Genomic DNA, 113,997 nt, shown 5'->3' on the forward strand with positions numbered 1-113,997 from the left:
GTGCGGCCGGCGGCGTGCTGCTGCGCCCCTTCGCCCGCCTGATCTCCAAGGCCGGTGACAGCGTCACCACCTACGGCGAACCCTGGAACATGAACTAACTCCTTGGCACGTCAACAAAATGGCCCCCGGCTCGCGCCGGGGGCCATTTTGTTCGCGTGTCGTCAGTCTTTGTCGGCGCTCGTCGTCTCGGCGGTGTCGGGGCTCGGGCCGGTGCCCGGGCCGGTGGTCTTCTTCGGTGCGCCCTCCGATTCGGCCAGCAGGTCGCGAATCTCGGTCAGCAGGCTCAACTCGGTGTCGCCGGCCTGCTCGACCTCGCCCTTCTTCCGAAGCCGGTTGTAGGGCACGACGACGAAGAAATACACGACGGCTGCCACGAGTACGAAGTTGATCAACGCGGACAGCAGGATGTTCAGGTCGATGGCCTGCCCACCGCCGATCCCGATGCGCAGTAGGCCGTAACTCGTGTCCTTGCCGGCACCGATCCGGCTGATCAGTGGCTGGATGATGCTTTCGGTGAACTTGGTGACCAGCGCGGTGAACGCGGTGCCGATCACCACCGCGACCGACAGGTCGACGATGTTTCCGCGGGAGAGAAACTCCTTGAATCCCTTCAGCACGGTATTGCCCCTTTCACTCTTGGCCCAGAGATCTCGAAGGGTAGTACTGCCAGGCAGCGGAAATGGCGTGCTGTTAGCTTGGCTGAAGACGTTTTCGGAGGGAAAACCATGTGGATGCGGGCACTGGCGGTCGCGACGTCCTTCGGTGCGCTGGCCGTGGCCGGCGGTGTCGCTGCCGGGGCGCCGAGTCCCGCCCCGGCGCCCGGCCCGGTGAGCAGCTCGTCGTCTGACGAGATCGCCGACATGGTGATGGACGTGATCCAGCAGGCGCCTCCGCCGTCCACCACCCCGCCGCCGGCACCGCCTGCCGGCTAGTTCAGTGGATCGTCAGCGTGACGGTCTGCACCAGCGTCGCCGCCGCCAAGGCGTGCGCGCCCGCCGCGGGCAACGCCACCAACACCACCCGGTCATCGCCCGCGCCTGCCGCCTTCTGCTTGGGTGACACCAGCACGACGACGGCGTTGGTGGCTGCGAGCGTCGGCTTCACGTCGCCGGCCCCGTCCGCGGCGCCCATGACGTCGACGACATCGCCGGGCCGGATCATGTCGAGCACCGCCGCGTCGGCGAGGTGCAGCGGCACCACCCGGGCGTCCGGTCCTGCGCTGAGCCCGGTAAGCCGTGAGCCGAGCACCCTGACGTCGGTGAGCACTTCTCCGCGTCGCGCCGGTCCGGCCAGGGTCGCCCCGATCACGTCGTCGGCGCTCACTTCTGCGCCGTCGGGAATCGTTGCGGCAGAACGCTTCTCCACCGTCACATCGTCGGCCGACAGGGCCAGCCCCGGGCTCAGGTCATGGGTTGCGACCACCACGTCGACTCGATGGCGGTCGGGGTCGGGCCGCAGCGCGGCAATGCCGGCGAGAACGACCAGTGCACCGGCGACGACCCGGCGCGCGACGACGGTGCGGGTGAAGTCGGGGCGTAGCAGGTGCCGGATCCGGCTCGGCAGCGTGGGGTTGAGCGACTCGCCCATGGCGCAACCGTAGAGCGCACGCGGCAATGGTGGTTGCGTGTCGCACCCTCGCCTGTTGACAACCGCCGCCGCGGGCTGAGCCATTGTTTGCAGGCGAGCGTCTTTTTGCTTTCTGGACGCCCTAAATGAGGTTTGCCTGTACCGTATCCAGCTGTAATTCGCGCCTGTGCTGGGGAGAGGAGGCGCAGAGGTGAACGCCGATCAGCTTCTCGCGCGCAGACTCTTGACGGCTCTCGCGACCGGCGGGGTGGAGCCGTTCTTTCAACCGATCGTGTCCCTGGATGACGGGCATGTACTGGGCTTCGAAGTTCTCGCCCGTTGGAACGATCCGGAACAGGGCTTCATCGCCCCCGACCGGTTCATTCCGATCGCGGACCGGTTCGGCTTGCTCGATCGCATGCTGGATCAGCTGATGCGCACGGCATTTTCGGCCGCCGAGGACTGGCCGCACCACCTGTTCCTCGGCTTCAACGTGTCGCCGACCCAGCTGCGCAACCCCGAGCTGGCGACCAGGATCGCCAAAGCTGCGCTGGATTCGTCATTTCCGTTGAGCCGCGTGCACATTGAAGTCACCGAGTCAGGCTTCATCGACGATCTGACTCAGCCGCGACGCACGCTCGACCGGCTGATCAACCTCGGCTGCATGATTGCCATGGACGATTTCGGCACCGGCTACTCAAGCCTGACGTGGCTCAGCACGCTGCCTTTCTCAAAGCTGAAGATCGATGCCAGCTTCGTGATGGCGATGGAGGAGCACCGGCAGAGCCGCAAGATCGTGCACGCGGTGGTGAGCCTGGGCCACAGCCTGGGCCTGGCTGTCGTGGCGGAAGGGGTCGAGACTCCGGGTCAGGCCGAGCTGTTGCGGACGATGGGGTGCAAGCTGGCGCAGGGATATCTGTTCGGGCGTCCGATGCCGGCCCAGCGGGTGCCGAATGCGTTGGTGGAGTTGGCTTCGGAGAGGTCCACCGAGAATCTGTTGGTGCCGATGTCCCTGGAATTGCGCGCCCACCGGCTCTCCGAGAGTTACGCCCCCGATGCCGCTGTCGCGTTCATGGACCCGGCAGGCACCGTCGTCGCGTCGAGCACCGCCTTCGACACGACGTTGGATTCCAACGGGGGAGAGGTGGCCGGACGTCACATCTGGGACCTGATCGGTGTCACTCCGGACACCATGGCCGAGCTGCGCGCCGCCGATCTGCTCGACGAGCCGTTCCCGGCGTTCGACGAGAAGGCGGCCGACGGGTCGGTCGAGCGGGTTCGCATCCGCCCGGTCAAGGACGAGAGCAGTGAATTGGTCGGTTATTCGGTCGAATTCGGGGACAACTCGAATTCGGCAGGAATGGCCTCCTGAGCGCGCGGAAAGCCTTGCGCTCCAATTGAACTCGGTGCGCTAGCTCGATGCTGCGGCGGCGGGCGCGGAGGATGTCGACGAACTGGACGAACTCGACGAATCGCTGGAGCTCGACGACTTCTCGGACGTCGACGACGAAGACGATGAGGACGACTCCGACTTGCTGCTGCTCTTGCCTGCTTCACGGCTGTCGGTGCGGTAGAAGCCGCTGCCCTTGAAGACCACGCCGACGGAGTTGAACAGCTTGCGCAGCCGACCGGAGCACTCGGGGCAACTGGTCAGCGCGTCATCAGTGAACGCCTGCACCGCGTCGAAGCGGTTGTCGCACTCGGTACACGCGTAGCTGTAGGTCGGCACATGAACCTCCGGAACGAGACTTGGTCTGTTAGCACTCTACCGTGCCAAGTGCTAGAACCGCCACGTGGCACATATCATTCCCCACGCCGCGCAGCGGGAACGGCGCGACGAAATGGGGAAAAACCCTTCGAGGGGGAGGCTGCGGGTGCAAGGTATGCCGAGTGGCCTCACTCGGTGTTGGCCAGCGCGCACAGGCCGTGTTTGGGGGTGAGGACATGGGTCATCCGGATGTCATGAGATTCGCTGGGCAGTTCGTCGACAAGCTCCGAGTCGCGGACCACCGCGACCAGTGTGGCGCCGGGTCGGCACAGCGGCAGCGAGCGATCGTAGAAGCCGCCGCCGCGACCCAGCCGCACGCCTCGGCGGTCCACCGCCAGCGCCGGCACGAGGACAACGTCGGCGTCTCCCAAGGCCGAGCTCGGCATCACCGGCTCGGCAGGCTCGAGCAGCCCGTATCGCGCGGCGACCAGCTCGCCGGGCACGTAGACACCCCAGAGCAGGGCCACCGGTACGCCGTCGGCTCCGGTGCGCGTCACCGGCAACAGCACCCGGGCGCACAGTTCGTGCAGCCGGTCCACCAGCTGCGGCGAACCCGGCTCGGTGCCCACCGGCAGGTAGGCGCACACCGTGTCGTCTCGGCCCACGAACTCGTCGAGATGCGCACAGAGCGCCCGCGCCTCGGCCGCCCGCACCTTGTCGGGCACTTCCCGGCGCGCCGCCAACAGGGCAGCCCGCTGCTGGGCTTTAGTACCGGCGAGCACGCTGTCCACCATGTCAGCGCGCAACCGCATTGCGCCAGAGCGAAGGACCACCATGTTGCCGTTAGGGTGTGAACGATGAGGCCGCCAGAGGTCCCGATTCCGCGCACAGCGATCGTCCCTGCGGCCGGATTGGGAACGCGATTCCTGCCCGCAACCAAGACCGTGCCCAAGGAATTGCTGCCTGTCGTCGACACGCCCGGTATTGAACTCGTCGCCGAGGAAGCCGCGGAAGCGGGCGCCGAGCGGCTGGTGATCGTCACCTCCGAGGGCAAAGACAGCGTGGTCGCCCACTTCGTCGAGGACCTGGTGCTGGAAGGCACGCTGGAGGCCCGCGGCAAGAAGGCCATGCTGGAGAAGGTGCGCCGAGCCCCGGCGCTGATCAAGGTCGAGTCGGTGGTGCAGCACGAGCCGCTGGGTCTAGGCCATGCGGTCGGCTGTGTGGAGGCGGTGCTGTCGCCGGACGAGGACGCGGTCTCGGTGCTGCTGCCAGATGACCTGGTGCTGCCGACCGGTGTGCTCGAGACCATGGCGAAGGTGCGGGCGAAGCGGGGCGGCACGGTGCTGTGCGCCATCGAGGTGTCCGAGGACGAGGTCAGCTCCTACGGTGTGTTCGACGTCGAGAAAGTGCCCGATGCGGCCAACCCGAACGTGATGCGGGTCAAGGGCATGGTGGAGAAGCCGAAGGCCGAGGACGCGCCCTCGCTGTACGCCGCCGCCGGCCGCTACATCCTGGATCGGGCGATCTTCGACGCGCTGCGCCGCGTCGACCGGGGTGTCGGCGGCGAGATCCAGCTGACCGACGCCATCGAGTTGTTGATCAAGGAGGGGCACCCGGTCCACGTGGTGGTGCACCGCGGCTCTCGACACGACTTGGGAAATCCCGGCGGCTACCTGAAGGCTGCGGTTGACTTTGCGTTGGATCGTGACGACTATGGCCCGGATTTGCGGCGATGGTTGACGGCACGCCTGGGCCTGGCCGACAAGACCGAACAGTAGGAGCTGCGGCGGGCCCGCGCGATGCGGAGCTCGAGGCAGAAAGGCGCGCGGTGCGTTCGGTAGAGGAACAGCAGGCCAGAGTGGCGGCCGCGGCGGTGGCACCACGCCCGGTACGCGTGCCGATCGCCGAGTCCCAGGGCCTGATGTGCGCCGAGGAAGTGATCACCGAACATCCCCTGCCCGGTTTCGACCAGGCCGCCATCGACGGCTATGCGGTCCGCAGCGTGGATGTCCAGGGTCTCGGCGGAGGTTCCGACGATGAGCAGGGTGGCGAGATCAGTCTGCCGGTGATGGGTGTCATCGAGGCGGGTGCGCGGACCCCCAGCCGGCTGCAGCCCAAGCAGGCCGCCCGGGTGCAGACCGGTGCGCCGATGCCGACATTGGCCGATGCCGTGCTGCCGTTGCGGTGGACCGACGGCGGTCAGGCGCGGGTGCGAGTGTTGCGCGGGGTTCGGTCGGGTGCCTACGTCCGGCGGGCCGGTGACGACGTGCAGCCCGGCGACGTCGCGGTGCGTGCCGGTGCGACGATCGGCGCCGCGCAGGTGGGATTGCTTGCCGCAGTCGGCCGCGAGCGCGTGTTGGTGCATCCGCGTCCCCGGGTGACCGTGATGAGTGTGGGCGGCGAGCTGGTCGACATTTCCCGGACGCCCGGCAATGGCCAGGTGTACGACGTCAACTCGTATGCGATCGCTGCCGCGGCGCGCGATGCCGGCGCCGAGGTGAATAGGGTGGGCATCGTCAGCACCGAGCCGAAGGCGCTGCGCGAGGCCGTCGAGGGTCAGCTCAACCGTGCCGAGCTGGTGGTGATCGCCGGAGCGGTCGGTGGGGCTGCGGCCGAAGGTGTGCGCGCGGTGCTGTCGAAGCTCGGCGAGATGGAAGTCACCAGGATCGCCATGCATCCCGGGTCCGTGCAGGGCTTCGGTCAGCTGGGCCGCGAACGGGTCCCGACGTTCCTGTTGCCGGCGAACCCGGTCAGCGCGCTGGTCGTTTTCGAGGTCATGGTTCGCCCGCTGATTCGGCTCTCGCTGGGCAAGCGCCAGTCGCTTCGGCGTGTCGTGCAGGCCCGGGCGTTGTCGCCGATTTCGTCGGTGCCCGGGCGTAAGGGTTTCCTGCGTGGGCAGCTGATGCGTGACCAGGACACCGGCGAGTATCTGGTGCAGGCACTCGGCGGCGCGCCGGGCGCGTCGTCGCATCTGTTGGCGACGCTGGCCGAGGCGAACTGCTTGGTCGTGGTGCCGACCGAACTGGATCAGGTCCGGACCGGCGAAGTCGTCGACGTCGCCTTCCTGGCTCAACGCGGCTGACCCGCGGAGCAGAAGTGAATTTGTGGCGTAACAGTTCCCTGCACCCGGGCTGGCCCGCTTCCGTGGGTCCGCTGCGGGTCGGCGCCGGGGTGATCCGCTTACGCCCGGTGCGAATGCGCGACGCGGCGATGTGGAGCCGCATCCGCTTGGCCGACCGCCGCTATCTTGAGCCGTGGGAACCGACTGCTGAGGTGGATTGGACTGTGCGGCATGCAGTTTCGTCCTGGCCGCCGGTGTGCTCTGGCCTTCGGGCAGAGGCGCGCAAGGGCCGGATGCTGCCGTATGTGATCGAACTCGACGGGCAGTTCAGCGGTCAGCTCACGATCGGCAACGTGACGCACGGAGCGTTGCGCTCAGCCTGGATCGGCTATTGGGTGTCGAGCGCCGTCACCGGCGCGGGGGTAGCCACGGGTGCGCTTGCGCTGGGGCTCGACCACTGCTTCGGGCCGGTCGGTCTGCATCGGGTGGAGGCGACGGTGCGCCCGGAGAATGCGGCGAGTCGCGCGGTGCTGGCCAAGGTCGGCTTTCGCGAGGAGGGCCTGTTGGAGCGGTACCTCGATGTCGACGGAGCGTGGCGCGACCACCTGTTGGTGGGGATGACCGTGGAAGAGGTCGAGGGCTCCGTGGTGGGTCGACTCGTGCACCGCGGGCTGGCGCACTGGGCGTGATTGCCGAGGCGACTTGTTACTAATGTGACATTTGTGGCTGTTGGTGCTTGTCAAGGGCAAATTACAAGTGTGTAATTGACTCCGGCGCGCCGTCCCGGGTTGCCAAGGTCACGGACCTAGCCTGGACGCGAAAGGAGCAGGCCACCATGCCAAGCATCCCCCAATCATTGCTCTGGATCTCGCTTGTGGTGCTGTGGTTGTTCGTGTTGGTCCCGATGCTCATCAGCAAGCGTGACAACGTCCGCCGGACCAGTGACGTCGCGCTTGCCACCCGGGTGCTCAACGGCGGCGAGAAGTCGCGCCGGTTCAAGCGCAGCGGCCCCTCGGCCGGTCATCGGCACGACCCGGACTGGCAGCCCGAAGCGGACCAGTTCGACGAGCTGGACTCCGACGACGAGACGCCGTCGCGGACCCGCACGGTCGTCGTGGTGGCTGCGGTCACCGAGGAGGCCGAGTCGGATTACCTGGACGTCGACGTGGTCGACGAGGACTCCGGTGCGCTACCGGTCGGCGGCACCGCACGCAGCGCCCAGGTCCAGCCGAGCCTGTTCGACGAAGCCCCGGCGCCCGTGGTTTCCGAGCCCGTGGCGGAGGTCGATGAGGCCGGTGACGAGACCCAGGACGATCAGGCCGACAGCGTGCCCGCGAGCGACGACACCGATCAGTTTCAGGCGGTCACCGAGGATCAGCCGCAGGACGGCACCGACGACGAATACGAATACGTCGAGGACACTTCGGGTCTGGAGGCGGAGGACGAGCCTGCGACGACCGTGACGCCGCGGGCGAGCCGGCCGCGTCGTTCGGAGTCGACGACGGCCGCGGCGGTCAGCGCACGCAAGTACCGCTTCCGCAAGCGGATGCTGATGGCAATGGCCGCGGTCATGGTCGTCACGGCAACGCTGTCGTTCACCGTCAGCTCGGGCCTGTGGTGGGTCACCGGTGCGGCCGGCGCCGTGACCGTGCTGTACCTGGGCTACCTGCGCCGTCAGACCAGGATCGAGGAGCAGGTGCGCCGGCGTCGCCAGCAGCGGATGGCTCGCTCGCGGCTCGGGGTGGAGAACACCGAGGACCGTGAATTCGACGTCGTGCCGTCCCGGCTGCGTCGTCCCGGTGCCGCGGTGCTGGACATCGACGACGAGGACCCGATCTTCGAGCACCTCGACGAGGTCGCGTTCGCCCGGCACTTCGACCTGCCGCGGGCGGCCGGCCAGTAGGTCGCCGGTTTCAACTAGGCGGGCTGCGACTGGTAGCCTGCTAGCGACCAAGGGGCTATAGCGCAGTTGGTAGCGCGTCTCGTTCGCATCGAGAAGGTCAGGGGTTCGATTCCCCTTAGCTCCACAGTTTTCAACGATCGACGGCACGCCTTCGCCGGCCCAGCCGCGGCCCAAGTCCGCCACATCTCGCGTCCCTGCCGACGTTGGCCGTAGCCTGTTGGGCTGGAGCGCATGCTGGCGACGAATTCTCTGGTGAGGTTCCGCGCTGATTGCCGGAGGGATATGTCATGTCGGACACCGGTGCGCTCGGTGACGAGCATCGGCTGCGGCAGCTCATCGACAAATTGCCGGCCATGGTGGCGTACTGGGACGTCGATCTCCGAAACGTGGTCGCCAATGAGGCCCACCGGCCGTTCTTCGGCAAGACTCCCGCCGAGATCCGCGGTATGCACATCACCGAGTTGCTGGTCGGGGACCTCGGTGAGGCGAGCCTGCCGTACGTGTACGCCGCCATGGCGGGCGAGGATCAGATATTCGAGAAGACGCTGACCGACCACAACGGCGCTGTCCGTCATGTCCAGGCCTCCTACCTGCCGGACGTGGTCGACGGGCAGGTGCGTGGGTTGTACGTGCAGGTGGCTGACGTGACAGCGCGGGTCGAGGCCGAGCGGGCCCGCGACGACGCTCAGCGGCTGTTCGAGATCAGCATGGACAACGCGCCGTTCGGGAAGGCCGTGTTCAGCACCGACGGACAGGCGCTCTACATCAACTCGGCCCTGCGCGAGCTGCTGGGGGATCCGGCCGCACGAAGAGGCGGTTCTCAACTACTACGACGGCATCCACCCTGACGATGTCGCTGTGGCGGAACAGGATTGGCGTGACCTGCTGTCCGGCTCGGCAGATCAGATCGCCACCGAGGTGCGTTACGTCAGGAGTGACGGCGCCATCATCTGGGTGCATCGCGCCGCGGTGCTGGCGCCCGGCGCTCACGGCGGTGCCGACGTGGTGATCGCCCAGCTTCAGGACGTCACCGTCCGGAAGGGTATCGAGGTCGAACTGGCCCACCGCGCCGTGACCGATCCGCTCACCGGCCTGCACAACCGGCACTCGCTCGTCGCTCGGATCGCCGAGCACCGCACCGCTCACCCCGGCGACTGCGTGGCCGCGTTGTTCATCGACCTCGATGGGTTCAAGAAGGTCAATGATTCGCACGGCCACGCCGCAGGAGATGCCGTTCTGGAAGCCGCCGCGGGGCGGCTTGCCGCAGCGGTGGTGTCGCCCAATGCGGTCTATCGTCTCGGCGGCGACGAGTTCGTCGTTCTGGTCGTCGACGACGTCGGTGAGTCCGCCGTCGAGCAATTGGCGCAGGACGTGTGGGCTGCGGTCAGCGGCGCGTATCCCGTGGATGGCAGCGAGGTGACACTCACGGCATCGGTGGGGCGTGCATCCAGCCGGACGGCGGACGCCGCCGAACTCATCCGCGAGGCCGATATCGACATGTACCGGCAGAAAGCACGGCGGCAACAGGGTGATCAACGCCTCAGCTCAACCGAAATTGTCGCGCGCGACGGCGAGTAGGCTGCGGGTTAGGAAACCGCTACCCGAGGAGGATGCCACGTCCGCCGATCGGCCCAATCTGGGCCAACTCATCATGTACTCGTACGGGTTCCGCCGGCTGCCTGCTTCGATGCGGGAATGGGTCGCGAACGATCTCGCGGGGCCCGGCGCCGTCAAGCGGTTCATGCTCAAAGCGGCGATCCCGCCGTTCTTCCTCCTGGCGCCGTTCTGGCTGCTGCCCGTGGAGAACAACTCGGTGTACGTTCACGCCGAGATGACGGTGCCGCTCTATCTGTGGACGCTGGCGATTTCACTTGCGCTGAACAAGGTTTGGCGGCGCCATCGGCTCGCTGTGCACGGTCTTGACCCGAACCTGGTGGACGTGGTCAAGCGTCAGAAGAACGCCCGTATCGAAGAGGATTACATCGCCCGGTTCGGCCCGCGCCCCCAGGACGCCGAGCATCAGAAGAACAGCAATCCGTTCTTCTGATCAGTCGGCGACGTTGAACGCCGTGATCACCTTCGTCGGGGTCACCCGTACGACCAGCTCACCGGGCACGCCGTTGCGCCTGCCGAATTCTTCGGCGCGCTCGGCTCCCATATAGCGGGCCGCGATGCGGGTCGCGAGGTCGAGCAGTTCATCGGGATCTTCGCCGAGGGACGCGGTGCCCTGAACCTGAACGAACGAGAACGGCGGATCCTGGTCGTCGACGCAGATCGCGACCCGTGGGTCGCGGCTCAGCGCACGGCCTTTGGCGGTCGCCTTTCCGGTGTTGAAGACCAGTTGGCCACCGTCGACGATGAACCACACCGGGGCGACGAGCGGTCTGCCGTCTGCGGCGACATAGGCCAGTTTGGCCGTTCGGGTGCCCTCGGAGAGGAACGCGGCCACGTCGTCGGAGAGTTCGTCCATACCGTCGAGGCTAGGCGCTTGACCCGCGAAGCGTTTCGACCCATGCCGGCGGTGGCAATACTCGAGTGGCGCGTCGTCGGGTTTGGCAGGCAAGGTTGAAGCAAGACAAAGTCAGGAGTCTCATGTCGCAGACGGTGGAGTCCATGCCCGACGATGGACCGCCCGACGAGGGTGAAACCGGCAATGCGCCTGCCGAGATCACCTACGACGAGCATCTGCACCCTGCCCGACCTCGTACGTTGCGGTTCCGTCCGCGCGTTCGAAACCCGTTCGTGCGCAGGTCGATTGCGCAGGACGGCTCGCCGACGGCGGACAACCAGGCCTACGTGTCGTGGCTGTTGTCACAGTCGATGCTGGCCGACGCCAACGAGATCAGCCAGCAATTCTCCGGACAGGGTTCGATGTGGCAGAACCCGTACGCCACGCCCAGCCCACGCAGTGCTGTTGACGCTGCGTCGGTGTGGTTCACCGCGTATCCGCTGTCGCTCATCACCCGGCCCGAGGAATCCTTCCTCAAGGCCATGGCCGATGAAGCGATGTGGAAGGCATTCGCAGAGATCGGTATCGAGGGGATCCACACCGGCCCCGTCAAACGCGCCGGTGGCATCGCGGGCTGGCAGCTGACCCCCAGCGTTGACGGCCACTTCGACCGGATCAGCACCCAGATCGACCCGGCGTTCGGCACCGAAGACGAGTTCCGCCAGATGTGCGGCACCGCGAACTGGTACGGCGGCACCATTCTCGACGACATCGTGCCCGGCCACACCGGCAAGGGCGCGGATTTCCGGCTGGCGGAGATGAAGTACGCCGACTATCCCGGCATCTACCACATGATCGACATCGATCCGCTGGACTGGGAGCACCTGCCCGACGTTCCGCACGGCCGGGACTCGGTCAACGTGGACGCCGCGACCGAGGAATGGCTGGACAAGGCCGGCTACATCATCGGGCGGCTGCAACGCGTGATCTTCTACGCCGAGGGCATCAAGGAGACCAACTGGAGTGTCACCCGCCCCGTCGTCGGCATCGACGGTGTCGAGCGGCGGTGGGTGTATCTGCACTACTTCAAGGAGGGGCAGCCCTCGATCAACTGGCTCGACCCGTCCTTCGCCGGGATGCGCCTCGTCATCGGCGACGCACTGCACTCACTGACCGATCTCGGGTCGGGCGGGTTGCGCCTCGACGCCAACGGCTTCCTCGGCGCCGAGAAGACGTCCGGGGACGACGGCGTGGGATGGTCGGAAGGTCACCCGCTGTCGCAGGCCGCCAACCAGTTCATCGGAAGCATGGTGCGCAAACTGGGCGGTTTCACCTTCCAGGAACTGAACCTGACGATCGACGACATCAAGGAGACCAGCGGCACCGGCGCCGACCTGTCCTACGACTTCGTCAACCGGCCCGCCTATCACCACGCGCTGGCGACCGCCGACACGGAGTTTCTGCGCCTGACGCTGCGCACGGCCATCGAACTGGGCGTGGACCCGGCATCACTGGTGCACGCACTGCAGAACCACGACGAGCTGACCTACGAGTTGGTGCACTGGTCGAACGGCCACAAGGACGACATCTACACCTACAAAGGCCATGAGATCACCGGCGAGGCCCTCGGCGAACGTGTTCGCGCCGACCTGACCGAAGCGCTCACCGGACCGGCCGCGCCGTACAACCGCGTCTTCACGACGAACGGAATCGCTTGCACCACAGCGACAGTGATCGCTGCGACGCTGGGATACCGCGACCTCGACGACATCGACGACGACATCGACCGCATCCGCCGGGCACACCTGCTGCTGGCGATGTTCAACGCACTTCAGCCAGGGGTGTTCGCGCTGTCCGGCTGGGACCTGTGCGGCATGCTCACATTACCGTCGGCTGAGGTCGCCGACCTGATGCACGGTGGTGACACCCGCTGGATCCACCGCGCCGCGCACGACCTGATGGGCGTCAACCCGGCAGCGACGAAGTCGAACGCCGGAATGCCTCGTGGCCGAAGCCTGTACGGGTCGATTCCCGAGCAGCTCGCCGACGACACCAGCTTCCTGCGCCAACTGCAGGCGATACTGCGGGTGCGGGCGCACTACGGCATTGCGACCAGCCGGCAGGTCGACATTCCCGAGGTGTCACATCGCGGCATGTTGGTGATGGTGCACCAGCTCGATGCGCCCGAGCAGCATCAGCTGACGGTGTTGAACTTCGCCAACGAAGACATCGCAGGCACTGTCCGATCCAAGACTCTGCCGCCGGGTGCGACCGTGCGCGACATGTTCACCGGGGCGCACATCGCGGTCGTCGACGACCTGCACAGCTTTGCGGTCGAGATGATTCCGCATCACGGGATGGCGCTCCTGGTCGAAGTCGAACCGGCCGACGAGGGCGCGCCGGCCTGAGCCGGCCTGCTCGGCGGGGCACGCGCACTAGACTCCAGCTGCCGGGTGTTGTCTGGGGGAGTCGTCGATGAGTGGATGGCTGGTGAGCACCGTCCCGCCGGGACTGCTCCTCGTCGGTCTGATCGTGGTCATCGCCGGGGGTGCGATGCTGATCGCCAGGGTGATTCGTCGACGGTTCCCCGCGCTCACCCGGGACGAGCACAACGACGTCACCAAATTCACCTACACCTTCATCGGCTTCATCTACGCCTTTCTGATCGGGTTCATGACGTCGTCGATGTGGGGTCAGATCAGCTCCGCCGACGCGAACGCGCGCGCCGAAGGTGCGGCTGCCATCGAAATGGCAAGGGATCTGGTCGCTTTCGACAAGCCCGACGCAGATCGCCTGCGGCGCAGCCTGCTCGACTACGAGAAGTCCGCGATCGCGGAGTGGGAAAGCGGCCCCGGGACCCGCTCACCCGGGACCGACGATGCGCTGGCGCAGTTGACGTCGGCCTACCGGCAGGTCACCGCGACGACCGACAGCCAGAAGACCGTTCTCTCAACGTCATACGCGAACCTCGACAAGATGAGCCAGGCCCGCACCGTCCGCCTGCTCACGGCCCGCGAAGACACCGGGCCGCCGTGGCCGCTGTGGGCGGTGATCTTTTTGACCAGTGCACTGGTCCTGGGCACCGTGGTGATCTACGGGGTCGACAAGCCCGGGCTGCACTACCCGATGGTGGCGATCGTCGGCCTGATCGTGGCGACCAATCTGTTCCTGCTTCTCGAGGCGTCGCACCCGTACATCGGTGGTATATCGACGACGCCCGACCCGCTCTATGAGGCGGTTTCGGTCATCAGCGGCCAACGGTGACGGGACGGTAGGCCGGCGCCACGAACCGCTCCAGGACCTGCCGTTCCTCGCGAATATCGGCGATGGGTGAGTAGGCGAACGAGACGACAACGCGCACAATCCATTGCGCGGCCTGCGGATCGTCGTCGGTGATGCCGGTGAGCTCGGCGGCCAAGTGGGCGAGCACCGGCGAGGAATGCAAATTCCTCAGATCCGGTGAACTGCCGGTGCTGAACATCAGGCGCCGCAGCGGATCAGATCGGATCTCGCGCAGCGCCACGGTGATTGCGGCGATCACCCGCTCCGCACCGGTGAGGCCGTCCACCGACTGCCGAACCGTGTCGATGATGCCCGCCGCCAGGCGCATGAGCACGGCGTCGCGGATCTGGCCCTTGCCGCCGGCATGGCGGTACACCGTGGCCCGCGAGCAGTGGACCCGCTCGGCCAGGGTGTCGATATCCAACGCATCCAATCCGTCGCGGATGACGAGCTCGGTCGCTGCCGCATGGATGCGCTCCGCCGCCGCCGCGGCGCGGTCACCGCCCAGCACCCAGTCGTTGCGAGTCATGACGGACATCTTCTCAAGAATGAGACGACGACCTCGCCAGAATGAACTGTTCACCCTGGTGAACGGGCTCGAGTGAGACACCGCGACCACCGTGATCGCAGGTTCGGTATCGAGATGTCCGATCACGATTGACGCAGCGCCCCGCCACCGCTCAGCGTGAACAGATGACATCGGCGGATACCGGCCTGGGGTTGGCACTCTTCGAGGACCGGTACATCCAGGATCCGCACCCGCTGTACGCGAGCATGCATCAGGCCGGCGACGTCCACCGCATCGCGGACTCGGGTTTCTACGCCGTGAGCAGCTGGGGTGCCGTCAACGAGGCGGTCGCCCGCGTCGATGACTTCTCGTCGAACCTGACGGCCACGATGATGTACGAGGCTCCCAACACCGTCACCGCCTTCCCGATCGGCGAACTCGGCGGCGAGATGCAGGCCTTGGCGACAGCGGACGAACCAGTGCATTCGATGCACCGGAAACTGCTGCTGCCCCAACTGGCCGCGAAACGCATCCGCGCGGCCGAATCGTTCATCGCCGACACCGCAGCGGCGATATGGGATGCCAGTGCCGATGATGACGGCATCGAGTGGATGAGCATGATGGCCAATCGGCTGCCGATGATGATCGTCGGCCGGATCATCGGGGTGCCCGACACCGACATCGACAGAATCATCCACTGGGGATACGCGGCCACCCAGGTGGTCGAAGGCTTGGTGACGCCGGCTCAAATGGAATCCGCCGGTGTCGCCGTGATGGAGCTCAGCACTTACATCGCTGACCAATTCGGACGGGCGGCGACCGAGCCACGCGACAACCTGTTGGGTGATCTGGCCTCGGCATGTGCCGCCGGCGACCTCAGCGACATTGCGGCGCTCGCGATGATGATCACCCTGTTCAGCGCCGGAGGCGAATCCACCGCATCGCTGATCGGCTCTGCCGCTTACCTTCTCGCCACTCGGCCCGATGTACAGCACCGACTGCGCGACCGGCCGGACCTGCTCGGGGCGTTCCTGGAGGAGGTACTTCGTTACGAGCCGCCGTTCCGCGGGCACTACCGCCATGTCGTCAACGACACCGAACTGTGCGGCGTCGAACTCGAGGCGGGTTCGCGGTTGCTGCTGTTATGGGGAGCCGCCAACCGGGACCCGGCGCACTTCGACGATCCCGCCGAGTTCCGACTGGATCGGCCGGCAGGTAAGGGGCACATCACCTTTGGCAAGGGTGCGCACTTCTGCGTCGGGGCGGCGCTGGCGCGACTGGAGGCGCAGATCGTCATCGGTCAGCTCGTGGAGCGCACCGCGACCCTCGGCGCCGCCGAAGTCGGACGGTGGCTGCCGAGCCTTCTGGTGCGCCGCCTCGAGCGGCTGCGGCTCAGCGTCAGCTGAACGAAATCAGCGGTGACCGCTGCCGCCGACCTCGGCGGGCAATGGCGGCGGCAACGGCGTCGTCGACGTGGACGTGGTGCTGGTGGGGACCGATGACGTCGTCGGTGACGACGACGTGGATGTCGCAGCCGATGTCGACGTGGATGTCGCAGTCGATGTCTGGGGACCGTGGAAGTCCACCCACGATTCCCTGCGGACCACCGTCGTGCCGGAGCTGACCACCAGCGCACTCGAAGTCACCGTGTAGGTGATGCCGTCGTTGACCGCACTGTAGGAGCCGTCGCCGGAACTGGACGCGGACAGCACCAGCTTGGCGCCGTCGCGGACTCGCACGCCGCGGTACTCGTATCCGCCGGTCGCCGTCTTGCAGATCGCCACCCGGGAGCTGTCCGTGCTGCCGAAGAGCACCGCGGAGCCTGAACAGCGGGCCGTCGAGTCGAGGTAGCCGTAGGTGTCGAAGTCGGGTGCGGCGGCGGCGTGCGGCAGGGCGGTCATCAGCAGAGCGGCGCATGCCGCGGCCGCCGCAGCGCCTGCGGCGCGGATCGCAGAAGAAGGCATCGACTTCCACGACACCATGCGCACGCCGGGCGGGCGACCGCCGATGCCGACTCTCCATGCGATCGTTAGTTCGCCGAGACCCCGCGCGGTCGCTTGTAGACAGATTTCCGATTGTGTACTGTGACCGGGCGCACAGTCGGTAACCTCTGAGCGCATATCACTGTCGGGGATCAGATGGAGTTCGGGATGCGAAATCACGCGGGCGTTCGGCATCGAGCATTGACAACACTGGCGACGATAATCTCGGCCGTCGCCTTCTTCGTGATGTCGGCACTGCCCGCCTGGGCTGCCGACTCGATCACCCTGACCTGGGTGCGGCACGGCGAGTCCTACGGCAACGTCGCAGGAGCCGGGATCGACACCAAGGTGCCCGGACCGCAGCTCACCGCACTCGGCGAACAGCAGGCCGAAGCCATCGCCCAGCAGCTCAAAGACGGCGGCTACGACAGCATCTACGTCTCCGACATGATCCGCACCCACGAGACGGCAGCCCCGCTCGCGACGGAAACCGGGCTCACGCCGATCCAGGAGGGTGGCTTCCGGGAGATCGGCGCCGGCATCTTCGAGGGATCACCGATCGACAGCGGGCTCGGCCGCATCGGTTACTTCCTGATCCCGGTGGCCTGGACCCTCGGGCTGCGCAGCCTGCCCATCCCACTCGGCGAGAACGGCAACGGCTTCGAGTCCCGGGTCAACGGTGCCATCGCCTCAGTGATCGCCAACGGTGACACCAAGCCGGTGATCTTCTCGCACGGCGCCACGATCATGGTCTGGACCATGATGAACGTCGACAATCCCGATGTCATGCTCATGCTGACCCATCCGCTGGGTAACACCTCCGTCGTCGTGGTGACCGGCAACCCGGATGACGGCTGGACGCTGCAGAGCTGGGATGGTGTTGCCGTCAGCCAGAATCCGTCGCTCGCAGGCAAGTTGTTCGTCAACACCCGCAGTCTGATCGTGGCGCCGCAGACCGCGGTCTACGACGTCGTGCAGGCGGTCAAGACCGGCGATATCAGCAAGGTGGTGGCCGCCGCGCGGGACGGCATCGCCCTCGTCGCCAAAGCCGGTGTCGACTTCGTCAAGAACTCGGTCACCGACATCGCTCAGGCGATCCGCGGGGCGCTGCCCGGCTCGGCAGCTGCCGTCGTCAGTCCCCTTGCCGCCAAGGTGAAGTCGCCCGCCGCGGCGGCGGTCAAGGCGGAGCCGGGCAAGGTCAACGCCGGATCGAGCCGCAAGGCCTCCGCGAAGGCCGATGCGTCCGGTCCGGGGGCGGGCAGTGGTAAGGCGAACGGCGGAGCCAAGAAGGGCACCGGCTCCAGCCGTCGGGCTGCCCACAAAGCGGCTGCCTGACAGGGGCTTCGCTCAGCGGCGATACTGCGACTCGAGCACCAGGTCGGGCACCAGTTTCTGGTACTCCATGTGAGTGCGGTGTTCCACCGTGGTCCAGCTGTTGCCCTCCTGCTCGTGCATGAAGGCGCGGTACTTCGGCGAGCCCGGAAAGCCGACATTGTCGGCGACGACGACGGCCCCGCTGCGTAGCCAGCCCCGCTCGACGATGCTGAGCAAGTCCGCCAGATAAGCGTTCTTGTCGTGGTCGATGAACAGGAAATCGACTGTGCCTGAGTCGAATCCGTGCTCATCATGCAGCGCGTCGAGCGTGCGCCCGCCATCGCCGACCGTCCCGACCACGCAGGTGACCCGGTCAGCAACCCCCGCATGTGCCCAGATCCGCCGGGCCACAGCGGCATTCGCAGATGCGAGTTCGACGGAATACACCCGCGCCGACGGCGCCGCCCCCGCGATCCGTAACGCGCCATACCCGCAGTAGGTGCCCAGTTCGAGCGCCAGTCGAGGATCGGCACGGCGCACCGCGGCATCGAGCAGCGCGCCCTTCTCGTCGCCGATGTTGACCAGAAACGACTTGGCGTAGGCGTACTCGTCGATGGTGGCCAGCACGCTGTCGATATCGCCGCGACGGGCGTTGGCCTCGACGTAGTCCGCCGCCGCGGCCTCCCGGCCGTCGCCGATCTGGCCCGTCCTGTTGAAGTTCCGGATCCCGATGCCGGTGCGCAGCACCGACCATCGCAGCAACGGCAAATGCTGGCGAAGATTCATGGACTCACGCTACGTTGTGCTCGCGGGTGCCAGTGACGGGCTTGCGAGAGGTGCGTGTGCGGGCAATAGCGTCATCGCCCGTCGCCAGAAAAGGCGGCGGCCGGACAGTCCTGGCCGTGAGCTACGGCGTCGTTTGTCATGCGTTGTTCGTGGTGGCCGTCGGTTCGATGGTCGTCGCGATGTACTTCGGGATGAGCCGCTCGCTCGGCAGGGTGCCTGCCCCGTGGAGCTGGGTCGCCAACGCCGCCCTTCTCCTTCAGTTCCCGGTCATCCACTCCATGCTGCTCACCGGCCGCGGCCGGACACTCCTCGCCGCGCTGGCGCCGCGCGGCACCGGCGCCACCCTTGCGCCGACGACCTATGTCATCGCCGGCTCGCTTCAGCTGATCGCGCTGTTCGCGTTGTGGACGCCCAGCGGAACGATCTGGTGGCAGGCGCGGGGATCGGCGTTGACCGCGGTCGTCGCGCTCTATGCGGTCGCCTGGGTCCTGCTGGGGAAGTCGATGGTCGACGCCGGCCTGTCGCTGCAAACCGGCAGCCTGGGCTGGGTCGCGCTGCTGCGCGACCGCAAGCTGGTCTTCCCGAAGATGCCGACGACCGGTCTTTTCCGGCTCACCCGGCAGCCGATCTACGTCGCGTTCGCGCTCACGGTCTGGACGGTGCCGACCTGGACGCCCGATCAGTTGGTTCTGGCCGTGGTATTCACCACGTACTGCCTGGTAGGGCCGCTGTTCAAAGAGGCCCGCTTCCGTCGCGTGTTCGGTGCCGAGTTCGACAACTATGCGCGGGGAGTGCCCTATTGGTTACCGTGGCCCGGTAGGTTTCGAGGCCGTTCGGGGAGGCGTTGTGAACCTCCTGCTGGTCGCGTACGTATCAGCAGAAGGCAGGGCTGAACCTAAGGACGGACCATTGCTGCGAGCGATTGCCCGGCTAGCTATTGCAGCACCACGTCAGGTGGTCGCCGTAGCGATCCTCGTCATGGTTGCGATCGGCGTTTTCGGCGTACCGGTCGCCAAGAGCCTCTCGCCCAGCGGCTTCGCCGACCCGAACTCGCAGTCGTCGCGCGCCACGCAGCTGCTCACCGACAAGTTCGACCAGGGTGACGTGCAGTTCCTGGTTGTCGTCACCGCGGGTGACCGCTTCGACAGTCCGGCGGCGCGAGCGGCCGCAACTGACGTCATCGACCAGCTGAAACGGTCCGGCCACGTCACCGGCATCTCCTCGGCGTGGACATCGCCACCGCAGGCCGCGGCCGCGCTCGTCAGCCGGGATCAGAAGTCGGGCCTGATCACCGCCGGCATCACCGGAAGTGAAGCCGACCAGCAGACTTACGCCAAAGAGTTGTCCGCGCAGGTCAGCCGGGACCGCGACGGCATCGTGGTACGCACCGGCGGGGCGGCGATGGTCAACCTGCAGGTGACCGAGCAGTCGCAGCACGATCTGCTGCTCATGGAGTCCATCGCCATTCCGCTGAGCTTCCTGGTGCTGGTCTGGGTGTTCGGCGGCGTGTTTGCCGCCGCGCTGCCGGTGGCGGTGGGGCTGGTGGCGATTCTCGGTGCGCTGGCCGTGCTCCGGGTGACGACGTTCTTCACCGACGTCTCGATCTTCGCGCTGAACCTCACCACTGCCATGGGTCTTGCCCTCGCGATCGACTACACGCTGCTGATGATCAGCCGCTATCGCGACGAATTGGCGCACGGGGCGGATCGCGAGGCCGCGCTGATGCGAACGATGGAGTCGGCGGGCCGCACCGTGCTGTTCTCCGGAACCACCGTCGCGTTGTCCATGGGCGCCATGGTGCTGTTCCCGATGCACTTCCTGAAGTCATTCGCCTATGCCGGCGTGGCCACCGTCGCGCTCGCCGCACTGGCCGCCATCGTGATCACACCCGCCGCGATCAGCCTGCTCGGTGATCGGCTCGACTCGCTCGACGTGCGCCGCCTGGTCCGGCGCAGCCTGAGCCGGGCCGAGCCCGTGCAGCGCCCGGTCGAAGAGCAATTCTGGTATCGCGCAACGAAATTCGTGATGAAGCGGGCGGTGCCGATCGGGTTGGCCGGCGTCGTGGTGCTGCTGATACTCGGTGCGCCCTTCCTGGGTGTGCGGCCGGGATTTCCCGACGATCGGGTGCTGCCCACCTCGGCGTCGGCCCATCAGGTGGGTGACCTGCTGCGCAGTGAGTTCACCAACAACTCCGAGACCGCGATCCCGGTGGTCATCCCGGATGCGTCGGGCCTGTCGGACCCGCAGATCGCCCGCTACGCGGCGGACCTGTCGCGGGTGGCGGACGTACCGTCGGTGTCGGCGCCGATGGGAGCGTTCGTCGGCGGGAATCTCGTCGGCCCGCCGACCGCGGCGACCGGATCGTCGTCTGGCAGCGCACTTCTCACGGTGGAGAGCACCGCCCCGTTGTTCTCGGACCGTTCCGAGGATCAACTCACCCGGCTGCACGAGGTTCCGACGCCGGGCGACACGACCGTCGAGTTCGCGGGTACCGCGCAGACCAATCGGGACAGCGTGGATGCCATCGCCTCGCGGCTACCCGCGGTACTCGGCCTGATCGCGGCGATCATGCTGGTGCTGCTGTTCCTGCTGACCGGCAGCGTGGTGCTACCGCTGAAGGCTCTGGTGCTCAATGTGCTGTCGCTGACGGCGGCGTTCGGGGCGATGGTGTGGATTTTCCAGGACGGCCATCTCGGCGCGCTGGGCACCACCTCGACCGGCACCTTGGTGGCAAACATCCCGGTGCTGCTGTTCTGCATCGCATTCGGCCTCTCGATGGACTACGAGGTGTTCCTCGTGTCGCGAATCCGGGAGTTCTGGCTGGCATCACCGCAGCGCGGCGCCGCGGACAACGACGAGAGCGTTGCTCTTGGTGTGGCCCACACCGGCCGTGTGATCACCGCCGCCGCGTTGATCATGGCAATCTCGTTCGCCGCGCTGACCGCGGCTCATGTGTCGTTCATGCGGATGTTCGGGCTTGGTCTTGCATTGGCTGTACTGGCCGACGCCACCCTGGTTCGGCTGGTCCTGGTTCCGGCGTTCATGCACGTCATGGGCCGGTGGAACTGGTGGGAGCCCAAGCCGCTGGCCTGGATGCACCAACGGGTCGGCATTCGCGAAGGAGGCCCGGCGAGGCATACTGGGTGACGTGTCGAACAAGGGGCCGCGGGCAAATATCGGTGAACCGGTGTCGGATGCTCTTCGTGTCAATGACATGCGTCCGATCAGTGTCATCGCCGGAGTGCGCGGGGAGTTGCCCCCGCACCGGTACACCCAAGCCGAGGTCACCGAAGCGTTTCTCACCATCGGCGGCTACGGCGAGTACGAAGAGATCCTTCGCAAGCTGCATCGCAGTGCCAAAGTCGACAACCGGCACTTCGTCCTACCGCTGGATCAATACCCCGCGCTGAAGGATTTCGGCGAAGCCAACGACCTGTTCATCGAGAACGCCGTCGAACTCGGCTCGGCCGCGGTCGCGGGTGCCCTCGAGGAGGCCGGTCTGCGGCCGGAGGACGTCGATCTCATCGTGTCGACCACCGTGACCGGCGTCGCGGCCCCATCCATCGAGGCCCGGATCGCCGGCCGGCTGGGGATGCGGCCCGACGTCCGCCGGGTGCCGATGTTCGGCCTCGGTTGCGTGGCCGGTGCGGCGGGTGTGGCCCGGCTGCACGACTATCTGCGCGGTGATCCCGACGGTGTCGCGGTGCTGGTGTCCGTCGAGTTGTGCTCGATGACCTACACGGCGAACAAGCCGACCTTGCCCGGGCTGGTCGGCAGCGCGTTGTTCGCCGATGGGGCCGCGGCCGTCGTGGCCGTCGGGCAACGCCGGGCGGAGAAGATCAACGCCGGCGGGCCCGATGTGATCGATTCACGCAGCCATTTGTATCCGGATTCGTTGCGCACCATGGGCTGGGACGTCGGAGCGGACGGTCTGGAGCTTGTGCTGTCCGCCGATCTGCCCGATGTCATCGAGCGCTACCTGCCTGACGATGTCACCGAATTCCTTGGCGCACACGACCTCGAGCTCGACGACATCGGCACCTGGGTCTGTCATCCCGGCGGTCCCAAGATCATCGAGGCGATCGTCAACAGCCTGAAGCTGCCCGACGAGGCGCTCGAGCTCACCTGGCGCTCGCTGGCCGACATCGGCAACATCTCGTCGTCGTCGGTGCTGCACGTGCTGCGCGACACCATCGCCAAGCGTCCGTCAGCAGGTCCGAGTGTGATGATGGCCATGGGTCCCGGGTTCTGCTCGGAACTGGTGCTGCTGCGCTGGCACTGATGACCTGGTATGTGCTGCTGGTCGCAGCTGTGGCGGCCGAACGCCTGGCCGAATTGGTCGTCGCGAAGCGCAATCTCGCCTGGAGCCGCGCGCAGGGCGGTGTCGAGTTCGGGGCCGGTCACTACCCGTTGATGGTGGTGCTGCACACCGGGTTCCTCGCCGGGGCGCTGGTGGAGGTGATCGGCCTGCACCGGCCGTTCCTGCCCGCGCTCGGTTGGCCGATGCTGGCGATAGTTGTTGGGGCACAAGGCTTGCGGTGGTGGTGCATCACCACGCTCGGTAGGCAGTGGAACACCAGGGTCGTCGTCATCCCCGGTGCTACGCGCGTCGAGGGCGGCCCATACCGGTTCTTCTCCCACCCCAACTATGTCGCCGTCGTCGCCGAGGGCATCGCGCTGCCGTTGGTGCACACCGGGTGGATCACCGCATTGGTCTTCACCGTGCTCAACGCGGCCCTGTTGCGCACGCGCATCCGCACCGAAAACGCCGCGCTGGCAAGCCTGTCGTGATCGATCTCCTGGTGGCAGGCGGCGGCCCGGCCGGTCTGGTCACCGCATTGCATGCCGCCCGCGCCGGGCTGAAAGTGACCGTCGTCGAACGCCGGCGCGCACCGATCGACAAGGCCTGCGGCGAGGGAATGATGCCCTATACCGTGGCGCAGCTCGATAAACTCGGAATAGTTCTGCCCGGCAAGCCGTTTCGGGGCATCACCTATTTCGATACCGCGCGACGGGTGGACGCGCCGTTTCGCTCCGGTCCGGGTATGGGCGTGCGCCGAACCGCGTTGCACACCGCGTTGGCGGATGCGGTCCAAGCCGCCGGTGTCGACGTGGTGGACGCTCACATCGGTCCGATCACCCAGGATGCGGACTCGGTGCAGTGCGGGCCTTTTCGTGCTCGCTACCTGGCCGCCGCCGACGGCTTGCATTCGCCGATCCGGCGGTCGCTGGGCCTGTCCCGCCCCAGCGGCGGGTCGCGGCGGTGGGGCCTGCGGCGGCACGTGCACATCGCACCGTGGAGCGACCGTGTCGAGGTGTACTGGGGTGACGGCGCCGAGGCCTATGTCACGCCGGTGGCCGACGACTGTGTGGGCATCGCGATCCTGACCGCGCGGCAGGGTTCGTTCGAGAGCAGGCTGGCCGAATTCGGCGCCCTGCGCGAGCGGGTGAACGGATGTCAGCACGGCCCCGAGCGGGCGGCGGGTCCGCTGCGGCAGCGGGTGGCCGGGCGCCGAGCAGGCCGCGTCCTGCTGGTAGGTGACGCCGCAGGCTACGTCGACGCCCTGACCGGTGAAGGGCTCGGCATCGCCTTCGGGGGCGCCGAGCTGTTGGTGAATTGTGTTCTGGCCGAACGGCCGGGTGACTACGACCGGCAGTGGCGGCGGATGTCGCGGCGCTACCGGCTGCTGACGGCGGGCCTGCTGCAGGCCGTCGAGTTCGGTCCCACCCGCTCGGCGGTGGTGCCTGCGGCGGCGGCGCTGCCGCGCGCGTTCGGCAAGATTGTGAACCTGCTGGCTTACTGACGGCGTAGGCTGCGCCGCTATGAGCAACGGCCCGCATGGTGTCGTACACATCCCGGAGATATCAGACTGGAATCGCCTGCTGGAGGGCCGCGTTGCGGTCGTGACCGGCGGCGGCGACGGTATCGGCGGTGCGATTTCGGCGCTGTTCGCCGCGCACGGCGCCGTCGTCGAGGTCGCCGAGATCGACCCGGTCCGCGCCGACCGCATCAGCCGCGAGGTGAGGGCAGCCGGCGGGGTGATCCGCAGCCACGTCGTGGACGTGACGGTCGACGACGATGTCGCCCGCCTTGCCGATGCGGTGCTGGGGACACATGGGCGGGTGGACGTCGTGGTCAACAACGTCGGTGACTACCGGCCGCTGGTGGGCTTCGATGAGTCGACACCGCAGACCTGGCAACGGATGTACGACGTCAACCTGCGCCATGTCTTCGCGGTGACCCGTGCCTTCGTCGGGGCGATGATCGAGGCGGGCAGCGGCACCATCGTCAACGTCCACTCGGTGGAAGGGATGCGCGGCTTTCCGCGTGATCCGGTCTACGGTGCGATGAAAGCCGCTGTCGCACATTTCACGACGTGCCTGGCGGTCGATCTGGGCCGCCACGGAATTCGCGTCAACGGCATCGGCACCGATCTCACCCAGACGCCGCAGGTGGACTATCTCACCGGGTATGAGGACGTCGAGCATCTGTGGCAGTCGTGGGCGCCGGTCGGTCGGGTCGGCTGGCCGGACGATCAGGCGCGGGTGGCGCTGTTCCTCGCCTCGGAGCTGTCAGGTTTCGTCACCGGCCACAACATCCCGGTCGACGGCGGGACGAAAGCCGGTGGTGGATGGTTGTTTTCGCCGCGCGCCGGCCGTTTCGTCAACCGATCCAAGCACCTGTAGGTCTCAGCGCGCGGAGTGCCCTGTGGAGCTGTGTCCGGTGGTTCCGCCCGATGCCGTCCGATCGGCGCGCTGCTGAGCGGGCTTGCTGCGGCGTTGTGTGCTCGGTGTGGACGCGGCCGCGGGGCTGGGAGTGTTGCCGGCCGTGGCGGGTTGCCGCTTGCTTGTCGCGACCGCTCTGCCCGGGGTCGGCGTCGCGGCGGTCTGCGCTGCCGGGGCGGATGGTCTGGCCGCGGCGGTGCGTCCGGCGGTCGGGATGCCCAGCGCCCCGGCGATGGTCTTCACCACCGCGTTGATGGCGCTATTCACCAGCTGCACAATGAATTTCGGCACCACGAGTGCCTGATTGATCAGCTGACGGATGAATACTTGGACGCCCTGCAGGAACGGATTGGCGGGCATGTACGGCGTCACGTCGAAGGGCTCGGCAGTGCCGTCCGCCAGATCGGCGATCAACGCGGCGACGGTCTCGGCTGCCAGTTTGGGGGTCCAGTTGGTCGTAAATATGCCGAAGTTGGCCTCGTCGTCGAAGGCACCGGTCGCGGTGTCGCGCGTGGTGTAGATGAACATCGGACCGGCGCCGTTCACCTGCTGCCATGCCACCACGAAGTCGTGGATGTAGGCGGCTTGCTGGGCCTGCGACACCACGCTGGTCGGCAGACCGTATTCGGTGGCCCACAGTTTGAGGTCGGCGTCGCCGTTGGCCGCCATCAATGCGCGGATGGCCGCGACCTGTTCGATGGGTTCACCCGACATGGTCCCCTTGGAGAACGGGGTGACGTAGTGGTACGGGTGAAAGGACATCGCGTCGAAAAAGCCATGTGCCCCATCGGTATACATCTGCGTGACGAACTTGACCGCGCTGGTCGACACACCCGGAATGTTGCCCACCGCACCCAGCACACCGCCGATGACGGTGGCGTCCGGGTCGGCGGCCTTGATCGCGGGGTAGGCGGCCTTGAGCAGGTCGGTGTAGGCCTTCGCGCTGACCGGCGACCAGAAGGTCACACCGTTCGGTTCGTTCCAGACTTCGTAGGCCGAGATCTTGCCCTGGTAGCGGGTAGCGACGGCTGAGGCGAACGCGGCGTAGGTGGCGGGGTTGGGATGCCCGTTGAGCGGGAAGCCCGCCCAGGCCGGGGTCCCGCTGATGACACCGAGCACACCCATGTCGCGCTCGGCGATGGCGTTGACCACCATGTCCAGCTTTGACCAGTCATAGCTCTGAGAACTGTTGGGCTGCACGAAGATCCATGGCACCGCAATCCGGACGTCTGTGACACCGAGCGATTGGAGTTCGTCGAGGGTCGTCTTCAGATCCGCCTCGGACAAGGTGTACAGATTGGAATCGGCGATGCCCAGGGTGGTCGGCGACTCGTCGATCGCGGCCATCAGCACCACCGGCAGGTGGATCGGTCCGTGCGACACCGACCGCCCCGCTGCGGTGGGAGCCGGGGTGAGCGTGGCCGCGATGAGCGCCGCCGCCGTCACCGTCGTCACGGCTCGCTTCGCCGCCGTGACGCGGCAGGATTGAGCAGGCATACGCAGCACCCCCGACATTTGCGCCCTGTGTCAGCAAACACTAGCGCGGGCCGGCGCGGTCGGGGGCGGTAGTTGAGCAACCCGACACGGCGGGTGTTTCGAATCGGTGCGCCGGGTTGCGGGCCATCGGTAGCCTCGGAGTCGATGGCTAGGGAGGTCGCATGACGACGGAGGGCGGCGAGAGCGGCCTGGCGTCGGCGTTGGGGGCGGCACCGGAGTTGATCACCGTGCGCGCCGAGGGATTGGCGCAGATGGAGGTGTTCGCAGGCTGCCGGCCCGAGTTGCTGCGCCCGCTGGCCGAACGGCTACGACCCTTGCAGGCGCCGCCGGGCCGGGTCCTGATGCGCCAGGGCGAGCAGGCGGTGTCGTTCCTACTCATCGATACCGGCCGGGCCGAGGTGCGCCACGTCGGCGACGAGGGTGAACTCGTCGTGGATTCGGTCTCCGCCGGTGTGATCGTCGGCGAGATCGCACTCCTGCGTGACAAGCCTCGCACCGCGACCGTCACCACCACCGAAGCGCTCACCGGCTACATCGGCGACCATGCGGCGTTCGAGACCATGGCCGAGCTGCCGGGGATCAGCGAGCGGCTGGTTCGCACCGCCCGGCAGCGGCTGGCCGCTTTCGTCACTCCGATCCCGGTGATCCTCAAGGATGGCACCGAGCTGTGGCTGCGTCCGGTGCTGCCCGGTGACAGCGCCCGGACATCGAATGGTCCTGTCGAGTTCTCCTCCGAGACGCTCTATCGCCGGTTCATGTCGATGCGGGCACCGAGTATGGCGCTGATGAACTACCTGTTCCAGGTCGACTACGTCGATCACTTCGTATGGGTACTCGTCGACGGTGCGGACGGCCCGGTGGTCGCTGACGTCCGGTTCGTCCGGGATGAGGCCGATCCGTCGGTCGCCGAGATCGCGTTCATCGTCGGCGACGCGTATCAGGGGCGTGGCATCGGCAACTTCCTGATGGACGCGTTGATCATCGCGGCGCGGGTCGGGGGAGTGAAGCGATTTTCGGCGCGGGTGCTCGGCGACAATCTGCCGATGCGGACCATCCTCGACCGTTTCGGCGCGCACTGGGAGCGTGAAGAGCCCGGAGTGGTGACCACCGAGTTCGATGTCCCGAAAGACAATGGGATACAGATTGATCCGGAGCTGGCCGGCGAGATCCGCAGCATGGCACGCCAGGTCCTGCGGGCGATCGGATGACATGGCCAAGCCTGCGCTGAACAAAGACACCCGGTTGTGCATCTCGCTGGCCGCGCGGCCAAGCAACATCGGCACCCGGTTCCACAACTATCGCTACGAGCAGCTCGGCCTGGACTTCATCTACAAGGCTTTCACCACAACCGATATCGCGGCCGCCATCGGTGGCGTGCGGGCGCTGGGGATTCGCGGCTGTTCGGTGTCGATGCCGTTCAAACAGGATGTACTGGAGCTGGTCGATCATGTGGAGGACTCCGCGCGGGCGATCAACGCGGTGAACACGATCGTCAACGACGACGCTGTGCTGACCGCGGCCAACACCGATTACACCGCTGTGCAGCGGTTGATCGCCGAGCACGGCCTCGACCCCGACTCGGAGGTGCTGATCCGGGGCAGTGGCGGGATGGCGAGCGCGGTGGCAACGGCGTTCCGGGACAGCGGATTCGGCGTCGGCACCATCGTGGCCAGGAACTCCGACAGCGGCCCGGAGTTGGCGCAACGGCTGGGCTACGACTGGCGCAGCGACGTCGGCGACCTGCGCGCGCCGATTATCGTCAACGTAACGCCGATCGGAATGGCCGACGGCCCTGAGGAACGCGAGCCCGCCTACGCCGACGCGGTGATCGCCGCTGCGCGTACAGTTTTCGACGTCGTCGCTGTGCCGTCGGAGACCCCATTGATCGCCGCGGCGCGGGCGGCGGGTAAGCAGGTCATCACCGGTGGCGAGGTGATCGCGCTGCAGGCGGCCGAACAGTTCGAGCGGTACACCGGAGTCCGGCCCACCCCGCAGCAGGTCGCCGAGGCGTCGGCGTTCTCCCGGGGCTAGCCGCCTTCGTCGCTTTTCGGCAGGAAACGCTCAGGGTGGTGGTAGTCGTTGGTGCCGCCGCGCATGGGCACATCGGGTGTTGGGGTCCAGTGAGTCTGGCCGTTGGAGAGTTGGTGGGTGGTCCAGCCGTCGTTTTCGACGAGCAGGTTGTCGCATTTGCAGGCCAGCGTGAGGTCATCGATGTCGGTGCTGCCGCCGTGTTTCCAATCCTTGGTGGCGTGGTGGACCTGGCTGTTGTAGCCGTTGACGGTGCAGCCGGGCGCGGTGCAGCCACGGTACTTGGACAACAACATGATCCGCTGATCGGACGACGCCAGTCGCTTGCTGCGTCCGAGCCACAGTGATTGGCCGGTGACGCCGTCGAACACCGCGAGGTAGTGGTGTGCGGGGGTGGCCATTCGGATCAGGTCGGTGATCGGCAGCAGGGTGCCACCGGCGGTGACGGCGTGCCCGGCCCCGGCCTGCAATTCCTGCAGGGTTGTCGACACGATCACGGTGACGGGAAGACCGTTGTGTTGGCCGAGTGTGGGGTCACCGAGGCGGCCGCGCACCAACTCGGCGAGCGCGTCGTGTTGGCGTTGGGCGTGGCTGCGCAGGTCGTCGGGTTTGGGTGCGGCGAATTTCGCCAACCACGCATCGAGCATCGACCGCAACTCGGGATCGGCGATCAGTTTCCCGACACTCATGCCGTCGGGGCGTTGACCACCGCACCACACGAAGCCACGCTTGCGGGCTCGGTCTTCTTCGGAATACTGGCCGTCGGGGTTGAGGTGGACGGCCAGGCGGTCGGCCACCTTCTCCAGCTGATCGGGCCGCATGGTCTGGGCGTGTTCGGCCAGGGTGAGTTCGGCCTTCGCGATCTCGACCGGCCCGACGTGATCGGGTAGATCGCGGAAGAACTTCTGGATCACCCGCACATGCTCACCGTCGAGAAAGCCCGCCTCCCAGGCCTTACCTGTGGCCGGCAATAGGGGCGCCAAGGGTTCCCCGGTCAACGTGATCCGCGGGGCCAGTTGCTCGGCATCACGGACCCGGCGCTTGGCCGCGGAGCGGCTGATCCGCAACACGTCGGCCACCACGATCGGGATGGGCGGGCAGCCTTCGTAGCGCTCGAGATGGGTGAGCTGATCATGGGAGACCGCGACTTGGCGGCGTAGCGCGGTCTCGAGCCGTTCCAGAGCGGTAAAGCGTTGCGGGGCGGGCAGTTCCTCGATATCGGCGGCACCTAGGAGTTCGACCGCCGCGTCCAGCGCATCCAACGCCTCGCTGATCGAACTCATGATTAGAACACTAGTTCGAACCACCGACAAAAACCGACGCCCAAAATGATCTGTGGACGAAAGCGGAACTGGGGACAACCCCGATTACTTCAGCTGGCTCGCCGCATATTCGTCGGGCCGATTCTTCTTCATCCACAATCGAATTGGCGCGAACAACACCCACAGCACCGCGTAGCCCGCGTAATAGAACGCCACTGCCGCAAGCATCCCGACAATCCACGCGGGATACACGAGGATCAGGCAGAACTGGACAAACTGCTTGATCACCACCGGCTGTCCGTCGGCCATCGACCACACGGCGCGCGGACTCATCGAGGCGACCATGCGCCGGCCCGTGGACACCGTGGGTTCGTCGGCTTCCTGCGGTTCCTCAGATGTCATGCGAATACCTCCCAATCACAAAAACGGCTGCCGGCGCGCGACGCACGCACCGACAGCCGCCTCGCGACACCGATCAGGGAGTGATCGTCGTCTTCTCGTCGATGATGTTGGTGGCGTCCATCAGGGGACCCTCCTGGCCGTCCAACGCGTCGGCGTTCATCTGCAGGACGTACAGGCCGTCCTTGCCGGGAATCACGACCGTCTTCTGGGCGATGATCCGCTTCTTGCCGTCTTTGGTGTAGTTGCCACCGAGCTGAACGGCGTCGAAGCCGCTCAGCGTGCTCTTGTTGGCGCCATCGCCGAGCGGCGTCCACCCCGGCAGGTTCTGCAGTTCACCCGGCGCGAATTCGAGAACCTTCGCGGGGTCGACGTTGCCGGTCAACTTGGAGACGATCGCGATGATGCTCGGCGGATCGTTCTTGTCCTGCGGGCTGTCGAAGACGATCGCCCCGTACGCCCAGTCCGGGGTCTGCTGGCCGGCGTCCGACCACCCTGGCGGCATCGCCAGATCGATGTTGGGGGAACCGGGATCGCCACGCTTGACCGGCGTCTCGGTGATCTGGTTCTCCTTCAGGTAGTCCTGAATGGTCTTGTTCGTGCCGGCCGCCGGCGCCGGACTTGCCGACGTCTCAGTGGATTTCGAGGTGGATGTCTCCGTGGAGGTCGACGTCGACGTCGACGTGGATGTGGACGTCGTGCTGTCGTTCTTGCTGTCAGAACCGCAGCCGACGAGCGCGAAACTCAAGGAAACGGCGGCCAGGCCCGCCGTGGCTACCGCCGTCATCTTGTTCATTGAACGAGTTCTCCTTTTGTTGTGGCGCGCCGTTGCCAGCGATCAACCGAATTCGATTGAGCAGCTTAGTGCCCTTCACAGCGAAACCACATGAATCTCTGTGAAACCGCTTTCGCCACGGCACTGGAGAAACAGGCGCACCATGGACTGAGGCCGCGAGATTGCAATGGCGCAGCGTGGTCGCGGTGGTGGGTCGGGTGAAGCCATCATGGGCGTTGCGCCTGGCGTGTGGGGGGCGCCGTGGGCACCGTTTTGCGCTTGCTGTGCCTGGCCGTGTCGGGCGTCGTCGCCGCGGCGATGCTGACCGTCACCGTTCAGCTGGCGGCGACCACGGCCCTGATAATGGGCGGCACGGGACACCCTCTGGTGGGCGACTCCCCGGGTTTCGTCGAGCAGTACACCCGGGGCGCGCTCGATCTTTTCATCGCCCCCACCGGCGCGGTGCGGGCCGATTCATCCGATCCCGGCACCTATCACCGGGTCGCCGTCGGCACCCCCGAACAGTTCTGGCCGCTGGTCGGCGCGAGCCGATTCGACGCGTCCGTGACGGCAGGTGCCGACAATCTGGGTAACTGCCTGCAGGGTCGGACATCCTGCGCGGCAGGGCATTTCGGCCCTGACAGCCCTGCATCGGAATACGTCGTCTTCGGGTACTCGCAGAGCGCGAGGATCGCGACGATCGTCAAGCGTGACCTCATCGCGCAGTACCGCGACTCCATCGGCACGACGCCGGCAGTCTCGTTCGTGGTCGTCAGCAATCCGAACCGGCCGAACGGAGGCTTTCTCGAACGCTTCGCGGGCCTGTACATCCCCATCCTGGGAGTGACGTTCGACGGTGCGACCCCCACAGACAGCTGCGATGCCGGCGGCACCGGCTGCCGATTCCTGACCGCCGACATCGCGCAGCAGTACGACGGCTGGGCCGACTTCCCGTTGCGTCCGCTGAACCTGCTGGCCGACCTCAATGCGTTGGCGGGAATCGTCTACCTGCACGAGAACTACACCGTGTCCGTCACCGGCGCGATCAATCAGGGCACCACCGGTGACACCACGTACTACCTGCTGCCCACCAAGCGCCTGCCGCTGCTCATGCCGCTCGCCCAGCTCGGAGTGCCGGGACCGATCCTCGACGTCCTCGATGCACCGCTGCGGGTGATCGTCGAATGGGCCTACGACCGGACCAGCAACCCGGGTGAGCCGACCCGGGCGACGCTGGCGAATCCGACAAACCCGGCGACCATGGTCCGAGACCTCCTCGCGGCGATCCCCGTCGGACTGGACGACGGACTGCAGGAGGCGGGGTTGGGGCGCCCACTCGGTACGACGCCTGCGGGACCGTTCGGAGTCGGCGGCGCAACGCTTCCCGCCGGATCGCCCCCGAGCAGTCCGGCACCCGCCGCGCGGCGCGCCACCGCGCGACCACCCCGCGCCGCGGGCCTCAGGCCCCGCACGCCGCCGGCCCGATCCGCGCGACCCCAACCCGGAAACGCCACACCGGCGCACCCCGGCGTCGGTCGCCACCGGGCCCGGTTCTGACCACTATGTGACGGCCGGTGAGCGCGTGCGTTTGCAGATCTTGCGCATGGGTAAGTTGGCGCCATGGGAAAGTCCATCGTCGCAACCTCATTGGCCACCGCCGCGGCCGCCGTGACCGGCAGCATCGCCAGCCGCAGCGGTGTCGAGACCTGGTATCCCCGGATTCGGAAACCCCGCTACGTTCCGCCGAACGCCGTGTTCCCGGTGGCGTGGACGACGCTGTATGCCGATATCGCCGTCACGTCGGCGGCGACGATCGACAAGCTCAGGGCCAACGGCGAGGACGCCAAGGCCCGCAGCTACATCGGCGCGCTCGGCGTGAACCTGGTGCTGAATGCGGGTTGGAGCTGGCTGTTCTTCACGTCCCACAAGCTCGGACCGTCGGCGGTGGCGGCCGGCGCGCTTGCCGTCAGCAGCGCCGATCTGGCCCGCCGGTCCGCCGCCGCGGACCCGAAGTTCGGCGCGGCGCTCGCGCCCTACCCGTTGTGGTGTTCGTTCGCGACGCTGATGTCGACCGACATCTGGCGCCTCAACCGTTAGAACGCCATCTCACGCGGCGCGAAGCGGTCGGTGATGTCGCCGATCAGCGATTCGTCGTAGGGGTCGACGGCGACCGGTGTCTCGTCGAGCGTCAACCGGTCCATGTCGATCCACACGACGTTGGGGCTGGTGGTCAACTCGAAGAAGTACATCCGGTTGGTCAGGTCGGTCACCGTTCGGTATTCGGTGTTGTAGACGCCGAAGTCGCCGTAGGGCGCCCCGAACGGAACCGACACGTTGCGCATGATCGCCATCACGCTCGCGATCGCCTCGCGCTGTGAACCCGGGGTGGGCAGCAGGGCGCTGTAGTAGGCGGCGCGCTGGAACCGATCGACCGGGTTGACGTTCCCGGGCAACGGCATCTCCCGGCTCGGATGGGAAAAGTCCTGCAGGGAAAGCAGATTCAGCTGCTCGTCGTAGGTGGGATCGTTGGTCATCAACGTGAACTGGCGGTCGTGGTGGACCACCGCGTGGCCCTGGGCGAATTCGATGATCGCCGAGTCGCCACCGGCGTCCTCAAGGGCGACATGCAGGTTGGCGTCGCGTCCGTGGGCCGACACCTTCACCAGCTGGATCTCGTCCATCAGCCGCAGCGCCTCGGCCACCGTGTCCGCCTGATCCAGCAGATACTGCAACCACAATCCGGCCTGCACCCCGGGTTTCGCCGGGTCGCGCGGGCCGAAGTCCGTCTCGTTCAGGTACAGCCCGTGGCCGGCCAGGCCCGCCTCGTTGAGGCCGTCCACGGTGCCCAGCCCGTAGACGGTCGTCACCAGGCTGGCGTAGCGGCTGGTCCAGCGCAGCGGATTCGGGTCGGCGACGATTCCGGTCGGCAGGCTGCCGTCGCGGTCCCGGCCTCGGGCAAACCCGACGATCAACGGTTGCGTCGACTCCGGCCAGTCCATCGAGCGACCGGTGAGGACCGCGAGGTCATTGGTGTTCCACAGCACCCGAGTACACATGGCTGACAGGTTAGCCCGCGAGGCACGCGCATCAGCCCAACGATCAGTGGTATCAAAGCCCCGTGCGGCGGCTGATCGTCTGCCTGACGACGACATTGTGCCTGGGGACGGGCCTCGGTCTGGCGGCGTGCGCGAAGCCCACTCCGGCGCCGCCGCCGTCGTCGTCCACATCGACGTCGGCGCCCGGCGCGGGTGTGATCAACCCGGCCAACATCAAACGCATCCGATCGTTGCTGCCGGCCGGCTACGAGATCGCCGACCTGGCGGGGCCGGTGAGCGCTGCGGGCATGTGGGGCTTCGGATCCGGGTGGACGGCAGCCCCGGCGCAGTGCGCGGCGCTGGCGGACCCGGCGCCCGCCGATCCCGGCGCCCGTGGCTACTCGGCGTCGGGGGCGGGCGGGACCGTCTACGTCGTCGTCGCGGTGCCCGCCCAGCCGGCGCCGGATGACGCGGTGATCGGTGACTGCGCCCGGTGGACGATGACGTTCGCGCACACGACCGGTGACGTGACCCTGGCGCGGGCGTCCGAAGCGCCCAGCATCGACGGTGTCCGGACCGTCGCGATGACCGTCATCACCCGCACCGTCGTCGAGTCCGGCACCGAGACCGACGGGCAGGCCGTCACCGCGCAGGCCTACGCCGACGGCCACGTCGTCTACGTCACCCTGGTCACCGATCCCGGATCACCGCATCCGGCACTGGATTCGGATTCCGTCGGCGATCTTCTGGTCGCGACGGTCACTGCTCTACGCGGCTGAGGCAGGTACATTGACCACGATGGTGAAACCCGGCGCGTTCGTCGCAGTGCTGTGCGCCGGCCTGGTGGTGGCGTGTTCATCGGGCGCACCGGCCGAACCGAAGGCCGATATCGCCAAGGTGACGACGCTGAAGTCGAGCTTCGGTCCGGACTTCACGGTTTCCGAGGTCGCCAAGACCGGAATCGAGCCGCAGGTGCTGGCCGGCCAGAAACTGCCCGACGGCCTGACCTTCGATCCGCCGTCCTGTGCGAAGTACGCCACCGGGCAACTCGTACCGCAGGGCACCCAGGGCAACATGGCCGCGGTGTCGGCCGAGGGTCAGGGCAACCGCTTCATCGTGATCGCCGTCGAAACCGACTCGGCGGTGCCGGTGACCGAACCCGGGCCGGACTGCCGCAAGGTCACCTTCACCGGTAGCGCGCTGCGCGGGTTGGTCGAGTCGGTCGAGGCGCCCACGATCGACGGCACCAAGACGCTGGGCGTCCATCGGGTGCTGCAGGCGGTGGTCAACAACCAGGCGCGCACCGGCGAGACGTACAACTTCTCCGCCCATTTCGGGGTCTATCAGGTGATCGTGAGCGCCAACCCGCTGGTCCTGCCCGACAAGCCGGTCGTGCCGGTGAACACCGGGCGGGCCCGCGATCTCCTGGTCGCCGCCGTCAACGCGGTCCGGGGCTGACCTCAGCGCACGTCGCGCGGCCGGAACTGGATGCTGATCCGCGGTCCTTTCGGCAGCGCGGTCTTGGGAACGGCGTGCTCCCAGGTGCGTTGGCATGAACCACCCATCACCAGAAGGTCGCCGTGGTGCTGGGGAAGCCGCAGCGACTGACCGCCGCCGCGGGGTCGCAGCGCGAACACCCGGGTGGCGCCGAGGCTGACGATCGCCACCATGGTGTCCTCGGTGCTGCTGCGGCCGATCGTGTCGCCGTGCCAGGCCACGCTGTCGGCGCCGTCGCGGTACAGGCACAGCCCGGCACTGGTGAACGGCTCACCCAATTCGCCGGCGTAGACGTCGTTGAGGCGACGGCGCAGCTTTGTGATGGCGGGGTTCGGCGGCGGTTCGGTCAGCAGGTCGTGGAAGCTCACCAGGCGCGGAACGTCGAGGACCCGGTCATACATCTGCCGTCGTTCGGCGCGCCAGGCGACGTCGTCGAGCAGGGCGTCGAACAACGCGTCGGCATCGTCGACCCAGGCCGAGCGCATGTCGATCCACGCGCCGGCACCGAGCTCGCGGCGCTCGCTGTGCTCGAACAGCGCGCCCTGAACCGGGACAGACACGAGCTCGAGGATATCGCACGTTTGTTCGATGCTGAAGCTTCGAAGCTAGAGTTTCGCCGCCCCGGGGCCGTGTCCGGCGAGGACGTCTTCGGGGTTGGACAGCGCACAGCTGCGCAGGCTCAGGCAACCGCAGCCGATGCAGTCGGCGAGGTTGTCGCGCAACCGCTGCAGATGGCCGATCCGCTCATCGAGGTCGTCGCGCCAGCCCGCCGACAGCCGCGCCCAGTCGCGGCTGGTGGGAACCCGGTCGGTCGGCAGGGTGGCCAGGGCTTCGCGGACCCGGGCCAGGGGGATGCCGAGGCGCTGGGACATCCGGATGAAGGCCACCCGGCGCAGCGTGTCGCGAGGGTAACGCCGCTGGTTGCCCGACGTTCGGCGGCTGCTGATCAGGCCCTCGCGCTCGTAGAAGTGCAGTGCCGAGATCGCCACTCCGGCTCGCGCCGCGAGCTCGCCGGGCCCCAGTTCGTGCTCGGTCACTCCTCGACGATAGATGAGCTGGCTGCGGTGTTGTTACGGTGCTATTCGTGACTGCCGCCGTACTTGGCTCCAACTCCGAGGTCGGGACGCTGCGAGTCGTCATCCTGCACCGCCCCGGTGCCGAACTGCAGCGGTTGACCCCACGCAACAACGACAAACTGCTGTTCGACGGTCTGCCGTGGGTGGCGCGGGCACAGCAGGAGCACGACGCGTTCGCCGACCTGCTGCGGTCGCGGGGCGTGGAAGTGCTGTTGCTGTCCGAACTGCTGACCGAGGCGCTCAACAGCGGGGCGGCCAGGATGCAGGGCATCGCCGCTGCCGTCGATGCGCGCCGCCTGGGATTGCCTCTGGCGCAGGAACTTTCAGCCTACCTGCGCAGCTTGGAGCCGGCGGCGCTGGCGCATGTGCTGATGGCGGGCATGACCTTCACCGAATTGCCCTCGGGCGCAACGTCGGACATGTCGCTGGTCCGGCTGATGCATCACGGCGGCGACTTCGTCATCGAGCCGCTGCCGAACCTGTTGTTCACCCGCGACTCGTCGTTCTGGATAGGTCCTCGGGTGGCGATCACCTCGCTAGCCCTGCCCGCGCGGATGCGCGAAACCTCACTCACCGACCTCATCTACGCCCATCACCCACGTTTCCTCGGTGTGCGCCGCGCCTACGAATCGCACACGGCGCCGGTGGAAGGCGGTGACGTGCTGCTGCTCTCGCCCGGCGTGGTGGCCGTCGGAGTCGGGGAGCGCACCACCCCGGCGGGCGCGGAAGCATTGGCGCGCAGCCTGTTCGACGACGGATTGGCCCACACGGTGCTGGCCGTCCCGATCGCCCAGGAGCGAGCGCAGATGCACCTGGACACCGTCTGCACGATGGTGGACGTCGACGCGGTGGTGATGTACCCGGCGATCAGTGACTCGCTGTCGGCGTTCACCATCAAACGCACACCCGACGGGGTGAAGATCCTGGACGAGGTGCCGTTCGTGAAGGCGGCCGCCGACGCGATGGGAACTGCGCTGCGGGTCATCGACACCGGGCTGGACCCGGTGACCGCCGAACGCGAGCAGTGGGACGACGGCAACAACACCCTCGCGGTGGCCCCCGGCGTCGTCGTCGCCTACGAACGCAACACCGAAACCAATGCCCGGCTGCAGGATTCGGGTATCGAAGTGCTGCCGATCGCCGCCTCCGAGCTCGGCACCGGCCGCGGTGGTCCGCGCTGCATGTCATGTCCGGTGGCCCGGGACCCGCTGTGACCGATCTGCTGATCGACGGGAAGCTGGTCCCCGGCGGGGCGGGCACGTTCAGCACCGTCAATCCGGCCACCGAGGAGCAGATCGGGCCGGCGGCCGACGCCGACAACGCGGACATGGACCGCGCGATCACCGCCGCGCGCGCCGCGTTCGACCACAGCGACTGGACCCGCGATGTGGCGCTGCGGGTGCATTGCCTGCGCCAGTTGCGTGCGGCACTGATCGCCGAGATCGAGGAACTGCGTTCGATCACCGTCGCCGAGGTGGGCGCCCCGGTGACCTTCACGTACGGCTCACACCTCGAAGGCCCGGTCAACGATCTGGCGTTCCCCGCCGACACCGCCGAAAGATTTTCGTGGAAAACCGATCTCGGGGTGGCATCCCCGATGGGTATCGCGACGCAGCGCTGGCTGGTCCGTGAGCCGTACGGGGTCGTCGGCGCGATCACGCCGTTCAACTTCCCGCATCAGATCAACCTCGCCAAGCTGGGGCCGGCCTTGGCGGCAGGCAATACCGTGGTCCTCAAGCCCGCTCCCGAGACCCCGTGGTGCGCCGCCCACATCGGCCGGATCATCGCCGAGCACACCGACTTCCCGCCGGGCGTGGTCAACGTCGTGACCGCCGCCGATCCCGGTCTGGGTGCGCAGCTGTGCCGGGACGCCCGGGTGGACGTGGTGTCGTTCACCGGGTCGACGGCCACCGGCGCCGCGGTGACGGCCGCCGCGGCCGACAACATCACCAAGGTCTTCCTCGAACTCGGCGGCAAGTCGGCGTTCATCGTGCTCGACGACGCCGACCTGGGCCGGGCGTGCGGCGCGGCGGCTGTCGCGGTGTCCCGGCACGCCGGCCAGGGCTGTGCGTTCACCACCCGTCTGCTGGTGCCGCGCAACCGATACGACGAGGCCGTGGACGCGGCCGCCGATGCGATGGGCGGTATCGCGGTCGGCGACCCGACCGATCCCGCGACGGTGTGCGGTCCGCTGATCTCGGCGCGTCAGCGTGACCGTGTGCAGGGCTATCTGGATCTGGCGTTGGACGAGGGCGGCTCGTTCGCCTGCGGCGGACGCCGTCCTGGCGCACTGGACCGCGGATACTTCATCGCTCCCACGGTGATTCGGGGCCTCGACAATTCGGCCCGGGTGGCGCGTGAGGAGATCTTCGGCCCGGTGTTGGTGGTGCTGGCCCATGACGGTGACGACGACGCGGTCGCCATCGCCAACGACTCGCCCTATGGGCTGTCCGCGGCGGTGTGGAGTTCGGACCCGCAGCGGGCGACCTCGGTGGCGGCGCGGCTGCGGACCGGAACGGTCAGTGTCAATGGGGGAGTGTGGTATTCGGCCGACACCCCGTTCGGCGGCTACAAGCAGTCGGGCAACGGCCGTGAGATGGGGGTGGCCGGCTTCGCCGAGTACCTCGAGACCAAAGTGATCGCCACCGCGGTGGGGACGGCGTGACCGGGCTGCCGTTCGATCCCGACGCGCTGCGCGCCCGTTATGCCCGGGAGCGCGAGATCCGGTTGCGCCCCGACGGTATCGGTCAGTACGTCGAGGTGGCCGGTGACTTCGCCGGCTTCGCCTCCGACCCGTGGTCCGGTGCGCCCGAACCCCGCGAGCCGGTCACCGACGAGGTCGATGTCGCGATCATCGGCGCCGGGTTCGGCGGTCTGCTGACCGGTGCCCGGTTGCGGGAACTCGGCGTCGCCGACATCCGGCTGATCGACAAGGCGGCCGACGTCGGTGGCACCTGGTACTGGAACCGATACCCCGGCATCGCCTGCGATGTCGAGTCCTACGTCTACATGCCGCTGTTGGAGGAGGTCGACTATCTGCCGACCGAGAAGTACGCCAAGGGCCCGGAGATCTTCGAGCACTGCCGGCGCATCGCCGAGCATTACGACCTCTATCGCGATGCCCTGTTGCACACCGAGGTCCGGCAGATCCGCTGGGACGAGCGCAGCGAGCGGTGGATCGTGGAGACCGATCGCGGTGATGCGATCCGCGCCCGGTTCGTCTCGATGGCGAACGGCTACCTGCAGAAGCCGAAACTACCCGGCATCCCGGGCATCGCGTCGTTCGCGGGTCACACCTTCCACACCAGCCGGTGGGACTACGAGTACACCGGGCGGGACCTGGAACTGCTGGCCGACAAGCGGATCGGGATCATCGGTACGGGTGCCACGGCCGTGCAGTGCGTTCCGCACCTGGCGCGTGCCGCCGGTCATCTCTCGGTGTTCCAGCGCACACCGTCGTCGGTCGACGTCCGCGCCAACCGGCCCACCGACGCACAATGGGCCGCCACACTGACACCCGGCTGGCAGCGGCGTCGCATCGAGAACTTCCAGCAGCTCACCGCCGGCGGCGACGCCGACGAGGACCTGGTGGCCGACGCGTGGACCAGCATCGTCAAGACGCTGCTGGTGATGCGGGACGGCGAGCTGGCCGACTTCGCGAAGATGGAGGAGGTCCGCGCGCGTGTCGACGCGACCGTCGCCGATCCGGCCACCGCCGAGGCGCTCAAACCGTGGTACGGCTACTTCTGCAAACGCCCGTGCTTCCACGACGACTACCTGGCAACGTTCAACCGCCCCAACGTGACTCTGGTCGACACCCACGGCCGCGGCGTAGAGCGCATCACCGAACGCGGTGTCGTGGTCGACGCTGTCGAGCACGAACTCGACTGCCTGATCTTCGCGACCGGATTCGAGGTGGGCACCGAGTACGCGCGGCGCACCGGGTTCGAGGTGCTCGGCCGGGACGGGATCACGCTGACCGACAAGTGGCGTGACGGCGTCCGGACGCTGCACGGTCTGATGGTGGCCGGCTTTCCCAACCTCTTCGTCGAAAGCATCGCGCAGTCCGGCTTCACGGTGAACTTCCCCTACCTGCTCGACGTCCAGGCCACCCATGTCGGATGGATCATCGCCGAGAGCCTGGCGCGCACCGTGACCCGCGTCGAATCGACGGCGGCCGCCGAGGACAACTGGGTGGACATCGTGGTGGGCAGATCCGCGGGGACCGCTGACCGCGCCAGGAACTGCACCCCGGGGTACTACAACCGGGAGGGCATGGCCAACGCCACCACTCGGCAGGGCAGCTTCTTCTACGGCACCCCAACCGAATACGCCGACATCCTGGCCGCGTGGCGGCAGGACGGCACGCTCGACGGGCTCGAGATCTCTCGAGGTGGTCTCTGATGACAGCTCGGTACCTGACGGGCCGACTGCGGGCAGCGGTGCGGCACCGGTCACCGCGGGTGGCGATCATCGGCGCCGGGTTCGGCGGGCTGGCCGCCGCAGTCGCGTTGCGGCGCATCGGCGTCGACGACATCGCGATCATCGAACGCTGCGACGGAGTCGGCGGCACCTGGCGGCTGAACACCTATCCCGGTGCGGCGTGCGACATCCAGAGCCACCTCTACTCGCTGTCGTTCGCACCCAACCGGAACTGGAGCCGCACCTACGCCCGGCAGCCCGAGATCCTGGCCTACCTGGAGTCGGTGGCCAGGGACTTCGATCTGGAACGGCACCTGCTGACCGGCACCGCGGTGCGGAGCATGCGCTGGAACGAACGAGCGCAACAGTGGCATCTCGACCTCGAATCGGTCGGTACCGGAAGCGGATTCGCGTTCTCGGCCGACGTGGTGATCCATGCTGTCGGCCTGTTCGGCGAGCCCAAGCTGCCCGACATCGACGGGCTGACCGACTTCGGCGGGTCGATCATGCACACCGCGCGATGGGATCCGCGCGCCGACGTCACCGGCTGCCGGGTGGCGGTCATCGGCACGGGAGCCAGTGCGGTGCAGGTCGTTCCGGAACTGGCCAGGGACGCCGCCGAGCTGACGGTCTTCCAGCGCACACCGCCGTGGATGGTGCCCAAGGACGATCGCGCGTTCACCGCCGGCGAGCTCGACCGCTTCCGGCGTATCCCCTGGGCCGGGCGCCGCGAACGGTGGCGGCTGTGGAAGGAGCAGCACGACAACACCGCGTTGCGACTCGACGACCCCCGGGTGACCGGGCGGCAGGGTATTGCCGAAGAGTTCCTGCGCCGCAACGTCACCGACGAACAGCTCCGCGAGGCGCTCACCCCGGACTACCCGTTCCGCTGCAAGCGGGTGCTGCTCGGTGGCGACTACTACGCCGCGCTGCAGCAGGACAACGTGTCTTTGGTGACCGAACCCGTCGAGAAGGTCACCGAGGACGCGGTGTGCACCGCCTCATCGACCACCGAGGCCGACGTCATCGTGCTGGCCACCGGGTTCCAGACCAGCCGCTACCTCGCCGGCATCGAGGTCGTCGGCGTCGGAGGGCAGTCGCTGCACGAGCGTTGGGGCGAGGACCCCAGCGCCTACCTCGGTGTCGCGGTCAGCGGTTTCCCGAATTTCCTGATGCTGTACGGGCCCAACACCAATCAGGGCGGCAACTCGATCGTGTACATCCTGGAGGCGGGGGCCCGGCTGGCCGCCGACGCGGTGGCGCGGCTACGCCGCACGGGCGGCACGCTGGAGGTGGACCCGGAAGCCGAGCGGCGATTCAACGACGAGATCTCCGCCGAACTCGAACAGACGGTGTGGACGCAGTGCGGCAGCTATTTTCGCTCAGCCGGTGGTCGCATCGTCACGCAATGGCCATACACCGAAATCGAATACGCCCGCCGCACGTGGCGGTTGAAGCCCGGCGACTGGATTCACCGGACGGACGGTCACAGTCCCCGCGGCCAGGACCCGATCACGTCGTCGGCCGCCAGGCGAGCCAGGTCCTGATCCGTCAATCCCAGTGCACCGCCGAGGATGTCCGCGTTGTGCTGTCCCAGCAGCGGAGCCGCCGCAGCGACGAAGTGCCCGGTGACCGGCGGCCGCGGGTAGGGCAGTGGTCCGCACAGCGGGTGTGACGCCGTCTGGAAGAACCCACGTGCCTGCAGCGAGGGGTTGTCGATCACATCGGGCGGCTGCAGAACGGGTGCCGCGGGTATCCCGGCGGCAAGCAATGTTGCGACGGCCTCGTCTCGGGGTCGGGTCGCAAGCCACTCGGCGAGATGGCCGTCGATGAGGTCGCCCGCCTCGGCCGTGTAACTCACGCCGTGAGCCCAGTTCGGTTGGCCGAGAAGCGCTGTGAGCGCGGCCCAGTCGGCATCGTGGCGGATGCTGACCGCCGCCCACTGGTCACGCCCGGCGCAGGCGTAGACGTTTTGCACGGCGAACTCGTGCCCGCGATTGCCCCGGCGGGTCAGCAGCACACCCGCGGCGTCGCGCTCGATCACCTGCAGCGCACTGGCATTGAGCACCACGTCGATCATCGGCACCTCGATCAGTTGCCCCTGACCGGTGCGCCGGCGGTGCTCCAGGGCGGCGAGGGTGAGGAACGCGGCGTGCACTCCGGCCAGCGGGTCGCACGCACCGCGCGGGGCGGTCGGCAGGCCGTCAGGATAGCCGGTGATCCAGGCCAGCCCCGCAAGCTGCTCCATCGTCATCGCGAAGCCCACCCGGTCGCGCCACGGGCCGTCGAGCCCGAACCCGGGCATGCGAACCTCGATGATCTGCTCGTTGAACCGGCGCAGCGCCTCGTACCCCAGCCCGAAGTTCTCCATCACCCGGGGCGTGAAATTCTCGATCACCACGTCGGCCTCGGCGACCATCCGACCGAAAAGTGCTCTGCCATACTCGGATTCCAGATCCAGGGTCACCGAGCGCTTGCCGGAGTTGACGCCGTGAAAGACCCAGCTGTACTCCCACCACCGCTCGACGTCCGCACGGAACCCGCCGGCGAAGCGCATCCCGTCCGGGCGTTGCACCGACTCGACCTTGACCACGTCGGCACCCAGCATCGCCAGCAGGTGAGTGGCGGCCGGGCCGGCCCAGAACGCGGTCAGGTCCACGATCCGGACACCGTCGAGCGGCAGGCCCGCGCGGTCCGGCTTGTCCCGTGGCGTCCAGTCGGCCACGGTGTCACCGACAGCGGGAGGCAACGCCGGCGGCAGTGGCGGCGTGCGACTCATCCGCCACGGCGGCCCCGGCGCGCGGAATCCGGCGGGATGATCGAGGAACGACTTCCGCGCGACGAAATGATCCATCCCGGAGAGTGTTTCACCGTTGCCGATGGCCGCCATCGGGATGCGGAACAACTCGGCCAGCTCGACTATCTCCGCGACGGTGTGCGTGGCGAACCAGTCGCCGATGCGGGCCCGGATGAGGTCGCGCTGTTCCCAGCGGCCCACCTGGAAACGCAACTCGGGAACGTCGGCCAGGTCGGGGCATTCGACCATCGCGCAGAAGTCCTGCCACTGCTGGCCGGTGGCCATCGAGATTCCGACGTAGCCGTCCTTGGCGCGTTCCACCGACGGCACCTCGGTGGAGCGGCCGACGACCTCGAGAAGCATCAGTTCTTTACGCAGCCAGGAGAACACCTGCATCGACGTGGTCATCGCTTCCAGCACCGACATGTCGAAGCTGCCGCCAGAGCGGTGCGCGGCGAGCGCGAAGAACGCGGCGTAGCTACCGGCGATGAACTCACCCAGGTCGCCGCCGACGGCGATCGGCGGCCGGTCCGGCTCTCCCCGTGACCCGGTCGAGCCACACCAGGCTTGCATGGTGAATTCGGTGGCCGGCAGTTCTGCCCACGGGCCTTCCCAGCCGAAGTTCGACACCGTGACCACCGGTGTTGTGCAGCAGGCGATCTCGTTCGCGCTCAGGCCCAGCGCGGCGGCCTGCTGCGGGGTGGCACCGAGGATGACGATGTCGGCGGAAGCCAGCAGCGCGGCGGTGACCGACGGTACGGCGATGCTGTGTTTGCCGCCGGCCAGGAACGAGAAGAACGGGCTGTCGCCCTCGGACGGTGCGACACCGACTGGTCGGTACCGGCGCAGTCGGTGACCGGTGGGGGGTTGACCATCACCACCTCGGCGCCGGCGTCGCGCAGCAGCTTGCCGCAGTAGGCGGTGGCGATCCGGTTGCCGATCTCGAGCACCCGGATACCCGACAGGGGAGATGTCACGGGCGCGCTCAAGCGATCCCGAAGTCGATGACGCCGCGAATCAACCGGCCCTGCATCAGGTCGTCGAAGGCGTCGTTGATGTCGTCGAGGCGGTAGCGGGTGGTGATCATCTCGTCGAGGCGCAGCTGTCCCGCGCTGTACATTCTTGCCAGCAGCGGGATTTCGGAACGCGGATTGCACGAGCCGAACACGGTTCCGCACAGGGTCTTGTTCATCAAGACCAGGTCTTGGATGTCCAGGTGGACCGGCAGCGGGCCGGACGGGGCCATACCGGTCAGGACACAGGTGCCGCCCTTGCGGGTGAGCGCCAGCGCGTCGCGCACATCGTCACCGGTGATGTCCGACGGCGCGACAACCACGCAGTCCGCCATCACCCCGCGCGTCAGGTCCCGAACCAGGTCTTTCGCATCGGCCGCCCAGACCGCGGTGTGGGTTGCCCCGAAGTCGACGGCCGACTTGCGTTTGTTCTCAAGGGGATCGACCGCCACGATCGTCGTCGCACCGTTGATCCGGGCGCCCTGGATGGCGGCGGTGCCGATGCCGCCGGCGCCGACCACCACGACGGTGTCTCCGCCGCGCACATTGCCGCGGCGGGCCGCCGAGCCGTACCCGGTCGGGACCGCACACGCCAGCAGAGCAGCGGGCACGAGCGGGATGTCCGGGTCGATCTTCACCAGCGAATCCGCGGCGACGACAGTGTGTTCGGCGAAGGCGCCGATCTTGGAGGTGTGGCCGACGTCGTGCCCGTCGAGGGTGTGGTGGCGAAAGGTGCCGTCGGTCGGCATGCCCGGCGTCAGCACCCCGGCGCCCTTGTCGCACAGGTACTCCATGCCCGACGCGCACCAGCGGCAATGCCCGCACACCGCGACGAAGGAGGTCACGACATGGTCGCCGGGAGCCAGCCCGGTGACGCCGGGACCGACCTCCACGACCACCCCCGAACCCTCGTGACCGCCGATGGTCGGGGGACGCGAGGTCGGGGCATCCCTTGGTCCGGAGGGCGGTGACATGAAGCCGTTGCGGATGTGGTCGTCGGAATGGCACAGCCCGGCGGCGGCCATCTGCACCAGCACCTCGCCGCAGCGCGGGGGGTCGAGTTCGAAATCCTCGACCGACCAGGTGCCGCCGACCTCGCGGACGATCGCGGCGCGGCTTTTCATGGCCCTGACCTTACGGCGCGGTCTATTCCCGGGTTCGCGGAGAGTGAAACGGGGCGCACGCTCCGGTTAGTCGGGGTTACGTTCACAGACGTGGCAATCAAACTTGGACTTCAGATCCCGAACTTCTCCTACGGCACCGGCGTCGCCGAGCTGTTTCCGACCGTGATCGCGCAGGCCGAAGAGGCCGAGGCCACCGGGTTCGACTCGGTCTTCCTTATGGACCACCTCTATCAGCTGCCCGGGCTCGGTGCGCCCGAGGAGCCGATGCTGGAGGCCTATACCGCGCTGGGTGCGCTGGCGACGGCGACGAGCCGGGTTCAGCTCGGCACACTGGTCACCGGCAACACCTACCGCAACCCGGCCCTGCTGGCCAAGGAGATCACCACCCTCGACGTGATCAGCCAGGGCAGGGCGGTCCTGGGCATCGGCACCGGCTGGTTCGAACTCGAGCACGACTCGCTGGGCTACGAGTTCGGCACCTTCACCGACCGGTTCAACAAGCTGCACGAGGCATTGGACATCATCCTGCCGATGCTCAAAGGCGAGCGGGTGACCGTGGACGGCAAGCACTACCAAACCAAAGAGGCGTTCGCCAATCCCCGCTTCCGCGACCACATTCCGCTGATGATCGGCGGGAGCGGCGAGAAGAAGACAATTCCGTTGGCCGCCAAGCACTTCGATCACCTGAACATCATCGCCGGCTTCGACGAGCTGCCGCGCAAGGTCCAGGTGGTCGCCGACGCGTGCGAGAAGATCGGCCGCGACCCCGCCACCTTGGAGACCAGTGTGCTCGCGATCGCGCTCATCGACGAGAACATCACCGCCGACATGATCCCGGACGACTTCAAGCAGCAGGCCGTCTTCGGCAACCCGGAGCAGATCGCCGACCAGATCAAGACCAAGGTGCTCGACGCGGGCGTCGACGGCGTCATCCTGTCCGCAGCGACGATCAACGGGTACAAGCCGGGTGGCGTCGCCGCGGTCGGTGAACTGCTGAAGCCGATGCTGGGGCTCTAACGCCTCGGCGAGATCGACACCATGGCTGTGGACCAGCCGGATTCGCGACCCTCATGCAGATCTCGCCAGTGAGAGTCGCCGGCGGGTGAAAGCGTCGTGCACTCGCCGAAGGATGTAGGCCCGGCTGTGTTCCTTCACCACACGGATGATCAGCCAGCCCATGGCTTCGAGCATGTCGTAGCGACCGATGTCCCGGACGTGTTGGCTGCGATCGGCCTGGTGATGCGCACCCTCGTACTCCAGCCCGATCTTCGGCTCGTCCCAGCCGAGGTCGACGAACGCCGTCGTGTAGCCGTCGGAGACGGGAATCTGAGTTGCGGGGCGAGGGGATCCGGCGTCGATCAACAGCAACCGCAGCCAGGATTCCCGCGGCGACTGGGCGCCCGCGTCGGTCAGCGGCAGGACGGATCGCGCTCGCTGGATTCCTCGCGCGCCGGGGTAGTGGTCGCCAAGCGCGAGTACGTCGCCGGATTCGACGCCGGTGGCCGCGGCGAGTGCGTCGAGGTGGGCGACGGCCTCGCCTCTCGCCAGATGGCGAGCCAGGTCGAGCGCGGTGCGTTCGGGCGTCGTGACGACCACGTCGTCCACCAGCATGAATTCGCCTGAGCCGATGCGTTCCTCGCGCACGACGACGCCGGGCTGGTGGCGGCGGGCACGCCCGATGAGCTCGATCGGGGTGGCCGCCGCGACCCACGACGCCCCGTGCAGAGCGGCCGCCGCACGCCCGGCGATGATGCCGTCCGGCACCCACAGTGCCGCTGCCCGGGTGCGGACGTCGAGGGTGCGTTCGGATCCGTTGGGGATGTACACGTCGGGATGTATTGCGGTGTAGTTCCAGCGCAACTGGCCGCGCGTGAGTAGTCCGCTGGCGAGTGCGGCACTTCCGATGAACGGCGACGACATGCCCGAATGCTGCGGCGCGGGATCAGAACCTACTAGTCAGCACCGCGAAAACGACCTCAGGGCTGTGGAATTCTCGAAATCACGACCGTGGTGTCGATCTCGCCTTGTGGATAGCTTTTAGCGCCAGCTGGGCAGCCAGATCTCCATGTTCCACGTCGCCTGTGAGATCGGTACTCCGGTCAGCACCGGGTACAGCCAGGCGAAGTTGGTGATCACCAGCGCGATGTAGCAGCTCACCGCGATCAGCCCGAGCGTTCGTCGTTCGGCATTCTGGTTTCGCGCATGCAGGATGTCGCCGAGTATCAGCGCGATCGCCATCACCAGGAACGGCGCCATCGGCACCGCGTAGAAGAAGTACATCTGCCGGTCGATGTCGGCGAACCAGGGCAGGAACCCGGCGCCGTAACCGGTGAGGACGACGGCGTAGCGCCAGTCGCGACGGACGAACGCGCGCCACACCGCGTAGAACAGGACCGGCACCGCCAGCCACCACATCGCGGGGGTGCCGACCAGCATCACGGCCTTCACGCAGGAGGCGCTGCCGCAGCCCGGGACGTTCTGGTTGTCGATCGCATACAGCACCGGCCGCAACGACATCGGCCACGTCCACGGTTTGGACTCCCACGGGTGGTGGTTGCCGTTCGCGTTCGTCAGCGTCGCATGGAAGTGAAACGCCTTGTACGTGTAGTGCCACAGCGACCGGATCGCATCCGGCGGCTGATACCACTGCCGCTCGCCGATCGACTGGCCCACCTCGTACCGGTTGACGGCGGTCTCGGAGGAGAACCACCACGCGTACGACGCGAGGTACACCGCGAACGGAATCGCCAGAAACACATAGGCCGTCGGTCCGACGTCGCGGCGGATCGTGCCGAACCACGGCCGCGGCACCCGGTATGCGCGCCGGGCGGCGATGTCGAACGCCAGCGTCATCGCGCCGAAGAACACGATGTAGTACAAACCCGACCACTTGGTCGCCGTCGCCACGCCCAGCAGCACGCCCGCGCCGAAGCGCCACCACCGAACCCCGAGACGAGGACCCCACGGCGTCTCGGCGATGCGGCCCTCGAGCAGCGCGTTGTGCATTCGCTCACGGACCTGGTCGCGGTCGACGATCAGCGCCCCGAACGCCGCGACCACGAAGAAGGTCTGGATGCCGTCGAGCAGCGCGGTGCGTGCCGCGACGAAGCTCACCCCGTCGGCGATCAGCAGCAGCCCGGCCATCGACCCGATCAGCGTGGAGCGACTGATCCGCCGCACGATCCGAACCACCAGCAGGACCAGCAGCACGCCCAACACGGCGCTGGTGAACCGCCAGCCCACCCCGTTGTAGCCGAAGATCGCCTCGCCCAACGCGATCATCTGCTTGCCCACCGGCGGGTGCACCACCAGCCCGAAGCCGGGGTTGTCCTCGACGCCGTAGTTCGACAGCATCTGCCAGGCCTGCGGCGCGTAGTGCTTCTCGTCGAAGATCGGGGTGCCCGCGTCGGTGGGCGAACCCAGGTTCATCAACCGGGTCAGCGCGGCCAGCGCGGTGATGATCGCGGTGGCCACCCAGCCCTCGATGCGGTCGACCGGGCCGAAGTCGGCGACCGGCACCAACGGTCCCGGGCTGATGACGGGCACGTGGCGTTCGTGCACGGCGAGGTCATCGGCTGTCGTGGACATCGCCTGCGATCGTAGGCTGTCGGGCGTGACGACTGGGCGACTGATCCTCGGCGCCACGCCGCTGGGTCAGCCGGGGGACGCGTCGAAACGACTGGTCGACGCCCTCGCGACCGCCGACGTGGTGGCCGCCGAGGACACCCGGCGGGTGCGCTCGCTGGCCCAATCACTGGACGTGCGAATCGCCGGGCGGGTGGTCAGCCTGTTCGACCAGAACGAGGCGGCCCGGGTGCCGGCGCTGCTCGACGAGATCAAGGCGGGCGCCACCGTGTTGGTGGTCAGTGACGCCGGGATGCCGCTGATCAACGATCCCGGCTATCGGATGGTGACCGCGTGTATCGAGGCTGACCTAACCGTCAGCTGTCTGCCCGGCCCGTCGGCGGTCACCACCGCACTGGCGGTCTCCGGCCTGCCGTCGGACCGGTTCTGCTTCGAGGGGTTCGCGCCTCGCAAGCAGTCCGCGCGACGGACCTGGCTGGCCGGCCTGGCCGCTGAGCAACGCACCTGCGTGTTCTTCGAATCACCCCGCCGGCTGGCCGACTGCCTGCGCGACGCGGTCGACGAACTCGGCCCGGACCGGCGGGTGGTGGTGTGCCGTGAGCTGACGAAGGTGCACGAGGAGATCCTTCGCGGCTCGCTGGCCGAGCTCGCGCAGTGGGCGGACGACAAGGTGCTCGGCGAGATCACCGTGGTGCTCGCCCCCGCGGTTCCGACCACCGACCTGCCGACGCTGGTCGCCGAGGTCGAACTGCTGGTCGCCGACGGCATGCGGGTCAAGGACGCCTGTGCGCAGGTGGTCGACACCCATCCGGGTGCACCGGCGAAACGGGAGCTCTACGACGCGGTGCTGCGAGCCCGGGACGCGTAGAGAACCGGCGCGGCCTTGTCGAGGCATTCCTGCCATTCGGCCATCGCATCGGAGTCGGCCGTGATGCCGCCGCCGACGCCGAGCACCGCCCCGCCGGCTGCATCGAACTCGACGGTGCGGATTGCCACGTTCAGTTCGGTGCCCGCGATCGGGGATGCCATTCCCAACGTCCCGCAGTACACGCCGCGACGCCGTGGTTCCCACTGTGAAAGCAGTTGCCGAGCGCGGGTTTTCGGAGTTCCGGTCACCGAAGCCGGGGGGAAGGTCGCGGCCAGCAGTGCGGCGTTGGGGATCTCGGGGCGAACTTTGGCCGCCACCGTCGACACCAGGTGCCACACCCCGGGTGCGGCCCGGACCGTGAGCAGTTCGGCGACGGTGACGGTGCCGGTGTCGGCGGCCCGGCCGAGGTCGTTGCGCACCAGATCCACGATCATGATGTTCTCGGCGACGTCCTTGACCGACGCCCGCAGTTCGTCCGGCGACCGGTGCAAGGGCAGCGTCCCCTTGATCGGACTGGACGCCACGTCGTCGCCGGTACGCCGCAGGAACAGTTCCGGTGACAGCGATGCCACCGCGCCCCAGTCGCCGGCCAGGTAGGCGGCCCGCGCCGGTGTGGTCCGGGTGACGGCGTCGGCGAAGAACTCCAGCGACGAGCCGCGCAGCGTGCCGGTGAACTGTGTGCACACGCAGGCCTGATACACCTCGCCGGCCTCGATCGCCGCCAGGCAGGCCAGCACGCCGTCTTGGTGGCGCGCGAAATCGGGCTTGTCCCAGTCGATGTCGTAAGTCAGCGGCGGGGCCGGGGACGACAAGGCGTCGGCCACCCATCCCGCGATCGGCGCGGCGGAGAGGCTTTCGTGCCACCAGCAGCCGTCGCGGTCCAATCGCAGCACATTGTCGGTCCAGCCGCCGGCCACCTCGGGGATTCGCGGCGGCGCGCCGTCGGCCGTTGCGTCGGGATAGGACAGGTAGCCGATCCAGCCGCCACCGACCGCGTCACCGCGGTGACCAGGCGGCACCGGGAACACCGCTGTGGGCTCGACCGCCCGCACCGAGAGGGTGGGGGCGATCACCGCGCCGGCGCCGAACCAGTCACCGGCCAGAGCGGCGGGTGGCGCCAGTCCGCGCAGACGCGCGCCGGCGGCCACGGCGCGCAGGACCTCGGCGGCGGTGCCGAGGTCCCCGAGCCGGTCGATGCGCATCGCCATAGCCTGACGCCTGCGGTCGGCAGACGCAAAGGATCAGCGGCTGATTTCCCTGCGCACGGTGACGGCGGCCAGCTTGTCCGGGTTGCGCATCGCGTAGAAGTTGGTGATCGTCCCCTCGGTGATCTCCACCAGCATCACCGACTCGGCCTGCTCACCGCGGAAGACGACGATCGCGGGCGCCCCGTTGTAGTTCGCCCCCTCGATCCGGTACTCCGGCGTCGCCTGGCGGAACAGCCCGATGATGAGCCTGGCGACCTTGGCCGGCCCCAGCACCGGCCGGCGGGCGGCGCTGACCTTGCCGTCACTGTCGGAGGTGAACACCACGTCGGGCGCCAGCATGCTCATCAGCCCCTCCAGGTCACCGGTCGCCGCCGCCATCAGGAATTGCGTGGTGATCTGCTCGGACTGTTGCGGGTCCAATGGGGAAAACCGGCGCCGCCTCGAGTGCACATGCTCGCGGGCGCGATGCGCCATCTGCCGCACCGCGGCCGTGGATTTTCCTATCGCATCGGCGATTTCGTCGTGGCTGAAGCCGAACACCTCACGCAGCACGAAGACCGCACGCTCATCGGGAGTCAGCGTCTCGAGCACCACGAGCATCGCCATCGACACCGACTCGGCCAGCACCACGTCGGCGGCCCCGTCGTGCTCGTCGAGCAGCAGCGGTTCAGGCAGCCACGGGCCGACATAGTCCTCCCGGCGGCGGGACTGCGAGCGCAGCGTGTTCAGCGCCTGCCGGGTGACCAGCTGGGCCAGGTACGCCTTGGTGTCCCGAACCTCAGCCAAATCTACTGTCGCCCAACGTAAATAGCTGTCCTGCAACACGTCGTCGGCCTCGGTGGCCGACCCGGTGATCTCGTAGGCGATGGTGAACAGCAGCGGCCGCAGCAGGGTGAACCGGTCGGCGTGCTCGTCGGCCGCTGTCACCGGGTCGCCACCGGCTCGGGAGCGGGGCGCTTGCCGCCGCCCTTGATCCAGAAATAGGAGCCCGGCTTGCGGGCCTCGCGGCGCAGGAAGCCGATGGTGCCCTTGCACACCGCCTCCTTGATCGTCGCGGCCGCGCGGCCGCCGATGTAGAGCGGCAGCGGAACGTCGTTGGTGCGGGCGATCTGAATGGTCGCGCCACCGCGGCCGAGGCTGATGCACTGACCGGTGAACGCTTGGCTGATCGCAGCGGGCTGATCCCCGGCGAGCCGGGCCAGCACGGTGTTGGCGGCCTGGGCGCCCAGCGGGATCGCGGCCTGGCAGCTCATCCGCAGCGGCTGACCTGACGGGGCGGCGGCATCGCCGGCCGCCACGATCCGGTCGCTGTCCACACTGGTCAGGGTTTCGTCGGTGAGCAGTCGTCCGATCGCGTCGGTACGCAGGCCGGAGCGTGTCGCGAGATCGGGGACCCCGAACCCCGCGGTCCAGATCGTCACCGCGCTCGCCAGCCTGCGCCCGTCGGCCAGGGTGACCGCATCCGCGGCCACCGCGGTCACCACGGCCTGCGGTCCGTCGACGATCTCGACGCCGAGCTTGCGCAGCTGCTTGGCCACCGACCGGCGTCCGGGCGTGCTCAGGTAGGGCCCGAGGACCGCTCCGCACACCAGCGTGACCGTGCGGCCCTGCTCGGCCAGTTCGGCAGCGGTCTCAATGCCGGTCGGGCCGGCGCCGACCACACACACCGGGGCACGAGAGTGCAGGTCGGCCAGCGCGGTGGTCAGCCGCTGCGCTTCTTCGAGATCGGCGATGGGATAGGCGAATTCGTCCGCACCCGGCACCGCCGGCCGCGCTGAGCCGCTGCCCACCGCGTAGATCAGGTAGTCGTACGGCACAGGGGGCCCGCTGAACAGTTCGACCTGCCGCGTCTCGGTGTCGATGCGGGTGGCGGCGTCGACCGCCAACTCGATACCGGGGCCGAGGATCTCGGCGTAGTCGACGACTCCATCGTCGGAACCGGTGATCAGCTGGTGCAGCCGGATCCGCTCGACGAAATCGGGCCGCGGGTTCAGCAGGGTGATCTCGACATCGGGTCGTAGCCGCAGATGGTTGGCCGCGATCACTCCGGCGTAGCCGCCACCGATCACCACAACTCGGGCGCGTTGCTCGGTCATCACATCTCTCCTTTGAGGTCGCTTGAGCGTGCTGACCTCGAGACACCAGGGGGCCGGTGGATGTGACGCTACGTGATGCAGCTCACAGCGTCACTCGGTCGGCTGATACCTCGGGAAGACGCCGGCCGGTGCCGGCAGTTCGGTGCCGGGCGCGATGCGTACCGCGACGGCGCCGAAGTCGCGGGCCGACTCCTCCTGCCCGAGCAGATCGAGCAGGGTGGCCGCCGATGTGGGGACGACGGGCTGCATCAGCAGCGCGGCGATCCGCACCACCTCCAGCGTCACGTAGAGCACCGTGCGGAACCGCTCCTGATCGGCCGCCGCCTCCGACTTGCGCAGCACCCAGGGTTCCTGAGCGGAGAAGTACCGGTTGGCGGCGCCGAGCATCGCCCAGATGGCCTCCAGGGCAAGGTGCATGGCCGGCACGTCGAAGTGCGCGCGCACCGTGGGGAGAAGTTCGTCGGCGAGCGCCAGCAGCTCCCGGTCGGCGTCGGTGAACTCACCAGGCTCCGGCACCCGCGCGTCGAGGTTCTTGTTGACCATCGACAGCGAGCGCTGCGCCAGGTTGCCGAACTCGTTGGCCAGGTCGGCGTTGATCCGGCCGATGATGGCGTCCTCGCTGTAGCTGCCGTCCTGCCCGAACGGCACCTCGCGCAGCAGGAAGTAGCGCACCTGATCGAGGCCGAAGGCGTCGACGAGCGCGAACGGGTCGACGACATTGCCGACGGACTTACTCATCTTCTCGCCGCTGTTGAGTAGAAAGCCGTGCACGAAAACCCTTCTGGGCAGCTCGATTCCGGCCGACATCAGGAACGCGGGCCAGTACACGGTGTGGAAGCGGATGATGTCCTTGCCGATCATGTGCAGATCGGCGGGCCAGTACTTGCGGAACGACTCGGAGTCGGTGTCGGGGAAGCCGGCGCCGGTCAGGTAGTTGGTCAGCGCGTCGACCCACACGTACATCACGTGGTCCGGGTGGCCCGGGACGGGAACCCCCCAGTCGAAGGTGGTCCGCGAGATCGACAGGTCGCGAAGGCCGCCCGAGACGAAGCTGACGACCTCATTGCGGCGGACATCGGGACCGATGAACTCCGGGTGCGCCTCGTAATGGGCCAGCAGTCGCTGCGCGTAGTTCGACAACCGGAAGAAGTAGGTCTGCTCCTCGGTCCACGTCACGGGCGTGCCGGTCTCGATGGAGTACTTGTTGCCGTCGGCGCGGGTTTCGAGTTCGTCCTCGGTGTAGAAGCGTTCGTCGCGCACCGAATACCAGCCGGAGTACGAGTCGAGATAGATGTCGCCTGCGGCATCCATCCGCTTCCAGATCTCGATCGACGCGTCGACATGGTCGGCGTCAGTGGTCCTGATGAAACGGTCGAACGACGCCCCGAGCTTTTCCTGCATCGCCTGGAACGCGTCGGAGTTGCGCCGCGCCAGCTCGGCGGTCGGGATGCCCTCGGCGGCGGCCGTCTGCGCCATCTTCAGCCCGTGCTCGTCGGTGCCGGTTAGGTAGCGCACGTCGAAACCGTCGAGCCGCTTGAAGCGGGCGATCGCGTCGGTCGCAATGTATTCGTAGGCGTGGCCGATGTGCGGCGCACCGTTGGGGTAGGCGATCGCGGTGGTCAGGTAGTACGGCGGCTTACTCATTTGGGGTTCACCCTAAAGTGTGGGCGTGGGTTCCCAGGACAAGAGGCGCGAGCCGCCGCCGCTGCCAGAGCCCTTGACGCCGCTGATCGACGCGCACACCCACCTGGACGCGTGCGGCGCCCGCACTGCGGACGACGTCCGCGCGATCATGGACCGCGCCGGCGAAGCGGGCGTGCTGGCCGCGGTGACGATCGCCGACGATCTCGATGCCGCCCGCTGGGCCGCCGAGGCGGCCGCCTGGGACCCGCGCGTCTACGCCGCGGTGGCGCTGCATCCGACCCGCGCGAACGCGCTGACCGACGACGCCCGCGCGGAGCTGGAACAACTGGCCACCCACGAGCGGGTGGTGGCGGTCGGGGAGACCGGCATGGACCTGTACTGGCCCGGCAAGCTCGACGGCTGCGCCGACCCTTCGGCTCAGCGTGAGTCCTTCGCCTGGCACATCGACCTGGCCAAGCGCACGGGTAAGCCGCTGATGATCCACAACCGCGACGCCGACGCCGAGGTGCTCGACGTGCTGCGTGCCGAGGGCGCCCCCGAGGCGGTCATCTTCCACTGCTTCTCCTCCGGGCCCGAGATGGCCAAGACCTGCGTCGCGGCGGGGTGGGTGCTCAGCCTGTCCGGCACGGTCAGCTTCCGCAACGCCCGTGACCTGCGCGAGGCGGCGGCGCTGATCCCGCCCGGGCAGCTGCTGGTCGAGACCGACGCCCCGTTCCTGACCCCACACCCCTTCCGCGGGGCGCCCAACGAGCCGTATTGCCTGCCCTACACGGTGCGCGCCCTGGCCGAGGTCGTCGGGCGCCCGGCGGAGTTGCTGGCTGAGCAGTCATCGGACACCGCGCGGCGGGTCTACGGTCTCTGAGGGTCTGTTGAGAGCGGCGGGCCCGGGTTGCTCCGGGCCGGGATGGTTCGTTACCGTCTTGTGATCAAAGGGGAGCCACATTGGCGCCCCTGTTGCTTTTTTAGTACTTAGGCAGGACCGAAACTCTTGAATGCGTTGACCAAGCTGCATCAGTCGCCGTCACCGATCCTTCGTCTCGTCGTCGCCGCAGTGCTGCTGACACTGGCCGGTGCCGGGGCGTTCGCGGTGAGCTCCCACAAGACCGTGACGCTCAACGTCGACGGTGCCCAGCTGAAGGTCAGCACGATGAAGTCGCGGGTCATCGACGTCGTCCGGGAGAACGGCTACTCCGTCGGCGAGCGCGACGACCTCTTCCCCGGCGCCAATCAGCCCGTCACAGAAGCCGAGACGATCGTGCTGCGCCGCAGCCGGCCCCTGCAGATCTCGCTGGACGGCAAGGACGCCAAGCAGGTGTGGACAACTGCGTCGACCGTGGACGAGGCGCTGGCCCAGCTGCGGATGACCGACACCGCCCCGGCGGCGGCTTCGCGTGGCAGCCGGTTGCCGCTGGAGGGCATGGCGCTTCCCGTGGTGAGCGCCAAGACGGTCCAGATCAACGACGGCGGAGTGGTGAAGACCGTGCATCTGGCCGCGCCGAATGTGGCGGGTCTGCTGGCGGCCGCGGGCGTGCCGCTGGAGCAGGCCGACTCGGTGGTGCCCGCGCCGTCCTCGCCGGTGATCGCCGGTATGCAGATCCAGGTCACCCGGATTCGCGTCGAGAAGGTCACTCAGCAGATGCCGCTGGCACCGAACGCCCAGCGGATCGAGGACCCGACGCTGAACATGAGCCGCCAGGTCGTGGAAGATCCCGGGACGCCCGGCTTGCAAGACGTAACTTTTGCTGTCGCCAAGGTCAACGGAGTGGAAACGGGCCGGCTTCCCGTTGCCAACATTGTCGTTGTGCCGGCGCGTGATTCGGTTTTGCGGGTCGGTGCGAAGCCCGGCACCGAGGTGCCTCAGGTGCTCAACGGACCCATTTGGGATGCCATTGCCAGGTGCGAAGCGGGCGGCAACTGGGCGATCAATACCGGTAACGGTTACTTCGGGGGTGTGCAATTTGATCAAAACACCTGGGAAAGAAACGGCGGACTGCGCTATGCTGAGCGAGCCGATTTGGCAACCAGAGAAGAACAAATTGCGATTGCTGAAGTAACAAGATCGCGACAAGGCTGGGGAGCGTGGCCCGTGTGTGGTAGGGGTGCATCGTGACAATTCGTTTACTCGGGCGGACAGAGATCAGAAATCTGGCCAAAGAACTCGACTTCAAGCCGCGTAAATCTCTGGGACAGAATTTCGTACACGACGCAAATACCGTGCGTCGTATTGTCTCCGCCTCCGGGATAAACAAGCACGACCACGTCCTGGAAGTCGGCCCCGGCCTCGGCTCCCTGACGCTGGCGTTGCTGGACCGCGGCGCGACGGTGAGCGCGATCGAAATCGACCCGGTGCTGGCCCAGCGTCTGCCCAAGACGGTCGCGGAGCATTCGCACAGCGAGATCCACCGGCTGACCGTGCTCAATCGCGACATCCTCGGCATCGAGCGCTCCGACCTCGTCGAGCCGCCGACCGCCGTGGTGGCCAACCTCCCGTACAACATCGCCGTGCCGGCGCTGCTGCATCTGCTGGCCGAATTCCCGTCGATCCGGACCGTGATGGTGATGGTCCAGGCCGAGGTGGCCGAGCGGCTGGCCGCCGAGCCCGGCGGCAAGGACTACGGCGTGCCCAGCGTCAAGGTCCGGTTCTTCGGCAAGGTCCGCCGCTACGGCATGGTGTCGCCGACGGTGTTCTGGCCGATTCCTCGGGTCTACTCCGGTCTGGTGCGCATCGACCGCCACGAGACCTCGCCGTGGCCGACCGAGGACGACTTCCGCGAGAGCGTGTTCGATCTGATCGATATCGCCTTCGCGCAGCGCCGCAAGACAGCCCGCAACGCCTTCCTGGAGTGGGCCGGCTCCGGCAACGAGTCCGCCGAACGTCTGCTGGCCGCCAGCATCGATCCCGCCCGCCGCGGGGAGACGCTGACGGTCGCCGACTTCGTGCGGCTGCTACAGCGCTCGGGTGACTTCACTCCTTCGACGGACTCCTCCGAAGGCCCGTCGCGGCCGGCTCAGGTGTTCTGAGCGCTTCGCACCGCTTCGGTGAGGTGATGCACCAACTCGGTGCATGACGGGTATCGCCGGTCTGGATCCTTCGCGATCGCCCTGGCCAGCACCAGGTCGAACGACCTCGTCAGCCAGGGGATCCGTGTCGACACCTCCGGCGGCGGACTGTGCACGTGCGCGTCGACCAGCGCCAGCGGATTGTCGTACGCGAACGGCGGTGCGCCGGTGAGCAATTCCAGTGCGGTGCAAGCCAGCGCGTACTCGTCGGTCGCTGCTTGGGGCAGGCGGCCCTGCAGCAGTTCGGGTGCGGCGTAGGGCAGCGAGGTCACCACCTGGGCGGGCCGGTGCCAGACGTCCTCGGCGAGGATGTGCGCGACGCCGAAGTCGATGAGAACCGCGCCGAATTCGGAAAAGTTTTGGTGCACAAGAATATTCGTGGGTTTGACGTCACTGTGCACGATGCCGTCGTGGTGGGCGTGGTCGAGGGCCGCGGCGATCTGGGCGAGCGCCGCCAGCCGGGTCGCCGGCGAGCTCAGCCCGGTGGCGTCGCCGCCCTCGACGTACTGCATGGCCATCCAGTGCCGGCCATGGTCGTAGACGGTCACGATGTGGCGGTGGCGCAGCCGGTCGGCGATGCGGTATTCGCGGGCCAGGCGGGCGATGCTCGCAGGGGTGCGGTGGTCGTCGTCGAGCACCTTCAGCGCGACCAGTTCCGGTGTCCGGCCGGCCCCGCGGGCCAGGTAGACCACCGCCTCGCCGCCGCGGCCCAGTTCCCTGTCGACGACGTAGCCCTCGAACGACTGCCCGGGGTTCGTCACGGTTCGACCCTAGAGCGCGGGTCGGTGACGGCCAGGCGAATTGCGCACGGCGCGATAGTCTCGTGGGCGTGCCCTCGTCCAACGGTTCTATCGCTGCCGAATGGGTGCCGACCGGGTCGGTGACCGTGCGCGTGCCGGGCAAGGTGAATCTGTACCTGGAGGTCGGTGACCGCCGCGCCGACGGCTATCACGAGCTCGCCACGGTCTTCCACGCGGTGTCTCTGGTCGACGAGGTGACGGTGCGCAACGCCGACGTCTTGTCCCTGCGGGTGGTCGGGGAGGGCGCCGATCAGCTGCCCGTCGACGAGACCAACATCGCCTGGCAGGCCGCCGAGCTGATGGCCGACCACATCGGGCGCGCGCCGGACGTGGAGATCACCATCGACAAGTCGATACCGGTGGCCGGTGGAATGGCCGGCGGCAGCGCCGACGCGGCGGCGGTTCTGGTCGCGATGAACAATCTGTGGGAGCTGGGCGTGCCGCGCCGCGACCTGCACGCGCTGGCCGCCGAGCTGGGAAGCGACGTCCCGTTCGCTCTGCACGGCGGCACGGCGCTGGGCACCGGTCGAGGTGAAGAGCTGGCGACGGTGTTGGCCCGCAACACATTTCACTGGGTGCTGGCCTTCGGTCAGGACGGACTGTCCACGGCGGAGGTCTATCGCGAGATCGACCGGCTCCGCGAAGCGGGTGATCCGCCGCGGCTGACCGATCCCGAGCCGCTGCTGGGAGCACTGGCCGGCGGCAACCCGCGCGAGCTGGCCCCCCTGCTGGGCAACGATCTGCAGGCCGCGGCGCTGAGCCTGAACCCGGGGCTGCGCCGGACCCTGCGCGCAGGTGCCGAAGCGGGTGCCCTGGCCGGCATCGTCTCGGGATCCGGGCCAACGTGTGCGTTCCTGTGTGAGTCGGCGTCCGCCGCGGTCGACGTGGGCACCGAACTGGCCGGCGCCGACGTGTGCCGCACCGTCCGGGTGGCCAGTGGGCCGGTCCAAGGCGCCCGGATCGTGCCCGGCCAGCCGGCCTAGCCAGATCGTCCCTGGTCGCCGACCTCCCGCCCGCCGGCGGGTGTGACGCGCTTCTCATTAGTGCGTAAAACTTGGCGGTAACTTAAGGGGAGTTTAAGATGATCGACGGTGACAACTAGCGGCTCGGTACTGCACACAGACCAATCGCCCACCCCGGTCCGGGGCGGGCGGTGGCCCGGCGGTACCGGCGCATCATCACCATTTCGATATCGAACCGCTCCCCAGTCGTACTGGCGTGCCTCCTATGCAGGGCGTTCTGGCCGGTGGAGCATGAAATACAGGGCGTTCGCTTCATCCCCAACGTCGCTGATCAGCCAGCTCCGGATGCCGAGGAGGTCGTCGTGAGCCGTTTCACCGACAAGATGTTCCACAGTGCCTTGACCAGCAGTAAGGGCATGGTCACCGGGGAACCGCACGAGCCGGTTCGGCACACGTGGCGTGAGGTGCACGAGCGGGCCCGTCGCATCGCGGGCGGCCTGGCGCAGGCCGGCATCGGCCTCGGCGACGCAGTCGGTGTGCTGGCCGGCGCCCCGGTGGAGATCGCGCCGACCGCCCAGGCGCTCTGGATGCGCGGCGCCAGCCTGACCATGCTGCACCAGCCCACTCCGCGTACCGACCTGGAGCAGTGGGCCAAGGACACCGCGACCGTCATCGACATGATCGAGGCCAAGGCCGTCATCGTCTCCGACCCGTTCCTCGTCGCGGTGCCGGTACTCGAAGAGCGCGGCGTCACGGTGCTCACGGTGGAGGCCCTGCTGGCCGCCGAGCCCGTCGACCCGGTCGAGACCTCCGAAGACGACGTCGCGCTGATGCAGTTGACGAGCGGCTCGACTGGGTCTCCCAAGGCCGTCATCATCACCCACCGCAACATCCACTCCAATGCCGAGGCGATGTTCATCGGGGCCAAGTACGACATCGAGAAAGATGTCATGGTCAGCTGGCTGCCCTGCTTCCATGACATGGGCATGGTCGGGTTCCTGACCATCCCGATGTACTTCGGTGCCGAGCTGGTCAAGGTCACGCCGATGGACTTCCTGCGCGACACCCTGCTGTGGGCCAAGCTGATCGACAAGTACAAGGGCACCATGACCGCGGCGCCGAACTTCGCGTACGCGTTGTTCGCCAAGCGCCTGCGCCGCCAGGCCAAGCCCGGCGAGTTCGACCTGTCCACGCTGCGCTTCGCCCTGTCCGGTGCCGAGCCCGTGGACCCGGCCGACGTCGAGGACCTGCTGGACGCCGGTAAGCCGTTCGGCCTCCAGCCCGAGGCGATCCTGCCGGCCTACGGCATGGCCGAGACCACACTGGCGGTCTCGTTCTCCGAGTGTGGCGCCGGGCTGGTCGTCGACGAGGTCGACGCCGATCTGCTGGCCGCACTGCGCCGCGCCGTTCCCGCCGCGAAGGGCAACACCCGCCGGCTTGCCACGCTCGGCCCGCTGCTCAAGGACCTCGAGGCGCGCATCGTCGACGAGGACGGCAACGTGTTGCCGGCCCGGGGTGTGGGCATCATCGAGCTGCGCGGTGAGTCGTTGACCCCCGGCTACATCACCATGGGCGGCTTCGTGCCCGCGCAGGACGAATGCGGCTGGTACGACACCGGTGACCTCGGCTACCTGCTCGAGAACGGTCACGTCGTGGTGTGCGGCCGGGTCAAGGACGTCATCATCATGGCCGGCCGCAACATCTACCCGACCGACATCGAGCGGGCCGCCGGACGTGTGGAAGGGGTGCGCCCCGGTTGCGCGGTCGCGGTGCGCCTGGATGCCGGGCACTCCCGCGAGACCTTCGCGGTGGCCGTCGAATCGAACGCCTGGCAGGATCCCGTCGCGGTGCGGCGCATCGAGCACGAGGTGGCACACGAAGTGGTCGCCGAGGTTGACGTGCGCCCGCGCAATGTCGTTGTGCTCGGGCCGGGCACCATTCCGAAGACGCCGTCGGGCAAGCTGCGTCGCGCCAACTCGGTCGCGCTGGTCACCTAGCCCGTCAGACCCGGCAGCTGATCTCCATCGCATCGGAGTCGCGCACCGGGAAGCTCACGCCGACAAAACCATTCGCCGGGTCGCGGATGAACTCGACGTACGGCTGCGCATCGGCGAGCCCGGTGTTGTCGGCGACCACCAGCGCTCCGCCGGTCAGCCGCGGCGCCAGCACCTCAACAACCGGGACGTACAGGTCCTTCCAGCCGTCCAGCAGGACGAACCCCACAGTCTCGTCGATGGCGGCGAGCGTCTGCGTGGCGTCGCCGGCCAGCACGGTGATCAGATCGTCCAGACCGACCTCGGCGAAGGTCTTCCTGGCGGCGTCGACCTTGGCGGCGCTGAGCTCGGTGGTCACCACCCGCCCGGTGCCGTTGTCCCGCACCGCGCTGGCCAGATGAATTGTGGAGAGCCCCAACGACGTTCCGAACTCCACCACAAGAGCGGGTCGGGTCGCACGGACGAGGGTGTAGAGCAGCAGGCCCGACTCGGGGGTCACCGGAAGATAGAAGTCGCTGAACGCGTCGGCGCGCTCCTGTGCGGTCTTCGCCGCCCGCAATTGGGCGCCGCGCTCGTGGAGTTGAGCCATCTGCCCGCTTGCTTCGGCATACATACGGTCGATGGCCGCCGCCACCTTCGGATCGCGCAGGGTGTTCACCGCGCCGAGGCTACTCCGGCTTCCTGACGAATCGGGGGCCGCTCCGGCTCCCGGTCGCCCGACCGCTGCGGGACCAGGAGGACCGGAATGGTGGTGTGGGACAGAACCGCCGCCGCGACGCTGCCCTGCAGGTGTCCGAACAGACCGCTGCGACGGTGCGGACCGAGCACGATCAGGCCGGCGTCGTGCTGATCGGCGGCGTCGACGATGCCCTTCCAGGTCGGTGCCGCCTCGATCGCCAAGCTGCACGCCTCGAATCCGGCTGCACGCGCCAGGGTGGCGCCGTGCGCGGCGGTCTGTTCGGCGGCCCGGCGTACCTCGCCGGCGCAGTCGGCGTCGAATGGCCGGTTGTCGCTCGGCGTGAAGCCCACGTCGACCGGCTGCCAGACGCAGACCACCACAGCATCACGATAGGGTGAAAGCTGTTGCGCCGCTTGACTGATCGCATACCTGGCCAGATCGGAACCGTCGTAGGCGAACAGTACCGGGCCTGCCGCGTGCGGCGGGTGACGATGCGCGACGGGCGGTGCCGAAGGCTGCGTGGCGATGGCCGGGGGTGCGGGAGGAAGGCCACGCAGACGCGCGAGCAGCGGGGGTGAGTACCACGCGGGGGAGTCACCGTCGAGGAACTCGTCGAGATCCGGTGTCTGCGGGCGGGCGCCGCTGAGCGCGTAGACGGCGACGCCGAACACCGCGCCGCCGATCGCGAGTGCGAAGCCGACCGACAGCGCGACGTTGGTGCCTTCCAGGATGTCACCGGAGTAGCGCGTCGCGAGGTGCGCGAAGATCGGGGCCACCATGAATGCTGCGACGGCGCGCAGCAATTCGATGATCGCGAATACGCGCTGCAGGCTGTTGGACCGCAGCGAGAACCCGGCGACGAACAGCGCGGGCGCGACGGTGGCGCCCAATGCCAAACCTGTCAATGTCGAACCGACCAGTGCCAGTGGCACATTCGCCGGTAGCGACGCCCGGAACACCGCGATGCCCGCGGCCAACAGGCCCATGCCGACCAGCGGCAGGAAGTGCATGGCACGACGAGTGATGACCACACCGAACACCACCGCCATGACGATCGCGCCGCCCAGCTCCGGCAGGTAGATCAGACCCACCTGAACGGGGCTGAAGTGTTGCATGAACACGGCCGCCGTCAGCGTGGTCGCCGCGATCGAGGCGGCTGCGGCGAACAGTGCGACGCCGACGCCCGCCACCGGGATCGCACTGGTCAACATCGTGCGGATGGTCAGCAGCGGCCGGTGCGCGCGGAACTGGTAGACGATCAGCGCCACGATCAGCGCCAGGCCGCCGAACATCGGTGCGGTGACGGCGAAGTCGGAGAGCTCGTGAGTGCTCAGCTGTGCCGCGCCGACGAACGCGGCCGTGCAGCCGACGGTCGCCAGCCCGATCGCCTTCAGATCGCGCGGCGCCTCCGGGTCGGCAGGCGGTGCGTCGTCGAACGTCAGCGCTGCCAGGACCAGAGCCGCCAGTGCGACGGCGGCGACGATCCAGAACAGTGGCCGCCAGGCATGCGCCTCGGCCTGCACACCCCCGAGGAACGGTCCGAGCGCGACGGCGCCGAACACGCACATGTTCATGATGACCGCGGTGTTGCGGAGCTTGTCTCGCGGAAATCCGATCGTCAGCGGCGGAGCGGCGGCGATCAGCAGCATGCTGGTCGCCAGTCCCTGCAGGACGTGGCCGGCGATGAACGCGGCGGCATTCGGTGCGGCCGCGGCGATGACCGATCCGATGACGAGGACCACGGCGTAGGCGAGCAGCATTCGGCGCTGTGGAAGATGTTGCGCGAACTGCACGGCGAGCACCGTGCCCACGGCGTAGGCCGCGTTGCCCAGACCCGAACTCAGCGCCATCGTCTGTGTCGTCATGTGCAACTGCTCGGAAATGATCGGCACGAGCGGATCCAGCGCGGCCGACAGCGCCAGGTAGGGGATCAGGGCGAGGGTGACCATGGCGGCCACGGCCGGATAGCGCCCCGCGAGCGGACCCTGGCGCATCAGCGCTGTCCTCCAGTCGCGGCTACGTGAGCGCGATGCGTGGCCGACACGGGATGCGGGGACGCGGGGAGGCAGGGCATGGCGTGAAACAACTTTACATAGGTAACAAATATTCCGCGCGACGGCGTGCGCCACATCACGCATAGCTAGGTATGTAGTACTATACCTAGCTATGCGTCCTCAACTCTCCGATCATCCAACCGTGCGGGCGGTGCGGGCCAAGCAGCGCACCACGCCGGCACCGGTGATCGACGCCGACTGGCTCCGCGGGATCTGCCTGGCCGCGGGCGCCGACGATGTGGCATTCGCCGCCGTCGACAACCCGGACCTGGCGAGCGAACGCGAGCACGTCGAGGCCGCACTGCCAGGCACGCGGAGCTACATCTCGCTGGTGGTCCGGATGAATCGGGACAACGTGCGCTCGGTCGCGCGAAGTGTGGCCAATCAGGAATTCCACCGCAGCGGGGAGATCATCAACGAGGCCGCGCACCGGATCACCCGGGCCCTCGAGGATGCCGGCCACCGGGCGTTGAACCCGTCGGCCACCTTCCCGATGGAGATGGACCGGTACCCGGGCCGGATCTGGGTGGTCGCCCACAAGCCCGTCGCGGTGGCCGCCGGACTAGGGGTGATGGGCATCCACCGCAACGTCATCCATCCCAAGTTCGGGAACTTCGTCCTGTTGGCCACGATTCTCGTTGACGCACCGGTCAGCAGTTACGGTTCACCACTGGACTATTCACCCTGCCTGGAATGCAAGCTCTGTGTCGCGGCCTGCCCGGTGGGCGCGATCAAGAAAGACGGCGAGTTCGACTTCATGGCCTGCTCGGTGCACAACTACCGCGAGTTCATGGGCGGGTTCACCGACTGGGCGCAGACCATCGCCGACAGCGAGGACGCGGCCGACTTTCGTTCGCGGGTAACCGATTCGGAGAACGCCTCGATGTGGCAGAGCCTGTCGTTCAAGGCGAACTACAAGGCGGCCTACTGCCTCGCGGTGTGCCCGGCCGGCGAGGATGTCATCGAACCCTATCTGGACGACCGCAAGGGCTTCATGGACCTGGTGTTGCGGCCGTTGCAGGAGAAGGTGGAAACCCTTTACGTGCTGCCCAATTCAGCAGCGAAGGCACATGCCGAGCGACGCTATCCGCACAAGCCGGTCAAAGTCGTCGACTCCGGGGTGCGGGGCCGCGCGTAGGCTGGTCCGATGGAGCGGGCGCTCGGCTGGATGGGGGTGTTCGGTTCCGCGTTCGCGATCGTCGCGGTGCTCGCTCTCGACGCCTCACTGGGCGGGCAACACACTCGCGGCAGACAATTGCGTGCCGCCACCATCTCCGAGTACGTGTACACCTCGGGCAGTGCGGCTTTCGTCGCTGCCGTGCTGATCCTGGCGGTCGCGTCAGCGGCATTGCTGCACGGTCTGATCCGTGCCGGACGGGTTCGGCTGCGCTCGGCAGGATCGGTGCTGATGATGCTGTGGGTGGTCGGCCTGCTGGGCGTCGTGGCGTTCCCCAAGCACAACTGGGTCACCGGTCCGAGTGCGTCGGGCACCGTACACCGGGTCGCGACGCTCCTCGCATTCGTCGCGTTGCCACTGGCGGTGTTGCTGATCGCTCGTGGCGGGGACGTCACCGCTCGAGCCGCCAGATGGCTTACTGGTGTCGGAATCGGTTGGATGGCAGTGCTGTTCGGGGCGATCGCGGTCGGTGTGGCGACTGATCGACCGTGGTGGAGGCTGATCCCACTCGGCGTGGTGGAACGAGGTATCGCCGGGTTCGAGGTGGCTGCGCTGATTGCGCTGGGGCTGTGGCTGGTGCGTGGTGAGCGCGCCGATCCTCATCCCGAGCGGCAGGCGTCATCGAGTCGAGAACGTCATAGACACCCCACCAGCGGGCCTCGTGTTCCGGCGGGGAGATCCGGCCCTCCGCCAGATCCAGGTCCGCATGGTCCAGGGCCCGCGCCATGACGCGCAGCTGTTCATACCGTTGCTCGGTCTCGTCGTGGTGCACACCCGCGACCCTGATGGCCCACAGGGTGCGCACCCGCATCCGCGTCTCACCCGCCAGCGCGAATGTGATTGCCCCGCCGGCGATATAGATCATCGTCCCGGCGACCAGCGCGGTTGCGGACATACCGACGGCCTCGCCGCCGATCTGCAGGACCAGCCACAGTGCGGCTCCCCACAGCGGCCAGGTGCGCCACGCCCGCACCATGCGTCGTTCCCACGCGGTGATACCGGGTGGGAACACCACCAGCCGATAGCGGGCGACACCGTAGCGCGCCGGGTAGGCGTCGAAAGAACCCCAGACAGAAGTGGTCACGCACTCAGGTCTACGCCCGCGCGCTATCCCCGTCGTCGGTCTATACGGAATCCTGACGCCCGCCCGGCGAACCCTTACGGATTCACCAGGCGTGCACCTGATTCTGTGCTGTCTCCAGCCCGGCCTCGATCAGCAACTCGGTCGCGTCGGCGGCCTGCTCGCAGATCGCCGGGACCTCCGTGCGCTCGGCCGCGGTGAACGGTTCCAGGACGTACGCCGCCGGATCCTTGCGTCCCGGCGGCCGGCCGACCCCGATGCGGACCCGGTGAAAGTTCTTGGTCCCCAACGCGTTGGCCAGAGACCGCAAGCCGTTGTGGCCGCCTTCGCCGCCGCCCAGTTTCAGGCGGATCCGGCCGAAGTCGATGTCGAGCTCATCGTGGATGACGATGATGTCGGCCGGCATGACCGAGTAGAACTTCGCCAACGGACCGACCTGGCGCCCCGACTCGTTCATGTAGGTGCGCGGCTTGGCCAGCACCACGGGACGATGCGCCAGCCGGCCGGTCACGACCTCCGCGCCGGAGCGCTTGTGCACCTTGAACTGTGCGCCGATGCGCCCGGCCAGCACGTCGGCCACCATGAACCCGAGGTTGTGTCGGGTCTTGGCGTACTGCGGGCCCGGGTTGCCCAGGCCGACAACCAGCAGGGGTTCGGCCACCGGGCAGTCTTACTCGGCCTCGGCCGACTCGCCCTCGGCGGCTTCGGCTGCCTCGGCGGCGTCGGCGGCCTGCTCCTCGATCGACTCGCCGCCACCCTCGGACTCGAGCTCCTCGGCGGTCGGGGCGGTCACGATGTTGACGACCAGCAGTTCGGGATCGCTGATCAGCGTCACGCCCTCGGGCAGCTCGACCTGGCCTGCGGTGATCTGGGTGCCTTCCTCGGCGCCCTCGATCGACACGACCAGCTGCTGCGGGATCGACATGGCGTCGGCCTCGATCTCGATGGTGTTGGCGTCCTGGGTGACCAGGGCGCCCGGGGCGGCGTCGCCCTCGAGGGTGATGTTGACCTCGACGGTCACCTTCTCGCCGCGGCGAACCACGATGAGATCGGCGTGCTGGATGCTCCGCCGGATCGGGTGCACGGAGAGGGCCTTGGTCAGCGCCAGCTGTTCCTTGCCCTCGACGTCGAGGGTCAGCACCGCGTTGGTGCCGTGCTTGCGCAGGACGGCGGCGAAGTCGTGGGCGTTGAGCTCGAGGTGCTGGGGCTCGGTGCCGTGGCCGTAGAGCACGACGGGAACCTTGCCGTCGCGGCGGGCCTGGCGCGAGGCGCCCTTGCCGGTCTTGTCCCGCACGCCGGCGGTGAGGTTGTTGGTGGCGTTCTTGGCCATGAGGGGTGCTCCTGTTGCCTGTCGTGGGTCATCCGCACGGCTAAGGCAGGCACCGATAAAAGGAAGCCTCGTCGATAACGGTGGCTGGACCACCCTCGCCGTGACGCGGCCCCCAGGGTAGCCGATCAGGGGTTCAGAGCGGAAATTCGATGCCGGTGAGCTGCTCGGACAGCCGCCAGAGCCCGGCGGCGGTGGTCTGGTTGCGGGCCAGCGGGCTGCGCGGTGATTGGCCGGTCGGTCCGCGCATGGCGAACCTGGGCCCGATGAAGCTGTTGCCGGGCAGGTTCTCGGCAGCCGCGTACAGGGTCTGGCGGGCGCCGAAGTCGGCGCTGGTGGCGAACACGGCGTTGCCGGCGTCCCAGATCCGGGTGCCCATCCGGTTGCCGGTGTGGCCCTGCAGGTTGGTCGCCGAGTAGCCGGGGTGGGCGGCGTGCGACTTCAGCGGGGATCCGGCGGCGTCGAGGTGCTTCTGCAGCTCACTGGTGAACAGCAGGTTGGCGAGCTTGGACTGGCCGTAGGCCAGCCACGCGGAATACGGCCGGGCCTTCCAGTTCAGGTCCTTCAGGCTGATCTTGCCCAGCAGGTGCATGAACGACGAGACCGTGACGACCCGGTCGGTCACTTTGGGCAGCAGCAGGTTGGTCAGCGCGAAGTGGCCCAGGTGGTTGGTGCCGATCTGGCTCTCGAATCCGTCCTTGGTGACGGCGTAGGGGACAGCCATGATCCCGGCGTTGTTGATCAGGACGTCGACGCGCTGGACGCCTGCGGCGAAGTCGCTGATCGAGCCCAGGTCCTGGAGGTCGAGGCTGCGCACCTCGACGTCGCCGGTCATGGTGGCGGCGGCTTCCGCACCCTTGGCCGCGTTGCGGCAGGCCAGAATGGTGTGCGCGCCGACGCGCGCCAGCTCGCGCGCGGTGATCAGCCCCAACCCGCTGTTGGCTCCGGTGACGATGACGGTGCGCCCGGCGAACGACGGCAAATCTGCGGCGGTCCAACTCATGGGAGTCACTCTAGGGGGACCCGGCTCAGCGGGCTGACGCTACTTCTTGAGGGCGACGTTGAACCCGGAGATGATCGCCTCGACATCGGTGGACGCCGCCGCGGCCTGATCGGCCAGCGTCGTCACCGTCAGCTGCACCAGGTAGCGCTGGAACGCGGGCGCCGGAGTCACCGGGATCACCACGCGGTTGTAGGAGTGCAGTCGCTTGCCGTTGAGGTCGTAGCTGCCCTCGATCATCGAGGACGGGAAACCCCTGAAGTCAGCGGAGGATGCGTTGAGTTTGGTGAAGTTCTGCGACATCTCGGCATCGGCGCTGGCGTGCTTGAGCGCCTCGCCCACGTCGAAGTTGCCGGTCAGCTTGAACACGATCACCATCGCCGTCGGATAGGTGTTGTTCTTCGCGATGACTTCGGTGCCCGGCGAGAAGTTCGAGTTGTCGTACTTGGTCCAGCCCGGCGGCCGCGGCAGCGTGACGGTGATGTCGGTGAGCTTGTCCAGCGGAATCTGCTCGCCGATCACGCCGACGCCGTAGAGGTATTCGGCGATCGGCTGCGGTTTGCCCGAGGTGGTCGGAGCAGCCGTGGTGGTGGTCGCCGGTGTGCTCCAGATCGAGGAGTAGTCCGGCGGCGTCGACCCGCACGCCGCCACGGTCGTGGCCAGCGCGATGCACAGGACTGCGCTACCGGCCCTCACAGAATGTCGTGCACCGATTCGATCGGCCGGGCCAACCGGGTGCCTTTGTCGGTCACCACGAACGGGCGCTCGATGAGGATCGGGTTGGCCGCCATGGCATCCAGCAACTCGTCATCGCTGGCGTCGGCGAGATTCAGTTCGTTGTAAAGGGATTCACGCTTGCGTACGGCGGCGCGAACGCCGATGCCGGCGTCGGCGATCAGCTTCGCGATCTCGGCGCGCGACGGCGGTGTCTTCAGATACTCGACGATCTCCGGCGCAAGTCCGTTGTCGCGCAGCAGATCCAGGGTCTTGCGGGAGGTGCTGCAGCGGGGATTGTGATAGATGGTGCTTGACAACTATGCGTCCCCATCGAAAAGGCCTGTCACCGAACCATTTTCGAAGACCGCGCGGATGGTGCTGGCCAGCAGTGGGGCGATCGAGAGCACCGTCAGCTGCGGGAATCGCTTGGACTCGTCGATCGGCAGCGTGTTGGTGACGATCACTTCGCGGGCACCGCTGTCGGCCAGTCGCTCGCGGGCCGGGTCGGACAGCACGCCATGGGTGGCGGCGATGATGACGTCCTTGGCGCCGTCGTCGTGCAGCAGCTTGACCGCGCCGGCGATGGTGCCACCGGTGTCGATCATGTCGTCGGTGAGCACACAGGTCTTGCCGGCCACGTCACCGACGACCCGGTTGGACTTCACCTGGTTGGGCACCTTCGGGTCGCGGGTCTTGTGGATGAACGCCAGCGGTGTGCCGCCCAAGGCGTCGGCCCACTTCTCGGCCACCCGCACGCGGCCCGAGTCCGGCGAGACCACGACGACGTTCTCGCAGTTGTAGTTGTCCCGGATGTAGCCGGTCAGCAGCGGCTGGGCTCGCATGTGATCGACCGGCCCGTCGAAGAAGCCCTGGATCTGGTCGGTGTGCAGGTCCACGGTGACGATGCGGTCGGCGCCCGCCGTCTTGTAGAGGTCGGCGACCAGCCGGGCGGAGATGGGTTCACGGCCGCGGTGCTTCTTGTCCTGGCGGGCGTAGGGATAGAACGGCAGGATCGCGGTGATTCGCTTGGCGCTGCCGCGCTTGAGCGCGTCGATCATGATCAGCTGTTCCATCAGCCACTTGTTCAGCGGCGCGGGATGGGACTGCAGGACGAAAGCGTCGCAGCCACGAACCGATTCGTCGAAGCGGACGAAGATCTCACCGTTGGCGAAATCGCGTGCGGTCTGCGCGGTGACCTGGACGTCGAGCTCTTTGGCGACCTGATCCGCCAGCTCCGGGTGCGCGCGACCCGAGAAGAGCATCAGATTTTTGCGGTTGTCGGTCCAGTCCGTGCCCACTGTGTGCTGCCCTTGCCGGTCGGGGATCGATACGGGCCAATCGTACGGTGCTACCTCCCCGGGTTACCAAAAAGGCAACATCTGGCGACGCCGATCAGTCGTTTGCGTCGCCGGCCTCGGATTCTTTCGCCTTCGCCGCGGCCTGCGCCGCTCGGGCTCGATTTGCGGCCTCCGCCGCGGGACTACCGGGCCGTTTGCGCAGCACCCAGTTCTCGATGTTGCGCTGTGGCCCGGCCGACACCGCCAGCGCGCCCGGGGGCACGTCGTCGCGCAGCACCGTGCCCGCCCCGGTGTAGGCGCCGTCGCCGACGGTGACGGGCGCGACGAACATCGTGTCCGAGCCGGTGCGCACGTGCGAACCGATGGTGGTGCGGCTCTTGTTCTCGCCGTCGTAGTTCACGAACACGCTGGATGCGCCGATATTGCTGTTCTCGCCGATGTCGGCGTCGCCCACGTAGGTCAGGTGCGGCACTTTGGTGCCCGCGCCGATGACCGCGTTCTTGGTCTCGACGAAGGTGCCGAGCTTGCCGCGGGCGCCCAGCTCGGTGCCCGGCCGCAGGAAGGTGAACGGTCCGACCGTCGCCCCGTCGCCGATCACCGATTCGCTGCCGTGGGTGCGCACCACCGAGGCCTCATCGCCGACGCTGACCTGGGTCAACGTGGTGTCCGGACCGATCTCGCAGCGCGCGCCGATCCGGGTGGCGCCCAGCAGTTGGGTGCCCGGCCGGAGCACGGTGTCGCGGCCGATGGTGACGTCGACGTCGATCCAGGTGCTGAGGGGGTCGATGACGGTGACGCCGGCGCGCTGATGGGCGGCCACCACGCGCCGGTTGAGCTCCCGCGCCAGGTCGGCAAGCTGTACCCGGTCGTTGACCCCGGCGACCAGCGCGGCATCGTCGACGTGCTTGGCGTGCACCACCCGGTGGTCGGCGCGCAGGATCGAGATCACGTCGGTCAGATAGAGCTCGTGCTGGGCGTTGTCGGACGACAGTCGGCTGAGTGCGGAACGCAGTTCGACGATGTCGAACGCGTACACACCTGCGTTGACCTCGCGGATGGCCCGCTGCTGAGGGGTGGCGTCGGTTTCCTCGACGATCGCGATGACCTCGCCGTCCTGGGTGCGCAAGATCCGGCCGTAGCCGCTTCCGTTCGGCAGGGTCGTGGTCACGACGGTCGCCGCCGCACGCTTGCCGCGGTGGACCGCGATCAGCTCGGCCAGCGTCTCGGCGTCCAGCAGCGGAACGTCGCCCGAGGTCACGACGACCGTGCCGGCGAAATCGTCGGGCAGCCCGGACAGTCCGCACAGCACGGCGTGGCCGGTGCCGAGTTGCTGCTCCTGCACGGCCACCTCGATGGTGCGGCCCAGCTCCTGCGCGAGCCCGGCCACCACCGGGCCGATGCGCTCGCGGTCCTTGCCGAGCACGGCGACCAGGTGCTGGGGAGCAACCTTGGCGACTGCGTACAGGGCGTGCGAGAGCATGCTGCGCCCGCCGAGGGTGTGCAACACCTTGGGGGTATCGGAGCGCATGCGGGTTCCGGCCCCGGCTGCCAGCACCAGGACGGCGGCATCGGTCTGCGTGGTCACCTGGACCTCCATCAATATGCTCCGTCGCCAGGACTCGAACCTGAACTATCTGAACCAAAATCAGAGGTGCTGCCGATTACACCACGACGGACTGGCCGAAATGTCCGCCTGAGACTCTAATGCAGACGGCTACGCTCACCTCGGAGGGCAGGAGCGCAGCGACCCGGGAAAGGTCCACCGGAGGGCAGGAGCGCAGCGACCCGGGAAAGGTACAGCGTGGCAGCACCGGAGAAGGAGCCGCGGGCACCGCGCGCCCGGATGACCGGCACCGAACGTCGGCGCCAGCTCATCGACGTGGCGCGGACCCTGTTCGCCGAGCGCGGATACGAGGGCACCTCGATCGAGGAGATCGCCCAACGCGCGAACGTCTCCAAGCCCGTCGTCTACGAGCACTTCGGCGGCAAGGAAGGCTTGTACGCGGTGGTCGTCGACCGCGAGATGTCGGCCCTGCTCGACGGGATCTCGTCGTCGCTGACCAACAACCGGTCCCGGGTCCGGGTCGAACGGGTGGCGCTGGCCCTGCTGACCTACGTCGAGGAGCGGACCGACGGTTTCCGCATCCTGATCCGTGACTCACCCGCAGCGATCAGCACCGGCACCTACTCCAGCCTGCTCAACGACGCCGTCAGCCAGGTGTCCTCGATCCTGGCCGGTGATTTCGCCCGCCGCGGACTGGACCCCGTGCTGGCCCCGCTGTACGCGCAGGCCCTGGTCGGTTCGGTGTCGATGACCGCCCAATGGTGGCTCGACACCCGTGAGCCGAAGAAAGAAGTGGTCGCCGCGCACCTGGTGAACCTGATGTGGAACGGCCTGACCCATCTGGAGGCCGATCCGCAACTGGAAGGTGAGTGAACGCGACCTGCGTCACAGCGCGCGAGCGAATCGCGGCCCGCCGCAACGGCTTCGGTCCCGCCGCCTAGGATGGATACATCATGACCGCACCGGGGCAGGAGTATGTTCACACCCCGATCGCCGGGCTGGTGGACTTGGCGCTGACCGCGCCGGAATTCGTCGAACTCGCGCAGCGGGCCGCCGAGCGTCCCGAAGAACTCGCGCTGGTCGGGCCGGCCAGCTCACAGCTGTACGCCGCCTGTGCGGTCGCCCGCAAGGGCCCGCTGCTGGTGGTCACCGCGACGGGCCGCGACGCCGACGACCTCACCGCCGAGCTGCGAGGCGTGTTCGGCAACTCGGCGGCGATGTTCCCGTCCTGGGAGACCCTGCCGCACGAGCGGCTCTCGCCCGGGGTGGACACCGTGGGCGCCCGGCTGATGCTGCTGCGCCGGCTGGCCCACCCCGACGACGAGCGCCTCGGCCCGCCGCTGTGCGTGGTGGTCACCACGGTGCGTTCGCTGCTGCAGCCGATGGCTCCCGACGTCGGAACCGTCGAACCGGTGACACTCGCTGCGGGGGCCGAATTCGATTTCGACGCCTTGATCGCGCGCCTGGTCGAGCTGGCGTACACCCGCGTCGACATGGTCGGCAAGCGCGGCGAATTCGCGGTCCGCGGCGGCATTTTGGACCTTTTCCCGCCGACGGCCGAGCATCCGGTGCGGGTGGAGTTCTGGGGCGACGAGGTCAGCGAGATGCGGATGTTCTCGGTCGCCGATCAGCGGTCCATCCCCGAGATCGACGTGGACAGCGTGGTCGCGGTCCCGTGCCGCGAGCTGTTGCTCACCGACGAGGTGCGGGCGCATGCCGCCAGGCTGCTCGCCGACCGGCCGCGCGGTGACGGCAACCAGGTCAGCGGCAGCGTCGACGACATGCTGGCCAAGCTGGCCGAGGGCATCCCGGTCGACGGGATGGAGGCGCTGCAGCCGGTGCTGCGACCCGACGACCTGACCCTGCTCATCGACCACCTGCCGGAGGGCACCCCGGTTCTGGTGTGCGATCCGGAGAAGGTGCGCACCCGCGCGGCCGACCTGATCAAGACCGGCCGGGAGTTCCTCGAAGCGTCCTGGTCGGTGGCCGCTCTCGGCGGCGACGCCCCGATCGACATCGAAGAACTCGGTGGGTCCGGGTTCCGCGAACTCGAGGAGGTGCGGGCCGCGGCGCGCGCGTCCGGCCACCCGTGGTGGACGGTGAGCCAGTTGGCCGCCGAGGACGCCACCGAACTCGACGTGCGGGCCGCCCCGTCGGCCCGCGGCCAGCAGAGCAACGTCGACGAGATCTTCGCGATGCTGCGCGCCCATGTGCTGACCGGAGGATTCGCCGCCGTCGTCGCGCCGGGCACCGGCACCGCCCATCGGGTCGTCGAGCAACTCGGCGAGCGCGACACCCCGGCCGCGATGCTGGAATCCGGCGCAGCCCCGAAGGCCGGTGTGGTCGGTGTGCTCAAGGGCCCGCTGCACGACGGCATCATCGTGCCCGGCGCCAACCTGGTGGTGATCACCGAAACCGACCTGACCGGCAACCGGGTGACCGGCACCGAGGGCAAGCGGCTGGCGGCCAAGCGCCGCAACACCGTTGACCCGCTCGCGCTGACCGCGGGCGACCTGGTGGTGCACGACCAGCACGGCATCGGGCGGTTCGTCGAGATGGTCGAGCGGACCGTCGGTGGCGCGCGGCGCGAGTACCTGGTGCTGGAGTACGCGTCCAGCAAGCGGGGGCAGTCTGCCGACAAACTGTTCGTGCCGATGGATTCCCTGGACCAGCTGTCCCGTTACGTCGGTGGCCAGGAGCCCAGCCTGAGCCGCCTGGGCGGGAGTGACTGGACCAACACAAAGACCAAGGCGCGCAAGGCTGTTCGGGAGATAGCCAGCGAATTGGTGGCGCTCTACGCCAAGCGGCAGGCCGCGCCCGGCCACGCGTTCGGCCCGGACACCCCGTGGCAGGCCGAGATGGAGGACGCGTTCGGCTTCACCGAGACGATCGACCAGTTGACCGCCATCCAGGAGGTCAAGTCCGACATGGAGAAACCGGTCCCGATGGACCGGGTCATCTGTGGCGATGTCGGTTACGGCAAGACCGAGATCGCGGTGCGCGCGGCGTTCAAGGCCGTGCAGGACGGCAAGCAGGTCGCGGTGCTGGTCCCGACCACGCTGCTGGCCGATCAGCATCTGCAGACGTTCAGTGCGCGGATGGCCGGCTTCCCGGTGACCGTGAAGGGCCTGTCGCGGTTCACCGACCCGGCCGAGTCGCGCGCCGTGCTCGAGGGAATGGCCGACGGCAGCGTCGACGTGGTGATCGGCACGCACCGGCTGCTGCAGACCGCCGTGCGGTGGAAAGACCTCGGTTTGGTGATCGTCGACGAGGAACAGCGCTTCGGCGTCGAGCACAAAGAGCACATCAAGAGCCTGCGCACGCACGTCGACGTCCTGACGATGAGCGCCACCCCGATCCCGCGCACGCTGGAGATGAGCCTGGCCGGTATCCGGGAGATGTCGACCATTCTGACCCCGCCGGAGGAGCGTTACCCGGTGCTGACCTATGTCGGCGGCCACGACGACAAGCAGGTCGCCGCGGCGCTGCGGCGCGAGTTGCTGCGTGACGGGCAGGTTTTCTACATCCACAACCGGGTCAGCAGCATCGACGCCGCGGCCGCCCGGGTCCGCCAGCTGGTGCCTGAGGCGCGGGTGGTGGTCGCGCACGGCCAGATGCCCGAAGAGCTGTTGGAGCGCACGGTCGAGGGCTTCTGGAACCGCGAGTACGACATCCTGGTCTGCACGACGATCGTCGAGACGGGGCTGGACATCTCGAACGCCAACACCCTGATCGTCGAGCGTGCCGACACCTTCGGCCTGTCCCAGCTGCATCAGCTGCGCGGTCGGGTGGGACGCAGCCGCGAGCGCGGCTACGCCTACTTCCTGTACCCGAAGGAGATGCCGCTCACCGAGACCGCCTACGACCGGCTGGCCACGATCGCGCAGAACAACGAACTCGGCGCGGGCATGGCAGTTGCGATGAAGGACTTGGAGATTCGCGGCGCGGGCAATGTGCTGGGTGCCGAACAGTCCGGCCACGTCGCCGGGGTGGGATTCGACCTCTACGTCCGGCTGGTGGGCGAGGCCGTCGAGGCATACCGGGCCGCGGCCGACGGCAAGACGGTCACCACATCCGAGGAACCCAAGGATGTGCGCATCGATCTGCCGGTCGACGCCAACCTGCCGCCGGACTACATCGAGAGTGACCGGCTTCGGTTGGAGGCCTATCGCCGGCTGGCCGGCGCCGGCGACGACGCGGGCATCGTCTCGGTGGTCGAGGAACTCACCGACCGCTACGGCCCGCTGCCCGAACCCGCGCAGCGGCTGGTCGCGATGGCCCGGTTGCGGCTGGTGTGCCGCGGGTACGGGGTGACAGAGGTCGCCGCGACCGGAAGTGGTTCGGCCACAACGATTCGTGTCTCGCCGCTGACGCTGCCCGACTCGGCGCAGCTGCGGCTGAAGCGGGTCTATCCCGGCGCGAACTATCGGGCGACGACCTCGACGGTGATGGTGCCGATTCCGCGGGCGGGCAGCGGTGTCGGCGCCCCCCGGATCCGTGACCTGGAACTGGTGCAGATGGTGGCCGATCTGCTTCGCGCACTTGACGGACAACCGCACGGCGAGCTTGATATAACGACGTTCACACCGGCAGGCTCGGCGAGGGGAGAGCGGTGACCGTCATCCTGGTCGATCCGCGCCGTCCGTCGCTCGTCCCCGTCGACGCCGTGGAGCTGCTGGGCGGTGACGTGCAGTACACCGAGGAGATGCCGGTCAAGGTGCCGTGGTCGCTGCCGTCGGCGCGACCGGTGTTCACCGGTACCGACGCGCCGGTGCTCCTCTCCTCCGATCGGCAGCACCCCGGGGTGCGGGCCCGGCTGTCCGCCGGTGAGCGGCTGATCGCCGCACCCGCCCCGCAGGCCGGCGAGCGGCTGGTCGACGCGGTGGCGATCATGGACAAGCTGCGCACGGCCGGGCCGTGGGAGAGCGAACAGACCCACGACTCGCTGCGGCGCTACCTCTTGGAGGAAACCTACGAGCTCTTCGACGCGGTCCGCGGCGGCAACGCCGACGAGCTGCGCGAGGAACTCGGAGACGTGTTGCTGCAGGTGCTCTTTCACGCCCGGATCGCCGAGGAGGCGTTGCACGGATTCACCATCGACGACGTCGCCGACGCGCTGGTGCGCAAGCTCGGCAACCGGGTGCCCGCGGTGCTGGCCGGGGAGTCGATCTCGCTGGAAGACCAACTGGCCCAGTGGGAACAGCGCAAGGCCGCGGAGAATCTCGGGAAGAGTAACCGGGTCTCCTGTGTCGACGACGTGCCGACCGCTCAGCCGGCGCTGGCGCTGGCGCAGAAGGTGATTGCCCGGGTGACGACCGCCGGGCTGCCGCCGGAGCTGATCCCGGCATCGATCGTCACGGTGACGGTCTCGGCGGAGCGCGATGCCGAGAACGAGTTGCGCACCGACGTACTGGAATTCATGGACACCGTACGAGCCGTCGAGCGCGCGATCGCGGCGAATCGGCGCGATACCGACGCCGCAACGGAACTCGACGCCGCCGCGGCGTTGGGCGCGGTCAGCGCCGCCGAGTGGCGCAGGCACTGGCCGGCACCGGAAGTCGAGCCGCTGGAGCTACCGTCGGTGCCCGAGGTGGTCACCGACGACGACGTGCTCGACGATGTCGACTTCCTGCGGGTCGACGACGATCTGGACCTGCCCGAGCTGGCCGACGACCTCGCGGGCAGTGAGCTGCACGACGTCGATCAGCCCAGCAGCGTCGAGCCCCAGTAGTCGCCGTCGCGCAGGCCCGGCGGGATCGCGAAGATCGCGCTGCCGGTGTGGGTGATGTACTCGTTGAGCAGATCGCGGCGGGCCAGCTCCATCTGCATCGGGATGAATTGGGTCGCCGGGTTGCGCACGAACGCGATGAAGAACAGTCCGGCGTCCAGGTGCCCGAATCCGTCGGAGCCGTCGGTGAAGTTGTAACCGCGGCGCAGGATCTGGATACCGTTCAGGTGCTGCTGGGATGCCAGCCGCACGTGGGCGTCACGGTCGATCAACGGCTCGTTCTTGTTGTCGACGATGTCGAAGTTCAGCTCCTCGAACTCCTGCTTGAGTCCGTTGGGTGCACCGCTGCCCTTCTGCCGGCCGATCACCCGCTCCTGCTCGAGAAGCGTTGTGCGGTCCCATGATTCGATCCGCATTCGAATGCGACGGCTGATCATATAGCTGCCGCCGGTCATCCAGTCCGGTCCGTCGCCCTTGGCCACCCACACCTGCTGGTTCAGCGTGTCGGTGTCTTCGGCCTTGATGTTGGCGGTTCCGTCCTTGAACCCGAACAGATTTCGCGGTGTGGACTGTTCCCGGGTGGTCGAGGAGGTACGGCCGAACCCCAGCTGGGAATACCGCACCGCGACGGTGCCGAAGCCGACCCGGGCCAGATTGCGGATCGCGTGCACCGCGACCTGGGGGTCGTTGGCGCAGGCCTGTACCACGATGTCCCCGCCGCAGCGGGCCGGGTCCATGGTCTCGTTGGGGAACTTGGGCAGGTTCTCCAGCAGTTGCGGCTTCTGGCCGGCCAACCCGAAGCGGTCCTTGCCGTCCTTGAGGAAGAGCGACGGACCGAACCCGATGGTCAACGTCAGCTGCGACGGCGTCAGCCCCAGCGCCTCACCCGTATCTGCCGGTGGGGCATAGGGATTGAGGCCGACGGCACCGTCGTGGACGGCTTCCTGGCCGGCGGTCATCCGCTCGGCCATGCCGGTCCACTCCTTGAGCATCGCGACGAGATCAGCCCTGGACTCGGTCGTCACGTCGAACGTGGCGAAGTGCATCCGATCCTGGGCGGGGGTGACGATCCCAGCCTGGTGCTCGCCGCGGAACGGTACCGGCTTGTCCAGCCCGCCGGTGACCGAGCTTGCTGCGGACGCCCGGCCGGCCAGCGCCCCGGCGCCCGCCGCACCGACCACCGCGGCGGTGACGCCTGCCGCGCCGAACAGCTTGCGCCGCGACATTCCCGACGGTGCCGGCTCGGGGGAGGCCGCCATCGGCTTGTCCTCGTTACTGGGGAGCGATGACACCCTGCACCTGGCTTACCTCTTTGCTCAGCGCGTCGATCGCACGCGAGAGTTCCTGTCGCTGGGGCTCGGTCACGGTGTCGTAGAGCACGAAGCCGTCACCCTTGCGGTACTTGGCCAGCAGCGCCTCGACATCGGCGAAGCCCTTGTCGACCCGCTTGCCCAGATCGGCGTTGCGGCTGTCGAGGATCGGGCGGACCGAGGCCACCGCGGTCTGGCTGCCCTGGACGTTGGCGTTGAAGTCCCACAGGTCGGTGTGGCTGAAGATGTCCTCTTCGCCGCTGATCTTGCTCGCCGCGATCTCGTCGAGCAGACCCTGTGCGCCACCGGCGATCTGGGTGGAGTCGATGGTCCAGCCGGGTGCCTTCACGCCGTCGTTGAGCTCCTTGACGTCGGCCATCAGCTGGTCGCCCAGCGCGCCGGCGTCGGGCTGCAGACCGGTGACCCACAGCTGCTTCTCGAGCGCGTGGAAGCCGGTCCACTTCTGGCCGGGTTCGAGGTCGGCCTCGCGAAGGTCGATGCGCGGATCGAGATCGTTGGGGAACGACTCGGCCACCGGCTCGATGCGCTCGTAGTAGGTACGGGCGACCGGGTACTGGGCCTTGGCCGCCGCGACGTCACCCTTCTTGATCGCGTCGACGAACAGTTGGGTGGCCGGGATCAGGGCGTCGGTCTGGCTGTTGACGTAGCGCTTGTAGCTCTCGGCGGCTTCCTTGAATTCGCCCTGGGTGTCGACCGCGACGGCGTTGCCGGTGACGGTGAAGTCGGCGCGGATACCGTCGCCGATCATCCCCGGCTTGCACGCGGTCTGGTACGTGCCCGGCTCGGCGAGCTGCACAACGAGCTTGCGCTGCAGGCCGGGGGAGATGTTCTCGACCTCACCCATCACCCGCTCGCCCTCGCCGTACACGTAGAACTCGGTCACCTTGGTCCCGTTGTTGGTGACCACGAACGTGCTCGGCCCGGTGGCGGCCTGGGTGCCCGACAGCTTGCAGTCGGTGTCGGTGGCGTTCACGGTGATCTCCGAGGCTGCCTTGCTGCTCGAGTCCGCCGACTTCGTTTCCTTGGCGGTACATCCGGCCATGGAAACTCCGGCGAGTATCGCGGCGACGGCGGCGGTGGAAGTCTTGATGCCGTGGGGCAGCGTCACTTATGGGACCTTTCGGTAAGGGGAGAGCGCTCCGAGTCCTCGGAGGCGGTGTCGGGGGCGACGTCGGTGGCCGGAGCGGGCTTCGGCGCGGCGTGGGTGGGCCGCAGGAACAGGGCGAGCACGATGACGATGTAGGCCAGCCAGCAGATGAGCTGCAGCACCGTCGGGGTGGGGGTGATGTTGAAGACGCCCTGGACGATCTCGCCGTACCAGGCCGACCAGTGTTCGGAGCTGATGTCGAAGGCCTTCGAGCCCAGGCCGGGCAGCCAGCCCACGGTCTGCAGCGCGCCGATGCCGTAGGACAGGACGCCCGCGGCCACCAGGATCAGGAACACGCCGGTGTAGGAGAAGAACTTTGCCAGGTTGATCCGTACCGCCCCGGCGTACATGCCCCAGGCGATGGCGGCGGCCACCAGGACGCCGATCAGCAACCCGAGCAGCGGCCAGGCGGTCTCGGCTTCGGCGAAGCCGACCATGAACAGTGCGGTTTCGACGCCCTCCCGGCCCACGGCCAGGAACGCCAGGGCGAAGACGGCGAACGCGCCGGTCTCGAGTGCCTTCGACATCCCGGCTCGGAGCTCGCCGGACATGCTGGCCGAGGCCTTGCGCATCCACAGCACCATCGATGTGACGATCACGACGGCCACCAGGGAGGCGACCCCGGCGATGGCTTCGGCGGCCAGCCCGGTGATCGTGTAGGTGCCGTACTGGATCGTCAGAAACACGACGACGGTCATCAGCACCGCGGCGCCCACGCCCAGCCAGACCCACTTCAGGGCGTCGCGGCGATCGGATTTCACCAGGAAAGCGATCAGGACCATGACGATGATCCCGGCTTCCAGACCCTCGCGGACGCCGATCAGGCCGCTGCCGAACAGCTGCGCGCTGACATTGGGGGCGGCTGCGCTGAATGTCGTCTGGATGCCGCTCGAGACGTCCGCCAGGTGGGTCATCGCGCGTCCTAACTAACTTCAGACAATGCCGGTCAAGCAAGGCTTACCAAATGAAGGATCGGCTCACCTTAACAGACGGTAGGTAACGAAGTTACCGGCCGTTCGGGCCCGCCGGTAGGGACTAACGACCCGGGAGCCGTGGGACGATGAACATGTTTGGTTGGGCCCGAGGAGTGCTGTGTCGTCAACGCGCTGGCTGCGTGCTGCCGCCGTCATTGCGGCGGCGGCGATGTTGCTGGCGGCCAGTTGTTCCTGGCAGCTGGGCACGCCGATTCCGGATGGGGTTCCGCCGCCGCCGGGGGATCCGGTGCCCGCCGTCGATACCCACGCCAAGGGCCGGCCGGCCGATCAGCTGCACGACTGGGCGGCGCAGCGGGCGCCGGCACTCGGCATCCCGATCACCGCGCTGGAGGCCTACGCGTACGCCGCGCGGGTGGCTGAGGTGGAGAACCCCAACTGCCATCTGGCCTGGACGACGCTGGCCGGGATCGGCATGGTCGAGAGCCACCACGGCACCTACCGCGACGCTGTCGTGGCGCCGAACGGGGACGTCAGCCCGCCGATCCGCGGCGTCCATCTCGACGGCACCAACGGCAACCTCGAGATCATCGACGACGAGAAAACGGTGAGCAGCGACGAGCCGATCTACGTGCGGGCGATGGGACCGATGCAGTTCATCCCGGAGACCTGGCGGCTCTACGGCGTCGACGCCAACAACGACGGGGTGATCAGTCCGGACAACATCGACGACGCGGCGCTGTCCGCGGCGGGCTATCTGTGCTTCCGGGGTAAGGATCTGGCCTCGCCGCGCGGGTGGATGAACGCACTGCACGCCTACAACCATTCCGACCAGTACGCCCGCACTGTGCGGGACTGGGCGACGGCATATGCGCAAGGGCACGCGCTCTAACAGCGCTCCCGGCAGATCGACCATCTAGGCTGTTCGTCGCAGACCACGACGCAAGGAGAGAGCCAGTGCCCATCATCGAGCAGGTTGCGGCCCGCGAGATCCTCGACTCCCGCGGCAACCCGACGGTCGAGGTCGAGGTGGCCCTGATCGACGGCACCTTCGCCCGCGCCGCCGTCCCATCCGGCGCGTCGACCGGCGAGCACGAGGCCGTCGAGCTCCGCGACGGCGCGGCCCGGTACGGCGGCAAGGGTGTGGAGAAGGCCGTCGAGGCCGTGCTCGACGAGATCGCCCCGGCCGTCATCGGCCTGTCGGCCGACGATCAGCGTCTGGTCGACCAGGCCCTGCTGGACCTGGACGGAACCCCCGACAAGTCGCGGCTCGGCGCCAACGCCATCCTCGGCGTCTCCCTGGCGGTGGCCAAGGCCGCCGCCGACAGTGCCGGCCTGCCGCTGTTCCGCTACCTCGGTGGCCCGAACGCCCACATCCTTCCGGTGCCGATGATGAACATCCTCAACGGCGGCGCGCACGCCGACACCGGCGTCGACGTCCAGGAGTTCATGGTCGCCCCGATCGGCGCGCCGAGTTTCAAAGAGGCGCTGCGCTGGGGCGCCGAGGTCTACCACTCGCTGAAGTCGGTGCTCAAGAAGCAGGGTCTGTCCACCGGGCTCGGTGACGAAGGTGGTTTCGCGCCCGACGTCGCGGGCACCAAGGCGGCGCTCGATCTGATCGGCACGGCGATCGAGGCGGCCGGCTTCACCCTCGGCACCGATGTCGCGCTGGCACTCGACGTGGCGGCCACCGAATTCTTCACCGCCGGCAAGGGTTACGCCTTCGAGAAAGAGGTGCGCACCGCCGAGCAGATGGGCCACTTCTACGCCGACCTGCTCGATTCCTACGCGCTGGTGTCGATCGAGGATCCGCTGTCCGAGGACGACTGGGACGGCTGGGTCGAGCTCACCACCGCCATCGGCGACCGGGTGCAGCTGGTCGGCGACGACCTGTTCGTCACCAACCCCGAACGGCTCGAAGACGGTATCGAGCGGGGCGCGGCCAACGCATTGTTGGTGAAGGTCAACCAGATCGGCACGCTCACCGAGACCCTCGACGCGGTCGCGCTGGCGCACAACAGCGGCTACCGGACGATGATGAGCCACCGCAGCGGCGAGACCGAGGACACCACCATCGCCGACCTGGCCGTCGCCGTCAGCTCCGGTCAGATCAAGACCGGAGCGCCTGCCCGCAGCGAGCGCGTTGCCAAGTACAACCAGTTGCTGCGCATCGAGGAAGCACTCGGCGATGCCGCGCGGTACGCCGGCGACTTGGCCTTCCCGCGGTTCGTGGTCGGAGACTAGGTCCCGAAGGGACCGGGAAGAGGCCTGAAAGAGACTGTGGCGGAAAGCAAGCGGCCCGACTCGAAGCGACGCTCACCGGCCTCCCGGCCGGGGGGCTCGGGTCGTGTCCGCTCACGTACGTCGCCGTCGGCCAAGAAAGACCCCCGTCCCACCGAGACCAGGGCCAAACCGGAGGCGGTCGGAGTTGTCGCGCCTGCCGCATCCGAGACCGGGCATACGGTCTCCGAACCGGTCCGCCGTGCCATCGCGGCATCGGCGGAGCGTCAGAGCGAACAGCGGCTGGGCTTCACCGCCCGCCGCGCGGCCATCCTGGCGGCGGTGGTCTGCGTGCTCACGCTGACCATCGCCGGTCCGGTGCGCACCTATTTCGCGCAGCGCACCGAGATGAAGCAGCTCGCCGCGACAGAGGCCGCGCTGCGACACCAGATCGCCGATCTGGAGTCGCAGAAGGCCAAGCTGGCTGATCCGGTGTACATCGCGGCGCAGGCTCGTGAGCGGCTCGGCTTCGTGATGCCGGGCGACATCCCCTACCAGGTGCAGCTGCCGCCGGGAGCTGTCGTCACACCCGACACCGGGCCGCAGGCCGCGCCGGTGCGCAGTAACGACCCCTGGTACACCTCGTTGTGGCACACCATCGCCGACACCCCGCACGGGCCGCCACCGGTCCCGGCCGCCGATCCTGCGCCGCCACCTGAACCCGGTCCCGCACCACCCCCGGCGCCCGGTGGTTGACCCCGCCGATCTCGACGCGGTGGCGCGGCAGCTCGGGCGCGAGCCGCGCGGCGTACTGGAGATCGCCTATCGCTGCCCCAACGGTGAACCGGCCGTGGTGAAAACCGCGCCCCGGCTGCCCGACGGCACGCCGTTCCCGACGCTGTACTACCTGACCCATCCGGCGCTGACCGCGGCGGCGAGCCGGCTGGAGTCCGACGGGCTGATGCGCGGCATGAGTGAGCGGTTGGCTCAGGACCCGGACCTGGCCGCGGCCTACCGGCGGGCCCACGAGTCGTACCTGGCCGAGCGTGACGCGATCGAGCCGCTGGGCACCACGTTCACCGGGGGTGGCATGCCCGACCGGGTCAAGTGTCTGCACGTGGTGATCGCGCATTCATTGGCAAAAGGCAGGGGCGTCAACCCATTCGGCGACGAGGCGCTGGCCGTGCTGGCCGCCGAGCCGGGGATGGCGGGAATCCTGGACAACGAGGAGTGGACATCATCGTAGAGACGAACCGGGTTGCGGCCATCGACTGCGGCACCAACTCGATCCGGCTACTGATCGCCGACCTGGACGAGGGACGCCTGCACGATGTGCACCGGGACATGCGCATAGTGCGGCTGGGTCAAGGTGTGGACGCCACCGGGCAATTCGCCCCTGACGCACTGGCCCGCACGCAGGCCGCGCTGGTGGACTACGCCGCGCTGCTCAAGCAGTTCGACGTCGGCAAGGTGCGGATGGTGGCGACGTCGGCCACTCGGGATGCGGCCAATCGTGACGTGTTCTTCGCGATGACCGCAGAGGTGCTGGACCCGGTGGTGTCCGGTGCGGTCGCCGAGGTGATCACCGGGCACGAGGAAGCGGAGCTGTCCTTCAACGGCGCGGTAGGCGAACTGGACAGTGCCGCAGGGCCGTTCGTGGTTGTCGACCTCGGCGGCGGCTCCACCGAGGTGGTGCTGGGTAACCAGGCAGGCGGCGTGCAGGCCAGCTTCTCCGCCGATATCGGATGCGTGCGGCTCACCGAACGCTGCCTGCACTCCGATCCGCCGACCGCGACCGAGATCGCCGCCGCCCGCGAGGTGGTGCGAGAACGTCTCGGCCAGGCATTGCGCGCGGTACCCGTGGACCAGGCGAAGACCTGGGTGGGGGTGGCGGGCACGTTCACCACGATCACCGCGCTGGCCCAGCACATGACCACCTACGATCCCGCGGCCATCCATCTGTCGCGGATCGGGGTTCCGGACTTGCTTGCGGTCTGCGAGCAACTCGTCGGGATGACCCGCAAGCAGCGTGCCGCGCTCGGTCCGATGCACGAGGGTCGCGTCGACGTCATCGGCGGCGGTTCGATCGTCGTCGAGGAACTCGCCTACGCGCTGGGTCAGCGGGCGGGGATCGACGCGCTGGTGGTCAGCGAGCACGACATCCTCGACGGGATCGCGTTGTCGCTCGCCTGAGCGTCTCTCACTCGTCCTCGGGCAGCACCAGCGGTTCCCCGTCGGCTCCGGTCGGTGTCTTCGTGCCGGCGAGCGTGATGCCCAGCAGTGTCATGACCACGCCGATCGCGAGGTGGAGCCAGTTGTCGGCGTTGTTGATCGGCAAGATGTTTCGCGGACCGGCCAGGTCGATGAGCAGACCGTAGACCCAGAGGCCCACGAAGATCAGCCCGCCGCCGATCAGGTACGCCCGCGCTCGGGCGAATGTGCCCGCCAGCGCCAGGCCGGCCACGCCGAAGCCGAGATGCACCAGGTTGTGCACCACCGACACCTCGAACACACCGAACAGCTGCGAGCGTGAACCGTGCGCCCAGTGCAGCTGATCCAGATGTGTGGTCAGACCGGGAATGAAGCCGGCGATCGCGACAGCAAGGAACGCCGCGGCGACCAGCACTGCGGCTCCCTGTACCGCCAGCAGGCCGACGCGTGCCCGCTGGAGCCTGCCGGAACGGGCTGTCTCCATGAGGGTCTGCATACCCGTCAATACGGGCGGTCAACCCGCGAGCGCGGGCACCGTCGGTTAGAGCTTGACCTTGCAGCCGCTCCCGATGTTGTGGCAGTGGTGGCCACCGTCGCAGGCATTACAACGGCAGGTGCAGCCACCGGTGTGCTTGGGCTGGTTCATGACACATCATCTCCTTCGCCAGGATGGTTCTCACCCTAGTTCGCGGCCGAGCCCCGCGGTCGGGATTCACGAGTCCATCGCGCCCCGCCGACCACAGCCGCCACAGCTGTACCGCGCGGGCCGCCGAGATCGACGCCAGCGAGATGGGCTCTCGAATTTTCCCGCGCTGCCGTCGATTTCGATGAACCGGCGGGGCTGACCGTCACTGCTCGAACCGGTAGCCCATGCCCGCTTCGGTCAACAGGTGCCGCGGATGCGAAGGGTCGTCCTCCAGCTTTCGGCGCAGCTGCGCCAGGTACACCCGCAGATAGTGGGTCTCCTTGGCGTACGCCTGGCCCCACACCTCCTTGAGCAATTCCTCACGGCCCACCAGCTTGCCGCGGTTGCGCACCAGCATTTCGAGCATGCCCCACTCGGTGGGCGTCAGGTGAACCTCGGCACCGTTCTTGATCACCTTCTTGGCGGCCAGATCGACTGTGAATGAATCGGTTTCGATGACCGGCTCGTCGGTCTCCGACGCCGCCGCGCCCCGGCGCACGGCCGCGCGCAGCCGGGCCAGGAATTCGTCCATCCCGAACGGCTTGGTCACGTAGTCGTCGGCGCCGGCATCGAGCGCGTCGACCTTTTCCGCGGAGTCGGTGCGGGCGGACAGCACGATCACCGGCGCGGTCAGCCAGCCGCGCAGCCCGCCGAGGACCTCGATGCCGTCCATATCGGGCAGTCCGAGGTCCAGCACGATCACGTCCGGCCGTTGTTCGGCGGCGGCCTTCAGCGCCGCCGCGCCGGTAGCGGCGGTGATCACCTCGTAGCCGCGCACGCTCAGATTGATCCGCAACGCCCGCAGGATCTGCGGCTCGTCGTCGATCACCAACACCTTGATCTTGCTCATTCACCGCCCTCCCGGCGGCGCGGCCAGGTCGACGATCACAGTGAGACCGCCGCCGGGTGTGTCGGTGGCCGATATCGTGCCGCCCATCGCCTCGACGAATCCGCGGGCCACCGAAAGGCCCAGTCCGACACCGTATTTGTTGTTCCGGTCGCCGAGGCGCTGGAACGGCTCGAACAGCTGCTCCTCGGTGCCGCGGGGCACGCCGGGTCCTTCGTCGACGACGTTGATGAGCATCCGATCGCCGACGCGGCCCGCGTTGATCCGGACGATCGATTCGGGGGCGTACCGCAGAGCGTTGTCGACCAGGTTCGCCAGCACCCGCTCCAGCAGCCCGGCATCGGCCAGCGCCACCGCATCTCCGACGTCGACCTTCACCCGGTCGAGGCCCTTGGCGCCGAATCCGGTGGAGCCGCGGCCGATGCTCAGCAGCGCACGCTGGACCACCTCTTCGAGATACACCCGCTTGAGCTCGGGACGGACCACCCCGGCGGCCAACCGCGACGAATCCAGCAGGTTGTCCACCAGCGCGGTCAGCTGGTCCACCGACTCCTCGACGGTGGCTAGCAGTTCGGCGGTGTCCTCCTTGGAGAAGCCGATGTCGTCGGAACGCAGGCTCGACACAGCGGCTTTGGCGCCGGCCAGCGGTGTGCGCAGGTCGTGGCTGACCGCGGACAGCAATGAGCGGCGAAGTTCGTCGGCCTTCTCGATCGCCTCGGCCTTGCTGGCTTCCTCGGTGAGTTCCCGCTGGCGGACCAGGCCGGCGGCCTGCTTGGCGACGGCGGTGAGTACCCGCCGGTCGCGGGCGGGCAGACTGCGCCCGGACATCAGCATCCAGAACTCGTCGTCGCCGACCTCGATGGCGGTGTCGGCGGAATCGACTGTCACACAAGGGTCCTTGCCGACGCAGGCGACGATCTGTTCGTCCTGTCCGCGGACCCGCAGAATGCTCACGGCCCGCTGCGAGTAGGTTTCGCGGACCCGTTCCAGCAGCGTGGCCAGATCCGCGCCGCGCAGCACGGAGCCGGCGAACAAGGTCAGCAGCTCGGCTTCCTGGGAGGCGCGCCGTGCCTCACGTTGGCGGCTGGCCGCACGGTCGACCAGGATCGCGACCGCGACGCCGAGCATCAGCAGGACCAGCTCGGTGACGGCGGCGTCGGGTTCGGCGATGGTGAAGGTATAGCGCGGTGCGGTGAGGAAGTAGTTGAGCAGCAGACCGGACAGCATGGCCGACACCACCGCCGGCGCCACGCCGCCGAGCAGCGCGACGATCAGCACGCCGACCACGAACATGGCGCTCTCGCCGCCGATGGACAGATACTTGTCCAGGAAGAGCGCGGTGAACGCGCAGATGACCGACGGCACGATGACGGCGGCCAGCCAGGAGATCACCCGGCGTTCGCGGGGCGACGCCGCCCGCACCGAGAAGCCCCGCTTGGCCTCCTCATGGGTCACCATGTGCACGTCGATCTTGCCGGAGTCCTGGACGATCGCCGCGCCGATGCCTTCGTCGAAGACGCGGGCCCACCGGGACCGCCGGGACGTGCCGATCACCAGCTGGGTGGCGTTCATCTCGCGGGCGAAGTCCAACAGCGCTTTACCCACATCGTCGCCGACGACGGTGTGCACGGTGGCGCCCACGCTGGCGGCCAGCTCGCGGACTTTCCCCATCTGCGGCGCCGAGACCCCGGACAATCCGTCGCCTCGTGCCACGTGGACGATCATCAGCTCGGCGCTGGCCTTCGATGCGATCCGAGATGCCCGGCGCACCAACGTCTCTGACTCGCCGCCACCGGTGACCGCGACGACGACACGCTCGCGGGCTTCCCAGGTCGCGGTGATCTTGTTGTCGGCACGATATTTGGCCAGTGCGGCGTCCACCTGGTCGGCCAGCCACAGCAGCGCGAGTTCCCGAAGCGCGGTCAGGTTGCCCCGGCGGAAGTAGTTCGACAGTGCCGCGTCGACCTTCTCCGGTGCGTAGACATTGCCATGAGAAAGCCTGCGCCGCAGCGCCTCCGGGGTGATATCGACCAACTCGATCTGGGCGGCGCTGCGGACGATCTCGTCGGGCACCGTCTCCTGCTGCTCGATGCCGGTGATCTGTGCGACGACGTCGTTGAGGCTCTCCAAGTGTTGGACGTTGACCGTCGAGATCACCGCGATGCCGGCGTCGAGCAGCTCCTCGACGTCCTGCCAGCGTTTGGGGTTCTTGCTGCCGGGTGTGTTGGTGTGGGCCAGCTCGTCGACGAGCACGACCTGCGGCTTGCGGGCCAGCACGGCAGGCACGTCGAGTTCGGGGAAGCTGGTGCCGCGATAGTCGATGTAGCGGGGTGCGATGACCTCGATGCCACTGAGCAGGTCGGCCGTCTTCTTCCGGCCGTGGGTCTCGACCACGGCGGCCACCAGATCCGTGCCGCGCTCCAGACGGCGATGCGCCTCGCCGAGCATCGCGAACGTCTTGCCCACGCCTGGCGCGGCGCCGAGGTAGATGCGCAACTCGCCTCGCTTCGGCCGGGGGCTCCAGGAGGCGGGCTGCGAGTCGCTCTCGGACGACGTGTCCGGCGGCGGGTCGCCGCCGGACGTCACGCGCGGCGGTTGCACGGTGTCCACGTCTCTATTATTCGCAGATCGATCCACCGTGAGATCAGCTCTTGATACCGAACTTCTCGTCCAGCGCGATGTTGAGTTCGAGGACGTTGACACGCGGTTCGCCGAAGACGCCGAGTGTGCGGCCGTCGGTGTGCTCGGCGAGAAGACCCCGAATCTGGTCGGCGCTGACACCGCGGGCCTTGGCGACCCGCGCGATCTGCAGGTCGGCGTAGGCGGGGGAGATGTTCGGGTCGAGGCCGCTGGCGCTGGCGGTCACCGCGTCGGCGGGTACCACGGGTTCACCGGCCGCACCCTTGATCGGGACGATCTGCCCGGTCGTGTAGTCCTCGCCGGACTGGGCGCATTGCACCCGCACACCCTCGTACGTCGCGAGGAACGGGGTCGTGGTGGTCTGGCACGGCTCGTTGACGCTGACGACCTTGGTGGGGGCGGCGACGTTGCCGCGGGCGTCGCGCGGCCCGATCACCGACAACACCGCACCGACACCGTCGCCGGTGCAGAACGGGCGCGTGCCGTCGACGCCGTCGAGGTCGCCGGCCGCCTTGCTGCGGGTGCAGACCTGGGTCAGCAGGCTCGGCTTGTCGGGACTGTCCACGATGCTTTCCGGGCCCAGATTCGACGCGCCGGTGGCCAGCGGGTCGTATCCGTTGCCGGCCGCCGACGGGCGGCTCTGGAAGTACTGCGGCAGCGGGTTGCCCTTATCGTCGGTGAACGATTGGCCGATCAGGCTGGAGCCCAACAGCTTTCCGTTCACCTCGATGATCGAACCGTCGGCCTTGTCCTTGAGCCCGGGGATCTGAGCCACCAGCCAGATGAACAGCGGGTAGCCGACCCCGACGATGACGGTGAGGACCAGCAGCGCCCGCAGCGCCGCCCAGTGTTGACGAACGAGACTGGAGAAGTTCATGTCACATCCCTGGCAAGAATTGGACGACGAGGTCGATCAGCTTGATCCCGATGAAGGGGGCGATGATCCCGCCGAGGCCGTATATGTAGAGGTTGCGGCTCAGCAGCTTCGAGGCGCTACTGGGGGTGTACTGAACGCCCCGCAGCGACAACGGAATCAGCGCGATGATGACGAGCGCGTTGAAGATGACCGCGGACAGGATGGCCGATTGCGGGCTGTGCAGCCGCATGATGTTCAGCAGGTCCAGGCCGGGGAACAACGCGACGAACATCGCCGGGATGATCGCGAAGTACTTGGCGATGTCGTTGGCGATCGAGAAGGTGGTCAGCGCCCCGCGGGTGATCAGCAGCTGCTTGCCGATCTCGACGATCTCGATGAGCTTGGTCGGGTCGGAGTCCAAATCGACCATGTTGCCGGCCTCTTTGGCCGCCGAGGTGCCGGTGTTCATCGCCACCCCCACGTCGGCTTGGGCGAGGGCGGGCGCGTCGTTGGTGCCGTCACCGGTCATCGCGACGAGCTTGCCGCCGGCCTGCTCCTGCTTGATCAGCGCGAGCTTGTCCTCCGGGGTGGCCTCGGCGAGAAAGTCGTCCACCCCGGCTTCATCGGCGATCGCCTTGGCGGTCAAGGGGTTGTCGCCGGTGATCATCACCGTGCGGATGCCCATCTTGCGCATCTCGTCGAAGCGCTCCCGCATACCCTGCTTGACCACATCCTTGAGATGGATGACGCCCAATACTTCGGCCTTCTCGTCGACCACCTGGCCGACGACCAGCGGTGTGCCGCCGGCCGCGGAGATGCCGTCGACGATGTCGCCGAGCTGCGCCGGCACGGCACCGCCCTGGTCGCGTACCCACTGTGCGACGGTACTGGCCGCGCCCTTGCGCAGCAGGTGCCCGTTCTCGAGGTCGACGCCGGACATCCTTGTGGCGGCTGAGAATTCGACCCAGTTCGCATTGACGAGCTCGCCGGGTGTGCGGGCGCGCAGGCCGAAGTTCGACTTGGCGAACACCACGATGGAACGGCCTTCGGGAGTTTCGTCGGCCAGGCTGGACAACTGCGCCGCGTCGGCAAGTTGCCCCGGTGAGACACCCTCGAGCGGAACGAAGTCCGACGCCTGCCGGTTGCCCAGCGTGATCGTGCCGGTCTTGTCCAGCAGCAGCGTGTTGACGTCACCGGCGGCTTCGACCGCGCGGCCGGACATGGCCAGCACGTTGCGTTGCACCAGCCGGTCCATGCCTGCGATACCGATCGCCGACAGCAGCGCGCCGATGGTCGTCGGGATCAGGCACACCAGCAGTGAGACCATGACGATGCCAGAGACGCCATCGGCGGTCAGCGACAGTGATTCGGGCACACCGGGATTGTTGGCCTTGGCGAAGATCGCCAGCGGCTGCAATGTGGCCACCGCGAAGATGAAGATCAACGTCAGTGCGGCGAGCAGGATGTTCAGCGCGATCTCGTTGGGTGTCTTCTGCCGATTGGCGCCTTCGACGAGGGCGATCATCCGATCGATGAAGCTCTCGCCGGGCTTCTGGGTGATCCGAACCACGATGCGATCACTCAGCACGGTGGTTCCACCGGTGACCGCCGAGCGGTCGCCGCCGGATTCCCGGATGACCGGGGCCGATTCGCCGGTGATGGCCGACTCGTCCACCGAGGCAATGCCTTCGAGCACGTCACCGTCACCGGGTATCACCTGTCCGGCCTCGACGACGACGGTGTCGCCCTGGACCAGTAAGGATGCAGCGACAGATTCTTCCACGTCCTCGCGCCCGTGCGCACCCGGCTCCCAGCCGACGAGTCGGCGAGCCATGGTGTCGGCCTTGGTCTTTCGCAGCGACTCGGCCTGCGCTTTGCCGCGCCCCTCAGCCACCGCCTCGGCCAGGTTGGCGAACACCACGGTCAGCCACAGCCAGAAGACGATCAGCCAGCCGAACCAGTTCGGATCGACGACGGCGAGGACGGTGCTCCAGACCGCGCCGATCTCGACGATCAGCATGACCGGGTTGCGCCACAGCGTGCGCGGGTCGAGCTTGCGCAGTGCGTCGGGCAGCGACGTCAGGAGCATCCTGGGGTCGAGCAGTCCGCCCTGTACCTGTTTCTTCTTGGCGCCCGTCTCGAGACGGGCCTCGACTGCGGTCACGGTCATGGTCAGTGAATTCCTTCAGCAAGGGGCCCGAGCGCGAGCATGGGCAGGAAGGTCAGGGCCACCAGGATGAGAGTCACGCCGGCCACCATGCCGACGAACTGGGGCCGATGCGTGGGCAGCGTGCCGATCGACTCCGGGGTATGGCCCTGCCTGGCCAGGGCCCCGGCGAGGGCGAGCACCAGGATGATCGGCAGGAACCGGCCGAACACCATCGCCAAGCCCAATGCGGTGTTGTACCACTCGGTGTTGACGCTGAGGCCGGCGAACGCCGAGCCGTTGTTATTGGCCGCAGAAGTAAAGGCGTACAGCACTTCCGATAATCCGTGCGGCCCGGTGTTGAGCATGCCCGCCCGCTGCCCGGGCATGGCCATGGCGATGGCGGTACCGGTCAGCACGATCAGCGGCGTTACCAGGAAATAGCTTGCAGCCAGCTTGATTTCGCGGGGAGTGATCTTCTTGCCCAGGTACTCCGGCGTGCGTCCGACCATCAGGCCGGCGACGAAGACCGTGATGACGGCCAGGATCAGCATGCCGTACAAGCCCGATCCGGTACCGCCGGGCGCGACCTCGCCGAGCTGCATGTTGAACAGCGTCATCATGCCGCCGAGGCTGGTGTAGGAGTCGTGGAACGAATCCACCGCACCGGTGGACGTCAGCGTGGTGGCGTCGGCGAACACCGCCGAGTCGGCTATCCCGAACCGTTGCTCGACGCCTTCCATCGCCGATCCGACGGCGGTGGGGACGGTGCCGTGGCCCTGCAACTGGAACTTCAGCATCAGCGTGACGCTGATGAGCGCGAGCACAGCCATCACCGCGGCGATGGCCAATCCTTGCTTGCGACTGTCGACCATGCGTCCGAAGGTGCGCGGCAGCGAGAAGCTGATCACCAGCAGCAGGAAGATCTCGACCCAGTTGGTCCACGTGGTGGGGTTCTCGAACGGGTGCGAGGAGTTGGCGTTGTAGAACCCACCGCCGTTGGTGCCCAGCTCTTTGATGGCCTCCTGACTGGCCACCGGTCCGCCGGTGATGGTCTGCTGCGCGCCGGCCAGGGTGTTGACCACCTGATCGTGCAGATGGAAGTTCTGGATCGCGCCGCCGGTGATCAGGATGATCGCGGCCACAACCGAGATCGGCAGCAGGATCCGCAGGGCGCCACGAACGAGGTCCACCCAGAAGTTGCCCAGTTCGGTGGCGTTGCGGCGGGCGAACCCCCGCACCAGCGCGACCGCGACGGCCATGCCGACCGCGGCGGAGGCGAAGTTCTGCACCGCAAGGCCGGCCATCTGAACCAGGTGCCCTTGGGTGGATTCACCCGAGTACGCCTGCCAGTTGGTGTTGGTGACGAAGCTGACCGCGGTGTTCCACGCCAGCGCGGGCGTCATCGGGGTGCCGGGGTTGTTGAGGTGCAGCGGCAGGGTGCCCTGCACCAGCTGGAAGACGAACAGGAACAGGATGCTGACCGCCGAGAACGCCAGCACACTGCGGGCGTACGCCCCCCAGGTCTGCTCGGCCTTCGGGTCGGCGCCGATCAGTCGGTAGATGACCCGCTCGACCGCAGAGTCTTTCCTGACGGACTTCTCGTCGGAGTACACCCGGTACATGTAGTCGCCCAGCGGCACATGTACAGCGGCCAGCGCGAGGATGAGTAGGACGAGGAAGACGATCCCCGCCGATGTGGTGGTCACTAGAACCTCTCCGGAAACAGCAGTGCGGCGGCCACGAACAGGGCCAGTAGCACGGACAAGATCAAGCCGACGACGTTCTCGTAGCTCACAGTCGCTCGACCAGCTTCTGCACCAGGCCGAGCAGGGCGAAGATCGCCACTGTCAGCAGCACGAATATGAGGACACTCATGACGGCGACGCTAGAGCCCGAAAACCCCCGCCAGCACCGGCGTTGACGGTTTCTTTACGCCGGAACGGGCCGTCTTGACGAAAGTCCGGCCACCCGTTGATTCAGCGAGCCCACAGCGGCATCAGAGCGGCCCCGAGGTTTGGGCGCGCACCGTCGATGGGGGAAGGAAAGAGGTGCTGCAGTGACATTGTCGACAAGTTTTCGGTCCTGGGTCCGGGCCTGTCCACCCGTCGAGCATCCGGAGATACGGCGGATGATCTGCTGCCGGGACGCGTGCGCGCCCGCCGAGGTGTCGTTCCCGGCCGGGGCGCTGCACGACGCGCTGGTGGCGCGCTGGGTTCGTGAGCACAGCTGGGCTGTCGATGTCCGCACCGTCGCGGAGTTGCATTCGGCCATCTCGGTCGGCATCCATCCGGTGCGGATGACCGTCCACGCCGACCAGCTGGGTACCGGTGGGATTCGCCGGGCCAGTGCCGCCGGGGTGGGCGGGCTGGTGCTCAGCCGTCGCGAGCAGATCGCGACGTTGCGGGCCAGCCGCACCCACCATGTGCTGGTGCGCATGACCGACGCCGCACTGCGCGGCTCCCACAACGCGGCGGACGCGGTGATCGCTTGCCGGTCAACGATTTTGGTCGGACTGCTGTGTGAGGTCGGTGCGGCCGGCGGCTGTTCGGTCCCGGTCGGCGACACCCTCGCCGAGATGGATCGCATCCGCCGTCGGCACAATATCGTGCTGACACGACTCGTCGTCGGGCTCGGCGACGCCCTCCCGACCACCGGCAGTTCAGTAGTACGCCGTGACCTTGCCGAGGAGATCGGTGAGTCGGTCGACGACGCCTGCGCGGCGTTGCGGTTCCCACGTCCGGTCGTTGTCATGGCGGCGTGATCGGACGTGCAAACCCGTAGTCACTGGCCGCGTTCGGCGTAGCCGGCCTCGACCTGTTCTTTGAGTGGACCCCACCACCACTCGTTGGCGCGGTACCACGCGATCGTGCTCGTCAATCCCTCGGTCAGGTCGGTATGCGCCGGCGTCCAGCCGAGTTCGCTGCGCAGCGCGTTGGCGTCGATCGCATAGCGGAGGTCGTGGCCGGCGCGGTCGGGAACATGGTCGAAATCGTCGGCGTCGCGGCCCATCAGCTGCAGGATGAGGCGCAACACCGACAGGTTGTCCCGCTCGCCGTCGGCGCCGATCAGGTAGGTGGATCCGCTCACGCCGTCTTCCAGGATCCGCCATACCGCGCTGTTGTGGTCGTCGACGTGGATCCAGTCGCGCACGTTGGCGCCCGTGCCGTAGAGCTTGGGACGGCGGCCGGTCAGGACGTTGGTGATCTGGCGCGGGATGAACTTCTCGATGTGCTGGTATGGCCCATAGTTGTTGGAGCAGTTGGAGATTGTCGCGCGCAACCCGTAGGACCGCACCCACGCGCGCACCAGCAGGTCGGCCGAAGCCTTGGTCGCCGAATACGGGCTCGACGGGTTGAACGGAGTCTGCGCGGTGAACCGCTCGTCGCCGTGCAGGGGCAGATCGCCGTACACCTCGTCGGTGGAGACATGGTGCAGCCGAACCCCGTGCCGCCGAACGCCTTCCAACACCGAGAACGTGCCGACGACGTTGCTCCGGACGAACGGCGCTGGACCGGCCAGCGCGTTGTCCACATGGGTTTCGGCGGCGAAATGCACCACCGCGTCGGACTCGGCGACCAACGTGTCGACCAGCGACTCGTCGACGAGGTCGCCCTCGACCAACCGGATGTGATCGTCCACGGAGCGCAGCGACTCGCGGCTGCCTGCATAGGTGAGGGCGTCCAGGACGGTCACCGACACCTCGGGCCGTTCCCGCACGGTGCTGTGGACGAAGTTGGCGCCGATGAAACCGGCGCCGCCGGTCACCAACAGCCGCATGCCGCCACCCTAACGGGCCGGTGGAACGCTCACCCCTTCGCGGTCAGCCCCAGCGGTCCGGCCAGCTCGGTCAGTGTCGGCAGCAGCTTGTCCCAGCCGCCGAGCACCTGGATGGTCACGTGGTCGGCGCCGTTGTCGAGGTGTTCGGCCAGCCGCGCGGCGATGGCGTCGGCCGTTCCGTGGGCGACCACGGCGTCGATCAGCTTGTCGCTGGCCGGCGGTGCGACGTCGGCGTCGGTGAATCCCAGCCGCTTCCAGTTGTTCACATAGTTGCTCAGCCCCAGATAGAAGCCGACGCTGTCGCGGCCGAGTTCGCGGGCCTCGTCGGGATCGGTGGTCAACACCACCTTGTGTTCGGGTGCCAGGAACACCGTCGGGCCGACCAGATTGCGGGCCTGCCCGGTGTGTTCGGGGGTGGTCAGGTAGGGATGCGCACCGGCACTGCGTTGCGCGGCCAGCTGCAACACCTTCGGACCGAGGGCGGCGATCACCCGGCGGCTGGTCGGCACATGCTTGTCGTCGAGTTTGTCGAGATAGTTCACCAGCGCCTGGTAGGGCTTGGTGTACTCCTGGGTGTGCTCGGGGTGTCCGACGCCCACCCCGAGCAGAAACCGCCCGGGATAAGCCTTTTCGATCCGGTGATAGGACTCGGCGACCTCGTCGGCCGGGGCGTTCCAGATGTTGACGATTCCGGTGGCGACCGACAGGTTCTCGGTCTCGGCGAGGATCGGCTCGACGAACGACAGATCGGCCGCCGGCGAACCGCCGACCCACACCGCGCCGTAGCCGAGCCGCTCGATCTCGACCGCCTGCTCCGGTGTGACCGGTCCACCGGTCCACACCCCGTAGCGGCCGAGATCTGGTTTGAGCAGCGACGGATTGGTCACGAGTCCCTCTCGTTGGGGTTGGTTGAGTCCCTACGGTTGTTTGAGACCCAGCGGGCCGGCCAGCGCGGCCAGTGCATCCACCAGCTTGTCAGATGAGGTGAGTACCTGGACGGGCACGTGGTCGGCACCCGCCTCGAGATGCTGGGTCAGCCGGGCCGCGATCGCCTCGGGGGTTCCGTAGGCCACGACGGCGTCGACCAGCCGGTCGCTGCCGGGCTTGGCCACGTCGTCGTCGTTGAATCCCAACCGTTTCCAGCTGTTGAGGTAGTTCTGCAGGTTGAGGTAAATGTCGAGGGCTTGCCTGCCGACTGTGCGCGCCTGATCCGCGTCAGTGGTCAGCACCGCCTTGTGCTCGGGCGCCAGGAACGCCTCGGGTCCGATCAGCTGCCGCGCTTCGGCGGTGTGCTCCGGCGTGGTCAGGTAGGGGTGCGCACCGGCCGCCCGAGTGGCCGACAGCTTGAGTACCTGCGGGCCGAGCGCGGCGACCACGCGCCGATTCTTCGGAACCCCGTACTCGTCGAGTTTGTCGAGGTAGCCGCGCAGCGCGTCGATCGGCTTCTGGTATTGCTGATGCGCCTCGGGATGTCCGACGCCGATGCCGAGGATGAACCGGCCGGGGTAGGCCTTCTCGATGCGGTGGAACGACTCGGCCACCGGGCCGGCCGCGGCGGTCCAGATGTTGACGATGCCGGTGGCCACCTTCAGCGTGGTGGTGTTCTCCAGAATCGGCTCCACCCAATCCAATTCGGCAGGAGGCGAACCGCCCACCCACACCGCGCCATAACCGAGGGCCTCGATCTCTTTGGCCTGCTGCGGGGTGACCCCGCGACCGAACGACCCGAACTTGCCCAGATCCGGCTTGTCTGTCATCGATCTTTCCCTTCGGTCAGCTCAGCCCGAGCGGGCCGGCGAGATCGGCCAAGGTGGGTACGACCTTGGCCTGCGACGTGAGCAGTTGGATCGGGACGTGGTCGGCGCCGGCCTCGAGGTGCTCGGTGAGCCGCGCCGCGATCGTGTCGGGTGTTCCATGCACGATCAGGGCGTCCACGAGCCGGTCGCTGCCGGGGCGGGTGATGTCGTCATCGGTGAAGCCCAGCCGCTTCCAGTTGTTGAGGTAGTTGCTCAGCCCGAGATACATCTCCAGGGTCTTACGGCCGACGGCGCGGGCGTGCTCGACATCGGTGGTGGGGACGACGGGTACCGCGGGCGCCAGGAACGCGTCGGGACCGATGAGTTCGCGCGCTTGCGCGGTGTGCTCGGGCGTGACGAGGACAGGGTGGGCGCCGGCGCTGCGCCGTGCCGACAGCTTCAGGACCTGCGGTCCGAGCGCGGCCAGAACGCGGTTGTCGCGTGGTACGCCGTGTTCGTCCAGCACGTCGAGGTAGGCGTTGAGCGCGGTGATCGGCTTGGTGAACTCGGCGTCCGCCTCGGGATGGCCGACACCCAGGCCCAGCAGGAAGCGGCCAGGGTGCGCGTTCTCGATGCGATGGAACGAGGCGGCGACCGCCTCGGGTTTGGCGGTCCAGATGTTGACGATGCCGGTGGCCAGTTTCAGGGTGCGGGTCTGCTCGAGAGTTCGGTCCACCCAGTCGAGCTCGGCGGGGGGCGAGCCCGCCACCCACACCGCGCCGTAACCGAGCGCCTCGATTGCCGAGGCGTCCTCAGGCGTGATGCCCATGCCGAAGGACGCGAACTTACCGAGATCGGGCTTGGCGCTCATGGCGGCTATAACCCGGGCCCGAGTGTGAGCTATTCCGCTGCGGTGGAAAGTTCACCCGGGGTTACCGCGACGGGCGCGGACGCCACCAGCGGCAGCAGGATGATGAAGCGGGTGTTGCCCGGTTCGGATTCGACCCGGATATCGCCCTGATGCTTCTCGACGATGATCCGGCGGGCCAGATCCAGGCCCAGCCCGTCGCCCTCACCGAAGGGCTTGGTGGTGAAGAACGCGGTGAAGATCCGGTCGATGATCTCTTCCGGGATGCCGGGGCCGTCGTCGCAGATCTCCACCCGGATCCGGTCGTCGCCCTGGCGGGCGGTCCGGATCGTCAGGGTGCCGCGGCCCTTCATCGCCTGGATGGCGTTGTTGATGATGACGTCCCATACTTCGTTCAAACCGCCTGGGTAACAAGCGATTTCGGGAATCGACTTGTCCCATTCCTTGACCAGTTTGATGGGTTTGTCGGCGCCGACCTTGTCGCCGAACAGCGTCTTGAGCGTGCTGTGCAGCAGCTCGTGGACGTTGGCGACCTGGTATTCGGCCCGGTCCATCTGGGAGTACTTCTTGGCCCCGGCGAGCAGACCCGAGATGCGTTCGCTGGCGTCGGCGATCTCGTTCATCCGCAGCTCGGTGTCGATCGTGTACTTCAGCCAGCCGATCGCGCTCTGCAGCGTCGCCGAACAGTCCACCGAGTCGATCGAGGCCTCGATGCGTTCCAGCCAGTCCACATCGAGACCGGCTTCGACGAACGTGGGGGCGTAATCCCACGCGCTGGCGATGCCGTGGTCCTCGAGCCAATCGCCGACTTGGTCTTCGCGGTCGGAGGTCTCGAGCGCGGACAGTTCCTGAACCTTGGACTTGGCGACCTGTTCGGCCACCTCGTCCTGGATCCGGACCAGCACCCGCAGCGCCTCGGGACTGAATTGCCCGTCGGCGAGCATCGACAGCTTGTAGCGCATCTTGCCGACGCCTTCACGAAGGTCGGCCACGGCGCGCGCGGTGGCTGCCGCCGGGTTGTTCAGCTGGTGGGTCAACCCGGCCGTGATGGTGCCCAGCGCCAGCAGCTTCTGCCGCTGGCCGAGGATCTGGCTCTGCCGCCGCCCGCCGACCATGTGGCCCTCGAGCAGATGCACGGCCATCGGGAACTCCGACTTCATGAACTGCGCGAAGGCTTCGGCGTCGAGCACGAAGAACCGCGACGGCTTCGTGACGCGCACCGAGGCCTGATAGACCTGCTCCTCATTGGGGATGTAGGCCGACCACGCCCCGCAGTACACGCCGCGCTGCGAGGTGCGGGTGGTTTCCACGTCCACACCGCCGGAGCGTTTCGACATCACCAACTCGCCGTCGAGCAGGACGTAGAAGCAGGTGGCCGGTTCGCCTTCGACGACCACCGGGCCGGTTTCGAACGTCGCGATATGCCCGTTGTCGCACAACGTCTGGAGCTGTTCGGTCGACAGCTTTTCGAACAGGAACAGCGTCCTGAGTTCGTCGGGCATGCAGTTCTGGCCCATGTCGTTACGCCCTTTCTAGGCCTCCGCCAAATACCGGTGCACCAGCATCACCGCCATCGACCCTTCGCCGACGGCGGCCGCCACCCGTTTTGCGGACTCGGAGCGCACGTCTCCTGCAACAAACACACCGGGCACACTTGTTTCCAGGTGGTGCGGCGGGCGGTCCAGAGTCCACCCGGCCACGTTCAGCAGGTCGGGACCGGCGAGGACGAAACCGTGGTCGTCGACGGCGACGACCTCCTTGAGCCAGTCGGTGCGGGGCTCGGCGCCGATGAAGCAGCACATCCGGCTGGCCTCGACGGTTTCGCGCTGGCCGGTCTGCCGGTTCTCCAGGATCAGGCCGGTCAGGTGGTCGTCCTCGCCGAGGGTGTCCACCACTTCGGTGCACGTGCGGACCGAGATCGTCGGGTTCTTCTCGATCTGCTGGATCAGGTAATGCGACATCGACGCCTCGAGCGACGGTCCGCGCACCAGCATGGTGACCGAGCGGGCCTCGCGGGACATGTACATGGCCGCCTGCCCGGCCGAGTTGGCGCCGCCCACGATGTAGACATCCTCGCCGCGGCACTCCGAGGCGTCGGACACCGAGGCGCCGTAGTAGACGCCCCGTCCGACGTAGTTGCATGCGGGATCGTCGGGGTTGTCCCAACAGCCGGTGACCTGCAGCTGGCGGTACGCCACACCGGTGGCCAGGATGACGGCGCGGGCGGCGATCGTGCTGCCGTCCTCGAACTCGATGGTGCGTGCGGTGCCCGCCTCACCGGCGGAGAGCTTGATCGCCTTGCGGGTGGTGATCACCTCGGCGCCGAAGCGCTCGGCCTGCCTGCGGGCCGACGTGGTGAGTTCGGCGCCGGAGACGCCGGTGGGGAAGCCGAGGTAGTTCTCGATGCGGGAGCTGCGGCCGGCCTGACCACCGGTGGTGGTCTCCTCGATCAGCACGGTCTTGAGGCCTTCGGAGGCGCCATAAACCGCGGCCGCCAGCCCGGCCGGGCCGCCGCCGATGACCGCCAGGTCGTACATCTCCAGCGACGGGCTGGTGGACAGTCCCAGCATCGCGGCCAGCTCGGCATCGGTCGGGTCGACCAGGATCTGACCCTGTTCGCTGATCACCACCGGCAGCTGGAACTCGTCAAGGCCGCCCGCGTCCAGCAGCTGCTTGCCCTTGGGCTCGTCGGCGTTGAACGCCCGGAACGAGTGCAGGTTGCGGGCCAGGAACTGGCGCACCTCCCACGAACGTTCGCTCCAGCGGTGCCCGATCACCTTGGTGTGCGGGATGGCCCGGTCGCCGGTGGCGTGCCAGGCCTCCAGCAGCGCGTCGATCACCGGGTAGAGCTTCTCCTCCGGCGGATCCCAGGGCTTGAGCAGGTAGTGGTCGAGGTCGACGACGTTGATCGCGTCGATCGCGGCGTGGGTGTCGGCGTAGGCCGTCAGCAGAACGCGGCGGGCCATCGGGTAGACGTCCATCGCCTCTTCGAGGAACTGGATGCCGCTCATCTGCGGCATCCGGTAGTCGGCGACGAACACCGCGACGGTTTCGCCGCGCAGCTTCAGTTCGTTGATCGTTTCCAGCGCGTCGAGCCCGGATTCGGCGCGGACGATCCGATACCGCTCGCCGTAGTGACGGCGGAGGTCACGTGCCACGGCACGTGAGACGGCGGGGTCGTCGTCCACAGTGAGGATCACGGGTTTGCGGGGCTGGGGGGCGGGTCCAGTCATCACCGTCAAGTATGCGCTTGTTGTCCAGTGCTTATTAGGGTGGGCTTTGCGGGCCCGCGGTTGCCGCCGCGTCGCGTTCGCCGGCAGATGAAGCGGAGGTCAGCGCCGCTTCGGCGCGTTTTGGAGTACCGCGCCCGAGCGGGTATCGTTGACCAACGGTGCGGATTCCGCGCCGACTCTTGCGTGCCCTGTCTGAGGAAATCCCGGAATTTCCCGCTCCCGGCTCACGTTTTGCAGTCGGGGCGAATGCTGCCCCAAACCGAGAAAGCAGGATCGAAGAGGACATGGCCAAGAAAGACGGTGCCATCGAGGTCGAGGGCCGCGTGGTCGAGCCCCTGCCCAACGCGATGTTTCGCATTGAGCTGGAGAACGGACACAAGGTACTCGCTCACATCAGCGGCAAGATGCGGCAGCACTACATCCGCATCCTTCCCGAGGACCGGGTGGTGGTGGAGTTGTCTCCCTACGACCTGACCCGCGGGCGCATTGTGTACCGGTACAAGTAAGCCCGACCCGATCGCCAGCATTCAAGACAACCGACGAGAACTAGAAGGATCGAACAGCCGTGAAGGTGAACCCGAGCGTCAAGCCGATCTGCGACAAGTGCAGGGTGATCCGCCGGCATGGGCGGGTCATGGTGATCTGCTCTGATCCGCGCCACAAGCAGCGGCAGGGCTAACACCCGGCGCGAGCACTACCCACAACTGAATGCAGACCTCCCAGTACCACTGAGGGCCCGGCGCGTCAGCGCCACAAAGACGAATCAGCGCCCTCATCACGTCCGGCACGGAGGCCGGACCCCGAAAGACGGGGAACGGACTGGGATCAGACCTCCGCAAAGAGAAGGAATCACTGCCTGATGGCACGTCTCATGGGCGTAGATCTCCCGCGCGACAAGCGCATGGAGATCGCGCTGACCTATATCTACGGCATCGGCCGTACCCGTAGCCAGGAAATCCTGGACGGCACCGGCATCGACCGGGACCTGCGCACCAAGGACCTCACCGACGATCAGGTGACCCAGCTGCGCGACTACATCGAAGGCAACCTCAAGGTTGAGGGTGACCTGCGCCGCGAGGTTCAGGCCGACATTCGCCGCAAGATCGAGATCGGCTGCTACCAGGGCCTGCGGCACCGCCGTGGCCTGCCGGTGCGTGGCCAGCGAACCAAGACCAATGCGCGCACCCGCAAGGGCCCCAAGCGCACCATCGCCGGCAAGAAGAAGGCCAGGTAACCCCGGATGGCACAGGCAAAGAAGGGCACCGGCGCCAAGAAGGGTCAGAAGACCCGTCGCAGGGAAAAGAAGAACATCCCGCACGGCGCCGCTCACATCAAGAGCACGTTCAACAACACGATCGTCTCGATCACCGATCCCCAGGGCAACGTCATCGCCTGGGCATCGTCGGGTCACGTCGGCTTCAAGGGGTCGCGTAAGTCGACTCCGTTCGCCGCGCAGCTCGCCGCCGAGAACGCTGCCCGCAAGGCGCAGGAGCACGGCGTGAAGAAGGTCGACGTATTCGTGAAGGGCCCGGGTTCGGGCCGCGAAACGGCGATCCGCTCGCTGCAGGCCGCCGGCCTCGAGGTCGGCGCCATTTCCGACGTCACTCCGCAGCCGCACAACGGCTGCCGTCCGCCCAAGCGGCGCCGGGTCTAGGGAGGATCTGAACAATGGCTCGTTATACCGGACCCGCTACCCGCAAGTCGCGCCGCCTCGGCGTCGACCTGGTCGGTGGTGATCAGTCGTTCGAGAAGCGCCCCTACCCGCCCGGCCAGCACGGCCGCGCGCGGATCAAGGAGAGCGAATACCGTCAGCAGCTGCAGGAGAAGCAGAAGGCTCGCTTCACCTACGGCGTGATGGAGAAGCAGTTCCGCAAGTACTACGAAGAGGCCAACCGGTCCACCGGCAAGACCGGTGAGAACCTGCTCCAGATCCTGGAGACCCGGTTGGACAACGTCGTGTACCGGGCGGGCCTGGCCCGTACCCGCCGGATGGCTCGCCAGCTGGTAAGCCACGGCCACTTCACGGTCAATGGTGTCAAGGTGAACATCCCGAGCTACCGGGTGTCGCAGTACGACATCATCGACATCAAGGACAAGTCGCTGAACACCTTCCCGTTCGAGCTGTCCCGGCAGACCGCCGGTGAGCGCCCGATCCCGTCCTGGCTGCAGGTCGTGGGGGAGCGTCAGCGAATCCTCGTCCACCAGTTGCCGACTCGTGAGCAGATCCAGGTTCCGCTCGCCGAGCAGCTGATCGTCGAGTTCTACTCGAAGTAAAGAAGACGTCCGCGGGGCAACCGTTCCGCGGATCACTTAACGGCATCAAATAGCGGTTGCCGAGAAGGAGATAGAAAAAGCCATGCTGATTTCTCAGCGCCCCACACTGAGCGAAGAGGTTATCGCCGAGAACCGGTCGCAGTTCGTCATCGAACCGCTGGAGCCGGGATTCGGTTACACCCTTGGCAATTCGCTGCGGCGTACGCTGCTGTCGTCGATCCCCGGCGCGGCCGTCACGAGCATCCGCATCGACGGTGTGCTGCACGAGTTCACCACCGTGCCCGGGGTGAAGGAAGACGTCACCGACATCATCCTGAACCTCAAGGGACTCGTCGTCTCCTCCGAGGAGGACGAGCCGGTCACCATGTATCTGCGCAAGCAGGGCCCGGGTGAGGTCACCGCCGGTGACATCGTCCCGCCGGCCGGCGTGACCGTGCACAACCCGGACATGCACATCGCGACCCTCAACGACAAGGGCAAGCTCGAGGTCGAGCTGGTTGTCGAGCGCGGCCGCGGCTATGTGCCTGCCGTGCAGAACAAGGCCTCGGGCGCCGAAATCGGCCGTATCCCGGTCGATTCCATCTACTCGCCGGTGCTGAAGGTCACCTACAAGGTGGAGGCCACCCGCGTCGAGCAGCGCACCGACTTCGACAAGCTGATCCTCGATGTCGAGACCAAGAACTCGATCAGCCCGCGTGACGCCCTGGCGTCGGCCGGCAAGACCCTGGTCGAATTGTTCGGTCTGGCACGGGAACTCAACGTCGAGGCCGAAGGCATCGAGATCGGCCCGTCGCCTGCCGAGGCCGATCACATCGCGGCGTTCGCGCTGCCGATCGACGATCTGGACCTGACCGTCCGGTCGTACAACTGCCTCAAGCGCGAAGGTGTGCACACTGTCGGCGAGCTGGTCGCTCGCACGGAGTCCGATCTACTGGACATCCGTAACTTCGGCCAGAAGTCGATCGACGAGGTCAAGATCAAGCTGCACCAGCTGGGTCTGTCGCTCAAGGACAGCCCGGCCAGCTTCGATCCGTCGGAGGTCGCCGGCTACGACGTCGCCACCGGCACCTGGAACAGCGATGCGGGTTACGACCTGGATGCCGAGCAGGACTACACCGAAACCGAAGAGCTCTAAGTACACATCAGTCCCGGTCCTACCTGATACGGGGACCGGCCCCATTTAGGAGAAGTCGCAATGCCCAAGCCCACCAAGGGTCCTCGCCTCGGCGGGTCGTCCTCGCACCAGAAGGCGATTCTGGCCAACCTGGCCACGTCGCTGTTCGAGCACGGCCGCATCAAGACCACCGAGCCCAAGGCGCGGGCGTTGCGGCCCTACGCGGAGAAGCTCATCACCCATGCCAAGAAGGGTGCGCTGCACAACCGGCGTGAGGTGATGAAGAAGATCCGCGACAAGGACGTGGTGCACGCCCTGTTCGCCGAGATCGCGCCGTTCTTCGCCGACCGCAACGGCGGCTACACCCGCATCATCAAGGTCGAGCCGCGCAAGGGCGACAACGCCCCGATGGCGGTCATCGAACTGGTGCGGGAGAAGACGGTGACCTCCGAAGCCAACCGGGCCCGCAAGAGCTCGGCCGCCAAGGCTGCGCCGGTGGCTGCCGCTGCCGCGGTGGAGCCCGACGAGGCCGTGGGCCCGGAGGCCGAAGAGTCGATCGAAGCCGTCGAGGCTGAAGATGCCGGCATCGCCGACGCGCAGACCGCCGAGGCTGCCCAGGAGAAGGCCGAAGAATCCGCCGAGGATTCGGACGCTGACAAGTCCTGACGCTGTGAGCACGAACGAGCCCGTCACCGACAGCGGTGGCGGGCTCGTTCGTCTGCGGCTCGACATCGCCTACGACGGAACCGATTTCACGGGTTGGGCGGCGCAGGAAGGCCACCGCACGGTTGCGGGTGTTCTCGAGGACGCTCTCTCGACGGTCTTCCGGGAGCCGGTCCGGGTCTTCGGGGCCGGCCGCACCGACACCGGAGTACACGCCACCGGCCAGGTGGCCCATCTCGACGTCCCGGCCGACGCCCTGGCTCACGCGTATCCGCGCCACGCCCGGCCCGGCGAGCCGGAGTTCCTGCCGCTGGTCCGCCGGCTGGCCCGCTTCCTGCCTCAGGATGTTCGGGCACGTGACATCACCCGCGCCCCAGCCGGATTCGATGCCCGCTTCTCGGCGCTGCGTCGGCACTACGAATACCGGCTGTCGCTGGCGCCCTACGGTGTCGAACCGCAGTCCGCGCGGTACGTGACACCGTGGCCGAAGCCGTTGGACGTCGACGCCATGAATTCGGCGTCCCGGCATCTGGTGGGGTTGCACGATTTCGCCGCTTTCTGTCGCCACCGGCCCGGTGCGACGACCATCCGCGACCTGCAGCGCCTGGACTGGGTACGCGACGGCGATGCCGTGACGGCCCACGTCACCGCTGACGCGTTCTGCTGGTCGATGGTGCGATCACTGGTCGGTGCACTCCTCGCGGTCGGGCAGGGGCGGCGCGAACCATCCTGGTGCGCAACGCTGTTGACAGCGGACGCGCGTTCCAGCGACTTCGCCGCGGCGCCGGCTCGGGGCCTGACGCTGGCCGGGGTGGACTACCCGCCGGATGACGAGCTCGCCGCGCGCATCATGATCACCCGCGACCTGCGGACGCTGGACAAGCCCTAGAGTTTGCCCGCCACGAAATCGGCGGCCTGGTCGATCATTCCGGCCTTCTGGTAGGCGGCGGCGAGGTGGTCGGGCCAGTTGGCTTCCCAGGTGTCCGGGTCGGCGGGATTGCAGATCGGATCGGCGCCGTGGCACAGCTCGATGGTCCGGTCCCGATACTCGGGGCTGAAATTTGTGATGGGACCCAACCATTGGGTGCCGTTGCCGAACAAGGCGACTGCCGCGATGTGGCTTCCGGCGTCCGGGGGCAGAAGAGTCTTGAAGCCCAGAATGGGGATCGGAACTGCCAGCACCATGTCGGTGGCCGCCGCGCCCAGCGAGTACCCGCCAAGGACCAGCCGCGTATTCGGGCAATTGTTGATGTTGTAGATGATGCGCTGGCTGATGTCGTTGGCGCCGACGTCGACCTGGTTGTCGGCCGGGTACTTCACCGCGTACAGGCCGACGTTGCGGTGGACGCGCGAGCGTAGTGCGCTGACGAACTGGTTGCCGATGATTCCCGCGCCGGGGGATTCGAGGCGGCCCCGCGCGAAGATCACCTCCACGTCGGGGCAGCCCGCAGCGGAAGCCTGCGGCGCCGCCACCACGCCACCCCCGGGCAGTGGAGTCGGGCCGAGCACCATCGCCGCGGCCGCGATGACCACCGTCACCGCACGGGTCACTGTGCCCCGAATGCGCACGGGTCAGAGCCTGTCTGCGGTGAATTGGGCGGCCTGGTCAACCAGACCCGAGCCGATGTAGGCGTCCTGCAGGTGCGAGTTCCAGTTGTCGGCGAGGGTGCTCGGATCGATGCCGTTGCAGATCGGGTCGTCCACGTTGCACTGATCGATGGTCTTGGGGCCGTAGACCGGACTGTTGGCCGCCGACACCGGCCCGAAGATGCTGCGGGTGCCATTGCCGAACAACACCACCGCCGCGACGTGATCGGCGACGGAGGCGGGCAGCGGTGAGTTGAAGCCGAATTGCGCCGTGTTCGAACCGACTACGACGTCGACCACCGCGGCACCCAGCGAGTAGCCGCCCGGCACCTGGCGGGTGTTGGGGCAGTTGGTCGCCATGTACTGCATGTGCCGGCTCAGATCGTTCGCGCCCGGCACGATGTCCCAGTCGGCGATGTAATTGACCCCGTACACCCCGACGCTCTTCGGGGTTTTACCGCGCAGCGAATCGACGAACGCCTGGCCGATGCGGCCGATGCCCGGCGGCTCGAAGCGTCCGCGCGCGAACATCACCTCCGCGTCGGGGCAGTCCGCGGCGGACGCCACCGCCGTCGGCAACAGTGATGCGGCGACGGACATCACCGCCGCCGCCGCGCTCAGAACCGTTTTCGCGCGCATGCCAGCAATGGTAGACGAGCCTGGGAGAATGCTGGCAGCAAATAAATTTGCGCGGCTACAACAGCCCGGCGAGGAAGCCGGCGGCCTGCGCCGGCGCCGGACCCTGCTCGTAATCGGTGTGTGCGAACGGATTGCGTCCCCGCGAGCAGATCGGGTCGCCGTCGTTGCACAAGTCGACGCCCTTACCGGCGAACGGCCCACCGGCCGAGGTGATGGGGATGCTGAATTTGGTGGACGGATTGCCGAAGACCGCCAGCCCGGCGACGCGGTTGGCCAGGTTGCCCGGCAGCGGTGGCGCCGAGCCGATGTCACCGACCTTGTTGCCCAGCGGCGGAATGCCGACCAACATGTCCACCACCGCGGCGCCCTGCGAGTAGCCGCCCAGGACGAATTTGGTCGCCGGGCAGGCCGCGGCCATGGTGGCGATGTGGTTGGTCGCGTCCGTGGCGCCGTCAGCGGCCCCCAGGAAGTCGTAGGTCGCCGGGTAGTTCACCGCATAGGCGCCAACCGAACGTCCACCGAGTTGGCCCTGCAGATTGTCGACGAGGGCTTGTCCGACGCGGCCGATGCCGGCCGGCTCGCTGGTCCCGCGGGCGAAGACCACTTCGACGTCCGGGCACGGCTCGGCCTGGGCTGCCGGGGCGACGACGATCGGCGGCAGGATCGCCAGCGCCGCGATCGAGGCAACACCGAGTTTGCGGCGTGGTGTCAGGGTCGGCCTGGCCATGCTGATGAGAACCCCTTCGTCGCGAGCATTCGGCTAATAGTCACACACCCGGCTGGGAGGCCCAAACCGTTTGTGATCTAGAGCAGACCGGCGACGAACGAGGCGGCCTGAGCCGCCGACCCGTCGCTGTTGTAGATGCGGTGGGCCTGGACGTCGTCGCCACTGCTGCAAATCGGGTCACCGGCGTTGCACAGGTCGATGGCCCGGCCGCCGTAGACGGCGCTGCTGGTCAGGGGCAGGCCGACTCGTGTGGTGGGGTTGCCGAAGACGGCCAGCGCGGCGACGTGTTCCGGCACGTTCGGCGGCAACGGGTTGTTGAAGCCGACCGCCGGGAAGGGGACCGAGGTGATGATGTCGATGATCGCCGCGCCCTGCGAATACCCGCCGAGCACCAACCGTGTATTCGGGCAGTCGTTGACCACACCCTGGATGAACGCACTCGCGTCGTTGGCGCCGTCGGCGGCCGCCAGGAAGTCGTAACTGGCGGGATAGTTCACGGCGTAGACGCCCATCGAGCGGTTGCCGATCTTGGGTCGCAGCGCGTTGACGAATGCCTGCCCGACCCGGCCGATGCCCGGCGGCTCGTCGGTGCCGCGGGCGAACACCACCTGCACGTCATTGCACGCGGCCGCCGCTGTCGGCACGGTGGCCGGGCTGACCAGCGCGAACATCGCGGTGAGGACGGCAGCGGCGGCGGCCAGGAGGAAACGCTTCGGCGCAGCGGTTGATGTCACATCTGGATGTTACAGATGAGAGCGGAGTTTCATTCCCGACGTTTGCTTGCGCGCCGCGGAAATCAGCTCCGCGCGGCGACTTCCTCGATCGGTCCCGCATCGGGCCACGTCGCTGCGGTGACAGCGGCGCTGCGGTCGCCCTGGCGGGCCAGAGCCAGGCCCAGCAGCACCACCACACCGCCGACGGCCTGCACTGCGGTCACGGCCTCACCCAGCAACACCCACGCCGACAGCACGGCGAACAGCACCTCGCCGAGGCCGACCAGAGAGGCGAAACTCGGGCGCAACCGCGCAACTCCACTGATGCCCAGCGTGTAGGCGATCGCGGTGGCCACCACGGCCAGCATCACCACCGGAACCCACCAGGGCACCGTCAGTCCGGCGACGACCGCGTGGTTCGCGGTGAAGATCAGCGGCATCACGCCGGTCAGGCCGAGCAGCACCACAGCGATCGTGCCGACCACAAGCCCGCCGGCGGCCAGGGTGATCGAGTTCAATCCGCTGCCGTCGGCGCTGACCTCATCGGACATCATGAAGTAGCAGGCTGCGCAGATCGCCGCACCCAAACCCCACAGAACGCCGGCCGTGTTGATGTGTGAACCTTCGAAGACGTTGAGTACCAACATGATTCCGGCCACGGCGAGTGCCACTCCGGCCAGCGTCATGGCGCGGGGGCGGCGCCGGGTGGTTCCCCAGATCCAGCCGACGACGAGGATGGGCGCGGTGTATTCGAGCAGCAGCGCCACGCCGACCGACAGATGGGAGACGGCGTTGTAGTAGCAGAGTTGGGCCCCGGCGATCGGGACGAGCCCGTAGGCCACCACGACGCGGGCGTGTGCGCGGGCCTCGCGGACCCAGCCGGGCTTGACGATGGTGGCGAAGATCGCCATCACCAGCGCACCGCCGGCGAGCCGGGCGGTGACCGCGGCGGTCGGCGACCAGCCGGCGCCCATCAGCGATTTGGCGAAGGGGCCGGACATGCCGAACGTGAATGCCGATCCGATGGCGAACATCAGCCCAAGCCGGAAGTGGTCGTGGGTACGGACCAGCGTCGACATGAGGCACTCCCGGATGTAATGAGTAAAATAGATATTGGTCATGACACTACGTCCGGAGGAAGTCATGAGTCAAATGCTTTTCAGTCATGACACTGAGCTCACGTTGCGTGCTGCCTGTGCGCTGATCAACAGCGACCGCGTCGACGGTGAGCAACTGGGCGACCAGCCCGCCCTCGACCACTATTTGGACAGCCACGGCTGGACCGGACGGCGCGATCGCGACGACGCCGAGGTCTCGGCGGTCCACACGTTGCGGAACCGGCTGGGCCGGATCTGGGCGGCAGCCGCCGACGAGGAACGCGCGGTCGGTCAGATCAATGCGTTGCTGTCCGACACCCGCGCCTCCCCGTGGCTGACCCGTCACCCGGAGATGCCGGAGTGGCACCTGCACCTGGCGTCCATCCACGATCCGCTGGCCCAGCGGATGGGTGCCGAGATGGCGATGTCGCTGGCCGACCTGGTGCGTGCCGGTGAACTGCGCAGGCTCAAGATCTGTGCGGCCCCGGACTGCGATGCGGTGTTGATCGACCTGTCCCGCAACCGCTCCCGGATGTTCTGCGACACCGGCAACTGCGGCAATCGTCAGCACGTCGCCGCCTACCGGGAGCGTCGCTCGAAAGAGGGGGCTGTTGATGAGTGACACCGCCGCCTAAGCGGGTGTTCTAGCGTCACGCAGATGGCCGGCCCCCCACGTCGAGTTCAGCTGAGTGCACAGCGATTCCTCCTGCGCCGCTTGGAGTATGCGGTCCTGGCGCGGCAGATGCCGGCCTGGCACGACCCCCTTCGCGCCCGCAAGCTCTCGCTCCTGGTCGGCTGCGGAGTGGCGGGGGTTGCTCTGGTCCTCGACACGATCCTGGGGTCGACGGGCCGCGGTGTCATCCCCGGCGATGCGACGGTGGTGATGGTGCGAGAGTCCGGCGCCCTGTTCGTCAGGATCGACGACCGTCTCCGCCCGGTGGCGAACCTGACGTCGGCCCGCTTGATTCTGGGTACACCGGCCACACCGCGACTGGTCGACGACGCCGCACTCGGCGATACGGCTACCGGTCCGATCCTGGGGATCCCCGGCGCGCCTGCGTCGTTCGGGCGCGTAATGGCGCCCCGCGACGTGAGATGGGCGGTGTGCGACGACGTCGAGGGCAAGACCACCGCCGTCGTCGGCGACGACGCCATACCGCCCGACCTGGACCGGCGCACCGCCGTCCTCGCCACAGTGGCGCACGGTGACGGATCGGCCTACCTGCTGTACGACGGCACGCGCGCCATGCTCGATCCCGGCGACCCGGCCACCGCGCGCGCCTTGCGGATCAACGAGGCGGCGCTGCGCACGGTGTCCTCGACCGTGCTCAACACGATCCCCGAAGTACCGGCGATCAGTGCACCCCGGATCGCCGGAATGGGACAACCGTCCGGGGTGACCGGAATCGCGGTCGGAACCGTCCTGCGCGTCGCGCGGACCGAATCACCCGAGTACTACGTCGCGCTGCCGGGTGGCCTTCAGCGCATCGGCCGGCTGG

110 protein-coding genes, 2 tRNA genes and 3 pseudogenes (1 of these 115 only partly in view) are annotated in these 113,997 nt (G+C 67.6%); 59 read left to right on the forward strand and 56 right to left on the reverse strand.

Annotation, left to right across the window (positions count from 1 at the left end):
- Positions 1–98, forward strand: a pseudogene (locus tag CRM90_RS16440) (MspA family porin); the annotation flags it as partial.
- 63 nt (positions 99–161) lie between these two features.
- Here CRM90_RS16440 and mscL read toward each other — a convergent pair.
- Positions 162–617: a large-conductance mechanosensitive channel protein MscL gene (mscL, locus tag CRM90_RS16445; protein WP_102808028.1), complete on the reverse strand. Its 456-nt coding sequence runs from the start codon at positions 615–617 to the stop codon at positions 162–164.
- A 78-nt stretch (positions 618–695) separates the two neighbouring features.
- On the opposite strand from mscL, the gene CRM90_RS16450 reads away from it, so the two are divergent.
- Positions 696–932, forward strand: coding sequence for a hypothetical protein (locus CRM90_RS16450; RefSeq protein WP_142391386.1), 237 nt, complete (start codon positions 696–698; stop codon positions 930–932).
- Between the two features lies 1 nt (position 933).
- Here the strand turns inward: CRM90_RS16450 and CRM90_RS16455 are convergent, their stop codons facing one another.
- Entirely contained in the window at positions 934–1,587 is a 654-nt protein-coding gene (locus tag CRM90_RS16455) for an SAF domain-containing protein (protein ID WP_102808030.1), read from the reverse strand.
- A 190-nt stretch (positions 1,588–1,777) separates the two neighbouring features.
- On the opposite strand from CRM90_RS16455, the gene CRM90_RS16460 reads away from it, so the two are divergent.
- A complete protein-coding gene (locus CRM90_RS16460) occupies positions 1,778–2,938 on the forward strand; it encodes a sensor domain-containing phosphodiesterase (protein WP_158249029.1) in 1,161 nt (386 codons plus the stop codon).
- A gap of 39 nt (positions 2,939–2,977) precedes the next feature.
- Here CRM90_RS16460 and CRM90_RS16465 read toward each other — a convergent pair whose 3' ends face one another.
- Both CRM90_RS16465 and CRM90_RS16470 read right to left on the reverse strand, forming a co-directional pair.
- On the reverse strand, positions 2,978–3,295 hold the full coding sequence (locus CRM90_RS16465; protein WP_102808032.1) for an FmdB family zinc ribbon protein: 318 nt from the start codon (positions 3,293–3,295) through the stop codon (positions 2,978–2,980).
- Positions 3,296–3,462: 167 nt separating this feature from the next.
- Positions 3,463–4,086 (reverse strand): 5-formyltetrahydrofolate cyclo-ligase, encoded by a 624-nt coding sequence (locus tag CRM90_RS16470; protein WP_233209362.1) that lies wholly within the window; start codon positions 4,084–4,086, stop codon positions 3,463–3,465.
- Between the two features lie 45 nt (positions 4,087–4,131).
- Between CRM90_RS16470 and CRM90_RS16475 the strand changes: the two genes are divergently transcribed.
- From CRM90_RS16475 to CRM90_RS16510, 8 genes are all read left to right on the forward strand, one after another.
- The gene (locus tag CRM90_RS16475; protein ID WP_102808034.1) at positions 4,132–5,052 is read left to right on the forward strand and encodes a UTP--glucose-1-phosphate uridylyltransferase; all 921 of its coding nucleotides are present in this window, start codon (positions 4,132–4,134) and stop codon (positions 5,050–5,052) included.
- Positions 5,053–5,102: 50 nt separating this feature from the next.
- A complete protein-coding gene (glp, locus tag CRM90_RS16480; protein ID WP_102808035.1) occupies positions 5,103–6,356 on the forward strand; it encodes a molybdotransferase-like divisome protein Glp in 1,254 nt (417 codons plus the stop codon).
- Positions 6,357–6,370: 14 nt separating this feature from the next.
- Positions 6,371–7,024: a GNAT family N-acetyltransferase gene (locus tag CRM90_RS16485; protein WP_102808036.1), complete on the forward strand. Its 654-nt coding sequence runs from the start codon at positions 6,371–6,373 to the stop codon at positions 7,022–7,024.
- Between the two features lie 146 nt (positions 7,025–7,170).
- Positions 7,171–8,238, forward strand: coding sequence for a divisome protein SepX/GlpR (sepX, locus tag CRM90_RS16490; RefSeq protein WP_102808037.1), 1,068 nt, complete (start codon positions 7,171–7,173; stop codon positions 8,236–8,238).
- Between the two features lie 51 nt (positions 8,239–8,289).
- Positions 8,290–8,362: transfer RNA gene (locus CRM90_RS16495), tRNA-Ala, on the forward strand.
- Between the two features lie 163 nt (positions 8,363–8,525).
- On the forward strand, positions 8,526–9,086 hold the full coding sequence (locus tag CRM90_RS16500) for a PAS domain-containing protein (RefSeq protein ID WP_102808038.1): 561 nt from the start codon (positions 8,526–8,528) through the stop codon (positions 9,084–9,086).
- Positions 9,076–9,816 carry a sensor domain-containing diguanylate cyclase gene (locus CRM90_RS16505; RefSeq protein WP_233209370.1) on the forward strand — a complete coding sequence of 247 codons (741 nt, stop codon included), beginning with the start codon at positions 9,076–9,078 and terminating at the stop codon, positions 9,814–9,816. The genes CRM90_RS16500 and CRM90_RS16505 overlap by 11 nt, the downstream gene beginning before the upstream one ends.
- Before the next feature lies 1 nt (position 9,817).
- Complete coding sequence (locus tag CRM90_RS16510; RefSeq protein ID WP_286145640.1) at positions 9,818–10,285, forward strand: DUF5313 domain-containing protein; 468 nt, start codon at positions 9,818–9,820, stop codon at positions 10,283–10,285.
- Here CRM90_RS16510 and CRM90_RS16515 read toward each other — a convergent pair whose 3' ends face one another.
- Complete coding sequence (locus CRM90_RS16515; protein ID WP_102808041.1) at positions 10,286–10,708, reverse strand: PPOX class F420-dependent oxidoreductase; 423 nt, start codon at positions 10,706–10,708, stop codon at positions 10,286–10,288. It abuts the gene before it with no gap.
- 122 nt (positions 10,709–10,830) lie between these two features.
- Between CRM90_RS16515 and treS the strand changes: the two genes are divergently transcribed.
- Positions 10,831–13,095: a maltose alpha-D-glucosyltransferase gene (treS, locus tag CRM90_RS16520; protein WP_102808042.1), complete on the forward strand. Its 2,265-nt coding sequence runs from the start codon at positions 10,831–10,833 to the stop codon at positions 13,093–13,095.
- 67 nt (positions 13,096–13,162) lie between these two features.
- Complete coding sequence (locus CRM90_RS16525; protein ID WP_102808043.1) at positions 13,163–13,951, forward strand: bestrophin-like domain; 789 nt, start codon at positions 13,163–13,165, stop codon at positions 13,949–13,951.
- Here CRM90_RS16525 and CRM90_RS16530 read toward each other — a convergent pair.
- Complete coding sequence (locus CRM90_RS16530; protein WP_102808137.1) at positions 13,935–14,498, reverse strand: TetR/AcrR family transcriptional regulator; 564 nt, start codon at positions 14,496–14,498, stop codon at positions 13,935–13,937. The two genes, CRM90_RS16525 and CRM90_RS16530, sit on opposite strands and share 17 nt — an antisense overlap.
- A 164-nt stretch (positions 14,499–14,662) precedes the next feature.
- Between CRM90_RS16530 and CRM90_RS16535 the strand changes: the two genes are divergently transcribed.
- Positions 14,663–15,883 (forward strand): cytochrome P450, encoded by a 1,221-nt coding sequence (locus CRM90_RS16535; RefSeq protein WP_102808044.1) that lies wholly within the window; start codon positions 14,663–14,665, stop codon positions 15,881–15,883.
- A 6-nt stretch (positions 15,884–15,889) separates the two neighbouring features.
- On the opposite strand, the gene CRM90_RS16540 is transcribed toward CRM90_RS16535, so the two are convergent.
- Positions 15,890–16,441, reverse strand: coding sequence for a hypothetical protein (locus tag CRM90_RS16540; protein WP_102808138.1), 552 nt, complete (start codon positions 16,439–16,441; stop codon positions 15,890–15,892).
- Positions 16,442–16,627: 186 nt separating this feature from the next.
- Here CRM90_RS16540 and CRM90_RS16545 point away from each other — a divergent pair, with 186 nt between their 5' ends.
- Complete coding sequence (locus tag CRM90_RS16545) at positions 16,628–17,794, forward strand: histidine phosphatase family protein (RefSeq protein ID WP_158249030.1); 1,167 nt, start codon at positions 16,628–16,630, stop codon at positions 17,792–17,794.
- Between the two features lie 12 nt (positions 17,795–17,806).
- Here CRM90_RS16545 and CRM90_RS16550 read toward each other — a convergent pair whose 3' ends face one another.
- Positions 17,807–18,559, reverse strand: a complete 753-nt coding sequence (locus tag CRM90_RS16550; protein WP_102808046.1) for an O-methyltransferase — start codon at positions 18,557–18,559, stop codon at positions 17,807–17,809.
- A gap of 116 nt (positions 18,560–18,675) precedes the next feature.
- Here CRM90_RS16550 and CRM90_RS16555 point away from each other — a divergent pair, with 116 nt between their 5' ends.
- From CRM90_RS16555 to CRM90_RS16580, 6 genes are all read left to right on the forward strand, one after another.
- Positions 18,676–19,452, forward strand: coding sequence for a methyltransferase family protein (locus CRM90_RS16555; protein WP_233209363.1), 777 nt, complete (start codon positions 18,676–18,678; stop codon positions 19,450–19,452).
- Positions 19,453–19,468: 16 nt separating this feature from the next.
- On the forward strand, positions 19,469–21,706 hold the full coding sequence (locus tag CRM90_RS16560) for an MMPL family transporter (protein ID WP_102808047.1): 2,238 nt from the start codon (positions 19,469–19,471) through the stop codon (positions 21,704–21,706).
- Positions 21,707–21,782: 76 nt separating this feature from the next.
- Positions 21,783–22,841 (forward strand): type III polyketide synthase, encoded by a 1,059-nt coding sequence (locus tag CRM90_RS16565; protein ID WP_102808140.1) that lies wholly within the window; start codon positions 21,783–21,785, stop codon positions 22,839–22,841.
- The gene (locus CRM90_RS16570; RefSeq protein ID WP_102808048.1) at positions 22,841–23,350 is read left to right on the forward strand and encodes an isoprenylcysteine carboxyl methyltransferase family protein; all 510 of its coding nucleotides are present in this window, start codon (positions 22,841–22,843) and stop codon (positions 23,348–23,350) included. Before CRM90_RS16565 ends, CRM90_RS16570 begins: the two co-directional genes overlap by 1 nt.
- Entirely contained in the window at positions 23,347–24,363 is a 1,017-nt protein-coding gene (locus CRM90_RS16575; protein WP_102808049.1) for an NAD(P)/FAD-dependent oxidoreductase, read from the forward strand. The genes CRM90_RS16570 and CRM90_RS16575 overlap by 4 nt, the downstream gene beginning before the upstream one ends.
- A 19-nt stretch (positions 24,364–24,382) precedes the next feature.
- Positions 24,383–25,246, forward strand: a complete 864-nt coding sequence (locus tag CRM90_RS16580) for an SDR family NAD(P)-dependent oxidoreductase (protein ID WP_102808050.1) — start codon at positions 24,383–24,385, stop codon at positions 25,244–25,246.
- Positions 25,247–25,249: 3 nt separating this feature from the next.
- Here CRM90_RS16580 and CRM90_RS16585 read toward each other — a convergent pair whose 3' ends face one another.
- On the reverse strand, positions 25,250–26,782 hold the full coding sequence (locus CRM90_RS16585; RefSeq protein WP_158249031.1) for a cellulase family glycosylhydrolase: 1,533 nt from the start codon (positions 26,780–26,782) through the stop codon (positions 25,250–25,252).
- Positions 26,783–26,943: 161 nt separating this feature from the next.
- Between CRM90_RS16585 and pat the strand changes: the two genes are divergently transcribed.
- Together pat and CRM90_RS16595 are read left to right on the forward strand one after the other, a co-directional pair.
- Positions 26,944–27,990, forward strand: coding sequence for an acetyltransferase Pat (pat, locus tag CRM90_RS16590; RefSeq protein WP_102808052.1), 1,047 nt, complete (start codon positions 26,944–26,946; stop codon positions 27,988–27,990).
- A 1-nt stretch (position 27,991) separates the two neighbouring features.
- Positions 27,992–28,813 (forward strand): shikimate 5-dehydrogenase, encoded by an 822-nt coding sequence (locus tag CRM90_RS16595; protein WP_102808053.1) that lies wholly within the window; start codon positions 27,992–27,994, stop codon positions 28,811–28,813.
- Here the strand turns inward: CRM90_RS16595 and CRM90_RS16600 are convergent.
- The 3 genes from CRM90_RS16600 to lpqN form a co-directional block, all read right to left on the reverse strand.
- Positions 28,810–30,093 (reverse strand): HNH endonuclease signature motif containing protein, encoded by a 1,284-nt coding sequence (locus CRM90_RS16600; protein WP_102808054.1) that lies wholly within the window; start codon positions 30,091–30,093, stop codon positions 28,810–28,812. The genes CRM90_RS16595 and CRM90_RS16600 overlap by 4 nt on opposite strands.
- 84 nt (positions 30,094–30,177) lie before the next feature.
- The gene (locus CRM90_RS16605; RefSeq protein WP_102808055.1) at positions 30,178–30,474 is read right to left on the reverse strand and encodes a hypothetical protein; all 297 of its coding nucleotides are present in this window, start codon (positions 30,472–30,474) and stop codon (positions 30,178–30,180) included.
- A gap of 73 nt (positions 30,475–30,547) precedes the next feature.
- A complete protein-coding gene (gene lpqN / locus CRM90_RS16610) occupies positions 30,548–31,267 on the reverse strand; it encodes an envelope biogenesis lipoprotein LpqN (protein WP_102808056.1) in 720 nt (239 codons plus the stop codon).
- Positions 31,268–31,507: 240 nt separating this feature from the next.
- On the opposite strand from lpqN, the gene CRM90_RS16615 reads away from it, so the two are divergent.
- Together CRM90_RS16615 and CRM90_RS16620 are read left to right on the forward strand one after the other, a co-directional pair.
- On the forward strand, positions 31,508–32,803 hold the full coding sequence (locus tag CRM90_RS16615; RefSeq protein WP_142391387.1) for a PE-PPE domain-containing protein: 1,296 nt from the start codon (positions 31,508–31,510) through the stop codon (positions 32,801–32,803).
- 63 nt (positions 32,804–32,866) lie between these two features.
- Positions 32,867–33,343: a TspO/MBR family protein gene (locus CRM90_RS16620; RefSeq protein WP_102808058.1), complete on the forward strand. Its 477-nt coding sequence runs from the start codon at positions 32,867–32,869 to the stop codon at positions 33,341–33,343.
- Here CRM90_RS16620 and CRM90_RS16625 read toward each other — a convergent pair.
- The gene (locus tag CRM90_RS16625; protein ID WP_102808059.1) at positions 33,340–34,302 is read right to left on the reverse strand and encodes a linear amide C-N hydrolase; all 963 of its coding nucleotides are present in this window, start codon (positions 34,300–34,302) and stop codon (positions 33,340–33,342) included. The two genes, CRM90_RS16620 and CRM90_RS16625, sit on opposite strands and share 4 nt — an antisense overlap.
- A gap of 62 nt (positions 34,303–34,364) precedes the next feature.
- On the opposite strand from CRM90_RS16625, the gene CRM90_RS16630 reads away from it, so the two are divergent.
- On the forward strand, positions 34,365–35,060 hold the full coding sequence (locus CRM90_RS16630) for a DUF5642 family protein (RefSeq protein ID WP_233209364.1): 696 nt from the start codon (positions 34,365–34,367) through the stop codon (positions 35,058–35,060).
- A gap of 19 nt (positions 35,061–35,079) precedes the next feature.
- Positions 35,080–35,739, forward strand: a complete 660-nt coding sequence (locus tag CRM90_RS16635; RefSeq protein WP_102808060.1) for a DUF5642 family protein — start codon at positions 35,080–35,082, stop codon at positions 35,737–35,739.
- 2 nt (positions 35,740–35,741) lie between these two features.
- Here the strand turns inward: CRM90_RS16635 and CRM90_RS16640 are convergent, their stop codons facing one another.
- Both CRM90_RS16640 and soxR read right to left on the reverse strand, forming a co-directional pair.
- A complete protein-coding gene (locus CRM90_RS16640; RefSeq protein ID WP_199189925.1) occupies positions 35,742–36,338 on the reverse strand; it encodes an alpha-ketoglutarate-dependent dioxygenase AlkB in 597 nt (198 codons plus the stop codon).
- A gap of 45 nt (positions 36,339–36,383) precedes the next feature.
- Positions 36,384–36,815 (reverse strand): redox-sensitive transcriptional activator SoxR, encoded by a 432-nt coding sequence (gene soxR / locus CRM90_RS16645; RefSeq protein WP_102808062.1) that lies wholly within the window; start codon positions 36,813–36,815, stop codon positions 36,384–36,386.
- A 47-nt stretch (positions 36,816–36,862) separates the two neighbouring features.
- On the opposite strand from soxR, the gene arcA reads away from it, so the two are divergent.
- Genes arcA through CRM90_RS16665 form a run of 4 tightly spaced genes read left to right on the forward strand, consistent with a single transcriptional unit; the run spans position 36,863 to position 42,823 of the window.
- Positions 36,863–38,068: an arginine deiminase gene (gene arcA / locus CRM90_RS16650; protein WP_102808142.1), complete on the forward strand. Its 1,206-nt coding sequence runs from the start codon at positions 36,863–36,865 to the stop codon at positions 38,066–38,068.
- Entirely contained in the window at positions 38,041–39,519 is a 1,479-nt protein-coding gene (locus CRM90_RS16655) for an aldehyde dehydrogenase (RefSeq protein ID WP_102808063.1), read from the forward strand. Before arcA ends, CRM90_RS16655 begins: the two co-directional genes overlap by 28 nt.
- A complete protein-coding gene (locus CRM90_RS16660) occupies positions 39,516–41,258 on the forward strand; it encodes a flavin-containing monooxygenase (RefSeq protein ID WP_102808064.1) in 1,743 nt (580 codons plus the stop codon). The genes CRM90_RS16655 and CRM90_RS16660 overlap by 4 nt, the downstream gene beginning before the upstream one ends.
- On the forward strand, positions 41,258–42,823 hold the full coding sequence (locus CRM90_RS16665) for a flavin-containing monooxygenase (RefSeq protein ID WP_102808065.1): 1,566 nt from the start codon (positions 41,258–41,260) through the stop codon (positions 42,821–42,823). Before CRM90_RS16660 ends, CRM90_RS16665 begins: the two co-directional genes overlap by 1 nt.
- On the opposite strand, the pseudogene CRM90_RS16670 reads toward CRM90_RS16665, so the two are convergent.
- A pseudogene (locus CRM90_RS16670) lies at positions 42,763–45,050 on the reverse strand (CaiB/BaiF CoA-transferase family protein). The gene CRM90_RS16665 and the pseudogene CRM90_RS16670 sit on opposite strands and share 61 nt — an antisense overlap.
- Before the next feature lie 8 nt (positions 45,051–45,058).
- Positions 45,059–46,210 carry an NDMA-dependent alcohol dehydrogenase gene (locus tag CRM90_RS16675; protein ID WP_102808066.1) on the reverse strand — a complete coding sequence of 384 codons (1,152 nt, stop codon included), beginning with the start codon at positions 46,208–46,210 and terminating at the stop codon, positions 45,059–45,061.
- 90 nt (positions 46,211–46,300) lie between these two features.
- Between CRM90_RS16675 and CRM90_RS16680 the strand changes: the two genes are divergently transcribed.
- Positions 46,301–47,227 (forward strand): LLM class F420-dependent oxidoreductase, encoded by a 927-nt coding sequence (locus CRM90_RS16680; protein WP_102808067.1) that lies wholly within the window; start codon positions 46,301–46,303, stop codon positions 47,225–47,227.
- A 51-nt stretch (positions 47,228–47,278) separates the two neighbouring features.
- Here the strand turns inward: CRM90_RS16680 and CRM90_RS16685 are convergent, their stop codons facing one another.
- Together CRM90_RS16685 and CRM90_RS16690 are read right to left on the reverse strand one after the other, a co-directional pair.
- Positions 47,279–48,130, reverse strand: coding sequence for a type IV toxin-antitoxin system AbiEi family antitoxin (locus tag CRM90_RS16685; RefSeq protein WP_102808068.1), 852 nt, complete (start codon positions 48,128–48,130; stop codon positions 47,279–47,281).
- 117 nt (positions 48,131–48,247) lie between these two features.
- On the reverse strand, positions 48,248–49,798 hold the full coding sequence (locus CRM90_RS16690) for a dolichyl-phosphate-mannose--protein mannosyltransferase (protein ID WP_102808069.1): 1,551 nt from the start codon (positions 49,796–49,798) through the stop codon (positions 48,248–48,250).
- 25 nt (positions 49,799–49,823) lie between these two features.
- On the opposite strand from CRM90_RS16690, the gene rsmI reads away from it, so the two are divergent.
- Positions 49,824–50,663, forward strand: coding sequence for a 16S rRNA (cytidine(1402)-2'-O)-methyltransferase (gene rsmI / locus CRM90_RS16695; RefSeq protein ID WP_102808070.1), 840 nt, complete (start codon positions 49,824–49,826; stop codon positions 50,661–50,663).
- Here rsmI and CRM90_RS16700 read toward each other — a convergent pair.
- The 4 genes from CRM90_RS16700 to metG all read right to left on the reverse strand — a co-directional run bounded on the left by CRM90_RS16700 (position 50,630) and on the right by metG (position 55,611).
- Positions 50,630–51,865 carry an aminodeoxychorismate synthase component I gene (locus CRM90_RS16700; protein ID WP_102808143.1) on the reverse strand — a complete coding sequence of 412 codons (1,236 nt, stop codon included), beginning with the start codon at positions 51,863–51,865 and terminating at the stop codon, positions 50,630–50,632. The two genes, rsmI and CRM90_RS16700, sit on opposite strands and share 34 nt — an antisense overlap.
- A gap of 39 nt (positions 51,866–51,904) precedes the next feature.
- Entirely contained in the window at positions 51,905–52,798 is an 894-nt protein-coding gene (locus tag CRM90_RS16705) for an RNA polymerase sigma-70 factor (RefSeq protein WP_102808071.1), read from the reverse strand.
- Complete coding sequence (locus CRM90_RS16710) at positions 52,795–53,967, reverse strand: NAD(P)/FAD-dependent oxidoreductase (protein ID WP_102808072.1); 1,173 nt, start codon at positions 53,965–53,967, stop codon at positions 52,795–52,797. The genes CRM90_RS16705 and CRM90_RS16710 overlap by 4 nt, the downstream gene beginning before the upstream one ends.
- Before the next feature lie 90 nt (positions 53,968–54,057).
- On the reverse strand, positions 54,058–55,611 hold the full coding sequence (gene metG / locus CRM90_RS16715) for a methionine--tRNA ligase (RefSeq protein ID WP_102808073.1): 1,554 nt from the start codon (positions 55,609–55,611) through the stop codon (positions 54,058–54,060).
- 25 nt (positions 55,612–55,636) lie between these two features.
- On the opposite strand from metG, the gene CRM90_RS16720 reads away from it, so the two are divergent.
- The 3 genes from CRM90_RS16720 to rsmA all read left to right on the forward strand — a co-directional run bounded on the left by CRM90_RS16720 (position 55,637) and on the right by rsmA (position 58,632).
- The gene (locus tag CRM90_RS16720; protein ID WP_102808074.1) at positions 55,637–56,473 is read left to right on the forward strand and encodes a TatD family hydrolase; all 837 of its coding nucleotides are present in this window, start codon (positions 55,637–55,639) and stop codon (positions 56,471–56,473) included.
- A gap of 126 nt (positions 56,474–56,599) precedes the next feature.
- Positions 56,600–57,721 (forward strand): resuscitation-promoting factor, encoded by a 1,122-nt coding sequence (locus tag CRM90_RS16725; RefSeq protein WP_102808075.1) that lies wholly within the window; start codon positions 56,600–56,602, stop codon positions 57,719–57,721.
- Positions 57,718–58,632, forward strand: coding sequence for a 16S rRNA (adenine(1518)-N(6)/adenine(1519)-N(6))-dimethyltransferase RsmA (gene rsmA, locus CRM90_RS16730; protein ID WP_102808076.1), 915 nt, complete (start codon positions 57,718–57,720; stop codon positions 58,630–58,632). Before CRM90_RS16725 ends, rsmA begins: the two co-directional genes overlap by 4 nt.
- On the opposite strand, the gene CRM90_RS16735 is transcribed toward rsmA, so the two are convergent.
- On the reverse strand, positions 58,620–59,432 hold the full coding sequence (locus CRM90_RS16735; RefSeq protein ID WP_102808077.1) for a serine/threonine-protein kinase: 813 nt from the start codon (positions 59,430–59,432) through the stop codon (positions 58,620–58,622). The genes rsmA and CRM90_RS16735 overlap by 13 nt on opposite strands.
- 68 nt (positions 59,433–59,500) lie before the next feature.
- Here CRM90_RS16735 and CRM90_RS16740 point away from each other — a divergent pair, with 68 nt between their 5' ends.
- Together CRM90_RS16740 and CRM90_RS16745 are read left to right on the forward strand one after the other, a co-directional pair.
- Positions 59,501–60,454, forward strand: coding sequence for a 4-(cytidine 5'-diphospho)-2-C-methyl-D-erythritol kinase (locus tag CRM90_RS16740; protein ID WP_102808144.1), 954 nt, complete (start codon positions 59,501–59,503; stop codon positions 60,452–60,454).
- A 341-nt stretch (positions 60,455–60,795) separates the two neighbouring features.
- Positions 60,796–62,430 (forward strand): fatty acyl-AMP ligase, encoded by a 1,635-nt coding sequence (locus CRM90_RS16745; RefSeq protein WP_102808145.1) that lies wholly within the window; start codon positions 60,796–60,798, stop codon positions 62,428–62,430.
- Between the two features lie 4 nt (positions 62,431–62,434).
- Here CRM90_RS16745 and CRM90_RS16750 read toward each other — a convergent pair whose 3' ends face one another.
- Positions 62,435–63,040, reverse strand: a complete 606-nt coding sequence (locus CRM90_RS16750) for an O-methyltransferase (RefSeq protein ID WP_102808146.1) — start codon at positions 63,038–63,040, stop codon at positions 62,435–62,437.
- 41 nt (positions 63,041–63,081) lie between these two features.
- Positions 63,082–65,100: an MFS transporter gene (locus CRM90_RS16755; RefSeq protein ID WP_102808078.1), complete on the reverse strand. Its 2,019-nt coding sequence runs from the start codon at positions 65,098–65,100 to the stop codon at positions 63,082–63,084.
- A gap of 172 nt (positions 65,101–65,272) precedes the next feature.
- Here CRM90_RS16755 and CRM90_RS16760 point away from each other — a divergent pair, with 172 nt between their 5' ends.
- Positions 65,273–66,298 (forward strand): epoxyqueuosine reductase, encoded by a 1,026-nt coding sequence (locus CRM90_RS16760; protein ID WP_102808079.1) that lies wholly within the window; start codon positions 65,273–65,275, stop codon positions 66,296–66,298.
- A 30-nt stretch (positions 66,299–66,328) separates the two neighbouring features.
- Positions 66,329–67,066 carry a DUF998 domain-containing protein gene (locus CRM90_RS16765; RefSeq protein WP_353616980.1) on the forward strand — a complete coding sequence of 246 codons (738 nt, stop codon included), beginning with the start codon at positions 66,329–66,331 and terminating at the stop codon, positions 67,064–67,066.
- On the opposite strand, the pseudogene CRM90_RS31460 reads toward CRM90_RS16765, so the two are convergent.
- From CRM90_RS31460 to CRM90_RS16805, 9 genes and pseudogenes are all read right to left on the reverse strand, one after another.
- Positions 67,020–67,421: pseudogene (locus CRM90_RS31460) on the reverse strand (DUF6611 family protein); the annotation flags it as partial. The gene CRM90_RS16765 and the pseudogene CRM90_RS31460 sit on opposite strands and share 47 nt — an antisense overlap.
- 82 nt (positions 67,422–67,503) lie before the next feature.
- Entirely contained in the window at positions 67,504–68,079 is a 576-nt protein-coding gene (pth, locus tag CRM90_RS16770) for an aminoacyl-tRNA hydrolase (protein WP_102808081.1), read from the reverse strand.
- Positions 68,080–68,088: 9 nt separating this feature from the next.
- Entirely contained in the window at positions 68,089–68,748 is a 660-nt protein-coding gene (locus CRM90_RS16775) for a 50S ribosomal protein L25/general stress protein Ctc (RefSeq protein ID WP_102808082.1), read from the reverse strand.
- A gap of 133 nt (positions 68,749–68,881) precedes the next feature.
- Positions 68,882–69,748 carry an oxidoreductase gene (locus CRM90_RS16780; RefSeq protein ID WP_102808083.1) on the reverse strand — a complete coding sequence of 289 codons (867 nt, stop codon included), beginning with the start codon at positions 69,746–69,748 and terminating at the stop codon, positions 68,882–68,884.
- Positions 69,749–69,787: 39 nt separating this feature from the next.
- Positions 69,788–70,441, reverse strand: a complete 654-nt coding sequence (locus tag CRM90_RS16785; RefSeq protein WP_102808084.1) for an LpqN/LpqT family lipoprotein — start codon at positions 70,439–70,441, stop codon at positions 69,788–69,790.
- Positions 70,438–70,779: an arsenate reductase (glutaredoxin) gene (gene arsC / locus CRM90_RS16790; protein ID WP_102808085.1), complete on the reverse strand. Its 342-nt coding sequence runs from the start codon at positions 70,777–70,779 to the stop codon at positions 70,438–70,440. The genes CRM90_RS16785 and arsC overlap by 4 nt, the downstream gene beginning before the upstream one ends.
- Entirely contained in the window at positions 70,780–71,760 is a 981-nt protein-coding gene (locus tag CRM90_RS16795; RefSeq protein ID WP_083121645.1) for a ribose-phosphate diphosphokinase, read from the reverse strand. It abuts the gene before it with no gap.
- A gap of 94 nt (positions 71,761–71,854) precedes the next feature.
- Positions 71,855–73,357, reverse strand: a complete 1,503-nt coding sequence (gene glmU, locus CRM90_RS16800; protein WP_102808086.1) for a bifunctional UDP-N-acetylglucosamine diphosphorylase/glucosamine-1-phosphate N-acetyltransferase GlmU — start codon at positions 73,355–73,357, stop codon at positions 71,855–71,857.
- Positions 73,358–73,364: 7 nt separating this feature from the next.
- A tRNA-Gln gene (locus CRM90_RS16805) sits at positions 73,365–73,436 on the reverse strand.
- Positions 73,437–73,603: 167 nt separating this feature from the next.
- On the opposite strand from CRM90_RS16805, the gene CRM90_RS16810 reads away from it, so the two are divergent.
- The 3 genes from CRM90_RS16810 to CRM90_RS16820 all read left to right on the forward strand — a co-directional run bounded on the left by CRM90_RS16810 (position 73,604) and on the right by CRM90_RS16820 (position 79,055).
- Complete coding sequence (locus CRM90_RS16810) at positions 73,604–74,197, forward strand: TetR/AcrR family transcriptional regulator (protein WP_199189929.1); 594 nt, start codon at positions 73,604–73,606, stop codon at positions 74,195–74,197.
- 80 nt (positions 74,198–74,277) lie between these two features.
- The gene (gene mfd, locus CRM90_RS16815) at positions 74,278–77,940 is read left to right on the forward strand and encodes a transcription-repair coupling factor (protein WP_102808087.1); all 3,663 of its coding nucleotides are present in this window, start codon (positions 74,278–74,280) and stop codon (positions 77,938–77,940) included.
- On the forward strand, positions 77,937–79,055 hold the full coding sequence (locus CRM90_RS16820) for a nucleoside triphosphate pyrophosphohydrolase (RefSeq protein ID WP_102808088.1): 1,119 nt from the start codon (positions 77,937–77,939) through the stop codon (positions 79,053–79,055). The genes mfd and CRM90_RS16820 overlap by 4 nt, the downstream gene beginning before the upstream one ends.
- Here the strand turns inward: CRM90_RS16820 and efeB are convergent.
- From efeB to efeU, 3 genes are all read right to left on the reverse strand, one after another.
- Positions 79,028–80,311, reverse strand: a complete 1,284-nt coding sequence (gene efeB / locus CRM90_RS16825; RefSeq protein WP_102808147.1) for an iron uptake transporter deferrochelatase/peroxidase subunit — start codon at positions 80,309–80,311, stop codon at positions 79,028–79,030. The two genes, CRM90_RS16820 and efeB, sit on opposite strands and share 28 nt — an antisense overlap.
- Positions 80,312–80,324: 13 nt before the next feature.
- Positions 80,325–81,425 carry an iron uptake system protein EfeO gene (efeO, locus tag CRM90_RS16830; protein WP_233209372.1) on the reverse strand — a complete coding sequence of 367 codons (1,101 nt, stop codon included), beginning with the start codon at positions 81,423–81,425 and terminating at the stop codon, positions 80,325–80,327.
- A gap of 62 nt (positions 81,426–81,487) precedes the next feature.
- Entirely contained in the window at positions 81,488–82,444 is a 957-nt protein-coding gene (efeU, locus tag CRM90_RS16835; RefSeq protein WP_102808090.1) for an iron uptake transporter permease EfeU, read from the reverse strand.
- Between the two features lie 178 nt (positions 82,445–82,622).
- Here efeU and CRM90_RS16840 point away from each other — a divergent pair, with 178 nt between their 5' ends.
- The 5 genes from CRM90_RS16840 to CRM90_RS16860 all read left to right on the forward strand — a co-directional run bounded on the left by CRM90_RS16840 (position 82,623) and on the right by CRM90_RS16860 (position 86,875).
- Positions 82,623–83,354, forward strand: coding sequence for a lytic transglycosylase domain-containing protein (locus CRM90_RS16840; RefSeq protein WP_102808091.1), 732 nt, complete (start codon positions 82,623–82,625; stop codon positions 83,352–83,354).
- A gap of 65 nt (positions 83,355–83,419) precedes the next feature.
- Positions 83,420–84,706, forward strand: a complete 1,287-nt coding sequence (gene eno, locus CRM90_RS16845) for a phosphopyruvate hydratase (protein ID WP_102808092.1) — start codon at positions 83,420–83,422, stop codon at positions 84,704–84,706.
- Between the two features lie 36 nt (positions 84,707–84,742).
- On the forward strand, positions 84,743–85,438 hold the full coding sequence (locus CRM90_RS16850) for an FtsB family cell division protein (RefSeq protein ID WP_102808093.1): 696 nt from the start codon (positions 84,743–84,745) through the stop codon (positions 85,436–85,438).
- Complete coding sequence (locus tag CRM90_RS16855; RefSeq protein ID WP_102808094.1) at positions 85,431–85,928, forward strand: DUF501 domain-containing protein; 498 nt, start codon at positions 85,431–85,433, stop codon at positions 85,926–85,928. Before CRM90_RS16850 ends, CRM90_RS16855 begins: the two co-directional genes overlap by 8 nt.
- Entirely contained in the window at positions 85,913–86,875 is a 963-nt protein-coding gene (locus CRM90_RS16860; RefSeq protein ID WP_286145639.1) for a Ppx/GppA phosphatase family protein, read from the forward strand. The genes CRM90_RS16855 and CRM90_RS16860 overlap by 16 nt, the downstream gene beginning before the upstream one ends.
- 7 nt (positions 86,876–86,882) lie before the next feature.
- Here the strand turns inward: CRM90_RS16860 and CRM90_RS16865 are convergent, their stop codons facing one another.
- The 7 genes from CRM90_RS16865 to CRM90_RS30995 form a co-directional block, all read right to left on the reverse strand.
- Positions 86,883–87,377: a DUF4383 domain-containing protein gene (locus CRM90_RS16865; protein ID WP_233209365.1), complete on the reverse strand. Its 495-nt coding sequence runs from the start codon at positions 87,375–87,377 to the stop codon at positions 86,883–86,885.
- A gap of 364 nt (positions 87,378–87,741) precedes the next feature.
- The gene (locus CRM90_RS16875; RefSeq protein WP_083121663.1) at positions 87,742–88,428 is read right to left on the reverse strand and encodes a response regulator; all 687 of its coding nucleotides are present in this window, start codon (positions 88,426–88,428) and stop codon (positions 87,742–87,744) included.
- Positions 88,429–90,921, reverse strand: a complete 2,493-nt coding sequence (locus CRM90_RS16880; RefSeq protein ID WP_102808149.1) for an ATP-binding protein — start codon at positions 90,919–90,921, stop codon at positions 88,429–88,431. It abuts the gene before it with no gap.
- A 148-nt stretch (positions 90,922–91,069) separates the two neighbouring features.
- Positions 91,070–91,942, reverse strand: coding sequence for a potassium-transporting ATPase subunit C (locus tag CRM90_RS16885; protein WP_102808097.1), 873 nt, complete (start codon positions 91,940–91,942; stop codon positions 91,070–91,072).
- Between the two features lies 1 nt (position 91,943).
- Positions 91,944–94,091: a potassium-transporting ATPase subunit KdpB gene (kdpB, locus tag CRM90_RS16890; RefSeq protein WP_102808098.1), complete on the reverse strand. Its 2,148-nt coding sequence runs from the start codon at positions 94,089–94,091 to the stop codon at positions 91,944–91,946.
- 2 nt (positions 94,092–94,093) lie between these two features.
- Entirely contained in the window at positions 94,094–95,776 is a 1,683-nt protein-coding gene (gene kdpA, locus CRM90_RS16895; protein WP_102808099.1) for a potassium-transporting ATPase subunit KdpA, read from the reverse strand.
- Entirely contained in the window at positions 95,776–95,865 is a 90-nt protein-coding gene (locus CRM90_RS30995; RefSeq protein WP_102808100.1) for a potassium-transporting ATPase subunit F, read from the reverse strand. The genes kdpA and CRM90_RS30995 overlap by 1 nt, the downstream gene beginning before the upstream one ends.
- 261 nt (positions 95,866–96,126) lie before the next feature.
- Between CRM90_RS30995 and CRM90_RS16910 the strand changes: the two genes are divergently transcribed.
- The gene (locus CRM90_RS16910) at positions 96,127–96,831 is read left to right on the forward strand and encodes a type III PLP-dependent enzyme domain-containing protein (RefSeq protein WP_142391388.1); all 705 of its coding nucleotides are present in this window, start codon (positions 96,127–96,129) and stop codon (positions 96,829–96,831) included.
- Positions 96,832–96,851: 20 nt separating this feature from the next.
- Here the strand turns inward: CRM90_RS16910 and rfbB are convergent, their stop codons facing one another.
- From rfbB to CRM90_RS16940, 6 genes are read right to left on the reverse strand one after another with little or no spacing between them, the layout of a single operon-like run.
- Positions 96,852–97,847, reverse strand: coding sequence for a dTDP-glucose 4,6-dehydratase (gene rfbB / locus CRM90_RS16915; protein ID WP_102808103.1), 996 nt, complete (start codon positions 97,845–97,847; stop codon positions 96,852–96,854).
- A 29-nt stretch (positions 97,848–97,876) separates the two neighbouring features.
- Positions 97,877–98,734, reverse strand: a complete 858-nt coding sequence (locus CRM90_RS16920; protein ID WP_102808104.1) for an LLM class F420-dependent oxidoreductase — start codon at positions 98,732–98,734, stop codon at positions 97,877–97,879.
- Positions 98,735–98,764: 30 nt separating this feature from the next.
- Entirely contained in the window at positions 98,765–99,604 is an 840-nt protein-coding gene (locus CRM90_RS16925) for an LLM class F420-dependent oxidoreductase (protein WP_102808105.1), read from the reverse strand.
- A 16-nt stretch (positions 99,605–99,620) separates the two neighbouring features.
- Positions 99,621–100,454 carry an LLM class F420-dependent oxidoreductase gene (locus tag CRM90_RS16930; RefSeq protein WP_199189926.1) on the reverse strand — a complete coding sequence of 278 codons (834 nt, stop codon included), beginning with the start codon at positions 100,452–100,454 and terminating at the stop codon, positions 99,621–99,623.
- A gap of 29 nt (positions 100,455–100,483) precedes the next feature.
- The gene (locus CRM90_RS16935; protein WP_102808107.1) at positions 100,484–101,968 is read right to left on the reverse strand and encodes an ATP-binding protein; all 1,485 of its coding nucleotides are present in this window, start codon (positions 101,966–101,968) and stop codon (positions 100,484–100,486) included.
- A gap of 15 nt (positions 101,969–101,983) precedes the next feature.
- A complete protein-coding gene (locus CRM90_RS16940) occupies positions 101,984–103,684 on the reverse strand; it encodes an NAD(P)/FAD-dependent oxidoreductase (protein ID WP_199189927.1) in 1,701 nt (566 codons plus the stop codon).
- A 284-nt stretch (positions 103,685–103,968) separates the two neighbouring features.
- On the opposite strand from CRM90_RS16940, the gene infA reads away from it, so the two are divergent.
- The 8 genes from infA to truA all read left to right on the forward strand — a co-directional run bounded on the left by infA (position 103,969) and on the right by truA (position 108,624).
- Positions 103,969–104,190 carry a translation initiation factor IF-1 gene (gene infA, locus CRM90_RS16945; protein WP_005140011.1) on the forward strand — a complete coding sequence of 74 codons (222 nt, stop codon included), beginning with the start codon at positions 103,969–103,971 and terminating at the stop codon, positions 104,188–104,190.
- Between the two features lie 59 nt (positions 104,191–104,249).
- Positions 104,250–104,363 (forward strand): 50S ribosomal protein L36, encoded by a 114-nt coding sequence (gene rpmJ / locus CRM90_RS16950; protein ID WP_003879483.1) that lies wholly within the window; start codon positions 104,250–104,252, stop codon positions 104,361–104,363.
- Positions 104,364–104,543: 180 nt separating this feature from the next.
- Entirely contained in the window at positions 104,544–104,918 is a 375-nt protein-coding gene (gene rpsM / locus CRM90_RS16955; protein WP_036340806.1) for a 30S ribosomal protein S13, read from the forward strand.
- Between the two features lie 6 nt (positions 104,919–104,924).
- Positions 104,925–105,338, forward strand: a complete 414-nt coding sequence (gene rpsK / locus CRM90_RS16960) for a 30S ribosomal protein S11 (RefSeq protein ID WP_036340804.1) — start codon at positions 104,925–104,927, stop codon at positions 105,336–105,338.
- Positions 105,339–105,352: 14 nt separating this feature from the next.
- Entirely contained in the window at positions 105,353–105,958 is a 606-nt protein-coding gene (rpsD, locus tag CRM90_RS16965) for a 30S ribosomal protein S4 (protein WP_036340802.1), read from the forward strand.
- An 82-nt stretch (positions 105,959–106,040) separates the two neighbouring features.
- Complete coding sequence (locus tag CRM90_RS16970) at positions 106,041–107,093, forward strand: DNA-directed RNA polymerase subunit alpha (RefSeq protein ID WP_071949501.1); 1,053 nt, start codon at positions 106,041–106,043, stop codon at positions 107,091–107,093.
- 60 nt (positions 107,094–107,153) lie between these two features.
- Positions 107,154–107,738, forward strand: coding sequence for a 50S ribosomal protein L17 (rplQ, locus tag CRM90_RS16975; RefSeq protein ID WP_102808109.1), 585 nt, complete (start codon positions 107,154–107,156; stop codon positions 107,736–107,738).
- Positions 107,650–108,624: a tRNA pseudouridine(38-40) synthase TruA gene (gene truA / locus CRM90_RS16980; protein WP_102808110.1), complete on the forward strand. Its 975-nt coding sequence runs from the start codon at positions 107,650–107,652 to the stop codon at positions 108,622–108,624. Before rplQ ends, truA begins: the two co-directional genes overlap by 89 nt.
- Here truA and CRM90_RS16985 read toward each other — a convergent pair.
- From CRM90_RS16985 to CRM90_RS17005, 5 genes are all read right to left on the reverse strand, one after another.
- Entirely contained in the window at positions 108,621–109,247 is a 627-nt protein-coding gene (locus CRM90_RS16985) for a cutinase family protein (RefSeq protein WP_102808150.1), read from the reverse strand. The two genes, truA and CRM90_RS16985, sit on opposite strands and share 4 nt — an antisense overlap.
- Positions 109,248–109,307: 60 nt before the next feature.
- Positions 109,308–109,970 carry a cutinase family protein gene (locus CRM90_RS16990; protein WP_370508847.1) on the reverse strand — a complete coding sequence of 221 codons (663 nt, stop codon included), beginning with the start codon at positions 109,968–109,970 and terminating at the stop codon, positions 109,308–109,310.
- 46 nt (positions 109,971–110,016) lie between these two features.
- Positions 110,017–110,688, reverse strand: a complete 672-nt coding sequence (locus CRM90_RS16995; RefSeq protein ID WP_102808112.1) for a cutinase family protein — start codon at positions 110,686–110,688, stop codon at positions 110,017–110,019.
- 77 nt (positions 110,689–110,765) lie between these two features.
- Positions 110,766–111,359, reverse strand: coding sequence for a cutinase family protein (locus tag CRM90_RS17000; RefSeq protein WP_102808151.1), 594 nt, complete (start codon positions 111,357–111,359; stop codon positions 110,766–110,768).
- 125 nt (positions 111,360–111,484) lie between these two features.
- A complete protein-coding gene (locus tag CRM90_RS17005; RefSeq protein WP_102808152.1) occupies positions 111,485–112,480 on the reverse strand; it encodes an EamA family transporter in 996 nt (331 codons plus the stop codon).
- Between the two features lie 73 nt (positions 112,481–112,553).
- Between CRM90_RS17005 and CRM90_RS17010 the strand changes: the two genes are divergently transcribed.
- Together CRM90_RS17010 and eccB are read left to right on the forward strand one after the other, a co-directional pair.
- Positions 112,554–113,120 (forward strand): CGNR zinc finger domain-containing protein, encoded by a 567-nt coding sequence (locus CRM90_RS17010; protein ID WP_102808113.1) that lies wholly within the window; start codon positions 112,554–112,556, stop codon positions 113,118–113,120.
- Between the two features lie 36 nt (positions 113,121–113,156).
- Positions 113,157–113,997: the 5' portion of a type VII secretion protein EccB gene (gene eccB, locus CRM90_RS17015; RefSeq protein WP_102808114.1), read on the forward strand. Its footprint extends 506 nt past the window's final position; 841 of the gene's 1,347 nt are visible here — the first part of the coding sequence; it begins with the start codon at positions 113,157–113,159; its stop codon lies beyond the right edge, outside the window.

The sequence above is a fragment of the Mycobacterium sp. ENV421 genome (genome assembly GCF_002887815.1).
GTDB lineage: Bacteria > Actinomycetota > Actinomycetes > Mycobacteriales > Mycobacteriaceae > Mycobacterium.

Coding starts and splice junctions, on each gene's coding strand:
- CRM90_RS16455 (WP_102808030.1), bottom strand. CDS start 1,587: ATGGGCGAGTCGCTCAACCCCACGCTGCCGAGCCGGATCCGGCACCTG.
- CRM90_RS16470 (WP_233209362.1), bottom strand. CDS start 4,086: ATGCGGTTGCGCGCTGACATGGTGGACAGCGTGCTCGCCGGTACTAAA.
- CRM90_RS16475 (WP_102808034.1), top strand. CDS start 4,132: ATGAGGCCGCCAGAGGTCCCGATTCCGCGCACAGCGATCGTCCCTGCG.
- sepX (WP_102808037.1), top strand. CDS start 7,171: ATGCCAAGCATCCCCCAATCATTGCTCTGGATCTCGCTTGTGGTGCTG.
- CRM90_RS16500 (WP_102808038.1), top strand. CDS start 8,526: ATGTCGGACACCGGTGCGCTCGGTGACGAGCATCGGCTGCGGCAGCTC.
- CRM90_RS16515 (WP_102808041.1), bottom strand. CDS start 10,708: ATGGACGAACTCTCCGACGACGTGGCCGCGTTCCTCTCCGAGGGCACC.
- treS (WP_102808042.1), top strand. CDS start 10,831: ATGTCGCAGACGGTGGAGTCCATGCCCGACGATGGACCGCCCGACGAG.
- CRM90_RS16525 (WP_102808043.1), top strand. CDS start 13,163: ATGAGTGGATGGCTGGTGAGCACCGTCCCGCCGGGACTGCTCCTCGTC.
- CRM90_RS16530 (WP_102808137.1), bottom strand. CDS start 14,498: ATGACTCGCAACGACTGGGTGCTGGGCGGTGACCGCGCCGCGGCGGCG.
- CRM90_RS16535 (WP_102808044.1), top strand. CDS start 14,663: ATGACATCGGCGGATACCGGCCTGGGGTTGGCACTCTTCGAGGACCGG.
- CRM90_RS16540 (WP_102808138.1), bottom strand. CDS start 16,441: ATGCCTTCTTCTGCGATCCGCGCCGCAGGCGCTGCGGCGGCCGCGGCA.
- CRM90_RS16545 (WP_158249030.1), top strand. CDS start 16,628: ATGCGAAATCACGCGGGCGTTCGGCATCGAGCATTGACAACACTGGCG.
- CRM90_RS16550 (WP_102808046.1), bottom strand. CDS start 18,559: ATGAATCTTCGCCAGCATTTGCCGTTGCTGCGATGGTCGGTGCTGCGC.
- CRM90_RS16570 (WP_102808048.1), top strand. CDS start 22,841: ATGACCTGGTATGTGCTGCTGGTCGCAGCTGTGGCGGCCGAACGCCTG.
- CRM90_RS16580 (WP_102808050.1), top strand. CDS start 24,383: ATGAGCAACGGCCCGCATGGTGTCGTACACATCCCGGAGATATCAGAC.
- CRM90_RS16585 (WP_158249031.1), bottom strand. CDS start 26,782: ATGCCTGCTCAATCCTGCCGCGTCACGGCGGCGAAGCGAGCCGTGACG.
- pat (WP_102808052.1), top strand. CDS start 26,944: ATGACGACGGAGGGCGGCGAGAGCGGCCTGGCGTCGGCGTTGGGGGCG.
- CRM90_RS16595 (WP_102808053.1), top strand. CDS start 27,992: ATGGCCAAGCCTGCGCTGAACAAAGACACCCGGTTGTGCATCTCGCTG.
- CRM90_RS16600 (WP_102808054.1), bottom strand. CDS start 30,093: ATGAGTTCGATCAGCGAGGCGTTGGATGCGCTGGACGCGGCGGTCGAA.
- CRM90_RS16605 (WP_102808055.1), bottom strand. CDS start 30,474: ATGACATCTGAGGAACCGCAGGAAGCCGACGAACCCACGGTGTCCACG.
- lpqN (WP_102808056.1), bottom strand. CDS start 31,267: ATGAACAAGATGACGGCGGTAGCCACGGCGGGCCTGGCCGCCGTTTCC.
- CRM90_RS16620 (WP_102808058.1), top strand. CDS start 32,867: ATGGGAAAGTCCATCGTCGCAACCTCATTGGCCACCGCCGCGGCCGCC.
- CRM90_RS16625 (WP_102808059.1), bottom strand. CDS start 34,302: ATGTGTACTCGGGTGCTGTGGAACACCAATGACCTCGCGGTCCTCACC.
- CRM90_RS16635 (WP_102808060.1), top strand. CDS start 35,080: ATGGTGAAACCCGGCGCGTTCGTCGCAGTGCTGTGCGCCGGCCTGGTG.
- CRM90_RS16655 (WP_102808063.1), top strand. CDS start 38,041: ATGTCCGGTGGCCCGGGACCCGCTGTGACCGATCTGCTGATCGACGGG.
- CRM90_RS16665 (WP_102808065.1), top strand. CDS start 41,258: ATGACAGCTCGGTACCTGACGGGCCGACTGCGGGCAGCGGTGCGGCAC.
- CRM90_RS16675 (WP_102808066.1), bottom strand. CDS start 46,210: ATGAAAAGCCGCGCCGCGATCGTCCGCGAGGTCGGCGGCACCTGGTCG.
- CRM90_RS16685 (WP_102808068.1), bottom strand. CDS start 48,130: ATGTCGTCGCCGTTCATCGGAAGTGCCGCACTCGCCAGCGGACTACTC.
- CRM90_RS16690 (WP_102808069.1), bottom strand. CDS start 49,798: ATGTCCACGACAGCCGATGACCTCGCCGTGCACGAACGCCACGTGCCC.
- CRM90_RS16700 (WP_102808143.1), bottom strand. CDS start 51,865: ATGCGCATCGACCGGCTCGGGGACCTCGGCACCGCCGCCGAGGTCCTG.
- CRM90_RS16710 (WP_102808072.1), bottom strand. CDS start 53,967: ATGACCGAGCAACGCGCCCGAGTTGTGGTGATCGGTGGCGGCTACGCC.
- metG (WP_102808073.1), bottom strand. CDS start 55,611: ATGAGTAAGCCGCCGTACTACCTGACCACCGCGATCGCCTACCCCAAC.
- CRM90_RS16750 (WP_102808146.1), bottom strand. CDS start 63,040: ATGTATGCCGAAGCAAGCGGGCAGATGGCTCAACTCCACGAGCGCGGC.
- CRM90_RS16755 (WP_102808078.1), bottom strand. CDS start 65,100: ATGCGCCAGGGTCCGCTCGCGGGGCGCTATCCGGCCGTGGCCGCCATG.
- CRM90_RS16760 (WP_102808079.1), top strand. CDS start 65,273: ATGCGTCCTCAACTCTCCGATCATCCAACCGTGCGGGCGGTGCGGGCC.
- CRM90_RS16765 (WP_353616980.1), top strand. CDS start 66,329: ATGGGGGTGTTCGGTTCCGCGTTCGCGATCGTCGCGGTGCTCGCTCTC.
- CRM90_RS16775 (WP_102808082.1), bottom strand. CDS start 68,748: ATGGCCAAGAACGCCACCAACAACCTCACCGCCGGCGTGCGGGACAAG.
- CRM90_RS16780 (WP_102808083.1), bottom strand. CDS start 69,748: ATGAGTTGGACCGCCGCAGATTTGCCGTCGTTCGCCGGGCGCACCGTC.
- glmU (WP_102808086.1), bottom strand. CDS start 73,357: ATGGAGGTCCAGGTGACCACGCAGACCGATGCCGCCGTCCTGGTGCTG.
- CRM90_RS16810 (WP_199189929.1), top strand. CDS start 73,604: ATGACCGGCACCGAACGTCGGCGCCAGCTCATCGACGTGGCGCGGACC.
- mfd (WP_102808087.1), top strand. CDS start 74,278: ATGACCGCACCGGGGCAGGAGTATGTTCACACCCCGATCGCCGGGCTG.
- efeB (WP_102808147.1), bottom strand. CDS start 80,311: ATGGCGGCCTCCCCCGAGCCGGCACCGTCGGGAATGTCGCGGCGCAAG.
- efeO (WP_233209372.1), bottom strand. CDS start 81,425: ATGGCCGGATGTACCGCCAAGGAAACGAAGTCGGCGGACTCGAGCAGC.
- efeU (WP_102808090.1), bottom strand. CDS start 82,444: ATGACCCACCTGGCGGACGTCTCGAGCGGCATCCAGACGACATTCAGC.
- CRM90_RS16865 (WP_233209365.1), bottom strand. CDS start 87,377: ATGGAGACAGCCCGTTCCGGCAGGCTCCAGCGGGCACGCGTCGGCCTG.
- CRM90_RS16875 (WP_083121663.1), bottom strand. CDS start 88,428: ATGAGCAAGATCAAGGTGTTGGTGATCGACGACGAGCCGCAGATCCTG.
- CRM90_RS16885 (WP_102808097.1), bottom strand. CDS start 91,942: ATGAACTTCTCCAGTCTCGTTCGTCAACACTGGGCGGCGCTGCGGGCG.
- kdpB (WP_102808098.1), bottom strand. CDS start 94,091: ATGACCGTGACCGCAGTCGAGGCCCGTCTCGAGACGGGCGCCAAGAAG.
- rfbB (WP_102808103.1), bottom strand. CDS start 97,847: ATGCGGCTGTTGGTGACCGGCGGCGCCGGTTTCATCGGCGCCAACTTC.
- CRM90_RS16925 (WP_102808105.1), bottom strand. CDS start 99,604: ATGACAGACAAGCCGGATCTGGGCAAGTTCGGGTCGTTCGGTCGCGGG.
- CRM90_RS16930 (WP_199189926.1), bottom strand. CDS start 100,454: ATGAGCGCCAAGCCCGATCTCGGTAAGTTCGCGTCCTTCGGCATGGGC.
- CRM90_RS16935 (WP_102808107.1), bottom strand. CDS start 101,968: ATGGGCCAGAACTGCATGCCCGACGAACTCAGGACGCTGTTCCTGTTC.
- CRM90_RS16940 (WP_199189927.1), bottom strand. CDS start 103,684: ATGACTGGACCCGCCCCCCAGCCCCGCAAACCCGTGATCCTCACTGTG.
- infA (WP_005140011.1), top strand. CDS start 103,969: ATGGCCAAGAAAGACGGTGCCATCGAGGTCGAGGGCCGCGTGGTCGAG.
- rpsM (WP_036340806.1), top strand. CDS start 104,544: ATGGCACGTCTCATGGGCGTAGATCTCCCGCGCGACAAGCGCATGGAG.
- rpsK (WP_036340804.1), top strand. CDS start 104,925: ATGGCACAGGCAAAGAAGGGCACCGGCGCCAAGAAGGGTCAGAAGACC.
- rpsD (WP_036340802.1), top strand. CDS start 105,353: ATGGCTCGTTATACCGGACCCGCTACCCGCAAGTCGCGCCGCCTCGGC.
- CRM90_RS16970 (WP_071949501.1), top strand. CDS start 106,041: ATGCTGATTTCTCAGCGCCCCACACTGAGCGAAGAGGTTATCGCCGAG.
- rplQ (WP_102808109.1), top strand. CDS start 107,154: ATGCCCAAGCCCACCAAGGGTCCTCGCCTCGGCGGGTCGTCCTCGCAC.
- truA (WP_102808110.1), top strand. CDS start 107,650: ATGCCGGCATCGCCGACGCGCAGACCGCCGAGGCTGCCCAGGAGAAGG.
- CRM90_RS16985 (WP_102808150.1), bottom strand. CDS start 109,247: ATGGTGCTCGGCCCGACTCCACTGCCCGGGGGTGGCGTGGTGGCGGCG.
- CRM90_RS16995 (WP_102808112.1), bottom strand. CDS start 110,688: ATGGCCAGGCCGACCCTGACACCACGCCGCAAACTCGGTGTTGCCTCG.
- CRM90_RS17000 (WP_102808151.1), bottom strand. CDS start 111,359: ATGTTCGCGCTGGTCAGCCCGGCCACCGTGCCGACAGCGGCGGCCGCG.
- CRM90_RS17005 (WP_102808152.1), bottom strand. CDS start 112,480: ATGTCGACGCTGGTCCGTACCCACGACCACTTCCGGCTTGGGCTGATG.
- CRM90_RS17010 (WP_102808113.1), top strand. CDS start 112,554: ATGCTTTTCAGTCATGACACTGAGCTCACGTTGCGTGCTGCCTGTGCG.